We start from the raw sequence: 112,349 nt of genomic DNA, 5'->3' as shown, positions 1-112,349 counted from the left end.
CACCACGCAGCAGGATTACTATTTCGATTATCGCCGTGGCCAAATCTCGTTTGTATACAGCGAGGAGAGCATCGTGAAAGCCAAGGCGATCGCCCAGGCCCTCACCGCTGAAATTCGAGGCGATGAGGGGGAGCAATACTGATACGCCTAGGCTTTACGCGGCTTCATGAACAGCTCGATCAGCAGGTACAACGCGCCGACAGTAATCGCGATATCCGCAATATTGAACACCCCGGTATGTGCTGGCCCGATGTTCAGGACCATGTAATCAACCACATGGCCGTCGCGAAACACCCGGTCGATCAGGTTGGCGATGCCGCCCAAGGCGATGGCGTACAGCGGCAAGACTTTGCGCAGCGGCTGGTTCCAGTTGGAGAGGGACCACCCCATCGCCCAGGCCACCACGACGGCTACGCCGATGATAAAGATCAGTTGTTTGACCTGAGGCGGCAAAGCGGCGCCCAGGCTCAGGAATGCGCCGGGGTTGAGGCTTAGCTCCAGCGCAAGATTGATTGGGTTTGAGCCGATTTTTAAGCTGTTGGCCTGCAGTGAAACCAGGGCCAAGAGTTTTACAAGCTGGTCCACGGCGACGAAGGCGATGCCGGCGAGGAGGGCGAAGGTTCGGCCTCGCAGTAGGGGGGAGGTGCTCAAGCGGTAACTTCCTGTTCCGGGTCTGTCGAGAGGAGCGCCCGAAGATAGCTCAGGCGCCTTATGCAGTCTACGTTCAGGCCGCCGGATGAGCCTCGTCCAGCGCCTTGTCCACCAGCAGTTGTACGCCTTCGAGCATGCGGCAGATGCCCAGCACCACATTGCGTTGTGCACCGTCGATTTCAAAGGCCAGGTGAGTGGCGATGTCGGTGATGGACGCTAAATCCTGGGAGACGTTGACCAGCAGGGTTTCCGTGCCCAGGTTAGGGCGTACGCTGAAGAGTTTATCTGGGGGATTTGGGGTGTCTTTAATCATGGCGAAGCTCCTTTCTGAATGGAGCTGCCACGATTCGCGGTCAAACGAATTAGGGTGGCAGCTATACGCGGGTTGACCGACCGGCTAAAGGAGCAAATCCGGCATACCCGAAGGTATCCCGCGCACAGCTGCCGCGACACGATACATCAGGCGTAGAAAAAACGCCCAAATCGGTGTGGGTTCTATTGCTCATTTAAAATCGGACGGTCAAATCCGGCCGCTGAATTGGCAGCGACGTCGGAGAGGTTAGTCAGCTCGGTTCCGAGCGACAACCTGAAACAGTCGTGGGAAAACTCTGAGAGTCTGGGCGAAGCGCTATCCCTGTGGGAGGGGCTTGCTTCCGATAGCAATGTGTCAGTCAATACATTTGTCACTGAACCACCTATATCGGGAGCAAGTCGAATCGTCGCACCGCCCCTCCCACATTTTGATCTTCATTCTTCTTTGGGATTTATGTGAGCCCAAACAAAAAATGCGCCACTTCGGGCGCATTCTTTTGTTCAGTCAGCAATCGCTATCAAGCAATCGCATCCCACGCACGATCACCGTGCTCGTCTTTAATGCGAGTCGGCAACCCCATCACATCCAGCGCCTTCAGGAACGGCTCGGCCGGCAGTTCCTCGACGTTGGCCATGTGTTTCACATCCCACTCGCCACGGGCTACCAGCAGCGCGGCGGCTACCGGTGGGACGCCTGCGGTGTAGGAGATGCCCTGGCTGTCGGTTTCGGCGAAGGCTTCTTCGTGGCAGGCCACGTTGTAGATGAACATCTCACGCGGCTGGCCGTCCTTGGTGCCTTTGACCAGGTCGCCGATGCAGGTCTTGCCGGTGTAGCCAGGGGCCAGCGATGACGGGTCGGGCAGCACGGCCTTGACCACTTTCAACGGCACCACTTCCAGGCCTTCGGCGGTCTTGACCGGCTTCTCGGAGAGCAGGCCGAGGTTTTTCAGTACGGTGAACACGTTGATGTAGTGTTCGCCGAAGCTCATCCAGAAGCGCACGTTGGGCACGTCGAGGTTTTTCGACAGCGAGTGCACTTCATCGTGGCCGGTGAGGTAGAGGTTCTGCGAACCGACGACCGGCAAGTCGTCGGTGCGTTTGACTTCGAACATGGTGTTGCTGGTCCACTGGCTGTTCTGCCAGCTCCACACCTGTCCGGTGAACTCGCGGAAGTTGATTTCCGGGTCGAAGTTGGTGGCAAAGTATTTGCCATGGCTGCCGGCATTGACGTCGAGAATGTCGATCGAATCAATGCGGTCGAAATGCTGTTGCTGCGCCAGCGCGGCATACGCGTTGACGACACCCGGATCGAAGCCCACGCCAAGGATGGCGGTGATGTTCTTCTGCTTGCATTCTTCGAGGTGGTTCCACTCGTAGTTGCCGTACCACGGCGGGGTCTCGCAGACCTTGCCCGGCTCTTCGTGGATAGCGGTGTCGAGGTACGCGACGCCGGTGTCGATGCAGGCACGCAGGACCGACATGTTGAGGAACGCGGAACCCACGTTGATGACGATCTGCGATTCGGTCTCGCGGATCAGGGCCTTGGTCGCTTCCACGTCCAGGGCGTTCAGCGCGAAGGCTTGGATATCGGCGGGAACCTTGAAGCTACCCTTGGCCTTGACGCTGTCGATGATGGCCTGGCATTTGGAGATGTTGCGCGACGCGATAGCAATACGACCGAGTTCGTCGTTGTGCTGCGCGCACTTGTGGGCCACCACCTTGGCGACACCTCCTGCACCAATGATAAGAACGTTCTTTTTCAATTGCTTTCTTTCTCCTAATAGCCGCCAGCTTTACGAAAGGCTGGACAGGTAGTCGTCGTAACCAAATTCACGAACCACTTCGACTGTACCGTCGAGTTGTTTCACTACGATGGACGGCATTTTCAGGCCGTTGAACCAGTTTTTCTTGACCATGGTGTAGCCCGCGGTGTCGATGAACGACAACCGATCGCCGATGGCCAGCGGACGATCGAATTGATACTCGCCGAAGATGTCCCCGGCCAGGCAGGATTTGCCGCACACCATGACGGTGTGTTCACCCTCGCTCGGCGCCAGTTTGGCGTTGAGGCGATAGATCAGCAGGTCCAGCAGGTGAGCTTCGATGGAGCTGTCGACCACGGCGAGGTTTTTGCCGTTGTAGAGGGTGTCGAGTACGGTGACTTCCAGCGAGGCACTGTTGGTGATCGCCGCTTCACCGGGTTCCAGGTAGACCTGCACGCCGTACTTCTCGGAGAACGCCTTCAAGCGCGCGCAGAACGCGTCCAGCGCATAGCCTTCGCCGGTGAAGTGGATGCCGCCGCCGAGGCTGACCCACTTGACCTTGTGCAGCAGTGCGCCGAAGCGTTCTTCGATGGTGCCGAGCATCTTGTCGAACAGGCTGAAATCGCCGTTCTCGCAGTTGTTGTGGAACATGAAACCAGAGATCTGCTCGATCACGCCTTCGATCTTCACCGGGTCCCATTCGCCCAGGCGGCTGAATGGGCGCGCCGGGTCGGCCAGCAGGTAATCGGAGCTGCTCACCTGCGGGTTCACACGCAGGCCACGGGTCTTGCCTTCGCTGCGTTCGGCAAAACGCTGCAACTGGCTGATGGAGTTGAAGATGATCTTGTCGCAGTTATCGAGCATCTCTTCGATTTCATCGTCGGCCCAGGCCACGCTGTAGGCGTGCGCCTCACCTTCGAATTTCTGGCGACCGAGCTTGAGCTCATACAGCGACGACGAGGTGGTGCCGTCCATGTATTGCTGCATCAGGTCGAACACCGACCAGGTGGCAAAGCACTTGAGCGCCAGCAGCGCCTTGGCGCCGGACTGCTCGCGCACATAGGCAATCTTCTGCATGTTGACCAGAAGCTTCTGTTTATCGATGAGGTAGTACGGCGTTTTGATCATTTTTGAGAGCCTGCGGCGGTGCCTGCCAAAAAAGGACACGCATTGTGCCCGCACTTGGTCAGGATCGAAAGGTTAGCCGGCGGATTTTGCTGCGCCGGTTTTCCAGCATAGCTCTGGAGTATGACTATCCAAGGATGTACGCCGGTCCAGTGTGGGAGGGGGCTTGCTCCCGATAGCGGAGTGTCAGCCAACCTATCTGGTACTGAACCACCGCTATCGGGAGTAAGCCCCCCACATTGAGAGCGATGTGCATCAGGCACATTGACATCAAACCGTCATCTCCCCACCACCTTCCTGCCATATTCCCCCGTTACTGTCCTCGCCAATGAGATCGATCTCAAGCGAGTGACAATGACTGATTTGAAAGACGTTGCGCGTCTGGCCGGGGTATCCCGCGCCACCGCCGCCCGCACCTTTGCCTCCCCCGAGCAGGTGCGCCCGGCCACTCGTGAGCAGGTGTTCGCCGCCGCTCGTGAGCTGGGCTTTCGTCCCAACCTGTTGGGCCGGCAACTGCGCCTGCAAACCACCAACCTGATCGGCGTGGTAGTGCCTAACCTGCTCAACCCGGTGTTCGCCGAACAATTCCAGGCCATGGAGCGTGCGGCGCGGTTGCGCGGCTATAGCCTGGTGCTGGCGACCACTGACTACAGCAGCGAACGCGAATGCAGCGTGGTGGAAGAATTGCTGCGCCAGCGCGTGGATGGCCTGGTGCTGACCGTCACCGATGCCGAAAGCAACCATGTGCTCAGCAGCCTGAATACCGAGAAAACCCCGTTCGTGCTGGCCTACCACCAACCGAGCAACCCCAACTACAGCGCCGTGTCGGTGGACAACCGCGCCGGCATGGCGATGGCCACGCGGTATCTGCTGGACGCCGGGCACCGGCGCATCAGCATGGTCGCCGGCCCCGCGTTGCAGTCCGACCGTGCGCGCCTGCGTTACGCCGGTTACTGCGACGCGATGAAAACCTACGGCCTCAAGAGCCGCCCGGTGATCGAAATGCCGGCCCACACCAGCGCCGACTTCGCCGCCATCGCGCCGTCGCTGCAAGGCCCCGAGGCGCCCACCGCACTGGTGTGCTCCAACGACTTCCTGGCCATCAGCCTGATCGCCGAGTTGCGGCGCAACGCCTGGCACGTGCCCGAACAACTCTCGGTGATGGGCTTTGACGGCATATCCCTCGGCACCCAGATGCACCCGACCCTGTGCAGCGTGGTGCAGCCCATCGCGCTGCTCGCCAGCACGGTGATTGACCAACTGCTGGCGCAGATCGCCGGCAACGATCCGATTTCCCATTGCCTGCCTTGCCATATCCGGCCAGGCGAAAGCACTCAACCCCGTAAGGAGTCCCTTGATGCGCGCATTCCGTAAAACCCTGGCCGCCGTGCTGTTGTGTGGCATGGCCGGCCTGGCCCAGGCCGCTGACACCGCGATTTGTTACAACTGCCCGCCGGACTGGGCCGACTGGGGTACCCAGCTCAAGGCGATCGCCGCCAGCACCGGCGTGCAAGTGCCGCTGGACAACAAGAACTCCGGCCAGTCCCTGGCGCAGTTGGTGGCGGAGAAAGCCGCACCGGTGGCCGACGTGGTGTACTACGGCGTGACCTTCGGCCTGCAGGCGCAAAAAGCCGGTGTGGTCGACGGCTACAAACCCAAGGGTTGGGAGCAGATTCCCGCCGGCCTGAAAGACCCGGCGGGCCAGTGGTTCGCAATCCACTCCGGCACCCTGGGCATCATGGTCAACGTCGATGCGTTGGGCGGCCTGCCGGTGCCGCAGAGCTGGGCCGACCTGCTCAAGCCGGAATACAAAGGCATGGTCGGCTACCTCGACCCGTCCAGCGCGTTCGTCGGCTACGTGTCGGCGGTGGCGATCAACCGCGCAATGGGCGGCGACCTGGACAACTTCGCCCCGGCCATCGACTACTTTCAGAAACTGGCGAAAAACGTCCCCATCGTGCCCAAGCAAACCGCTTATGCGCGGGTGCTGTCCGGCGAGTTGCCGATCCTGGTGGACTACGACTTCAACGCCTACCGCGCGCGCTACAAAGACAACGCCCACGTCGCCTTCGTGATTCCCCAGGAAGGCAGCATCAGCGTGCCCTACGTGATGAGCCTGGTGGCCAACGCGCCGCACCGCGCCAATGGCGAAAAGGTTCTGGACTTCGTGTTGTCCGATGCAGGCCAGGCGCTGTGGGCCAAGGCCTACCTGCGTCCGGTACGCCCGGTGCAGATGCCGGCCGAGGTCGCCGCGCAATTCCTGCCCGACAGCGACTACGCCCGCGCCGGCGTGGTGGACTACCAGAAGATGGCCGCCGTGCAGGAGGCCTTCGCCGCCCGTTACCTGAACGAGGTCAAGTAAGTGGCCACATCGGCAAGACACGCCGCCTGGGCCCTGGCCCCGGCGTTTGCGGTGCTGTTGGCGTTCTGGTTGTTGCCGCTGGCGCACTTGATCGTGCTGGGCAGCGAAAGCCGTGACAGCCACGGCAGCGGCTACTGGCAAGTGCTCAGCAGCGCGCAGTATCTGGGTAGCCTCGGGCAGACCCTGGTACTGGCGGTGGTGGTGACGCTGGTCGCGTTGTTGATCGGTGGCATCAGCGGCGTATTCCTCGCCCGCCAGCAGTTTTACGGGCGCTCGGCGTTGGTGGCGCTGCTCACTTTCCCCCTGGCGTTTCCCGGTGTGGTGGTGGGCTTCCTGGTGATTCTGTTGGCGGGGCGCCAGGGTCTGTTTGCGGCGCTGGGCATGCAACTGGCCGGTGAGCGGTGGATCTTCGCTTACTCGTTGGCCGGGCTGTTTGTCGGCTACCTGTACTTCTCGATCCCGCGTGTGATCCTCACCGTAATGGCCGCGTGCGAAAGCCTCGACCGCAGCCTCGAAGAAGCCGCGCACTCGCTGGGCGCCGGGCATTGGCGCGTGGTGTGCGACGTGATCGTGCCGGGCCTGGCGCCCGCCCTGGCGTCGTGCGGGGCGATCTGTTTTGCCACGTCCATGGGCGCTTTCGGCACGGCCTTTACCCTGGGCACGCGGCTGAACGTCACCCCGGTGGCGATCTACAACGTGTTCACCAATTACGCCAACTTTGCCGTCGCCGCCGCGCTGTCGGTGGTACTGGGCGCGGTGACCTGGGCGGTGTTGCTGCTCACGCGGCGCCTGGTGAAAAACGCGGGGACTGTCCTGTGAAGCGCTCATCGCTTTTCGTCATGCAACTGCTGTTTACCTTGTTGGTGTGCGCCTTCATGTTGGTGCCGGTATTGATGTCGTTGCTCGCCGGGCTGACGCGTAACTTCTTCGCCGGCCTGTCCAGCGGCCTGACCGTCGATTGGCTGGTGCAGGTGTGGCAGGCCTATTCGCCGACCGTGTGGCTGTCGCTGCAACTGGCTGTGGCCTGCGCGGTGTGCGTGTGCGTGATCGGCGTGCCGGCGGCCTACGCCCTGGTACGCATGAACAATCGCTTCAGCCGCGCCTTCGAGGAGCTGATGGTGCTGCCGGTGGCGATGCCGGGCCTGGCCAGTGCATTGGCGTTGCTGCTCACCTACGGCCAGTTCGGCACCTTTCGCAGCAGTTGGGTGTTTATCCTCGTCGGCCATGTGCTGTTCACCTTGCCGTTCCTGGTGCGCCCGGTGATGGCGGTAATGCAGCGCCAGCACCTGCCGGTACTGGAAGAGGCGGCGGCCAGCCTTGGCGCGGGGCCGATCAAGCGCTTTTTCAGTGTGGTGGTGCCCAACAGCCGGGCCGGCATCCTGGCGGGGGTGCTGATGGTGGTCACCTTGTCCCTGGGTGAGTTCAACCTGACCTGGATGCTGCACACACCCATGACCAAGACCTTGCCGGTCGGCCTGGCCGACAGCTACGCCTCGGCGCGCCTGGAAATCGCCAGTGCCTACACCCTGATCTTTTTGCTGATGATCGTGCCGCTGCTGATTGCGCTGCAGGCCATCAGTGCCCGTCTATCCCGTGGAGAGCGTCGATGACCGCTATCACTATCCGCCTGCAAGGCTGTCGCAAGGCATTCGCCGACGGCACCGTGGCCGTACATGACCTGGACCTGACCGTCGAAGGCGGCGAAACCCTGGCGATTCTCGGCCCGTCGGGCTGTGGCAAAACCACCACCTTGCGCCTGATCGCCGGGTTGGAGCGCCCGGATGTGGGCCAGGTGTTTTTTGCTGACCAGAACGTCACGCGCCTGCCCATCGAGCGTCGCGACGTGGGCATGGTGTTCCAGAATTACGCGCTGTTTCCCAACCTGAATGTGGCCGGGAACATCGTCTATGGCTTGAAGATTCGCGGTATGTCGCCGCTGGAGCGCAACAAGCGCTGCGACGAATTGCTGGAACTGGTGGGGTTGCAGCACCACGGCCAGCGCAGCATCCACGAGTTGTCCGGTGGTCAGCGCCAACGCGTGGCGCTCGCCCGCGCCCTGGCGCCGCGCCCCAAAGTGCTGTTGCTGGATGAACCGCTGGCCGCCCTCGATGCGCAACTGCGTGAGCGCCTGCGCAGTGAGCTCAATGAGCTGCTGCGCGGCCTGGGCATCACCTCGGTGTTTGTGACCCACGACCAGGGCGAAGCCATGGCCCTGGGTGATCGCATCCTGGTGATGGAGCAGGGGCGCGTCGCGCAATTGGCCAGCCCACGGGACATCTACCAGAAACCGGCGAATGCGTTTGTCGCCGGTTTCGTCGGCAATCTGAATGCCTTCCAGGTGCTGGAGCAGTCGGCCCACGGCTTGAAAGTCTGCGGCGGTGTGTTGCCGTGGCACGCGGCCAATCCACCCGCCACAGTGTACTGCCGCCCCGAACACCTGCGGGTGATGGAGGGCGAAGGGCACCTGCACGGCCATCTGCTCGCGCAGTTTTTCCAGGGCGCACAAAGCCGCCTGCTGGTGGAGGTGGGCGGCCCGCAGCCGTTGCTGGTGGACAGCAGCGATAACCAGTTGTACGCCGTCGGCGCGCCGATTGCCCTGGCGATCGCGCCGCACATGTTGTTCACCCTGAATGCGTGAGAGTCCGCTTGTGAATCGTCCATTTGTTGTCGCACAGATCAGCGACCTGCACCTTAAAGCCGGCCAGCGCCTGACCTATGGCGTGGTCGATACCCTGGGCGCGCTGCGCCATGCCGTCGACCACCTCAACGCCAGTCGTCCACGCCCCGATATCGTGGTGGTCAGCGGTGACCTGGTGGACTTCGGTCGTCCGGATGAATACGCCGTGCTGCACCCTGAGCTTTCGCGCCTGCACATGCCGTGCTACCTGGTGCCCGGCAACCACGATACGCGCGGGCCGCTGCTGGCTGCGTTCGGCGATCACGCCTACTTGCCGCGTTCGGCGGACGGCCCGCTGGACTGGGTGGTGGATGAACACCCGCTGCGCCTGATCGGCCTGGACTCGACCATTCCCGGTGGCCATGGCGGGCAATTGCTGGACAGCCAGTTGCGGTGGCTGGACGAGCAACTGGCGCTGCGTCCCGATGCGCCGACCTTGCTGATCCTGCACCACCCGCCGTTTATCAGCGGTATCGGCCATATGGACCGCGAGCCGTTTATCAATGCCGCCGCCCTGGAACAAGTCGTGACGCGCCACCCGCAAGTCGAACGCCTGTTATGCGGGCACTTGCACCGCCCGATGCAGCGGCGCTTCGGCGGCAGCCTCAGTTGTGTGTGCCCCGGCACGTCCCATCAGATCGTGCTGGATTTGCAAGACGCCGCGCCCGCGCATTTCAACCTGGAACCGGCGGGTTACCTGGTGCATCGCTGGGACGCGCAACAGGGGTTGGTCAGCCACAACGGGGTGTTTGGGGATTACCCCGGGCCGTATCCGTTCTATGACGCTCATGGATTGATCGACTGAGGTTTAACGGAGCTTCACCGAGTACTTAACGCCGCGGTCGATTCTGTTCAAAAACGTCGGGTTTGGCTGGCGCAACGGTGTGTCGCGCAGTGAAGTGGCGCGGGACCAGGACCAGAACCGACTGTTTGTGAGCTACTCGATTCGCTGATGTAACCCCCCACAGTGATCTCTGTCAGTTAGGAGAAGAGGTGTGGCGCGTGATTAGCGATTTTTCATGCGTCGCCCCGTCATCAGCTATTGCGTGAAAACCGCAGCGCAGATAAAACCGTGCGCCTTCGAGGGTGTCGGTCGACAGGCGCAAAATGGAAAATCGCTCAGACGCTCGCTCGCACAAGTGTGCTACCAACTGCTTACCCACCCCGTGCCCCCGCAATGCAGGCATCACGTAGACCCGGCGTAGCCTGGCCGTTTTTGGCGCACCACAGGGATCGCGGGAAACACCGCCGATGGCAATCAATTGCCCATTGAAAAAAACACCCAGGAGGCACTCGCCAGGCTGGTCGAACCGGTTTGAGCGGTCTTCCCACTCCTTGATCAACCGTGTCAGGAACCTGAACCCCTCGGCCACAGCCTGTGCTTGCAGTACGCAAATATCTTCTGGAAGTCGTTCCAGTTCATGTATTGAAACGTTGTCGTTGCGCCCATTCACAGGGGCGCTTCGCACAGCCAGGGCACCCTGGACTTGATACAACTATGAGTCTGTTTCTGCGCAACGAACTGTGTATCGAGTGTAGCCAGCGCTATCGAAATCCACTCCTGATAAGGCCCCTTGGCATCCGACCAGAACAGCGACGACCCGCAGCGTGAGCAGAACTGGCGAGTAACACTTTCAGAAGATTGATAGCTGCTCAATATGTCTCGAATGGCTGTGACAGTGACCGCTGATCTGAGTGCACTGGCATAACTGGCGAACGCTGCGCCGTGGCTCTTCTGGCACTTTTTGCAGTGGCAGTGGGTGATGGCCTTGAGCGGCATTGCCACCTGATAGGTGATCGCGCCGCAAAGGCAGCTGCCTTGGTGAAGTTCATCCATGTCGGTTCAACTCTCATTCTGTTGATCGCGCAGATCCTGTGGCGAGGGGGCTTGCCCCCGATAGCGGTGGGTCAGTTGAAACAGCTGTGACTGATAAACCGTCATCGGGGGCAAGCCCCCTCCCACATTGGACCTGTGTTTGCTTCAGGAGGTTTAACATGCCCCAACTCGCCCACGGCATCGATGGCGGCCTGCCTGACTGGCGTGCTCGATCCAAATGTGGAAGGCGGCAACCCCGTTGTTTCAGGTGGACCAATATGACCGATTTGGGGGCGCTGTGCGACCCAGCGGGAGCAAGCTCCCTCGCCCCAGATGCTTGCCTGTACATGAATAAAACTTGTGATCATCTAAAGTAAAATGAGTTTGTCTCATCATCCTCATCTGCCGACAATGGCTGCCATCGAATATGGCAGTGGAGTTGTAAGTCATGGCAGTCGCTCATTCCCTTGGATTTCCGCGCATTGGACGCGATCGTGAACTGAAAAAGGCGCAGGAAGCGTTTTGGAGAGGCGAACTCGACGAAGCCGGTCTGCGCGCCGTTGGCCGTGACCTGCGCAAGGACCACTGGGCGTTGCAGAAAAAGGCCGGTATTGAGCTGCTGCCCGTCGGTGACTTCGCCTGGTACGACCAGGTCCTCACTCACTCGCTGATGTTCGGCGTGATCCCCGAGCGTTTCCGTCCGGCTGACGGCCACGCCACGTTGCACACGTTGTTCGGCATGGCTCGGGGTGTCAGCGACAGTTGCTGCGGCGGCGCCCATGCCCAGGAAATGACCAAGTGGTTCGACACCAACTACCACTACCTGGTACCGGAGTTCAGCGCCGATCAGCAGTTCCACCTGGGCTGGGACCAACTCTTCGAAGAAGTCCAGGAAGCCCGTGAGCTGGGCCACACCGTCAAGCCGGTGATCATCGGCCCGCTGACGTACCTGTGGCTGGGCAAGACCAAGGGCGCCGACTTCGACAAGCTCGACCTGCTGGAGCGCCTGCTGCCACTGTACGGCCAGATCTTCCAGCGTCTGGCGGAGCAGGGCGTGGAATGGGTGCAGATCGATGAGCCGATCCTGGTGCTCGACTTGCCGCAGGCATGGAAAAATGCCTTTGAGCGCGCCTACAACCTGATCCAGCGCGACCCGCTGAAAAAACTGGTGGCGACTTACTTCGGTGGTCTGGAAGAGAACCTCGGGCTGGCCGCCAACCTGCCGGTCGACGGTCTGCATATCGATCTGGTGCGCGCCCCGGAGCAATACCCGACCATTCTCGACCGTCTACCGGCGTATAAGGTGCTGTCCCTGGGTGTGGTCAACGGCCGTAACGTGTGGCGTTGCGACCTGGAAAATGCCCTGGCTACCTTGCAGCACGCGCATGAAAAACTCGGTGATCGCCTGTGGGTGGCGCCGTCCTGCTCGTTGCTGCACAGCCCGGTGGACCTGGGCCGTGAAGACCAGTTGGATGCCGAGCTGAAAAGCTGGTTGGCCTTTGCCGTGCAAAAATGCGCCGAAGTGGCGGTGCTGGCTCAGGCGGTCGAGCAGCCCGAAGCGCCCGGCGTACTCGCGGCTTTGGCTGACAGCCGCGCCGTGCAAGCCGCCCGCGCCGCATCACCGCGTATTCACAAACCCGCCGTACAAGCGCGTGTTGCGGCCATCAGCATCAAGGACAGCCAGCGCCAGTCGCCGTTTGCCCAACGTATCGACACACAGCGCGCCGGCCTCAACCTGCCGCTGTTCCCGACCACCACCATCGGTTCGTTCCCGCAAACCGCGTCGATTCGCCTGGCGCGCCAGTCGTACAAGGCCGGTAAATTGAGCGAGGCCGAGTATGTCGAGGCCATGCACAGTGAGATCAGGCACGCGGTGCAGGTGCAGGAAAACCTCGGCCTGGACGTGCTGGTACACGGTGAAGCCGAACGCAACGACATGGTCGAATACTTCGCCGAGCAACTGGACGGCTACGTGTTCACGCGCTTCGGCTGGGTGCAAAGCTACGGTTCGCGCTGTGTGAAACCGGCGGTGATTTTCGGCGACCTGAGCCGCCCGAAAGCCATGACCGTGGAGTGGATTCGGTATGCCCAAGGCCTGACCCGCAAGGTGATGAAGGGCATGCTGACAGGACCTGTGACCATGCTGATGTGGTCGTTCCCGCGCGAAGACGTGAGCCGCGAAGTACAGGCCCGCCAGTTGGCCTTGGCGATTCGCGACGAAGTGCTGGACCTGGAAGCGGCCGGCATCAGGATCGTACAGATCGACGAAGCCGCATTCCGCGAAGGCCTGCCGTTGCGCCAGGCGCAGTGGCAGCCTTACCTGGACTGGGCCACCGAAGTGTTTCGCTTGTGCGCCTGTGGTGTGCGTGATCAAACCCAGATCCATACCCACATGTGCTACAGCGAGTTCAACGATGTGATCGAGTCCATTGCGGCGATGGATGCGGATGTGATCACCCTCGAAACCTCACGCTCGGACATGGAACTGCTGGACGCGTTCGAAGCCTTTGCTTACCCGAACGACATCGGCCCGGGCGTCTATGACATCCATTCGCCACGGGTGCCGGATGTCTCGGAAATGGCCGGCCTGCTGCGCAAGGCAGCCAAGCGGATTCCGGCCGAGCGGTTGTGGGTGAACCCCGACTGCGGGTTGAAGACGCGGGGTTGGCCGGAGACGGAGGCGGCGTTGATTCATATGGTGGCGGCCGCCCGGCAACTGCGGGCTGAACTGGCCTGATTCCCGAGTTGAATGCAATCCAATGTGGGAGGGAGCAAGCCCCTCCCACATTTGGATCTTCGTCAGGTCAGAGATATTTGAGCCAGGCAAGGTCCCGTCGCCGCGCTTTCAGCTTGGCGAACCAGCGCACGGGCGGGTAGAGCGCCAGCGGTAACACCAGCGCCACCAGCCACACCGCACCGATACTGTCGAAGCCGAAATAGTTGCCATGGTTCAAGCCAAACAACGCAGCACAGGCGACATACAGCACTTTCAACACATAAAGATGCAGCAGGTAAAAGAACATCGGCGCCGCGCCAAATACCGCCAGCACGCCGATCCAACGCTTGTGCCCGGCACGCTCAAACGCCCACAGCAGCAACAAGCCGATGCCCAGGGTCAACCCCAGGAACAGCAACGAAGGCGGGTACTTGGTCACATTGAAAAAACTCATCAACGTCTGCGCGCCGCTTTCATACGCCTGCCAAGGTTTCTCACCGTAGCCGTTGGCCGCGCGCACCAGCACAAACCCCACCAGCGCGCTCACGCCACCCAGTAACAGGTAGCGCTGGCGCAACGCCGGCGGCATGCCGTTGGCAAACCAGGGGCCGATGGCATAACCGAGGGCGATCACGCCGATCCATGGCAGCACCGGGTAGGTGATGCGCAGGCGCAGGTTATCCGACACGTCGATCCAGCTGCGTTCATGCAGGATCGCCCATAGATTCTGCAGCGCCGACCCTGGCGCGAAATGCACCGCGTCGAGCAGGTTATGCCCGCCGATGACCACCAGCGCCAGTACGATCAACACCGCACGCGGCAGCCACACCAACGCGGCGAGGGCGAGCATGCTGATGCCGATCGCCCAGATCACCTGCAGGTAGATCACGCTGGGCGGCAGTTGGAAGGTCCAGGCGAAGTTGACCAGGGTGAATTCCAGCACCACCAGGAACAGCCCGCGCTTGAACAGGAACGCCGACACGTCGCGCCGCCCCTGATACTTCTGACCGTACAAAAACGCCGACAGCCCGGTGAGCAACACGAATACTGGTGCGCACAGGTGGGCGAGGGTGCGGCTCACAAATAACGCAGGCTCGGTGCTGTCGATGCTCATCGGATCGCTGACCTGGCGGTGCAGCAAGAAGGTTTCGCGCACGTGGTCGAGCAGCATGAACAGGATCACCAGGCCGCGCAGGGCGTCGATGGAAAGCAGGCGTTGACGCAGGGGAACAGCATCGGTCATGGGGTAGGTCGCAGGGCAGGACGGAAAGTGGGCGTTATCCTATAACATTAACTCGCACATTGCCGCCCTTTGGTCCTCCCCCGACCTGTGCGCTATTCCCACCAGGAATACCCCCATAAAAAGGCCGCATTGTCCTTATCGCGGCGGATCTCGTAGCTTTAGGGTTCATTCAAGGAGATTGCCCCATGAGCCAGAGCCCGTTGCGCCTTTACGTTGATTCGCTGTTCACCAGCCCCTACGCGATGTCGGTGTTTGTCACTCTGCGCGAAAAAGGCCTGGCCTTCGATCTGGTCACCCTCGACCTGGACGCCGCGCACAACCAGACGGCCGAATACGCCCGCTTGTCTGTGACCCAACGTGTACCGACCCTGGTAGAGGGTGATTTTGCGTTGTCGGAGTCTTCGGCGATCACCGAGTACCTGGAAGAGGCTTACCCCGGCACCGCGGTGTACCCGGCTGACCCTAAGCAGCGGGCGAGGGCGCGGCAGGTGCAGGCGTGGCTGCGCAGCGATCTGTTGCCGATTCGCCAGGAGCGTTCCACGCTGGTGGTGTTCTGCGGGCAGAAGAGGCCGCCGCTGTCGCCTGAGGCCCAGGCGGCCGCACGCAAGTTGATCGAAGGTGCGCAGGCATTGCTGGCGGGTAACCCGGCGTATCTGTTTGGCGAGTGGTCGATCGCCGATGTGGACCTGGCCGTGATGCTTAACCGCCTGATCCTCAACGGCGACGACGTTCCTGCCGAGCTGGTGGACTACGCCCGGCGTCAGTGGCAGCGGCCATCGGTGCAGGCATGGCTCAATCAGCCGCGTCCGGCACTGTAGCCGTTGCGCTGATTTGCTCCACACGTCGGTCCAGGTCTTCCCAATCCGCCATGCCCAGCACCCGCGTAGTGTTCAAACCGCGCAGGTAGCCGCGCAGTTGCTGGGCGCTGGCGTTGACCTGGTCGGCGTCAGCCTGCGCGTCGAGCAGCACGTTTTCATACTCGACCAGGTAATCGGCGACGCGCTCGCGAAACTCCGGCAGTACGGCTTCGCGGATGCGGTCGAAGGTTTTTTGGTGGGGCTTCATGGCGGTCCTTATCAGTTTTATCGCAGCACTATCGCTTCAGATAATAGTCATCATCATGCAATGCAAGTTCTGTTTTTGCCGGGAAAGCGCAAAATTGCCCCATCGAAACGCTGCTCAAGGAAATGCGCGATGAGGACGATAATTCAGCTGGGCTTAATGATTCTGATGCTCGGTGCCGTAGTGGTGAACAATGCAGCCATTGCCGGCGATCTGCGTACAGGCCATTTGCTACCTATCGCCACTGGCGTAAACTCCCTGCAGCGCGCGCAATCGGTGGGTGTGTTGTTGAGCGACAACACCCGCGACAATCTCAGCTATCTTGAACGCTATCACGACGTGGCCTTGAATGGCGCCAAGGATGCCCTCGACGGTCGTATCCGCCAGGCGTTCGTCAACAGCTCCGACCCGGAACTGGCCATTGATTGGTTGATGAGCTCGCTGCAGGGAACCTTTGCATCCGTGACGGTCTACGACACTCTGGATGCGCTGGTGCAGGCTCATCCTGATGTGGTGGTGATGCTCGATACCCATAACCAACTGTTGACCCAGCGTAACGATGAGGTTGAGGCGCGGTTTGTTGCACGGTTCTATGACGCCGACCTGCAATACATCGCCAAGGCCGAGGGCTCGGTGCACAAGCAAGTGCCCTCGGTGTGGGTACGTGACAAGGCCGCACCGGAGATTGCCGCGCAGATCGAGCAGCAGCGGGATGTGCAGCTCGATGCCTTGAAGCAGTTCGATGCGTCGCTCAAGGCGCTGGTTCGTGCGGGTTGATGTGAACCTTTATTTTTATACTCAGGATTTTTTCATGCGCTCTTTTTTCGTACCGGCCACGGCTCTGTTGCTGGCCGGTTGTGTTTCCGCTCCCAACGACCCGACCTTGACCCTGCAAACCAGCAAAAGCCCGGAAGCCTATGTGCTTTGCGTACTGCCCAAGCTGGAGAAACACGGCATCACCTCCACCGTGACGCAGAACTCGCGCCACGCCAAGGTGGTGTTGACCAGCAAGATTGCCGCCGACGATGTGCTCGAGGCCTACAAGGCCGGAGAGGGCGCCAAGGTGTTTTTGTATGAGCGCAAGCCGCTGGCGTCGGCGTTGACGCCGTCACGGCTTGAACTGGCCGCACAGGACTGTAAGTAAAACACACCAATCCAATGTGGGAGGGGTATAGCCCCTCCCACATTGGATCTTTGTATGACTTAAGGTCGTGCTTCGTTGCTGAAGTTTTCGACTACTTTGACCAGGCCACTGGCCGCCAGCGCCACCAACTCACCGCCTTTCTCCACCGTCGCCAGCGCCGGGTCCGAACCCATGCGCCCGTCGGGGAAGCGCGCACGGAAATCCAGGGCTTCGCGGATCGGCCCGGTGTTGGCGATCTGCGGCGAGTAATCGGCCGACTTGATCGCGTCCGGATAGGCCCACTGCGTCACAGCAATTTCCGAAGGCGTGGCATGGCTGCCATGACCCACCGGGAATTGGCGGTGAGCCAGCTCGTTGACGCCTTCCAGATCCCACCAGTTCACCAACTTCAACGCGAACCCGGCCGGGCGGCGGGCGAAGCTGGCTTCGGCGTACAACTCGGAGAACGCCGCTTCAATGGTCGCGATGTTACCGCCGTGGCCATTGAGAAACAGGATCTTGTCGAAACCATGCCCGGCCAGCGAACGCACCCAGTCGCCAATCGCGGCGATGAAGGTGGAGGGACGCAGCGAAATGGTGCCGGGAAACCCCAGGTGATGCTGGGCCATGCCGATATTGAAGGTGGGGCCGATCAGGATATCGGCGTTTTTCTGCGCCTCATGGGCGATGATTTCCGGGCACATCCAGTCGGTGCCCAGCAGGCCGGTGGGGCCGTGCTGCTCGTTGGAGCCGATGGGGATCACCACCGTGCGGCTGCGCTCCAGAAACTGGCCGATCTCGATCCAGGTCGATTGATGTAGAAGCATTCGAAGCTCTCTTTTATCGGTGGGACAGACTAACCGCCACGGATTGTACGACTACTGGCCACCTGTTGGGGTTTGCAATTGAGGTACGTCGAGGACTTCAACCAACGCTGGTCGGGGTACCACGAAAACATGAACTGCCCATCCTTGAGTTTGTCCACCACCTGGCGCGCCACCTGCGGGCGTACGGCCGGGCAACCCTGGCTGCGGCCGATGCGGCCTTCGCGCTTGCTCCACAGGGGGCTTACGTAATCGGCGGCGTGGATCACGATGGCGCGGTCGCGGGCCAGGTCATTGAACCCCGGCTCCAGGCCGTCCATGCGCAGTGAATAGCCATGGGTGCCCAGGTAACTCTCCTGGGTGCGGAACAAGCCCAGGCTGGATTGGTGGCTGCCTTCGAGGTTGGAGAACTGAGTGGCGAAGTTTTCCCCGGACTTGGCCCCATGGGCCACCAGGTCGCGCAGCACCAGCTTTTTCTTGCGCAGGTCAAAGATCCACAGCCGACGGGCGGTGGACGGTTGCGAGTAATCGATCACGGCCAGGCGCTCGGAGCGTTCCTCGCCATTGCTGACCGCACACTGCATGGCGTTCAGGGCGCTTTTGAGTACAGTGGGATTGAGTTCTGGAGCCGAGCGCGCCAGGCTGTTATACAAGGACGGAGGGTTACCGTTGGCAGCGAGCGCAGAATTGCTCAAGATAGCCAGTACGGTCACCGCGCCGAGGCGGCACATAAAAGTCAGCATCTACAGTACATCCCCCCACTGTGGATTGGAGCAAAGTCATTGTTCAAAAAACACGCATGTTACTTGAGCATTTGCCTGCTCGTTGCACCATTGGTCGCCACAGCCGAAGCGCTGCCGGTGCAGCCGTTGCCGGTCAGCACGCCGGCGCCGGTGGATCTGGCGCCGGTGCAACAGGCCCTGGCGCAGTTGCCCAGTGTCTGCCCCGACCTGGCTGCGCAACTCGATGCGACAGCGCTTGCACGCCTGCAAGCCCTATACCAGCAGCATGGCGATGCACCGCTGTGGTCCGACGAGACGCGTCGCCAGGCACTCCAGGCACAGTTGCTGATGCTCGCCGACGACGGCCTGGACCCTACCCACTATAGCCTTGCTGAACCACACGCCACGCCAAACGTGCTGTGCAGCGATATCGGCAGCAGTCAGCACTATTTGCAGGCCCTGCAGGATCTGCACTTCGGACGCCTGCAGCAATCACGCTTCGAACCGCTGTGGCATTCCCAGCCACCGGCCCGGGACCCCGACACCGACGTGCTGGCCCTTGCCGCCGTTGGCCTGCAGGACATGGCGCAAGCTTTCGACCAGGCGCGACCCAGTGCCGATCTTTACCGTAGCCTGCGCAACGTGTATTCCAGCATGCGCCAGCAACCGCTGCCGCATTGGGACCCGGTCGGCAGCGGTCCGCTGTTACGCCCCGGCATGGAAGACCCGCGCGTACCGGAACTGGCGCGCCGCCTTCACAGCGGCGGCTACCTGCCCGCAGAACGCCAGGGCAACGGCAAGCAATACAGCCCCGAACTGGTCAGCGCGGTAAAGGCTTTCCAACTCAGCCACTCCCTGCAATCAGACGGCGTGATCGGCGCCGGCACCGTGGCCGAACTCAATATCAGCCCGGCCATGCGCCGCGAACAACTGCGCATCAACCTGGAGCGCTTCCGCTGGCTGGCCAAGGACCTGGAGCCCGAAGGCGTGCTGGTCAACGTCGCCGCCGCGCAACTGAGCGTGTACCAGAGCGGCATCCCGGTGTGGCAAACCCGCCTGCAAGTGGGGCGTGCCGAGCGCCAGACGCCGTTGCTCAAATCGCGCATTACCCGGCTGACCCTCAACCCCACCTGGACCATCCCGCCCACCATCATGCGCGAGGACAAACTCCCGGCCATCCGCCTCAACCCCGAATACCTGCGCCAGCAGAACCTGCAAGTGCTTGACGCTGAAGGTCACGCGCTGGCGCCCGAACTGATCGACTGGGCACGCCCCGGCAACATCCTGCTGCGCCAGGAGGCCGGCCCGCGCAACCCGCTGGGCAAGATCGTGATGCGCTTCCCCAACCCGTACTCGGTGTACCTGCACGACACCCCCAGCCAACCGCTGTTCACCAAAGGCCCGCGTGCGTTCAGCTCCGGCTGCGTGCGGGTGGAGCAACCCTTGCTGCTGCGCGACCTGCTGGTCAGCCCGGCTGAACGCGCGCGCACCGATGAATTGCTGGCCACCGGCGTGACCCACGAATTCAGGCTGGCCACGCCGGTGCCGGTGTTGTTGGGGTATTGGACGGTGGAAGTGGATCGCCAGGGTGGGCTGGTGTATGCGCCGGATATTTATGCGCGGGACCTGGTGTTGATGAAGGCGATGGGGAGTGTGCTCTGAGTCGAAGACAAATGTCGGCTGATGCTTTCAACGGCGTCTGCCGATGTCATCCGCGCAGTGTCGATAGTCAATGGCGCGTCATCCCAGGCTTCGTATTCGTGGGCTAAGACCGATTGCCAGGTCGGTGGCGTCAGTCCTGCGATATCGCTCTCACGGGTTTCGACGCGGCGTTGATGTTCCTGGACGTCTGAGCAAACCACTTGGATGTCGATCAATGCAACACCCGCGCCGGCTGCGCTTGAGGTGAAGGCTGCCCGACTGTCTCGCACCGGATTCACGCAATCGGCAATCACGGTATGCCCCAGTCGCAGGTTACTCAGCGCCAGCGCATTCGCCACGCCATAGCCGCTGGCGCCCGGCAACATGCCGGCATCGCGCAATGTCTGTTCGATCACATCGATGCGCAGGTAAACCGCGCCGATCCGGTGCGCCAGTTCGCGGGCAATTGTAGTTTTACCGGTGCCGGGCAGGCCGCTGAAGACGATAAGCATGGTTCGGTCCTTCGAAATTGAGTGGGACGGGCAGGGTAACGCCTACCTGCCCTGAAACGTGACCGTAAACGTGGTGCCGCCCGTGGCACAGGACCGCACCGCCACATCGCCGCCATGCACCTTGGCCAATTCGCGCACGATATACAGGCCCAGTCCCACACTGCGCACGTCGCTGCCCTGGTCGGTGCCACGGGTCATGGGTTCGAACAGCACGGCCAGCAGCGCTTCGGGAATCACCGCGCCGTAGTTGTGCACGGCCACCTCGCAAGTGCCAGCGCCCAGGCGCGAGGTGATGGTGATCGGCCGTTGCAGGTCGCCATAGGCGACGCTGTTGGCCACCAGGTTGCCGATGATCTGCTGCACGCGGTCGGCGTCCAGGCAGGCGTCGCCCTGGCCTTCGGCCTGATGCACCAGTGTCGCCTTGGGGAAGGCCACGCGCAGTTCGTCCACCGCTTGATGAATCACCTCATGCAGTGCCAACGGTGCGGCCTTGATGGTGATGCCCTGGCCGACCCGCGCCTGGGTGAAGTCCAGCAGGTCGGCGATCATGCGCTGGGCGCGCTCGGACGACTGGCCGATATGCCCGAGTAACTGGCGCTCCTTGGCGGTACGCTCGCCACGACTGAGAAAGTCCGAGGCCATGCGGATGGCCGTGAGCGGGTTCTTCAAGTCATGGCTGACAATCGCCACCATCTGCTCGGCAAACAGCGCGCGGCGCTGGGAGATGACATAGGCCTCTTTCAGCTCGGCCTGGGCCTGATGCAGTGCGACTTCGGCGGCGGTTTTTTCCTGCAGCAGCGCCTCGGCCAAGTGGCGTGCGTTGAGCAGTTCGCGCTCGTACTTGTCGCGGTCGGTGGTGCCGAACAGCGCCAGGTCGTACACCACGGCGTCGGCCTGCTCGCGCCTGTTGCCGTTGAGCAGCACGGTGACCTTGTGCCCGTCGCGGTGCAGCATGTCCAGCTTCACTTCGGTGACGCTGCCGTGCATGCGCAGCATGGGCGCCAGGTGGGTCTGGTGGAAGATCCGTCCGCCCATGGTCAGCAACTCCTGGAAGCGCCGGCTGCACAGTTCGGTGAGGCTCAAGCCCAGCCAATCACTGAAGCGCGCATTCGCCTGGAGGATCGTGCCGTCTTCGGCGGTGACCGCCAGGGCGCAGGCGGCGCTGTCGAACAATTCAGCTGACACGGGCGTCCATCCAGGGCGCGAGGAAGGTGTCCATGGCTGCTGCACAGGCTTGCGGCGCGCTCATGTGCGGGCAATGCCCGACGTTCTCCACCAGGCAATAGGTGCTGTTGGGCAGCACACGGTGCAGGTATTCACCCACTTCGATGGGGGCGATCAGGTCGTCGCTCGACTGCAGGATCAACACCTTCGTGGCCAGGCCGATCACGTCCTGGCGGTTGTCCGACAGGAAGGTTACCCGCGCGAACTGCTTGGCGATGTCCGGTTCGGTGCGGCAGAAACTGGCGGTCAGCTCCGCGCCCAGCGCGGGCTGATCAGGCGCGCCCATGATGACCGGGGCCATAGCGCTGGACCAGCCCAGGTAATTGCCGTCGAGGGTGTCGAGCAGGTCGTCGATGTCACTGCGCTTGAACCCGCCCACGTAACCCTCGGCATCGATATAGCGCGGCGATGGGCCGATCATTACATGCGCCGCGATACGTCCCGGCGCCAGGCGGTCGGCAAGGACGCCGATCATCGCGCTGACCGAGTGCCCCACCAGGATCACCGGGCCTTCGGCGTAGGCGTCGATGATCTCGTTAAGGTCGCGGGCATAACCGTCCAGCGCGCCGTACTTGGCTTTGTCGAAGGCATTGAGGTCGGAAAGACCGGCGCCCACCAGGTCGTACATGACCACCCGAAAACGGTCTTTGAACGGTGGCGCCAGGTCATTCCACATGGCCTGGTTGCAGCCAAAGCCATGGGAAAACACCAGGGTCGAGGTCCCGTTGCCCATCACGTTGACGTTATTGCGGTGGCGTAAGTCCATGGGGATCTCGAAAGTGATGGCGTATTGCTGGATGTGAGGCAGTTTAAATAGCCGACCGCTTTGGGTCACGCGTTATAGCGCTGATAGGTTACAGTCGGCGCCTTCAGGAAGAAACTTCAGGTAACAAACATGATGCGGTGGTTGCGGCAATCCGTCTTGAGTCTGCTGGTGCTGGCGTGCGCCAGCCTGTTAAGTGTGGCCCAGGCCGACACTTCGCCGATTGGGGTAGCCCTCGACCAACGGGTGATCGACCTTACCGGTACGCTCGATGCCAGCACCACCACTCGTCTGAAAGCGCAACTCGCCGCCCTCGAACAACGCAAAGGCGCGCAAGTGGCCGTGTTGCTGATACCCACCATCGGCGACGCCAGCCTCGAGGATTACACCAACCAACTGTTCCGCGCCTGGAAACTGGGGCGCAAGGACGTCAACGACGGCATCCTGCTGCTGGTGGCCAAGGATGATCGCAAGGTGCGCATCGAAGTGGGCTATGGCCTGGAAGGCACCGTCACCGACCTGCTGTCCCACCGCATCATTGAAGAACGCATCAAGCCGGCGTTTCGTCAGGGCGACTATGCGGGCGGCATCAGCCAGGGCGTCAATGACTTGGTCGTGCTGGTGGACGGCGGCGACTTGCCCGAAGTCGCCGAACCTGGGGTTAACCCCCAGATCATCGCGATGCTGCTTGCATTTGTCGCAGGCGCCATCGGCGGTGTGCTGCTGGCCGCCGGCAAGCTGCATTGGCGCCGTGCCTTGGTTGCCGCCGTGGCGGTCACGCTGTTGCTGGCGGTTTTTGGCGGTGGCCGCGAGTGGCTGATGTGCCTGCTGGTGATGCCGCTGGTCATGCTGATCGGCGGCGCGACGTTCGGTGCATTGTGGCTGGCACGTGCGGTGTTTTATTGCGTCATCGGATTGCTGGCCTACATCCTGGGCCTGGTCTTGGTGAATCATCAGTACGCCGAGGTCAATTTCATCCATTGGCTGGCGTACCCGCTGGGCGCGTTGGTGGTGCTGGGGTTGTACCTGGTGCTGTTGGCAGTCATGAGGGCGGCATGGCAGCAAAGCCGCGCGGGCGTTATCGCGCGGTTGCTGGCGGCGGTGGCGGTGTATGTAGCGGCGGGCACGCTGATGGACCTTGGACGCAACGGCTGGCTGTTTGCATTTCCCATTGCGTCGTTTGCGGCACTGTTCATCTTCATCAAGACCAGCGGCGGATCGGGGTCGAGTTCGGATTCGGATTCAAGCTCAAGCTCGGATTCAAGTTCCAGTTCCAGCAGCTCCGACAGCTCTTCCGGCGGTGGTGGTTCCAGCGGTGGCGGCGGGGCTTCGGGGAGCTGGTAGTAACGCGCTTTTCGTGGCGAGAGAGCTTGCACCCGTTCGCGCGCGAAGCGCTCCCAGTTACAGCCGCTTGGACATAAACACCCGGCTGCTGCCCTCTGGCGCACAGGGTATTTCCCCAAACCGCACCCAGCCGTTCTTCTCGTAAAACCCCGGCGCCTGGAAGCTGATGGTGTACAGCACGGCGTTCAGGCAACCCCGGCGCCGGGCTTCGTCCTCAAAGGCTTGCAGCAACCGGCTGCCCAGGCCTGTGCCGCGCAGTGTATCGGGCAAGTGGAACAGATCGAGAAAGGCCATGCCCAAGGTGGTTTTGCCGGTGATGCCGCCGATGACCTGCCGGGTCTCGGGATCCTTGAGCAATACCGTGAGCGGCAGACGGTCGTTATAGCCGGTGACATCTTCGTTGAAAGCGGCCAGGCCGCTGCCAAGCATGTGCTCGGCGTCGGGGTTGGCTTGGTCGCTGATTTCGATGCGAGGTGCGGTCATTACGAACTCCCTGTCTGTTAGAACGCCATCACCATCTCATGCCACGCCATGCCGCCATGATCCGAGGGTGAAGGTCGCACATAGGTGTAGCCCATACGTTCGTACAACGGCACATGCCGTGCCTTGCACATCAAGTGAATCGTGCCCTTGCCCATCGCCTGCATGCGTTGCACAAATTCGCTCATCAGTTGCTTGGCGTAGCCGTTGCCCTGGTGCGCGGGGTCGACCACCACCGACATGATCACCACGTTTGGTGCATCGGACGCATGGCCCACCAGCTCCTTGAACGCCTCATCCGACATCACCACCTCATGGGCGCAACCGCTGTTGATAAAACCCACCACCTCGCCGTCGGCTTCCAGGATCAGAAAGCCTTGCGGGTACTGCACGATGCGCGTGGCGATTTTTTCCAGGGTCGCGGCTTCGTCACCTTCGTAGGCAGTGGTTTCGATTTCAAAGCAACGGGCGGCGTCGGCGGGGAGGGCGTTGCGCAGGGTGAGGACGGGCATGCGGGTTCCTGAGTGTTGGGCGAAAGGCCACATCATAGCGGCGGTACAGACTCCGTACAGTTCTTGTCGTGCTCATTAGTCATAAGGTTCGATTCTATTCTGGGCAAAAAGAACAGCCACCTTGCTGCTGCGAAACAGTCTGGGTGGCAACTGTGCGCGGGTTCGCAGACCAGGAAGAATCACCCCCGGCAGACCCGAAGGTCTCCCACGCACAGCCGCCATAAAGCAAGACGCGGGCGGGCTCCGCCTGAGGGTCTGAGACTGTGCAGGTTGATTCTATTTTGTAGGGCTGTGAAACCCTGTCGCTGACCAGGATCGGCGCCGGGCGAACTATAAAAGTGCCCTCCGCCGAGGCGCAACCGAGAGGATGTAACTGAGCTACTGGCGAACTGCGCCCATTTTGAGGATCGCGTTAGTATGAACATCCCGGCCCTCGCTGCACCCACTTGAGCGGGCAACGCAACTGCATGAAGGAAGGATCCCTTGCTGAAAATAAAACGCGCCAGACTCGAGGATGCCGACGCTGCTTTCAACATCCGCCGCGAAGCCATACGCGGCCAATGCATCGGCGCCTACACCGCTGAGCAAATGACGCTATGGACCCGAGGCTGCGCCGACGATGGCTACAGCGCGCTGATGGATAAACCCTTTTACCTGGGTTGGGTAAACGATGAACCCGTCGCCACCGGCATGCTCGACCTGGCCAATAACGAAGTGGGCGCGTTGTTCGTACTGCCGCAGTTCATCGGGCGCGGGTATGGCAAGGCTATGCTTGACCACCTCGAAGACGTTGCACGGGCATTGGAGATAAAAGAAGTGGTGCTGGATGCGACATTGAATGCCGCGAGCTTTTATCGAGCGTGTGGATATGCGGGGGAGCGGCAGGCTATTTACCGTGCGCCATCGGGGTTGGCGTTGGCGTGCATACCGATGGTTAAGCGGCTAAGTGCGTGACGTACTCTTTCAGCGACGCAGGAGCCTACCGTTGCGCGCGTTCGAGCTTTGGCGAGGCCGCGATAGCGGTGGCGCATAATCGGCGCCTTGGCGCCCAGCATCAGGTAACCCGGCAGTTTCGTGGTCAGGTGATGATTGAGCTGCCAGTGCTCGGTCTCAAGCAGGATATAGGCGGGGTCGATCTGCATCAGCACGCGTCCTTGGGAGCAAGGTCGACAGGATAACAAGCATGCTCGGCTGTATCCCACAAAACCAAGCCATCTGTGTCTATCGCGCTCGCCGTCAGGTGGCTAGCCTCACGCCACGTTAACTGACGACCGAGTAATCCATGGAACTCACCGCTGTCCCGTTTGGCATCACCGACTGGTCCACCGTCGACCCCGAACTTCACCCAGGCGTAACCGGCAGTGCTTCATGGAGAACCTGCCAATTCGGCACCACCCGTGTACGCATGGTGGAATACACCCCAGGCTACCTGGCCGATCACTGGTGCACGCGCGGGCATGTGTTGCTGTGCCTGGAAGGCGAATTGCACACTGAATTGGAAGACGGCCGCCAGTTCACGCTGACGGCCGGGATGAGTTACCAGGTGGGCAATGACATGGAGGCGCATCGCTCATCGACGAGCGTTGGGGCGAAGTTGTTTATTGTGGATTGAGGGACTGGATGCGGCCCTCCCACATTTTAACCGCTGTGTGTCAGTGCATCTTGCTGTGGTCCATGCCATCCAGACCCCGCGCCGTTGCGGTCACGTCAACGGTCTGCTTTTCGCCCTTGGCATTTTCCACGGTCAGGGTCAGCGGTACCTGGTCGCCTTCCTTGATCTGCCCGGTCAGGCCCATCAGCATCACGTGGTAACCGTTCGGGTCGAGCTTGACCGCTTTGCCGGCCGGCAGGGCCACCGCGTCCACCGGGCCCATGCGCATTACGTCGTCCTTCATGCTCATTTCATGGATCTGCACGTCCTTGGCCACCGGCGACGCCACACGCAGTAACTTGCTGTCGCTGTCGGCGGTGACGGTCATGAACGCGCCGCTGGATGGCTGGCCCGGCACCGAGGCGCGTACCCAGGCGTCGGTCACTTGCACCTGGGCGCTGGCGTGCACGGCGAAACCCAGCAGGGCGAGGCTTAAGGTGAAACGCTTGAGGTGTTGAACGGCAGTCATTAGCAGACCTCCATGACGGTGAGCAGGTCTTCTGCGCACTCTTTAGCGGTAAGGGACGCCTGCAGGCCCAGGCGCAGGTTGCCACGGGTGTCGAAGACAAAACTGGTGGCGGTGTGGGACAGGGTGTAGGTGTCACCGGCGGGGATCTTTTCATAGAAGATCCCGAACTCCTTGGCGGCCACGGCGATTTCTTCCGGGGTGCCGTAGAGCGCTTCGAAGCTGGGGTCGAAGGCCTTGACGTACTTGTCGAGAATTTCCGGCGTGTCGCGCTCCGGGTCCAGGGTGATAAAGATCACCTGCATGATCTCGCCGTCACGGCCCATCAGCTTCTTGGCCTGGGCGGCGCGGGCCAGCGTGGTGGGACACACCGCCGGGCACTGGGTGAAACCGAAGAACACCACCGGCATCAGGCCACGGTAGGAACTGAGGGTGACGGTATCACCCTCGGTGTTCTTGAGCTTGAAGGTGCGGCCCATGATCTTGTCGCTCAAGTCCTTGCCGTACTTGAAGTTCAATCTGGGGCTGTTGTCACAACCGGCCAGCAGGCCCAGGCCCAACAGGCTCATGCCGGTGAGGACCTTGCGGCGGGTGAATAACGTACTCATCAACGGTGCGTCCTGTGAAGCGCCTGCATTGCTCTGGGTCTACACATCAGGCTTTGAAAAGGAGTAAACGAGGAGGGCGCCCAGTCTACCAACCCAGGCCTGTGCGCGTAATCTGCGACGTTCTGCCACAGGGGCGCGCTGCGTTTCGTCACTTTGCGGCTTCGGTGGTAGAGTCGCCGCCATGAATTTGAGCCATCCCGACCGTTCGCTGATCGCCTGGACCCTGTACTTCTGCGTGCTGATGAACCTGTTCGTGTGCGGTTTGGGCCATGGCCGGATGATGGGCCAGCAGCTCAACGGGATCGGTGGGGCGTTCTGTTCGGTAAGCGGCCAACAGGCGCCACTTTCCGACAAAGGGTTAAACGACGCGGCTTCCAGCAACATTTCGAACTACTTTGCCTGCCCAGTGTGCGCCGGCGTGACGGTCGCCCTGGTGTTCCTGATCGGCCTGGCCTGGCTGCTGGGCCTGGGGCAAGCCCCACGCCCGGCCCATGAACAGCGCAACAAGGCGCCGCCGCGTTACGCCTGGCCCTCGGCCAACCCCCGCGCTTCCCCCACCGTCTGACGTGTGCCATGGGCCTCCTGTGACCTGGAGGCGTTCTATCGTCACGACTGTGAGTGCGTTTCATGAACCATCAATTGCCTGCAGGCGCCAGTCGCCCGCGCGCGGAACCTGCGCGGTCCGAATACCCCAGCAATGCCCGGAGTTTTGTGCACCTGGATGCACGTCTGTTGCCGTACTGGCACAGCCTGTTCGACATCTGCCCGGCCTTGCTCAAGCTTGACCCGCCCGAAGGCCTGAACCTGTTTCGCAGCTTCATGACCTGGGCCTATCGCAACCGGCCGGCGCAGGACTGGACCTACCACCTGAACGTCTGCCGATGGCTGCTGGGCTCGCCCTATCGCGCGCGGATCGACGCCGAGCCCATCGAAGCCTTGATGGCCGCCGCTGCTGCGTGTTGGGTCAACACCGATGTCAGCCCGGCCCGGGGCGTGGTGCTCGCCTGGAAAGAGTTTAGGGTGTTCGATTGGAAAACTGCGCCTCCCAGCAATGCCGAACAGCGGGCGTTGCCGCCCTCGGCGGAAGACTTCGCCTGGTGCCCGCTGACGGCGCACGGTGGTTTCAGCGGTTGGTTGCCGGTGCCTTGATCGGCATCAAGGTGCGCGCTTGCCCAGGCCATCACACTGGAGGCCCGGCGCGACCTGCGAGGCCATCATGCTTTACCTGTTATTTCTTCTGGCCCACCTGTTCGCTGCGCTGATCTTTATCGGTACGGTGTTTTTCGAGGTGTTGATCCTCGGGCATTTGCACCGGCACTTGCCGATCCGCGTCATGGTGTTGGTGGAGCAGGGCGTCGGTCGTCGGGCGCGGGTGCTGATGCCCTGGGTGTTGCTGGTGCTGTTCGGCGCGGGGCTCGGCATGGTCTGGTTGCGTTACCTGCTGGTGCTCGCCGCGCCTTTGGCTTCGTCCTTCGGCACCTTGCTGGCCCTCAAGCTGACCCTGGCCGCCAGTGTGCTCGCGCATTTTTTGCTGACCATGGCAAGGATGCGCTGGGGCACCGTCACCGCGCGCTATATCCGTCTGGTGCACCTGAGCCTGTTCGGCCACATGATCGCGATTGTGCTGTTGGCCAAGAGCATGTTCTACCTCACCTGGTAAAGCCCTTGATGCACATCAAGGTGGGCCGTGGCGTCGCACCGGACAATGGCTCATCGTCGCCTGCTCCGGAGCCCGTCATGCACACCGTCATTCCACGCGCTCGCGCAGGCCACGCCCAGGGCGTGCTGGACCTCAACGGGCACGCCGACAGGCGCAGGTTCCACGCCGGTGTCGGCTCCCTCGATGTGCTGCGTGCCCTGCGCGCCAGCCGCCAATGCCAACGCCCGCTGGCCCTGACCCTGTACTGGCCCGCCAGCCCTCCAAGCGATATGTACCGCCGCAGCCTGGCCCAGGAAATCCAACTGGTCGGTTGTCACCTGGGCCGTCGCCAGCCGCTGGACTATCTGCAGTGGCGCGGGGCAGCGCCGATTGACGCTGTGCAGGCGCTGATGACGGCTCTGCGCGAGCGCTTCAATTTCCTTGAGCACGGCCGCGGCGACTACGGCATCGATCTAGACCCGCGCCACACTGATTGGGCCGCTGTGGGCCTGCTGCGTGAGCTGGGCTTTAACCGCGTCTGCATCGGCGTGCCCGACGCCCGCGCCGAGGATGCCCAGGCCGATTTCCGCAACCCGGCACCGATCCAGTCGCTGATCGATGCGGCGCGGACGTTCGATTTCCGCTCGGTCAGTGTCGACCTGGGCTACGGCAGCGCCTGGCAGACCCTCGCCAGTTTCGAGTTGAAGCTGGCCAGCCTGATCGCCCTGGAGCCGGACCGCCTGCACGTGTTCGATTATGCCCAGCCACCCAGCCGTTACCTTGCTCAGCCGCTTCAGACGCTGGGCGCCGAGGCGGATAAAACCGCCATGCGCCAGATGGCCTTCGAGCACCTCGACGCAGCGGGCTACCACTACATCGGCCTCGGCCAATTTGCCCGTGGCGACGACGACCTCACCCAGGCCCAGGAACGCGGTCGGCTCAGCCGTACCTGCGAAGGGTTCAGCCTGCACGGGTATTGCGATCACATTGGGCTGGGCCTGGGCGCCATCAGCCAGATCGACACCTTGTGCGCGCAAAACACCAGCGCCGAACGCCCCTACGCCCAGGCCCTGAACAACGGCCAACTCGCCACCTGCCAAGGCTGGCAGCGTGAAACCGGCGACGCGTTGCGCGATCACGTGGTGGAGCGCCTGGCGTGTGACCTGGAATTGGATATCCAGGCGATCGAGCGGCGTTACGGGCTGATCTTCAGCCGGTATTTCGCGGCCATCTGGCCGGTGCTGGAACAGTGGGACCGTGAGGGCCTGATCGAACTGTCGGCGCAGTTCCTCTGTGTACTGCCGGCCGGGCGCCGGCAGGTGGATGAGTTGTGCGCGGTGTTTGCCGCGCTGCATGGCATTTAAACGTAGGGGCTCGTTCAAGCTGTATCGCAGATAACGCGAGGGGGACACAGGCGTTTTTCATGAGGGCTCCAGGTGACGGTAAACGTGCAGACGCAAGCGTAAATGCTCGCGCCGCTGTGTGACTTGATCCAAGACAAGGGGAGTGCGCGCGCATCGGCGCAAAATCGTCGCAGTCCTGAAGGGAGACCGTGTTATGCAAGTGCTTGATCGACGCAAGGCCATGGCGATTACCCCGTTGTTTCGCCTGGCCTTCCGGCCATTTTTCCTCGGTGCATGCCTGTTGGCGGCGCTGGCCGTTCCCCTGTGGCTGCTGGCCCTGGGAGGCGCCACCGGCAGTTGGCAACCGGCCGGCGGCTGGCTGGCCTGGCACCGCCATGAGCTGCTGTTCGGCTTTGGCGTGGCGATCATCGCCGGGTTCCTGCTCACGGCCGTGCAGACCTGGACCGGTCGGCCCGGTCTCAGCGGAGCGCCGTTGGCGGGGCTGGCCGCCCTGTGGCTGGCGGCGCGACTGGGCTGGTTGCTGAACCTGCCCTGGCCAGTGCTGGCGCTGTTGGAGTTGAGCTTCCCACTGGCCGTGGCCGGGGTGATGGGTTGGACACTGTGGCAGGTGCGGCAGCAGCGCAACTACCCGATTGTGCTGGTGTTGGTGCTGCTGGCCGTGGCGGATGGCATTTCGCTGTACGGGCTGTTGCGCCAGGACGAAGGCTGGCAGCGCCAGTCGGTGCTTACCGGTTTGTGGCTGGTGGCGGCGATGATGGGCCTGATCGGTGGCCGTGTGATTCCGTTTTTCACCCAGCGTGGGTTGGGTCGGGTCGAAGCGGTCAAGCCCTGGCCGTGGCTGGACCGTATATTGCTCGGCGGTTCGATCCTGGTGGCGTTGGCCTATGCCTGCGGGTTGGCCGCGTCCCCCAGCCTGTGGCTCGGCGCGTTGTTTGCGGCCCTTGGTATCGGCCATCTGCTGCGCCTGGTGCGCTGGCATGACCGCGGCCTGTGGCGCGTGCCGCTGCTGTGGTCGTTGCACCTGGCGTATGCCTGGCTGGCACTGGCCTGCCTGGGCATGGCGCTGTGGCACTTCGGTGCGCCGCTCAACCCGAGCCTGGCAGTGCATGCGCTCACCGTGGGCGCCATGGGCGGCTTGATCCTGGCGATGATCGCGCGGGTCAGCCTGGGCCATACCGGCCGCCCCTTGCAGCCGCCGGGCGGGATGACCCTGGCCTTTGCGCTGCTGAACCTGGCCTGTGTGTGCCGAGTGTTGCTGGTGCTGGTGTGGCCGGTGGCGGCGTTGTGGCTGGCCGGGCTGTGCTGGTTCGTCGGGCTCGGGCTGTACCTGTGGCGCTACGGGCCGATGCTGCTGCAGTCGCGCGTCGATGGGCACCCCGGCTAGGAGAAACCGATGCTGTATTCGTGGTTATTGATCGTGCATCTGCTGGCGGCCATCGCCTTTATCGGCACGCTGTTTTTTGAAGTGGTGATCTGGCACAGCGCCCGGCAGGAACTGGCCTGGTCGGCGCAGTTCACCGCCGAGCACGCAATTGCGCGGCGTTCGCGCCAGGTGCTGCATGGCGTGGTGGTGCTGCTGTACGGCGCGGGCATCGGCCTGGCCTGGCATTACTGGGGCATGCCGTGGACCGGGCGATTCGCGCTGCTGTTGAGCCTGAAAATCAGCCTGGCCCTGAGCATCATCGGCCACTACTTGCTGCTGGCGTACTGGCTGACCCACAAACGCCTGAGCCCCACGCGGGCGATGTGGATCCGGCGCAGCATCCTGGCGCACATGGTGCTGATCGTGATCCTGGCCAAGTCGCTGTGGTAGGGCTGTGCGGCGTCATGCCGCGGACGAATGTTGATCGCGGTCAAGGGATAACGCGGCGGTAGTTCCCACACTGTGGCGAACTTTCTGGAGGACCGCGCCATGCCCCTGTCTCTTGCGCAATTGCGCCGCAACTACACCCTGTATGGCTTGAGGGACGATCTGACGCAGGACGATCCCGTGGTGCTGTTCGGCCAGTGGCTCGACCAGGCGCGCAAGACCGAAGTGCCGCCGGCCGAGGCCAACAGCATGGCCCTGGCCACGGTCGACCGTGACGGGCATGCCCATTGCCGCATCCTCTTGCTCAAGGGCTTCAGCGCCGACGGCTTTTTCTTCTTTGGCCATTATCAAAGCGCCAAGGGCGAGGAACTGGCGAGCAATCCCCATGCGGCCATGACGTTTTTCTGGCCGGGTCTGGAGCGTCAGGTGCGCATCGAAGGCCCGGTGGTGCGCGCGCAGGCCCAACTGTCGGACGACTATTTCGATGCCCGTCCCACCGCCAGCCAACTGGGCGCCTGGGCCTCGCCGCAAAGCCAGCCCCTGGGCCATCGCAGCGAACTGGAAAGCCGCTTGCGCGAGGTCACCGAACGCTTCGCCGGTCGCCAACCGCCACGGCCCGAACACTGGGGCGGCTACTGCCTGCAACCGCAGCGCATCGAATTCTGGCAGGGCCGCCCCGACCGCCTGCATGACCGTCTCGACTATCGCCTGCACGACGGTCAATGGCAGCGCACGCGGCTGGCCCCCTAACGGCATACCTCCTCCGAGGAATAGGCCCTGCGCCCATTGCGGCGCAGGCTGACCACCACTTTCCTGACGTTTGGAGCCTGGATCATGGCCCATTTGAAACAACGGCATTTCGTGCCACTGAACATCGCCGTACTCACCATCAGCGACACCCGCAGCCTCGACACGGATACCTCCGGCCAGACCCTGGTGGACCGTTTGCAGGGCGCCGGGCATGTGCTGGTGGACCGGGGCCTGGTGATTGACGATATCTACCAGATCCGCGCGCAGGTTTCCCTGTGGATCGCCGACCCCGAGGTCCAGGTGGTGCTGATGACCGGTGGCACCGGCTTCACCGCCCGCGACAACACCCCCCAGGCCGTACTGCCGTTGCTGGACAAACAGGTGGACGGCTTTGGCGAGCTGTTCCGTCAGGTGTCCCTGGCCGAAATCGGCATATCGACCCTGCAATCGCGGGCGCTGGCCGGCGTCAGCAACGGCGTGCTGGTGTGTTGCATGCCCGGTTCGCCCGGCGCCTGTCGCACCGCGTGGGACCAGATACTGCTCAGCCAGTTGGACAGTCGCACCGGCCCGTGCAATTTCGTGCCGCACCTCAAGCCGCAGCCTGATCACGTGCTCGGCGCCTGCGAGGCACGGTCATGAGCGTGTGTGACAGCGGCGAGCTGCTGCCGGTGGACGTGGCCATCGAACAACTGCTGGCCCAGGCGCCACCGCCACCGTCCACCGAGGTGGTTGCCCTGGGCGAGGCCCTTGGCCGGGTGACCGCCGAAGAGGTGTTCTCGCCCCTCGATCTGCCGGGCTGGGACAACAGCGCCATGGACGGCTACGCCCTGCGCGCCTTCGATGTGCCGGAGCAGGGCGGCTACCTGGTATTGGCGGGGCGGATCGCCGCCGGGCACAGCAGCGACGTGCCGTTGCAGGCTGGGCAATGCGTGCGGATTTTTACCGGTGCGCCCCTGCCGTCCGGCGCCGACAGTGTGGTGCCCCAGGAGCGCTGCCGCGTGTACGGCCAGCGTATCTGGTGCCCGCCGTTGCGCCTGGGCGAACACGTGCGCAAGCGCGGTGAAGAGCTGCAGCGCGGTCAGCGCGTGTTGAGCGCCGGCAAGCGCCTGCGCGCTCAGGAAATCGGCCTGTTGGCAGCGGCGGGCATCCCGCGGGTCAAGGTCTACCGGCCACTGCGGGTGTGCCTGCTCAGTAGCGGCGATGAGCTGCGCGAGCCTGGCGAACCGCTGGCGCCGGGACAGATCTACAACAGCAACCGCCATCTGGTCGCCGCGTTGCTGCGTGGCTGGGGCGTGCAAGTGCACGACTACGGCGTGATGGCCGACGCCCTGGCGGCCAGCCGCGACGCGCTGGCACTGGCGTCTTCCGAGTGCGACGTGCTGCTGACCACTGGCGGTGTGTCGGTGGGCGAGGAGGACCACCTCAAACAGGCGATCCAGGCACTGGGCAAAGTGGATGTGTGGCGCCTGGCGATCCAGCCCGGCAAGCCCCTGGCCTTTGGCAACGTGGCGGGCAAACCCTGGATTGGCCTGCCCGGCAACCCGACTGCCGCCCTGGTCACGGCGCTGGTGGTGGTGCGTGCGTTCTTGCTGCGTGCCCAAGGTGCCGAGCGGGTGCTGCCGGTGCCGATCAACGTGGTGGCCGGTTTCGAGTGGCTCAAGCCCAACAAGCGCCGCCAATACCTGCGCGCCCGCCTAAGGCCCGGCGTGGACGGGCAACTGCGCGCCATCCTGCATCCCCAGCAAAGCTCGGCAATGCTCATGGCCGCCTGTTGGGCCGATGGCCTGGTGATCATCGAGCGTGAGCAGCAGGTGCCCAAGGGCGCGCCGGTGGCGTTTTTGTCGTTTGCCGATTTTGAATAAGGAGCACTCATGCAACTGGTCTGCCCGGCAGGTAACTTGCCCGCCCTCAAAGCCGCCGTGCGCCAAGGTGCCGATGCGGTGTACGTGGGGTTTCGCGATGACACCAATGCCCGGCATTTTGCCGGGCTGAACATGGACGACAAACAGTTCGACGGTGCCGTCGCGTTTATTCGCCAGCACCAGCGCAAGCTGTACGTGGCGGTCAACACCTACCCGCAACCGAAGATCTGGGCACGCTGGCAACGCGCCGTCGACCGCGCGGCGGACCACGGCGTGGATGCCCTGATCGCCGCCGACCCCGGCGTACTCGACTACGCCAGTCGCCGGCATCCGCAGATGGCGTTGCACCTGTCGGTGCAGGGCTCGGCCACTCACGCGGCGGCGCTCAAATTCTACGCCGAGCGCTATGCCATTCGCCGTGCGGTGTTGCCGCGTGTGCTGTCCCTGGCCCAGGTCAAACAAGTGGCGGCGAGCAGCCCGGTGCCGATCGAAGTGTTCGGCTTTGGCAGCCTGTGCATCATGGCCGAGGGGCGTTGCCATTTGTCTTCCTACATCACCGGCGAGTCGCCCAACCTGTGCGGCGTGTGCTCGCCGGCCAAGGCGGTGCGCTGGAGCGACGACGCCGACGGCCTGAGCGCACGCCTCAGTGAGGTGCTGATCGACCGCTACACCCCCGATGAACCCGCCGGCTACCCGACCTTATGCAAAGGCCGCTTCCTGGTGGGCGGCAAGCGCTTCCATGCGCTGGAAGAACCCACCAGCCTCGACACCCTGGACCTGCTGCCGGAACTCAGCGCCATCGGCGTGGCGGCGGTGAAAATCGAAGGCCGGCAACGCAGCCCGGCCTATGTGGAACAAGTCACCCGAGTCTGGCGCGCGGCGCTGGACGCCCACCGCAGCGCGCCGGCCAGCTTTGTGGTCAAGGACCAATGGCGCCAGGTGCTGGCGGGGTTATCCGAAGGCAGCCAGACCACGCTCGGCGCCTACCATCGTGCATGGCAGTGAGGAGACACAGATGAAACTCAGCCTGGGACCGGTGCTGTTTTATTGGGACAAGCAATACCTGGGGCGCTTCTATGCCGACATGGCCGACTTGCCTCTGGACGTGATTTACCTGGGCGAAACCGTGTGCGCCAAACGCCGTGCACTGTCGCTGGATCAATGGTTGGGCCTGGGGCGTGAATTGCAGGCCGGCAGCCAGGCGCAGATCGTGTTGTCGAGCCTCACGCTGATCGAAGCCGCCTCCGAACTGTCGAGCCTGCGCCGCCTGTGCGACAACGGCGAACTGCTGGTGGAGGCCAACGACATGGGTGCGGTGCAGATGTTGATCGAGCGCAAGTTGCCCTTTGTCGGCGGCCCGGCGCTCAACCTGTATAACGGCCACGCCCTGGTGCAGTTGCTCGATGCGGGCATGCAGCGCTGGGTGCCGCCGGTGGAATGCTCCCAGGCGTTGATCGTCGATGTGCTGCAACAGGTGCGTGAACTCGGCCGCGCATTGCCCGAGGTGGAAATCTTCGCCTACGGTCACTTGCCTCTGGCGTACTCGGCGCGCTGCTTTACCGCCCGCGCCGAAAACCGGCCCAAGGACGACTGCCAGTTCTGCTGCCTCAACTACCCCGACGGCATGGCCCTGACCAGCCAGGAAGGGCAAGCGTTGTTCACCCTGAACGGGATCCAGACGATGTCGGCCGACGTCACCAACCTGCTCGCGGACTATCCCGCGCTGGTCAACGGTGGCGCCGACCTGTTGCGCCTGAGCCCACGGGCCGAAGGTATGGTCGAGGTGGTGCGCGCGTTCGATCAGGTGCGCCAGGGCGCCATGCCGCCGCTGTTCGTCGACGGCTGCAACGGCTACTGGCACGGCCAGGCCGGCATGTTGCGGGTCGAGGAGGCAGGCCTGTGTTGAGTCGCAAACAGTGGTTGCTCAAGAGTGCCGATCGCCTGTTACCGCTGGTGCGCCGCGTTCCCTTTCGCGTGCAGCGCCTGGCCTTGCAACAGGCCCTCAACCGCTGCCTGGCCGAACCGCTGCGTGACGGCGGTTTCGACCTGCTGCGCGGGCGCTGGATGTGTCTGCGCATTCCCGACCTGGGGTTGTGCTGGTACCTGACGTTGGCGCGCGACGGCTTGCGTATTGCTCAACAGGCCGACGCCCAGGTGAGCATCAGCGGCAACTGGCGCGAGTTTCTGTTGCTGGCCAGTCGGCAGGAAGATCCGGACACCTTGTTCTTTCGGCGGCGGTTGGTGATCGAGGGGGATACCGAGTTGGGGCTGGGGCTGAAAAACCTGATCGACAGCCTGGACCCCGACGTATTGCCGGGGTGGCTGTGGCGAAACCTGGAGCGGGCAGGGCGTGGGCTGGCCACTCAGGCCTGATACGCCCTCAGCGCGTCTTCGCGCACGATGCGAATCGTGCGCCGTTGCACCTCGATCAAGCCGCCTTCCACCAGCCGGTGCAGAATCCGCGAAAACGTCTCCGGCTGGATCCCCAGCTTCGACGCCACCAGGCGCTTGGGCACTTGCAGCAATACGTCGCCACTGCGGCTATCGCGCTCCTGGAACAGAAAATTGATCACCCGCCGGCTGGCGTTGGCCAGAGTCAGGGTGTCGATGTCCTGCAGCCGTTGGTGCAGGTGGATACTCATGCCGGCCAGGATTGCCAGGCAGATTTTCGGTTGATCTTCCAGAGCACGGCGATAGTGTTCGCCGGCGACGCTCACCAGCACACTGTCCTTGAGCGCGGTGGCGCTCACCGGGTAGGCCTTGGCCTGGGTGAACAGCAGCGCCTCGGCGAACGTCTGGCCGGGTTGGATGATTTCCACCAGGTGTTCCTGGCCCTCACCCGTCACGCGGTGCAGTTTGATCTGGCCGCTGACCAACAGGAAAAACCGCTCGGCGGCGTCGCCCTGATGCATCAGCGGGGTGTGACCGGGCAGGCGCTTGAGGTTGGCCAGGGTGCAGACATCCTGGAAGGTTTTTTCCGGGAGTTGGCTGAACAATGGGTGACGGCGTAGGGTCAGGACGATGTGCGGGTGGGTTAGCATGGGGCCTCCGTTGCCGGCATGGTAGGGCGTGGCCGATGCCTGGGGATATGCCTCCGTGGGAGTACCTCTTGGGGGGATTGGTCTACAAACGCAGTTCCAGTGTGGGAGGGGCGGTGCGACGATTCGACTTCTCCGATGAGGGAGTGTCAGTGAATGTATCTGTTGCTGACCCACTGCCATCGGGAGCAGGCCCCCTCCCACATTTTTGATACCCCCGTCACCCCACCTGCCGCAAATGCTCCATCGCCCAAACCGCCGCTTCCACCCGCGATCGCAACCCCAGCTTATGCAGCAGATTCTTCACATGCACCTTCACCGTGCCCTCCGTAATCCCCAGCTTATGTCCGATCACCTTGTTGCTGTACCCCCCGGCAATCGTCTTCAACACCTGACGCTCGCGTTCAGTCAATTCCACCGCCGCATGAGGCTGCGGTGAACGCAAGGCCTGCGCCAGCACACGGGTCAGCCCAGGGCTGATCACCAGCGCGCCCCGTAGCGCATCACGGATGAATTCCACCACCAACTCCGGCTCCATATCCTTGAGCAGGTAGCCATTGGCATCCAGGCGCAACGCGTCGCGGATGTCGTCCTCGGCGTCGGACACGGTAAACAGCAATACCTTGCCGCCGTAGTGCATGGCGCGCAGGCGGCGCAGGGTTTCCAGGCCGTTCATGTGCGGCATGTTGTTGTCCAGCAGGATCAGGTCCGGTTGCACGGCATCGATCCGGTCGAGGGCTTCCTGGCCGTTACCGGCTTCGCCGACCACCTGCAGGTCGTCTTCCAGTTCGAGGATCTGGCGCATGCCGCGGCGCATCATCGGGTGATCGTCGACCAGCAGGATACGGTGGCGCATGGCGGTGTTCATGAGGCGGTGCCTTGTAGGGAGTGGCCGAGAAATTCCGGCTGGAAACGCAGGTGCACGCGGGTGCCCTGGGGCTCGCGGGGGCTGATGTCGAGGTCGCCGCGCAGGCTGCGGGCGCGTTCGTCCATGATGGTCAGGCCGTGGTGTTCGCGCCGATCGATGTCGCCGCTGAAGCCGCGACCGTCGTCTTCTATGCTCAGGCTCACGGTTTCGCCGACCTGGCGCAGTTGCAGCCAGGCGTTCTGGGCATGGGCGTGGCGCAGGCAGTTGGACAAGGCCTCGCGGGTGATCTGCAACAGGTGGATCTGTTCGCTGGCCGACAGTTGGAAGGCCAGGGCATCCACATGCAGGTGCACCTGGAACTCGCCGCGTCGGGAGAATTCTTCGGCGGTGTCCGACAGTTCCCGCACGAGCCCGGCGTCGTTGATCTGCAGGCGGAAGGTGGTGAGCAATTCGCGCAGTTGGCGATAGGCGTTGTTCAGGCCATCGCGCAGTTCGCCGGTGACGGTGGCCAGGGTTTCCACCGGTTCGCCACGGCGGATCAGGGTTTGCATGCGGCTCACTTGCAGTTTCATGTAGGACAGCGCCTGGGCCAGGGAGTCGTGCAGTTCGCGGGCGATGATGGTGCGTTCGTCGAGCAGCAGCAGGCGGTGGTCCTGCTCGCGTTGGCGCTTGAGCGACAGCGAGGTGCCGATCAGGTTGGCCAGGGCCTGGATCAGTTGTTGCTCCCAGGCCTGAGGCGCATGACCGTCGATGAAGTGGGCCTTGAGTTCGCCCAGTTCCGAGCCCTGGTTACTGATGCTGAACACCTGGGGTGGCGCGACTTTGTGTTTCTGGCAACTGGCGCAATCGCCGATGGCGCACACGTTGCGGCTGTCGCCGCCGTGCAGGGCAAGCATCTGCTGGGCCGGCGCGAGGAAGTGACCTTGCAGGCACAGCGACAGGCGCAGCCCCGGCAGGCGTGTCTGGAAGCGCCGGATCAGTTCATCGAGGCCTTCGGCGTTGGCCAGGCGCGTGGCCAGGCTGCGGCTGCTCTGGTAGAGCAATTCGAGGGCGGCGTTGGCTTGTTGCAGGTTGAGGGTCTTGAGTTGCACCTGGCTTTCCAGGGTGCGGTGGGAAGCCTCGATGGTCTCGGCCATGGCATTGAAACTCAGGGCCAGTTGCCCCAGTTCGTCCTCGGAACGATGGTTGACGCGGGTCTGGAAGTCGCCGTCACGAAAGCGCCGGGTGGCGTGCACCAGTTCTTCCAGGGGGCTGACCACCCCGTACTGCAATTCATACAGGCCCAGCAGCAGGATGATCAGGGTGCTGAACAGCGCCAGGCCCTGAATGCCTTGCTGCCAGCTCTGTTTCTGTTCGCTGTGTTGCTGCAACAGGCTGACGAAACGGTTGAGTTGTTCGACGAAGGCCGGTGCGTTGGCTTGGAACAACAGGCTGTCACCGCGTGTCAGGGCCGGGCGCAACTCGTCGTGCCAGCGTTGCTGGATTTGTTGGTAACTCTGCAACAGTGCGCCGCGCGGTCCGTCTTCGAGCACCGCCTTGAGGGATTGGCTGTCCAGGCGGCCTTGCAGGCTTTGGGTGATGGCGTCAATTTCGTCAGCCGGTGCACCGGCGGCGAGCTTCCAGCTGAGGTGGTAGGTCTCCATGCGCACGGAACCGGCGGTGTTGATCGCGGCGGCATCACCCTGGCTGAACCAGGCGATCAAACCTGCGCTCAAGGAACTGGCCAGGGCGAGGACAGCGATCAGGATAACCGCCAGGCCGGCGCGGGCGGGCAGGGAGCTGCGCAGCCAGTCAAACATGGCGGCGTAATCGAAGGAGGCAGCAAAGCAGCATGGTTGCACCAGGCACGGGAAAAGGGGCTGAACACAGCCTTCCCTGGCGTCCTACCTCTAAAGAATTGCCGGCGCACCCTCCCACGGATAAAAGCCGGCACAAGAGATCAATCCATTGATAAATAAAGGCTTTCTCTTGTTGTTGCGTCTACCTCCTTGGAGGTAGACGGGGCCAGCATAGCCCCATACCCCCAGGGTCGACGTTGATCTGGGTCAAGTTCCACGGGGGGGCCGCCCCTAACCTGCGCTCATGGAATCACTTTCTGGAGCGCATACCGTGACTCAACCCCGTGTGAGACAAGGCCTGGTGCTGGGCATGAGCACCTTGGCGTTCACCGTCTGCTTTATGGTCTGGATGATGTTCGCCGTGCTGGGCGTGCCGATCAAAGAGCTGCTGCAACTCAACGAAACCCAGTTCGGCCTGCTGGCCGCCACCCCGGTGCTGACTGGCTCACTGGTGCGTCTGCCCCTGGGGCTGCTCACCGACCGCTTCGGCGGGCGCATCGTGTTCTTCCTGTTGATGCTTGCCTGCGTGCTGCCGTTGTACCTGATCACCTACGCCACCGCCTATTGGCAGTTCCTGGTGCTGGGGTTGTTTGTCGGCCTGGCCGGCGGCTCGTTTTCGGTGGGCATCGCCTATGTCGCCAAGTGGTTCGACAAAGAGAACCAGGGCTTTGCCATGGGCGTGTTCGGCGCCGGCAATGCCGGGGCCGCGGTGACCAAGTTTCTCGCCCCGGCGCTGATCGCCCTGGGCACCTGGCACCTGGTGCCCAAGATGTTTGGCGCGATCCTGTTTATCACCGCGTTGTTGTTCTGGTTTCTCACCAGCGAAGACAAAACCCACCGCAGCGCCGGCGGTGCCAGCCTGCGCCAGCAGTTGCTGTGCCTCAAGGACCCGGCCGTGTGGCGCTACTGCCAGTACTACTCGATTGTGTTCGGCGGCTATGTGGCCCTGGCGCTGTGGATGACCAAGTACTACGTGCAGGAATACGGTTTCAGCCTGCAAAGCGCCGCGCTGCTGGCCGCGTGTTTCTCCCTGCCCGGTGGTGTGCTGCGCGCGGTGGGCGGCTGGATGTCCGACCGCTGGGGCGCCCAGAGCGTGACCTGGTGGGTGCTGTGGGTGAGCTGGATCTGCCTGTTCCTGCTCAGCTACCCGCAGACCCAATTGCAGGTGCAGACCGTCAACGGTCCCCTCGACTTTCACATCGGCCTCAACGCCACGCTATTCACCGTGCTGCTGTTTGTGATGGGCATCGCCTTCGCGTTCGGCAAGGCCTCGGTGTTCAAGTACATCGCCAATGACTACCCACAGAACATGGGCGCGGTGTCCGGCATCGTCGGCCTGGCCGGTGGCCTGGGCGGCTTTGTGCTGCCGATCCTGTTCGGCGCCCTGGTGGACCTCACCGGCGTGCGCTCCTCCTGCTTCATGTTGATGTACGGCGTGGTCTGGGTGTCCCTGACCTGGATGTACCTCAGCGAAGTTCGCAAACAGCCGTTGCTCGGCAAGCCCTCTCTTCAAGGAGAATAATCATGTCCATCGCACAAAAGCCCGGCTCGGGCCCGGTGATCCACGACTGGCGCCCTGAAGACCCGGCGTTCTGGGGCGCCAGCGGCAAGAAGACCGCGACCCGCAACCTGTGGATCTCGATTCCCGCGCTGCTGCTGGCCTTCGCCGTATGGATGGTCTGGAGCACGGTGATCGTGCGCCTCAACGCCATCGGCTTTACCTTCACCACCGACCAACTGTTCTGGCTGGCCGCGCTGCCGGGATTGTCCGGCGCCACCTTGCGGGTGTTCTACTCGTTCATGGTGCCGATCTTCGGCGGGCGCCGCTGGACGGCGCTGAGCACCGCGTCCTTGCTGCTGCCGTCGCTGTGGATGGGCTTCGCGGTGCAAGACCCCAACACCCCGTACAGCGTTTTCGTGCTGATCGCCTTGCTCTGCGGTCTCGGCGGCGGCAACTTCGCCTCGAGCATGTCCAATATCAGCTTCTTCTACCCCAAGTCGCAGCAAGGCACCGCGCTGGGCCTGAATGCCGGCCTGGGTAACCTGGGCGTGTCGGTGATGCAGTTCTGCGTGCCGCTGGTGATCACGTTCGGCGTGTTCGGCCTGATGGGTGGGCAACCGCAGACCTTGCCGGATGGCAGTCAACTCTGGTTGCAGAACGCCGGGTTTATCTGGGTGCCGTTCATTCTCGCCGTCACCGTGGCGGCCTGGTTCGGCATGAATGACCTGTCCAGCGCGCGTGCATCGTTCAGCGAGCAGGCGGTGATCTTCAAGCGCAAGCACAACTGGCTGATGTGCTGGTTGTACCTGGCAACCTTCGGTTCGTTCATCGGCTTCTCGGCGGCCTTTCCGCTGCTGATCAAGACCTCGTTTCCCGACGTGGTTGCACTCAAATTCGCCTTCCTCGGCCCGCTGGTCGGTGCGCTGGTACGCCCGTTGGGCGGCTGGCTGGCGGACAAGCTCGGCGGTGCGCGGGTGACCTTGTGGAACTTCGTGCTGATGATCGCGATGGTCTTCGGCGTGCTGCACTTTCTGCCGCAGAACGGGCAGGGCGGCAGCTTCTACGGCTTCCTCGGCATGTTCATGCTGCTGTTCATCACCACCGGCGTGGGCAACGGTTCCACCTTCCGCATGATCCCGGTGATCTTCCGTACCCAGCATGAAAAAGCCAGCGCCGGCAAACCGGCGGCGGTGCGCGAACAAGCCCTCAAAGACGCCGGCAAGGAATCCGCCGCCGTGCTGGGCTTCAGCTCGGCCATGGGCGCGTTCGGCGCGTTCTTCATTCCCAAGTCCTTCGGCACGTCCATGGCCGCCACCGGCAGCCCTGCCATGGCCTTCTACATGTTTGTCGGTTTCTACCTGAGCTGCATCGTCGTGACCTGGTGGTGGTACGCCCGCAAAGGCTGCGCCACACCCTGCTGATCGACCACGAATTCGCGGGGCAACGCACCCCGCACGCCTGATGAGGAAAGCACCATGAGTCACTTGTTGGATCAACTGCGGTTCTTCAACCGCAAGCAAAACGAATTCTCCGACGGTCACGGCGAGACCCGTAAAGAGTCCCGCGATTGGGAAAACGTCTACCGTTCGCGCTGGCAGTACGACAAGATCGTGCGCTCCACCCACGGTGTGAACTGCACCGGCTCGTGCTCGTGGAAGATCTACGTGAAGAACGGCCTGATCACCTGGGAAACCCAGCAGACCGACTACCCGCGCACCCGCAATGACCTGCCCAACCACGAGCCGCGCGGCTGCCCGCGTGGCGCGAGCTACAGCTGGTACATCTACAGCGCCAACCGGCTCAAGTACCCGAAGATCCGCAAGCCGCTGCTCAAGTTGTGGCGTGAAGCGCGCCAGACCCTTTCGCCGGTCGAGGCGTGGGCGAGCATCGTCGAGGATAAGGTCAAGGCCGACGCCTACAAGAGCAAGCGTGGCATGGGCGGTTTCATTCGCTCCAACTGGGAGGAGGTCAACGAGATCATCGCCGCCTCCAACGTCTACACCATCAAGCAATACGGCCCGGACCGCATCGTCGGCTTCTCGCCGATCCCGGCCATGTCGATGGTCAGCTATGCGGCGGGTTCGCGTTACCTGTCGCTGATCGGCGGCGTGTGCCTGAGTTTCTACGACTGGTACTGCGACCTGCCACCGGCCTCGCCGATGGTGTGGGGCGAGCAGACCGACGTGCCGGAATCGGCCGACTGGTACAACTCCAATTACATCATCGCCTGGGGTTCCAACGTCCCGCAGACCCGCACCCCCGACGCACACTTCTTCACCGAGGTGCGCTACAAGGGCACCAAGACCGTGGCCATCACCCCTGACTACTCGGAAGTGGCCAAGCTCACCGACCTGTGGCTCAACCCCAAGCAGGGCACCGACGCCGCGTTGGCCCAGGCCTTCAACCATGTGATCTTCAAGGAATTTCACCTGGATAAACCGAGCGCGTATTTCACCGATTACGCCAAGCGCTTTACCGACCTGCCGGTGCTGGTGATGCTCAAGCCAATGACCGGTTTTGCACCGGGCGCCGGTTTCCAGCCCGACCGCTTCCTGCGCGCCTCGGACCTCACCGGCAACCTCGGCCAGGACAACAACCCGGAATGGAAAACCATCGCCCTCGATGAGAGCGGCGAGTTGGTCTCGCCACAAGGCTCCATCGGCTACCGCTGGGGCGAGAAGGGCAAGTGGAACATCCTCGCCAAGGAGGGCGGTGAAGGCCGCGCTATCGACCTCAAACTCAGCCTGATCGGTGACGACGTCGCCGAAGTGGCCTTCCCGTATTTTGCCGGCGAAGTCCAGGAACACTTCCAGCACGTGGCCGGCGAGGCGGTGCAGTACCGTCGCGTGCCGGTGCACAACGTGACCCTGGCCGACGGCTCGGTGGCCAAGGTCGCCACGGTGTTCGACTTGTCCGCCGCCAACCTGGCCATCGACCGTGGCCTGGGCGGCCACAACGTGGCCAAGGACTACGACGATGCCAGCGTGCCCGGCACCCCGGCGTGGCAGGAAGCGATCACCGGCGTGAGCCGCGAGAAAGCCATCCAGATCGCCCGCGAGTTCGCCGACAACGCTGACAAGACCCGTGGCCGTTCGATGATCATCGTCGGCGCGGCGATGAACCACTGGTACCACATGGACATGAACTACCGCGGGCTGATCAACATGCTCATGCTCTGCGGTTGTGTCGGCCAGACCGGCGGCGGCTGGGCCCACTACGTCGGCCAGGAAAAACTGCGCCCGCAATGCGGCTGGCTGCCGCTGGCCTTCGGCCTGGACTGGAACCGCCCGCCACGCCAGATGAACGGCACCAGCTTCTTCTACGGCCACAGCTCCCAGTGGCGCCACGAGAAGATGAACATGCACGACGTGCTCTCGCCCCTGGCGGACAAGTCGCAGTTCCCCACCCACGCGCTGGACTACAACATCCGCGCCGAACGCGCCGGCTGGTTGCCGAGTGCACCGCAGCTCAACACCAACCCGCTGCACATCTGCCGTGACGCGGCCGCCGCCGGCATGACGCCCAAAGACTACGTGGTCAAATCCTGGCAGGACGGCACCTTGCGCTTTGCCTGCGAGCAGCCGGACAGCCCGGTGAACTTCCCGCGCAACATGTTTATCTGGCGCTCCAACCTGCTCGGCTCCTCGGGCAAGGGCCATGAGTACATGCTCAAGTACCTGTTGGGCACCAAGAACGGGGTGATGAACGAAGACATCGGCTTTGGCGGCGAAAGCAAGCCCACCGAGGCCGAGTGGGTCGACGACGGCGCCATCGGCAAGCTCGACCTGGTGACCACCCTGGACTTCCGCATGTCCTCCACCTGTGTGTATTCCGATATCGTTTTGCCGACCGCCACCTGGTACGAAAAAGACGACATGAACACCTCGGACATGCACCCGTTCATCCACCCGTTGTCGGCGGCCATCGACCCGGCGTGGGAGTCGCGTTCGGACTGGGAAATCTACAAGGGCATCGCCAAGGCCTTCTCGGCCATGTCGGTCGGCCACCTGGGCGTGGAGCAAGACCTGGTCACCGTGCCGCTGATGCACGACAGCGTCGGCGAACTGGCCCAGCCGTTCGGCGGCACCGACTGGAAAAGCGCCGGTGTGGCGCCGGTGCCGGGCAAGAACGCGCCGAACATGGCAGTGGTGGAGCGCGACTACCCGAACATCTACAAGAAATTCACCTCGTTGGGCCCGATGCTGGAAAAACTCGGCAACGGCGGCAAGGGCATCAACTGGAACACCGATGAAGAAGTCGAGTTCCTCGGCGAGCTCAACCATCAGGAAAACGCTGCGGGCATCAGCCACGGCCGGCCGAAAATCGACAGCGCCATCGACGCCGCCGAAGTGATCCTGTCCCTGGCCCCGGAAACCAACGGCAAGGTCGCCTTGAAAGCCTGGGCCGCGCTGTCGGAATTCACCGGCATTGACCACAGCCACCTGGCGATCTCCAAGGCCCATGAAGCGATTCGCTTCCGCGACATCCAGGCGCAGCCGCGCAAAATCATCTCCAGCCCCACCTGGTCGGGTCTTGAGGATGAACACGTGAGCTACAACGCAGGCTACACCAACGTCCATGAAAACATCCCATGGCGCACCATTACCGGTCGCCAGCAGTTCTACCAGGACCACCCGTGGATGCAGGCGTTCGGCGAGCAGTTGATGAGCTATCGGCCACCGGTCAACACCCGCACCATCGAAGGCGTGAAGGGCAAGCGCAGCAATGGCGAGACCGAGATCGTGCTGAACTGGATCACCCCGCACCAGAAGTGGGGCATCCACAGCACCTACAGCGACAACCTGTTGATGCTCACCCTGAGCCGTGGCGGGCCGATTGTGTGGCTCTCGGAAATCGACGCCAAGCGCGCCGGCATCGAGGACAACGACTGGATCGAATGCTTCAACGTCAACGGCGCGCTCACCGCCCGTGCGGTGGTCAGCCAGCGCGTCAAGGAAGGCATGGTGATGATGTACCACGCCCAGGAACGCATCGTGAATGTGCCAGGTTCGGAAACCACCAAGACCCGTGGCGGCCACCATAACTCGGTGACCCGCGTGGTGCTCAAGCCCACCCACATGATCGGTGGCTACGCCCAGCAGGCCTACGGCTTCAACTATTACGGCACGGTCGGTTGCAACCGCGATGAATTCGTCGTGGTGCGCAAGATGGCCAAGGTCGACTGGCTCGATGGCTCCAGCGGCGATGACCTGCCGCGCCCATTGCCGACCGATATCGAGGAGAACTGAGATGAAGATTCGCTCACAGATCGGCATGGTGCTGAACCTGGACAAATGCATCGGCTGCCACACCTGCTCGATCACCTGCAAAAACGTGTGGACCAGCCGCGAAGGCATGGAATACGCCTGGTTCAACAACGTCGAGTCCAAGCCGGGCATCGGCTACCCCAAAGAGTGGGAAAACCAGGACAAGTGGAAGGGCGGCTGGGTGCGCAACGCCAACGGCTCGATCAACCCGCGCATCGGCGGCAAGTTCCGCGTGCTGGCGAACATCTTCGCCAACCCCGACCTGCCGAGCCTGGACGACTACTACGAGCCGTTCGATTTCGACTACCAGCACCTGCATACCGCGCCCTTGGGCGAGCACCAGCCCACCGCACGCCCGCGTTCGCTGGTGTCGGGCAAGCGCATGCAAAAGATCGAGTGGGGCCCCAACTGGGAAGAAATCCTCGGCACCGAGTTTGCCAAGCGGCGCAAGGACAAGAACTTCGACCAGATCCAGGCCGACATTTACGGTGAGTACGAAAACACCTTCATGATGTACCTGCCACGCCTGTGCGAGCACTGCCTGAACCCGGCGTGCGCGGCGTCGTGCCCGAGCGGTGCGATCTACAAGCGCGAAGAAGACGGCATCGTGCTGATCGACCAGGAGAAATGCCGCGGCTGGCGCATGTGCATCAGCGGCTGCCCGTACAAGAAAATCTACTTCAACTGGAAGAGCGGCAAGTCCGAGAAGTGCATCTTCTGTTACCCGCGTATCGAAGCCGGCATGCCCACTGTGTGCGCCGAAACCTGCGTCGGCCGCATTCGTTATCTCGGCGTGCTGCTGTATGACGCCGACCGCATCAGTGAAGTGGCCAGCACCGCCAGTGAGCAGGACCTGTACGAGAAGCAGCTGGAAATCTTCCTCGACCCGAACGACCCGGCGGTGATCCGCCAGGCCCTGGCCGATGGCGTGCCGCAGTCGGTGATCGACTCGGCCCAGCGCTCGCCCGTGTACAAGATGGCCGTGGACTGGAAACTCGCACTGCCGCTGCACCCGGAATACCGCACCTTGCCGATGGTCTGGTACGTGCCGCCACTCTCACCGATCCAGAACGCCGCCGCTGCCGGCACCGTGGGCATGAACGGGGTGATCCCGGATGTCGACAGCCTGCGTATTCCGCTGCGTTACCTGGCGAACATGCTCACCGCCGGCGATGAAAAACCGGTCAAGCGTGCGCTCAAACGCCTGTTGGCCATGCGTGCCTACAAGCGCTCCCAGCAAGTCGATGGGGTGCAGGACCTGCAAGTGCTCGAAGACGTCGGCCTGAGTGTGGAACAGGTGGAAGAGATGTACCGCTACCTGGCCATCGCCAACTATGAAGACCGTTTTGTGGTGCCCAGCGCGCACCGCGAAGACGCCATGAGCGACGCGTTCGCCGAGCGCTCCGGTTGTGGGTTCAGCTTCGGCAGCGGTTGCAGCGGCAGTTCCGACACCAACATGTTCGGCGCCAAGAAGGCCAATCGCCGCGACGTGCTCAAAACCGTACAGATCTGGGAGGACTGAGCCATGCGCATTCTTAAAGTGATTTCGCTGCTGCTGGATTACCCCACCGAGACCCTGGTGAACGGCCGCGACGAATTGGAACAGGCGATTCTCGAATCGCGGGAAATCAGCCCCAAGCAGCGCGGTGCGTTGTTCGAGCTGCTGGAGCTGATCTGCGCCAATGACCTGATGGATGGCCAGGAACACTACGGCGCGCTGTTTGGTCGGGGGCGTTCGCTGTCGCTGTTGTTGTTCGAACACGTGCACGGCGAATCCCGCGACCGGGGCCAGGCCATGGTCGACATGATGGCCCAGTACCAAGAGGCCGGGTTTGCCATCGGCGTCAAGGAGCTGCCGGACTATATCCCGCTGTACCTGGAGTTCCTCTCCACCCGCGAAGACATCGAGGCCCGCGAGGGCCTGGCGGATGTGGCGCATCTGTTGGCGTTGCTCGCCGCACGGCTGGACGAGCGTGAGAGCGGCTATGCCAGCTGCTTCCGTGCGCTGTTGCAGATCGCCGGCGCCGAGCCGCACCAGGCCGTGGCCGAACTGCGTGCCCAGGTCGCCGCCGAGCCGCGTGACGACTCCCTCGAAGCCCTGGACAAAATCTGGGAAGAGGAAGCGGTGGACTTTATGCAGGCTGAGCAACAGGACCGCTGCAGCTCGATGCCAAGCGCACCCGGCAAGGCCCGCGAAGAAAGCGCGGTGCCGTTGCACTGGGTGGATTTTCAGCAAGAAGGCCGGGCCGCAGCGCCAGCCGGGGAGGTGGGTAATGTCTAAGTGGAATTTGCTGGTATTCGGGGTGTATCCGTATGTGGCCCTGGCCATTTGTTTGTTGGGCAGTTGGGCGCGGTTCGACCTGTCGCAGTACACCTGGAAGGCCGGCTCCAGCCAGATGCTCAACAACCGTGGCATGCGCGTGGCGAGCAACTTCTTCCATATCGGCGTGCTGTTCGTACTGGCCGGGCATTTTGTCGGCCTGCTCACCCCGGCGTCGGTCTATCACCATGTGATCAGCACTGAAAATAAACAGTTGCTGGCGATGGTCTCCGGCGGTTTCTTCGGCCTGCTGTGCCTGGTGGGCCTGCTGATGCTGGTCAAGCGCCGCCTGGGTGATCCACGGGTACGGGCCACATCGAGCCCGTCGGACATTCTGATCCTGCTGGTGTTGCTGGCGCAGTTGCTGCTGGGCTTGCTGACCATCGTGGCCTCCACCGGCCATATGGACGGCTCGGTGATGGTGATGCTCGCCGACTGGGCGCAGAACGTGGTGCTGTTGCGGCCTGTGCAGGCGGCCGAGGCGATCGCGCCGGTGTCGCTGATCTACAAGTCCCATGTGGCGCTGGGTTTGACCCTGTTCGTGCTGTTCCCGTTTACCCGCCTGGTGCACATGGTCAGCGCGCCGATCTGGTACCTGGGGCGTCGTTATCAAATCGTGCGTCAGAAGTATTGAGGAGAGCGTTATGACTACTGGATGCGGATGTGGTGGCGGTAATGGCGGCAGCGGTGGTTGCGGGTCGTCGGCCAAGGAGTCGGTAATGGCCGAAGTGCCGGCACACGCGCCTTTCGAGGAGCTCAAGGCGCCGGAGTTGATCGCCAGCAGTGAACAGGAGTGGCCGATCATCAGCGTCAACGGCGTGCCGGTGACGCCTGAGGCGATGGCCCTGGAGTTGCAATATCACCCGGCCGAAAGCCGCGAGGCGGCGGTGTACCTGGCCGCCCGCGCTCTGGTGATCCGCGAGCTGTTGCAGCAGCGGATTGCCGAGCTGGGCCTGGCGGTGGACATCGCCCCCGGTGAAAACGAAGAGGAAGCGGCCACGCGTTTGCTGCTGGAGCGCGAGGTCAAGGTGCCCGAGTGCGACGAGGCCACCTGCCTGCGTTACTTCGACAACAACCGGGGACGTTTCCACAGTGCGCCGTTGTTGGCGGTGCGGCACATCCTGCTCGAATGCGCGCCGGACGACATCGAGGCGCGCGATCTGGCGCACAGCCAGGCAGAAGTCTTGCTGCTGAGCCTGGAAGAGCAGCCGGGCCAGTTTGCCGAACTGGCCCTCAAGTATTCGGCGTGCCCGTCCAAGGCCCAGGGCGGTTCGCTGGGCCAGGTGAGCAAGGGCCAGACCGTGCCGGAGCTGGAGCGCCAGCTGTTCACTCTGGCGCCGGGCCTGGCCGGCAAACCCTTGGAGAGCCGTTATGGCTGGCATGTGATCAGCGTCGACCAGCGTATCGAAGGCCAGCCGTTGCCCTACGAAGCGGTGGCGGTGGCCATTCGCACCCAGCTGCAACAGGGCGTCTGGCAGAAGGCATTGGTGCAGTACCTGCAAACCCTGATCGGCGCGGCGGACATCCGCGGCATTGCGCTGCAGGGCGCCGACTCGCCGCTGGTGCAGTGACATGAGCCTGGTGGATGGTGTGGGCCGCTCCATCGATTACCTGCGCCTGTCGGTGACCGACCGCTGTGATTTTCGCTGTGTGTACTGCATGGCGAAAAACATGACCTTCCTGCCGCGCCAACAGGTGTTGACCCTGGAAGAGCTGCAGCGCCTGGCTGCGTTGTTCGTCGGCCAGGGCGTGCGCAAGATCCGTCTTACCGGCGGCGAACCGCTGATCCGCCCTGGCATTGTCGGCTTGTGCCGCAACATCGCCGCGTTGCCGGGGCTGCGTGAACTGGTGATGACCAGCAATGGCTCGCAGCTGGCGCGATTGGCCCGGCCGCTGGTGGAGGCGGGGGTCAAACGCATGAATATCAGCCTGGATAGTCTGGACCCTGAGCGCTTTCGCGCGATTACCCGTAACGGTGATTTGCGCCAGGTGCTGAACGGGATCGAAGCGGCGCGGGAGGCGGGGTTCGAGCGGGTCAAGCTCAACTGCGTGGTGATGAAGGGGCGCAATTTTGATGAAGTGCCGGCGTTGGTGCGGTATGCCATTGAGCAGGGCATCGACATCAGTTTCATCGAGGAAATGCCCCTGGGGGATGTGGGGCGCTCGCGCGGGGAGACGTTTTGCTCCAGTGACGAAGTGCGCGCGGTGATCGCCCGGGAGCACGGGTTGGTGGATAGCACCGAGAACAGCGGCGGCGCGGCGCGGTATGTGCGCTTGGCGCGGCATCCTGGGACCCGCATCGGATTTATTTCGCCTAATTCGCATAATTTTTGTGGCAGTTGCAATCGGGTGCGGATGACGGTTGAGGGGCAGTTGTTGTTGTGTCTGGGGCAGGAGGAAGCGGTGGATTTTCGGGGGTTGTTGCGTCGGTATCCGTTGGAGGATGGGCCGTTGGTTGAAGCGTTGGTTCGGGGGTTGAGGGGCAAGCCTTTGCGGCATGATTTCAGGGGGGATGGGGAGGTGCAGGTGGTGCGGTTTATGAATATGAGTGGGGGGTGAGGAGTGTTGTGGGACCGAGTACATATCCATTACTTCGGTAACGGCGGCTGGCGGTTCCGCTCTTACAGCGGGTCACCTTTGGGGCTCTTTTCCAAAAGTGACCCGCCGTAAGGGCGGAACCCTAGGCGGCCGTTACCCAAATAACGGATATCCCCCCAATCAAAAAACCTTGACCCCAATCAAGGGAAGCCCACCCTATTTTCCGTAACCTCACTGCATCTTGTGTCTATAAATCTTAAAGCCACTACATATAGTGCTCGGAGCCCGGAAAATGCAAAACACGCTCACCCCGCTGATCAGCACCCACCTACACAAACGCGACGGCAGCCTGGCCCCCTTCAACCCCGAAAAAATCCGCCAGGCCCTGATCGCCGCCGGCACCGCAACCGGCGAGTACCAAGAGGCCGACGTCGACCTGTTACTGGGCGCCGTCCTGGCCCGCCTGAGGAGCATCGACCACCTGGACGTCGAGCAAATCCAGGACAGCGTCGAACGCGTATTGATGGACGCCGGCTACTTCCTGTCCATGCGCGCCTACATCGTCTACCGCGAACAACACGGTCGCCTGCGCCGCGACCGCAAGACCCTGGTGGAAGTCGCCACTTCGATGAACGAATACCTCGACCGCGAAGACTGGCGCGTGCAGGCCAATGCCAACCAGGGCTATTCCCTCGGCGGGCTGGTACTGAACGTGGCGGGCAAGGTCACCGCCAATTATTGGCTCGACGAGGTCTACAGCGAGCAGATCGGCCGCGCTCACCGTGAGGCGGATCTGCACATCCATGACCTGGACATGCTCGCCGGCTACTGCGCCGGCTGGTCGCTGCGTTCGTTGTTGCACGAGGGCCTCAATGGCGTACCGGGTCGCGTCGAAGCGGGGCCGCCCAAGCATTTGAGCAGCGCCCTGGGGCAGATGGTCAACTTCCTCGGCACCCTGCAAAACGAATGGGCCGGCGCGCAGGCGTTCAGTTCGTTCGACACTTACCTGGCGCCCTACGTGCGCAAGGATCAACTGAGCTACGCCGAGGTGCGCCAGGCGGTGCAGGAGTTCATCTACAACCTCAACGTACCGTCGCGCTGGGGCACCCAGACGCCGTTTACCAACCTGACCTTCGACTGGGTGTGCCCGCAGGATCTGCGCGAGCAAATCCCGGTGATCGGCGGCGAGGAAATGCCGTTTGCCTACGGCGACCTGCAGGCCGAGATGGAGCTGATCAACCGCGCCTATATCGAAGTGATGCAGGCCGGCGATGCCAAGGGGCGGGTGTTCACCTTTCCGATCCCCACCTACAACATCACCCATGATTTTCCCTGGGACAGTGACAACGCCGACCGCCTGTTCGAGATGACCGCACGTTATGGCCTGCCGTATTTCCAGAACTTCCTCAATTCCGATATGCAGCCCAACCAGGTGCGTTCGATGTGCTGTCGCCTGCAACTGGACGTGCGTGAGTTACTCAAGCGTGGCGGTGGCTTGTTCGGGTCGGCGGAGCAGACCGGCAGCCTGGGGGTGGTGACGATCAACTGCGCGCGCCTGGGCTATCTGTTCAAGGGCGACACTTCGGGCCTGCTGCAGCGCCTGGATAGCCTGATGGACATGGCCATGGAAAGCCTGGAAATCAAGCGCAAAGTGATCCAGCACCATATGGACGCCGGTCTTTACCCCTACACCAAGCGTTACCTGGGCACCTTGCGCAATCACTTCTCCACCATCGGCCTCAACGGCATGCACGAGATGCTGCGCAATTTCAGCAGTGACGAGCAGGGCATGCACACCGAGCAGGGCCGCGCCTTTGCGCTCAAATTGCTCGACCATGTGCGCGCCACGCTGCTGCGTTTCCAGGAAGAAACCGGCCACCTCTACAACCTCGAAGCCACCCCGGCCGAGGGCACCACTTACCGCTTCGCCAAGGAAGACCGCAAGCGCTACCCGGACATCCTGCAGGCCGGCAGCGATGTCGCGCCGTACTACACCAACTCGTCGCAACTGCCGGTGGGCTTTACCCAGGACCCGTTCGAAGCCCTGGAGCTGCAAGATGAACTGCAATGCAAATACACCGGCGGCACCGTGTTGCACCTGTACATGGCCGAGCAGATTTCCTCGGCCCAGGCCTGCAAGCAATTGGTGCGCAAAGCCCTGGGACGTTTCCGCTTGCCGTACCTGACGATCACTCCGACGTTCTCGATTTGCCCGGTGCACGGCTACCTGGCCGGCGAGCACGAGTTCTGCCCCAAGTGCGATGAAGTCCTGGCACTGGCTGCTGTGCGATAAAGCATTTTTCCAACCCGCAAGGAGATTCACCATGCAAGCATCCCAACCACAACGTCAGCGCTGCGAAGTCTGGACCCGGGTGATGGGTTATCACCGGCCAGTCTCGGCGTTCAACCCCGGCAAACAGTCCGAGCACAAGGAGCGTGTGCATTTCACCGAAGCGGCCGCTGTGGCCGGGCGCCAATGAGTCGAGCGCTACGGGTCGGGGGCCTGGTGCCTCTGACCACCCTCGACTACCCCGGCATGCTCGACTGCGTGCTGTTTTGCCAGGGCTGTGCCTGGCGCTGTCGTTACTGCCACAACCCGGACCTGATCCCACCGCGCGCAAGCACGGAGGTGGATTGGCGCCGGGTATTGCTGTTTCTGCAACGGCGCCAGGATCTGCTTGACGCCGTGGTGTTCAGCGGCGGCGAGCCGACCCTGCAGGAAGGCCTGCCGGCGGCCATGGATGAAGTGCGGACCATGGGCTTTCGCATCGGCCTGCACAGCGCGGGAATCAAACCGGCCGGTTTTGCCAACGCGCTGCGTCATGCCGACTGGGTGGGGTTTGATGTCAAGGCCCTGGCCGAGGACTGCCAATTGATCACCCAGGTCAGGGGCAGCGGCGCCGCCAACTGGCGCAGCCTCGACACCTTGTTGGCCAGTGGCGTGGAGTACGAATGCCGCACCACGGTGCACTGGCACCTGATCGACCCGCCACGCTTGCTGCGTCTGGCCCAGCGTTTGCAAGCCCGTGGTGTGACGCGCTTCGCCGTACAGATGGTGCGCACGGCCAGCATGCTCGATCCGCAATTGGCGAGCGCGCCGGTACAGGCATCGCTGCCGGAGCTATGGGGCCGCCTGCGGGAGTTATTTCCCGCGTTTGTACTGCGAGGGTGATGCACGCCCTCCACAGGATTTTTATAGATGCTGCCCATGTTGGGCAGGCTTTCATCAGGGATTATCAGAATGAAGCAATTAACCACGGCTCAACGCATTGTCATCGGTTTCGCGATTGCGCCGTTGGCCCTGGTCGGCTTGGTGTTTTACGCCCTGCACGACCTGGCCACCCTCAAGCAGCAATCGGAACAGATCGTGCGGCAGGACTGGCCGAAAATCGCGCCGATCATGGTGATTGCCACCGGTGTGCGCGATAACGGGCGCAACACCCGCGACCTGCTGATTGACCAGGACAATCAACAGGCCCAGGCCGCCATAAGTACCACACGCCAGCGCATCACCGACGCCTTCGCCGCCCTCGAGCCACTGCTCGACACCGCCGAAGGCAAGGCCGCGTATGCCACCTTGAAAAGCCATCGTGAAGCCTACGTCGCCGCATTTACTCAAGTGCAGGCGCTGATCAGGCAGGGCGCCCGCGAGCAGGGCCTGGCGCAACTCAAGCAACAGGTGATGCCGGCCGAACTGGACGTGTTCAAGAGCCTGGACGCCTTGATGGCGATGCAGGGGCGTGTGTTCGCCGAGCGCCAGCAGGCGGCGCAGACCCTGTACGACGAGGCCCGGCGCACCATGATCGGGCTGTTCCTGCTGTGCCTGGCCTTGGTGGTGACCGCTGCAGTGATTGTCACCCGCAGCGTGATCCGCCCCCTGGGTGGCGAGCCGTCCGAAGCGGCGCGGGTGTTGAACCATATCGCCGAGGGCGACCTGACCATCCAGGTGCCGGTGGGCAACAGCGCCGAGGGCAGCGTGATGCGCAACCTGCACCGGATGCAGCAGAGCCTGAACCAGATGGTGCGGCACATTGCGGCGTCGGTTGACGGCGTGGCCAGTTCTTCCGAGGAATTGAGCGCGGTCAGCGGCCAGACCAGCAGCAGCTTGCAGGCCCAGGGCCAGGAGATCGAACAGGCCGCCACGGCGGTGAATCAAATGACCGCCGCGGTCGATGAAGTGGCGCGCAACGCCGTGAGCACCAGCGAAGCCTCGCGCCTGTCCGAACAGACCGCCCAGCGCGGCCGCGCCCAGGTGCAGGAAACCGTGGCGTCGATCAACACCCTGGCCACCGGCGTGGTGGAAACCTCCGAACGCATCCAGCAACTGGCCGGGCGCGTGCAGGACATCAGCGGCGTGCTGGAAGTGATCCGCAGCATCGCCGACCAGACCAACCTGCTGGCCCTCAATGCTGCCATCGAGGCTGCGCGTGCCGGCGATGCCGGGCGCGGCTTTGCGGTGGTCGCCGATGAGGTGCGTGCGCTGGCCCATCGCACACAGACGTCGACCCAGGAGATCGAGCAGATGATCGGCAATATTCGCCAGGACACCGAACACGCGGTGGCCGCGATGCACAGCAGCAGTGAGCGGGTGCAGGCGACCTTGGGCGTGGCCCAGCGTTCGGGGGAGGCGTTGGAGGAAATCACGCGGTCTATTTCGCAGATCAACGAGCGCAACATGATGATTGCCAGCGCCACCGAAGAGCAGGCGCTGGTGGCGCGGGAGGTGGATCGTAATCTGGTGGGGATTCGCAATTTGTCCCAGCAGGTGTTGCAGGGGGCGTTGCATACGGAGACGGCGGGGCAGGATCTGGCGGGGATGGCGGGGGTGTTGCATCAGATGGTGGGGCGGTTCCGGGTTTAGGTTTATCGAATGCAGGCAGCACAGGCCGTCGGTTTCAGAGCCGGCCGATATGGCCTGTCGAACTCCGTCCAAATGTGGGAGGGGGCTTGCCCCCGATGAGCCCGCTCACCACAGGGAAGATTTTCAGCTTTTAAAAATTGTGTAAAGACCTATGCCCCGATGAGGGCGTGTCAATGAATGCATTTTTCGTAAAGGCCGAACCCATATCAATCGTCACTAAACAACAGATAGGTACTCAATCAACCCCACCCCCAACACCGCAACCATCACCCCAGCCCAAGCACCCCACCGCGATTCCACCCCATCCAGCTGCCGCCACCCCAACCACAAACACCACCCAATCGCCCCGACCAAAACCCCCACCCGAACCGGCTGCACCCAAGCCAATACCCACCCCTCATACCGCAACAACTTCACCGTCGTCGCCGACAACCCCAAAAACAACCCCGCACCACCCAAGGGCGTCAAGGTCAACGCCAGTGGCCGAAACAGTGCACGATCACCCGCCACGCGCGCAGCCAGGTGCAGCAGTAGCCAGCATGCGCCACCGAGCAGCAATGAACTGCCTGTCAGATACAGCACGATGCAAAAACCGTCGAGCCAACTGAAGCTGTCATTGAGCTGCGGATAATGGGTCAGCAGCCACCACGGCGCATTGTCCTGCAGTGGCCATAACCAGTCGTGGCCCACCAGCCATTCGGCCAGGCTTTGCTTGAGGACGATGAACCACGGGCTGGCGGTCCAGTGGAACGCGCCCATGGCCAGGCCGATCACACCAAACAGCAACAGGCGCGCGTCCCACACCGAGCCGGGTTGGCGCGGTGCCTGGAGGATTTCCTGGTTGCACGAACGCGCGATCAATTGCACGGCACCCCGTTGTCCGCTGCAGCGGCCGCAGGCGTGGCAGTCGCTGGCGCCTTGCAGGCGGCGGATGTCCAGCAGCGGTGCGCAGTTGGGCAGTGGCAGGCGTGGGGCGGTGTTGGCTTTCCAGCGTTGTTGATCCACCGCGAAGTGCACTGGCGCCAGGCGGGCGAGCAGGGCGAATACGCCGCTGACCGGGCACAGGTAGCGGCACCACACACGCTTGCCGCGTACGAACAGCAGGCCGACGATCACCGCCGCCACGGTCGAGCCGCCAAGGATCAGCAAGGCCGCCTGGGCGTAGTCATAGACGCTGATCAACTGGCCGTAGAGGGTGGTCAGGCAAAAGCCCAGGGTAGGCCAGCCGCCCCAGCGCAGCCAGCGGGGTATGCCCAGGCCACGGCCGTGCTGGCTGGCCCATTCGCTCAACGAACCTTCCGGGCAGAGCACGCCGCACCAGAGGCGCCCGAATAACACCATCGACAGCAACACGAACGGCCACCAGATACCCCAGAACAAAAATTGCGCGAGCAGCGTCAGGTTGTTCAGCAGGCGCGCTTGGCTGTCCGGCAGCGGCAGCAGGGCCGGCACCACCAGCAGCACGGCGTACGCCAGCACCACCGCCCATTGCACGGCACGGATCAGCCGGGCATGGCGGCGCATGCCATCGCCCAGCTGTTGCAACCAGCTCATGCCCGTGACCGGCGCAAGCCGTTGCCCACCACCAGCCAGTAGCCCAGCAGCACCAGCAAGGTGATCAGGCTGGGCGCGGCGCGGTAACCGGCAAAGTCGGCGAGCAGTGCGCCGACGCCATGGCTGTCGCTGAGCAGGGCGCTGCTGTCCCAGCGGCTTTCACCGAAGGCGTTGTAGACCCAATCGGGCATGTCCATGGCCAGCAGTTGCCCGCTGATGCGGTCCACGGCGGCCACCAGCAGGGCGCCCCCCAATAGCAGCAACAGCGCTTCGCTGAGGGCGAAAAAGCGCGACCACGAGATATAACGCCGGCTGCTGCGCAACAGCATTACCGTGAGACCGGCCAACACCAGGCCCAACACACCGCCGATGGCGAACAATCCCAGCGCGGTGTCATGCAGCCGCGCGCCGGCACCGTAGAGGAACACCACGGTTTCGCTGCCTTCGCGACTCACCGCCAACAGCGCCAGCAGCATCAGCCCCCAACCGCCCTGATGGGCCAGGCGCTGGTCGGCTTCGCTCACCAGGGTGTGCTTGAGCGTGGGCGCGTTGCGGTGCATCCAGAACACCATCTGCACCATCAAGCCACTGGCCACCAGCGTCATGAGGGCTTGCAGCCATTCGCCCTCGGCGCCGGTCATGGTCTCGCCGGCCCACAGCATCAACCCGGCCAGGCCCGCCGAGCACAGCAGCCCCGACAGCACTCCGGCCCAGAGAAAACGGGTCAGGCGTGAGTGGCCGCTCTGGCGGCTGATCCAGGCTTGCAAGATGCCGATCACCAACAGCGCTTCGACGCTTTCGCGCCACACAATGAACATCGCTTGATTCATCAACGGCTCCTAGTCGGCGCGGATGCTGCCTTCGGGCAGTTGTGGGTTGAACTCGTCGAAGAAGGGATACACACCGGGCTTGAGCGGGTGGATCACCACAAAGGTGGTCACTCCGGGCGACAAGACTTTCTCCACGCGCAGCGGTGTGCTTTCGAATTCGGCAGGCCCGGCGCCGACATTGTTGAGCAGGATCTTGAAGCGCTCGCCGGCCTTGACCACCAGTTGCGGCGGGGTGAAATGGCCGTCTTGCAGGCTCAGTTCATAGGTGGGCAACGCCGCCGCCAACGCCGCGCCATTGAGCAGCACACCGCCCAACAGCAAAACGCGGCGCATCAGTAGCCGCCTTTTTTGCCGATGCCGGCGTAGACGAATTCGTAATGCACCTCGCAGCGTTCGAACCAGGGCGCCACGCCGGTTTCCTTGTCGGTGTGACGGCCCAGGGAATGGTGGCCGGTGGGCGGCAGCACACTGAAGGTGAGGGTGTATTTGCCGGGCCCTTGCAGTTTGACGTTATCGCCATAGTGCGGCCCGTCGTTGGCGACCATGGCGTGGAAGTCACCGCTGATCGGCGTGTCGCTGCCGTGTTTTTTCAGCGAGAACGACAGGTTCAGGTACGGCACGAAACTGCCTTCCTGAAAGCCCTGGGCATTGTCCGCCGTGGCCCGCACATCGGCCTCCAGGTGCACGTCGGAATCGGCGGTGGCGCGCATCATGCCGGCCGGGGCCATTTCAATCGGTTGCAGGTACACCGCGCCGATCTCCAGACCGGGGCACGGTTGCGGTTCGCCGATGGGGTACTCCTTGGCGAGCGCCGCGGAGGTGGACAACAGCAGGACGATCGGTAGCACAGAGAGGGTACGCATAAGGGTTTCCAGACGGGTGAGAAGAGGAGCCCGAGTCTAGAAAGGTCTGGCGTAAACAATAATGATTCTTGTCAAGTTCGGACGATATTTCATGCGTGCCAGGCTTGATATCGGTCAAGGCGGGGGGTGGGACTCAGGGGTAGGGTGGTGATGTCGCCCTTCGGTAAGGAGCACTGTAATGGCCAAGCCTTTCCCGCTGCACCCTAAACACCCCGAGCGCATCTGCTGGGGCTGTGATCGCTACTGCGGCGCCACCGACCTGGCCTGCGGTAACGGTGCCGACCGCACCATGCATCCGGCCGAGATGCTCGGCGACGACTGGTACGAATATGGCGACTGGGGCCTGGCGCCCGAGCCGCCGAGTGCGGATGAGCCGTCAGCTGCCTGAGCGCGGTTTTTTCTGGCGGTCTTTATCGGGAGCGGCAGGCTTGGACGTTTTGTCCTGCTGCTTGTCGGTGTCCTGGGTTTTTTTGTCGCTGTCGGAAGGGCTGCTCGGGTAAGTTCCCGGCGGCAGGGCAGAGCCGGCGGCACCGTCGCCCGTCAAGGCGTTGGCCGAAGGTGTGGGGTTGTCGCCAAACGCGGCGAGGGCGGGTTGGCCGCACAGGGCGGTCAGGGTGAGGGTGAGCAAGATCCTTTGCACGTTCTTCATGATTCAATCCTCTTGAGCCATTGCGCAAAACCGAGGCCCCCATCCCGGAGGGCCCCGGTGTCGCATCAATCAAGACTTTCTGCCGCCGCCGGAGCTGTGGGCCCCGCCTTTTTTCCCGGCTTCAGAAGCCTTTTCACGGTCGTTGGCAAAGTTGCCGCCGGAGCCCTGGCCACCGCTTTTGCGGGTCGTGTCGGACTTGGCTTTGCCGCCTGCGCCTGTGGTGGTTTTTCCGCTATTAGCCATTTTCAAATCCCTCATCAATGAGTGAATCAATGGGTGTTGCCTAATTGGGAATACGCCTTCAGAAGTAAAGTTTGAAAAAGTTGGAAGCGAGACGATGAGCGGGCGTCAGGCCGCCATCGGCTTGGCGGTCATGGATTTTTTATACGCGGCTTTCATGGCTTCCATTTCAGCACCGAGCTCTTCGAGTTGCGCTTTGCCCAGCAGTTTTTTCGCTTGAGGGAACATCTCGGTTTCCTCTTCTTCGATGTGATGTTCCAGCAGTTCCTTGACCACTTTCACCCGGCCGGAAAACTCGGTGGTGGACGGTTCGGTCTGCTTCAGGTCAGGCAGTACGAGGGTGTCGACGGTGCGGTGCTCTTCCTTGGCTTCGTGGTACATGATGTCCTGTTCCTTGCCACCGGCTTTACGGAAGGCGGGGTAGAGAATCTCTTCCTCGAGCTTGGTATGCAGGGTGATTTCCATCTCCAGTTTGGCCAGCAGTTCGGTGCGCTTTTTCACACCGCGCTCGGTGGACTCGCTCAGTTGGGTCAGCAGGGCCTTGACACGTTCATGGTCGGCTTTGAGAAGGTCGATGGCATTCATGATGAAACCTCATAGACTGGGGTCGGGCGCGTCGAAGTGCGCGCCTCGTCCGGTAGGTCATTGCATCCGTCGTACCAACTTTTTATTTTGATAAAAGTGCTTATAAAACAAAATATTATAAATTTGTGGCGAAGGCGCATGTCGTGCAGCTTGCATGGTCGGCGGTCAGCGGGATTGCATTACACCGTGCTTATCCGCCGCTGACCTTCCAGTGCTTGATGTCTTCGGCGAACACCACCTGCTTGACCTCATGGGCAATGCCATAGGCCAGTGACTCATGGGCCGCGATAACTTTTTCCTCGGCCGACAGGCACTTGAAAATATCCAGCTGGGTTTCGGCCTGCAGGGTTTCCAGTTCATAGATTTTGACGTAGCGCGCCAAGTCGTTGTCCAGGCTTGACAGGTACTCGCGCAGGCGCTGGTGGTCCACTGAGTTCTGGCTGAAATACCAGTTCATCGGGTGGATAAGAAAGCGTGAATGAGGCGTGGTAATCCGCCGGTTGGCCGCCAGGAACAGAATGATGCCCATGGATTCGATGTTGCCCGCATTGATCGCACACAACGGCACCGGCAACGCCTTGAGGAAGGTGTAGAGGGTAAAACCGAAATTGGTGCTGCCACCAGTGGTCGACAGGTTCAACAGCAGGGAGCTGGCGCCTTCTTCGATGGCGTCCAGGCAGCAATCGCGAAAGCGTTCGGTGGTGCCCTGGTCGATCTGGCAATGAAAGTGGATGACATGTTCGGTCATGTTGAACCTCCGTTATTCACCACAAGAGAGGGACTGACATTGAGTCTAGAGGCTTGCGAAGAATATGCCGCAACCGGTGGGCGTGAGCCATTTGCTGCAAATTCGATGGAACCCTTGGGCGCCGTGCTTGACCTAAGCCATAGACCTCAGGAGGTGAATCATGCAAATAGAATATGTCTGGATCGGTTTGGCGGTGATTCTGCTGCTGTTGGAATTGTGGGCGATCAATGTGGTGTTGCGCAGCACCGGCGGCTGGGAGACCAAAGGCTTATGGTTGGTGGTGCTGATCTTCGTGCCGTTGTTGGGGCTGATCGCCTGGGCGATGTTCGGGCCCAAGCGCGAGATGGCAGACTCGCGTAAAAGCTGACGTGTGAAGCGGATAGCAAACAGGCGCCCCACGGGCGCCTGTTTACGTTCAGGGTTCAGCGATCAGCCAGCCAGCGCCTGGGCAATCGCCTCGTTGAACGCCGGCAAGTCATCCGGTGTGCGCGAGGTGATCAAGGTCCAGCCATTGGCTTTGCATTGCTTGACCTGGGCATCGACCCAACCGGCGGCGCCGGCGTTTTCCAGGTCGATGCGCACGCTTTTATACGAGGTCAGGGTCTTGCCCTGAACCACGCCCGCATCGATCAGCGTCCAGGGGCCGTGACAGATGGCCGCGATGGTCTTGCCGGCGTCGGCGAAGTCCTTGATCAAGCGCAGTGCCGCCGCGTCCTGGCGCAGGGTGTCAGCGTTGACGGTACCGCCTGGAATCACCAGCGCGTCAAAATCGCGGCTGACGACGTCCGACAATTGCACGTCGGATTCCACGGTCTTGTCCTTTTCGGTATCACCGACAAACGTCTGGGTGGTGCCGCCCTTGCTGGAACCGTGGGTCACCGTCGCGCCAAAATCGCGCAGTGCTTGCAGAGGCTTGAGCAACTCGTCGCGCTCGATGCCGGTGTTGGAGGTGATGATCAGGATTTTTTTACCGTTGAGTTGCGAGCTCATGTGCGGATGTCTCCTGTGCTAATGAGTGGATTACTTGGCGTATTTGCTTTGCAGCTCCTTGGCCATTTTCAGGTGTTTTTCCAGGGTCGGCAGCTTCTCGCTGGCGAAAGCCTTCAGCTCGGCGTTGTCCGAGGAAGTCGACTCTTTCTTGAACAGCTCGACGGCTTCTTCATGGGCATTGACCTGGTTGTTGGCGTAAGCCTTGTCGAACGATTCGTCGCGCATCTCAAGGATGGCTTTCTTGGCCTTGTCCATCAGGGCGGCATCGTCCGGCACTTCAAGATCGTGTTTTTTGGCCAGGGCCATCAACTCCTGGTTGGCTTTGGTGTGATCGTCGACCATGTGCTGGGCGAAGGTCTTCACGTCAGCCGAACTGCTCTTTTGCAGGGCCAGCTTGCCAGCCTCGACTTCGGTGATACCGCTTTGCGCAGCCTTGTCGACGAAGTCATTGTTGGTTGCCGCCATGGCGACGGAAATCGAACCGGCAACCAGTGCGAAGGTCAGGCCCATCTGTTTCATCAGCTTGGTAGTCATGGTGTAGCTCCTTGTGGATGACGTGATGTCGTTACCTGAAAGTTGAGCGAAGGTGTGCGTAAAAGGTTTAATTTTTTTTGATTTTTTCGCAGGCGGCGAAGTGGAAAATTGACTTGAACTATCCAAATGTGGCGGGCTCTGCTGCATAAGTGCCTGCTGTTTTCGTGGGCCTTAGACTGCCAGGAGACTCACCATGACCGATCACAACCCTGCCGACAAAACCCCGGAAGCGATCAGTTCCGAACACGCGCAAGAGGGCCGCGAGCGGGCGTCGAAGGGGCAGACCCTGGAACATCCGAATCCGAACACGCAAACGGTCGACAAAGTGCTCACGCCCACCTCGATCAAAGACACTGAGCGCCAGACCGACGCTATCAATGAGCGGCTCGACAAGGCCGAGCGCAAGCTGGACCGCTGAGCATGGCCAAGGCTATTTCGGCGTCCGAACTGAGCATCCAGCTCAAGCCCGGAGATGACACCAGCCTGTTCAAGTGGTTTATCGCCAGCTTCCTGATGGGCAAGCGCATCCAGGCACCGATTGCCGCGCAGGCGTACAAGGTGATTGTGCAAGAGCAGGGCTGCGACACCGCGCGTAAGTTGCAGCACTGCACATCGCGAGAGCTGGTGGCAATGCTGGGGCGCGCCCATTACGTGCGCTACGACGAAACCACTGCGCAGCGCCTGCTGGACCTCAGCGCCAAGTTGAACGCCGAGTATGCGGGCAAGATCACCCAGGTGCGCAGCGCCAGCGCGGACCGCCAGGCGTTTGAGAAGCGTCTGGCCGAGTTCGATGGTGTGGGGCCGAAAACCATCGAGATTTTCATGCGCGATGCGGCGGCGGTGCTGTTTTGACGGCATCGCTGTATGTGGGATGCGCGGGCTGGAGCTTGCCGCGTGAGCACTGGCCGGCGTTCAGCGAGGAGGGCACGCATTTGCAGCGCTATGCGTCGCGCTTCAACGCGGTGGAAATCAACAGCTCGTTCTATCGTCCCCACCTGCCGAAAACCTATGCGCGTTGGGGCCAATGCGTGCCGCCAGGATTTCGTTTTTCGGTGAAGGTGCCCAAGCGCATCACCCACGAGTTGCGCCTGCAACAGTGTGAAACCGCGCTGGATGAGTTTCTCGAACAGTGCCTGGCATTGCGTGAACACTTGGGGTGCCTGCTCGTGCAACTGCCTCCCTCTTTGCGCTATGAGCCTGCCAGTGCCTGTGTATTTTTCAGCGCATTACGCGAGCGCTTTGCTGGCCATGTGGTGCTCGAACCGCGTCACGCCAGTTGGCTGGCGGCGCAGTCGATGTTGCAGGATCTGCACATAGGGCGGGTGGCCGCCGACCCACCCGTGATTGACGCCGCTCCCACCTGCGCCGGCTGGCAAGGCGTGCGCTATTGGCGCCTGCATGGATCGCCGCGCATCTATCACAGCGCCTATGGCCCGGAACGTGTGCAGGCCTTTGCGCGACTCATGGGCCAGTCGGCCGCAGCGGGCATTCCGACCTGGTGCCTATTCGACAACACCGCCAGCGGCCATGCGGTGTCCGACGCCCTGTACCTACTCGACCTCAACCCGCAGCACTTCCAAACCTAGCTGCTCATACACCTCCACACCCGGCACATGCCACTCGGTGATCAACGTGTGAATGCGACTGCACGGCGCCACCACAAATGGCTCCACCGCGCCGAGCTTGTCCGCCATGGTCACTGCCACCACGTGTGAGGCACTGTCGAGCAGGGCTTGCTTGACCGCCACTTCATCAAAATGCAGCGTGCTCATACCCACCTGCGGATGCAGTGCGCACACGCCGGTAAACAGCAGGTCGGCCTTGATGCTCTGGATCAGACGGATCGCTTCATGGCCGCCAGTGGAGAGCGTGGCCGGGTTGAGTGGGCCGCCGGCCAGAATCACCTTCACTTCTCGATGGTCGGCCAGGGCGATGGCGATCATCGGCGAGGTCGTGACCACCGTCAGGCGGATTGAATGCGGTAATGACTGGGCGATCTGCAGCGTGGTGGAGCCGGAATCGAACAGCACGATCTGGCCGTCTTCGACGCGCTCCGCCGCCCGTTGTGCAAGGCGCCGCTTGGCCTCATTGGTTTCACCAACGCGGGTAAAAAAATCCTTGCCGGTGTCTTTTGGCCGGGGCAGGGCGCCGCCATGGACTCGCTGCAGCAGGCCGGCGGCGGCAAGCTCGCCGAGGTCGCGGCGGATGGTGTCCTGGGACACGGCAAAGTGATCGACCAAGTGCGAGGCGGTGACTTTGCCATCGCGCTCCAGCAGCAACAGAATCTTCTGTTTGCGTAAGGAAGGCAGGTCAATGGCTTGATGGGTATCGTGCATGTTTGTGCGCTATTTTGCGGGTTTGTGCGAGATTAATCTGCGCTCTCTATAAACGCAATGGCCCCTGGACGACATCGCAGAATACGTCTGCGTGGCCGCCAATTGCAGCGCGATGGGTATAACGATATACGTGAGATGAACCGCGAGATTTTGGTGCCGGGGACATTCCCGGAAAGCATTGAATCAGCAAAAAAATCGTAAAAAAATAAAAAGAGTTGTCCACGAAAACCGTGGGTATCTCTGTGGATAACTTTGCGAACGCCCGGCTGGCTTGGCGATTTAACCTGCGGTTAATATTTGATCAGCTACCGATTTGGGCCAGCATGGGCAGGGTTTGCGCTTGACAGCCAAGCGCTAACCCAGTGCCGAAAAGCACCTTTTATGAGTCGCCGTTCCGGCTTGTGGCGTGTGTGACAACCTGCGCCGGCATCCTGGCCTGCATCAGGTTATCGAGCGCCTGTCGATAGCTGCGACCAGCCAGGCTCATGCTGTTGTTATGGCTGGCACCGGGCACCAATAACAGCCGTTTAGGTTGCTGGGCTGCTTCAAACAATTGCTGGCTGAAACGCGGTGGCACGTAGCGGTCGTCAAGGCCGTGCACCACCAGCAATGGCATATGGATATCGGCAATCTTGTCGATGGAGTCGAACTTCTGCGACAGCAACCAGCGCACCGGCAACGAGGTATTGGCCACCGCCGTGGCCACATCCGCCAGGGACGTGAAGGTGGACTCGATCACCAGCCCGCGCACCGGCAGCGGTGTTTGCCGGCCCAGTTCCGCCGCCAGATCGATGGCTACGGCACCCCCCAGCGAATGCCCGTAGATCAGGCGTTTGCCCGGGTCCGGCTGCAGCAACTGGAAACGTTCCCAGGCGATGCGTGCATCTTCGTACACTGTGGTTTCCGAGGGCAGGTCACCTTTGCTTTGGCCAAAACCGCGATAGTCGATGGCCAGCACCGAATAGCCCAGTGCATGCAACTGCTCGATCCGAAACAGCTGCCCGGTGAGGTTCCAGCGCACACCGTGCAGGTAAAGGATCGCCGGAGCGTCCTTCCTGTCCGCCGGGTACCACCAGCCGTGAATGTTCTGCCCCGACTTGAAACGGGCGGGTTTGAGCTCGAACTCCTGCACCGCCTTGGGCAAACCGCTGTACCAACTGGCGGTGCCCGGCTCGATGCGAAACACCAGCTCACGCTCCTTTTGTTGCAACACGCTGCAACCCACCGGCAGGCCAACGATCAACACCGCCATGCACAGCAGGGGGAGCCAGCGCAGGCGCAAGCGCGACAGAAAACGAGAAGACATGAAGGTTCCAGGGCGAAGGTGAAGCAGGGTTTTTACCAGATGGCCTGCACCGACAGGTATAAATTCGACGGCCGTTGAGGGTGATTGCTTGCAAAGTGTTACAGCGTTGAACAATCCGTGTACAGGTTGTTAGGGTAGACAGCCGAACAGGAGAGCAAGCACATGGATTTCACAGGTAAAACTGCCATCGTCACCGGCGGCGCACGTGGGTTGGGCCTCAGCTATGCACGGGCCCTGGGCCGTTGCGGTGCGCGGGTGGTGATCAGTGATATCGGCGCTGACAGCGCCGGTGCAGGCAGCGATGCGTCAGTGGTACAGACGGCGGCCGCAGCGTTGCAAGGCGAAGGGTTGACAGTGGTAGGGCATGGCGGCGATTTGTCCACCGAAGCGGGCTGCCGACAACTGGTGGCCTGCGCCATCGAGGTATTCGGGCAGCTCGATATCCTGATTCACAATGCCGGTTGGGTGGGGTACCAGAACATTGCAGAGCTTGACGTCACCTTCCTGCAGCGCGCCATGGACATCAACCTGTACGCGCCGCTGTGGTTGTGCAAACACGCCTGGCCGCACCTGCTGGGTTCAGCCGCGCCGCGCATCATCCTCACGACCTCTGACCGTGCGATGTACGCGCAGTATGAGCAGACCGGCCTGGTCGCCTACAGCGCCGGCAAGATGGCGCAACTGGGCATCATGAACGCGCTGGGCCATGAAGGTGCCGAAGCCGGGATTCGGGTCAACGCGATCTCGCCGGTGGCCAAGACGCGTATGTGGGGCGTGACTGAGGAACCCGACGAGCTCAAGCCGGAGTGGGTAACGCCGGGCGTATTGTTTCTGGCCTCCACGCAGTGTGAGGATACGGGCTACATCCTGCGGGCCAGCAATGGTCAATTCACCGCCACGCGCTTCACTGAAAACCCCGGTGTGGAGTACCCGCGTAATCTGGCCCGAATCAAGGCCGACAGTGCTGAAGAAGTGGCAGCCGCGTGGGCTCGCATCAAACAAGCGTAAACCCGATTATTTCCTTTAAGAGCCAGACATGGACAACAGCCCCGTTCGCATCACCGCCGAAGAAACCCTCTCGGATAACTGGTACCTCCTCAAGAAATACAGCTTCGACCTGCGCCGCCGCGACGGCAGCTGGCAAGCCCAGACCCGCGAGGTGTACGACCGCGGCAATGGCGCGACCATTCTGCTGTACAACCGCGAGCAGCGCACGGTGCTGTTGATTCGTCAATTTCGCATGCCAACGTTCGTCAATGACTATCCTGGTTACCTGATCGAGACAGCGGCCGGTTTGCTGGACAACGCCAGCCCCGAGGAGCGCATTCGCCTGGAGGCCGAGGAGGAGACCGGCTATCGCGTAGGACATGTGGAAAAGATCTATGCGGCGTTCATGAGCCCGGGGTCGGTGACGGAGCGCATTCACTTTTTTATCGGCGAGTACCAGCCGGGGGATCGGGTCGGCAGCGGTGGTGGGCTGGAGGAGGAGGGCGAAGATATCGAAGTGCTGGAGCTGGGGTTCGAGCAGGCGCTGGGGATGGTGCAGAGCGGGGAGATCGTGGATGGGAAGACGATTATGTTGTTGCAGCATTTGGAGTTGCGGATGTTGAAAGAGGGGTGGTGAGTCGGCAATTTCTAGTGAGAACAGGTTGTTGGCCTGTGGTGAGCAGGCTTGCCCTGCGCAGGGCTGCGAAGCAGCCCAGAACCAACCTTTAAGCGTCAGGCGGTGTTTTCGTTCGGACTTGAGGGTTCAGTTCGGTCGGCGCCTATAGATATTACCCATTCTTTGTAAAATTTTTGCTGTTCCTGAGGGTCGTTGGTGAGGTTGTGTTCTTCATAGTCAAATATATGCACCAAATCTTCGCGTGTTGTGCGTTTTCCAAGTGTTAACTCATATGCAACCATTCCTCCACTCATTTGTGAGGCCATGCTTGAAGGCCTTACATTTATTTTGGCCCCTTTGCATAGAAATTTTATATGAGGAAAGTCAACTCTGACTTTGGCTAAGCAAAGATACATGTCTTCTGCGGTATATACTTTTGCAAAGTTGTCTGCTTCGGAGAATTTAAGTTTTATATGTGCAGAGTCATATTTGAAAGTAACGTATTTTTCAACGCTATTTATTATGGCTTTGACTTTTTTTGTTTTCATTTTACCTTCCTGTTTGGGTTCGGAATTGAATAGCCTACGTAGCCCCCATCTCGCTTCATAGGTGTCGCCCCCAAAATGTCTTCTGTATCGATTTTACTTTGTATGGCAATTTCTGCCTCGCTGTCAAAAGGTGCTAGTTTTCCAAGCTCCTTATTCACGTTCCGACCAGGGATTTTTTTCAATGCGTAAAGAAATCCTTTTCGTGTCCCGTATCTAGTCGCGAAATCGATTCCGACAATCTTCGATGGCGAGGTACTTATGAAGTTACTAGGAGGGTTGTTGCTGTCGAGGGCGTGCAGATATAGGTCGTTGCTATCTCCCTTGCTTTTGAATCCATATTGAAAGACATGGTCGGGAGTTTTGCTGTCTCCACGATATAGGTATTCGGTGCTAGTGCTGGCAGGCGGGCTAGGTTCTCTTTTGTCGACGTATGTCGTTTTCGTGAGAAGGGCTGCTTCAGCTTCTGGTTTGCAGCCATCTCCACCCGGACAGGCATTTAACCCTAGCGGATCTACCCATCCGGTAGGATTGGGCACGTATTGATACGTGTTGATCCCACCCGCCAGCTTGACCGGGTCCGGTGTCAGGTAACGACCAATATCCGGATTGTAGTAGCGATGGCGGTTGTAGTGCAGCCCGCTTTCCGGGTCGAAGTATTGGCCTTGGAAGCGCAGCGGGTTGTCGATTTTTCCGATGTCGAGGCGGCTGATTTCACCGTATGCCCGGTAGTGGGCGGACCAGACGATTTCGCCGTCTGGAGCGGTGAGTTCTTGGGGCGTGCCGAGGTGGTCGAGTTGGTAGTGGTAGGGCTTTGTTTCGTCTGGGCCGAAGCCTTCCAGCAGCACCAACGGCCTAAAACTATTGGGTTCGTAGAGATAGCTGCGATGACGATCCGCATGGTGTTCGGCGATGAGTTTGTCGCCTTGCCAGAAGAACTCCGTGGTGATGTCGTTGACGGTTTTGCTGATGCGCCGCCCAAACGGGTCATAGCGGTAACTCGCGGTCTGGCCGTTGGGCTGGGTGAGGCCAATCAACCGGTGTTGGCAGTCGTAGCGGTATTCGGTAACGAGTTGATGGCCCTTGCCGCGCCGTTCGCGGATCAGGTTGCCGAAGGCGTCGTAGTCGTAGTGCCGATCACCCTGAATCATCAACCGATTGCCCGCCACGATGTCAGGGCCGGGGCGGTCTTGCATGAGCAGGTTGCCGGCGGGGGTGTGGGCGAAGCGTTCTTGCTGGTCTTGCGAGTGATCGGCGCGGATCAGGCGGTTGAGTGGGTCGTAGCGGTAGTGGTGTTCGCCTTTGCGGGTGTCGTTGAGGCGGGTGAGGTTGCCGGATTTGTCGTAGTCGTAGTGGCGTTGGTAAAAATAGTTCTCCTGCTGGGTGACGGTGTGGGCGTGCAGGCGGTGCTGGTCGTCGTAGTGGTAGTGGCTGAGGAGTTGGCCTTGTTGGCGTTGGTGTTCCTGGCCGGCTTTGAAGAGGTGCGAGGTGAGCAGTGCGCCATTTAACTCGACGGTGGCGAGGTGGCCGCCTTTGGCGTGGTTGAACACCAGTCGGTTGTTGTCTGGCAGGCGTAGATGTTGAAGTTGGCCGCAGGCGTCATAGCCATAGCGCAGGGTGCCCCAGCCCTGATGTTCGGCGGTGAGACGATTTTGAGCGTCGTATTCGTAGGCCAGTGCCCAGTGGCCGTCGTCGACGCTGAGGAGGTTGCCTTGGCGGTCGTAGGTGTAATCGACTGTGTTGCCGTCGGGGAGGGTTTTTCGTACGAGGCGGCCGGCGTGATCGCGCTGGTAAACGGTAACTAGCTGACGACCGTCGTCGCCGTGTTCGGTTTTTTCCCGTAGGTTGCCGTTGAGGTCGTAGACGTAGGCGGTGCGCTGGCCGTCGAAGCCGATTTCCTGCTGGATCAGGCCGTTGGGGTGGTAGTCCAGTCGGTAGGTTTCGCCGATTTCGTTTTCGATGTCGGTCAGCAGCAGTCGAGCGTTGTCGTAGCGGTACTTGACCTGAGTGCCATCGGCGTTGATGCGGCGGCTGATCAGGTGCAGGCCATCGGCGTATTCGTAGCGGGTAACGTGGCCGAGTTCATCGCGTTCGGCGGTGATTTTTCCGTAGGGGTTGTAGCTGTATTCCCGCGTGGCACCGCCGGGGAGTACGACGCGAATTAGTCGACCAACGCTGTCCCATTGGTATTGGGTCAGCGCGTCCTGTTCATCCTCGCGGGCAATCTGGCGGCCCAGATCGTCGTAGCGATAGCGCTTGATGCCGCCATTGGGCAGTTGCTCTTCAAGCAACTGGCCGCGTTCGTTCCACACCAGGCGATGACAGCTGTGATCGGGGTACCAAACTCCTGTCAACTGCCCATATTTGTTGTGGCTGTAGTCCGTTACTTGGCCGTCGGGATCGGTCCTACGCGTCACATCGCCCTGATCGTTACGCTCGTACTTCCAGACGGCCTCCCCACGTCTTACAACCCGTACGAAGCCATTGTCATGCTCGTAGGATGTTGGTTCGTCGTCCCCTGGAAACAACGCCACCAAGCGTCCGGCATCGTCGTATTGATACGCCGTCACAGCGCCCAGCGGATCCTGCTCGACCGTCAGCCGGCCTTTAACGTCGTAGGATTTGAAATGCTGGGCACCGTCCGGATCGATGCGCTGCACCAGCCGTGCGCGGTCATCGTGGACGTACACTTCCTGGCTGCCATCGGCGTTATGCACGACAACACGACCGTCGTTCCCCCAGGCATACCGCGTATCCATCTGCGAAAAACTGGCCCAGTGCCGAACACAGCGTGCCGCTTTACCGGACCGTTCCCATTCCCAAAAGAAGCTCGCCCCACCAGCCAAGCCCCGTTCCAGAATGACGTGCTGCTCGTCGTACCGATAAACCTCACTTTCGCCGACGGCATTGGTCGCGCAAACCAGTCGGCCCAAGTCGTCATAGGCGTAGGAAACAACGCTCTGCTCCGTCACCCATTCGTAAGGCTCATACCCCTTGGCCCGCTGAACCTGATAATCCACCGCCACAATGCGGTCCAGCTCATAACGCAAACACAACGAGCGGCCGACACCGTTATCCAACCGCTCAATGCGGCCCATAAAATCCCGGGCAATCCGCAGCCGGTTGTCATACGCATCACTGATCGAGACCAGCACACCGTCGCGAAAGTGATAAAACCGCGATGCCTGGGCCAGCACCAATTCATCCGGCAACGAACCCAAATAAATCGCCGCTTCAGCCAGGCTATTGGTGATTGCCGGGCGAACAACAGTTGGCATCGGAAACGAAGTAATGCGATTCTCATGATCCGTCCACACCACCGAATCGCCGGAAACCACCAACCGCTGCGCCAGCGAATGACTCCAGCCAAACCCGAGCCCAACATCCACTTCCACCGCGCTGGTGCGATACAACCGCGTCCACTCAAACGGCAAAATCCCATCCAACGTGCCGTCGGTGAGCGTGAGCAACTCCTCCCCGGTCACCATCGACACCGGGCACCCATTAGTCACGGTCTTATCCGAAGCCGCCGCCGCATCCCCGTTCGGGTTTTTCCCCGAAGCAGGCACGTCGTCGACATGCTCCTGCCTGACCAAAACCGTCCGCTGAGACTTGCTACGAACCGCCGGCACAGCGTTCGAAACCACCTGCTCCCCAGCCTTCAACGGCACATCCGGCACGGTCCTGACAGGAACGGCCTCACGCTTGAGCAACACCGGTTTCAGGACGTCGGTATGCCCCTCCAAACGCGCTGTACCGAACTGCATGGCTATCTGTTCCAGCCACCTGCGCACACGCGCAGACTTGATAGCGCCGAGTACTTTCGAACTCATACGCACCGCCATGCCCATGCCGCCGGTAGCCAGTCCAAGCAGCAGATTGATCAGCACTTCGGCGCTGATCTCTCCGAGCATTTCGTTCATGTACGGGGGCGGTAGCATCCGCATCCAGCTGACCAGCGCCGCCAGATGGATAAACAACAGCGGCTCGTCACTGAGCATCAGCAAACCCTTGGCGAGGGTTTCGGTGCTCAACGCGAGCAATTGTTCGAATTCGTCCTGGGAGAGGTAATGCAGCAGCTTTTCGGCGTTGGCCAGCGGGTTGCTCAGCCATTGGTAAAGTTGCTTGAGGTTGTCCCAGAGTGCGTACAGTGCGTCGCCAAACCCGCTGGCATAGGCTTGATGCAGGAGGAGGTAGCGTTTGAGAAAGTTGGCTTCTGAATAACCCTTCCACAGCGGTCCGAACGTGCTGTTCCACTCGCTGCGCAGCCAATCCTCCAGCGGCGCAATCACTGACTGGTAGGAGGCGTAGAGCGCCTTGAAGTGATCCCTGGAAACGTTGGGGTAGAAACCGACTCGGTACTGCTGGTTACGATCACACCCTGTGAGGGTGAGGATGCCGCTGGGGCCGATCGTGTCGTGAATGGGCTCGCCCAGTGGGCCGCCGTTGGGGTCGATGCGCTGTAGCACCACCGGCGTATTGCCAATCGGGACGAAGCGTGAACTCTGGAACATGTGCACCAGGGTCAAGGTCCCGGTGGCTTGGCACGCTGCGACGGTGGTGCTGGGAAAGAGCGAGCGGTTGATGGGCGCCACGAGCGCCACCTCGTTACCGACCTTGAACACTTGCTCGACATCCAGTGCCGAAAAGCTGAAAAAACTCTCGGCCCAGGCATCGTAGTGGTTGAGGCAGCCCCGGAAATCGCTGAGGACGGACTCGACATCACGCGCCTTCGAATCCATCGCTGCCAGTACCAGAAAGCCAATGGCTTGGCTGGTTCCGTTGATCATGATGCAGCCCCGTCGCCTGGGGCCTTAATGACCGTCACCATCTGCACTCCCTCGCACTGTGTATTCAGGCGAGGGACTTTGCAGAGGTTTTCAGGGCAGGGGAGTAGAGCTTATCCGGCATATACGTGGGACGTTTCGACACTCGCATGCTCTGCCACGCGACTACCGGCTATTGTCAGAAATTTCCCACAGGAGTACAAATGTACTCCATGACAAACCTGACCCCACGCCGCACCGCCATCCTGACCTTCATCCGCGACCGTATCGCGCAGCAAGGCCAGCCCCCCAGCCTCGCCGAGATCGCCGAGGCGTTCGGCTTTGCCTCGCGCAGCGTCGCGCGTAAACATGTGGTGGCGCTGACCGAAGCCGGCTTTATCGAGGTCAACCCCAACCAGGCCCGTGGTATTCGCCTGCTTAATCAACCCGCCCGTCCGCAATGGCTGGATGTGCCCGTGCTCGGGCGTGTCGCCGCTGGCCGGCCGATTGGCGCCGACGCCGAGGTGCACAGCCGTTTGCAACTGGACCCCGCCACCTTTGTGAAAACCCCGGATTACCTGCTGCGGGTACAGGGCGATTCGATGATCGAAGACGGCATTCTCGACGGCGACCTGGTGGGCGTACGCCGCAGTGCCGAGGCCTTGAACGGGCAGATCGTGGTGGCGCGCCTGGATGGCGAAGTCACCATCAAGCGTTTCGAGCGCAATGGCGACAGCGTGCGTCTGCTGCCGCGCAACCCTGCGTATCAACCCATTGTGGTGGGGCCTGACCAGGACCTGGCCATCGAAGGGGTGTTCTGCGGCCTGGTGAGGCAAGGCTGATGGGCGCCGTGGTTGCGCTGGATACGCTGTTCAATGGCGGCCGCGTCTGGAAGGGGCGGCCTGCCGCGCCGCCGGCCAGCGTGCATCCTACCGGGCTTGCGGCGCTGGATGCGGTGCTGCCCAGTGGCGGCTGGCCTGAGTCGGCTTTGAGTGAAATCCTCATGGCCAAGGACGGTATCGGCGAGTTGCAACTGGTGCTGCCGACCCTGGCGCGCTTGTCCACGGCGGGGGAGCGCATTGTGCTGGTGGCGCCGCCGTATACGCCGTACCCCCATGCCTGGCAGAACGCCGGGGTGGACTTACGCCAACTCTCGGTGATCCAGGCCGAGGCGCGTGATGCGTTGTGGGCCGTCGAGCAATGCCTGCGTTCCGGCAGTTGCGGCGCAGTGTTGTGCTGGCCGCGCAAGGCCGATGATCGCGCGTTGCGGCGTTTGCAGGTGGCGGCGGAAACCGGGCAGACCCTGGCGTTTGCCTGGCGCTCGATCAGTGAGGCGCTCAACTCATCGCCCGCGGCCCTGCGCCTGGCCATCGAGGCCAGACCTGCCCAAGTGAGGGTGCTCAAATGCCGTGGCGGTCTGGCTCACCCGGCGCCGATTGCGCTGGCCGGGCACTGAGGTTGGCATGCGCTGGGTGTGTATTGTCTTCCCGCAATTGGCGCTGGACGGGGTGCAGCGTGTGCACCCCGAGCCCGACCAACCCCTGGCGTTGCTGGCCGGCACGCCGCAGCGGCGCGTGCTGCAAACCGTCAACGACGCCGCCCGCGCGTTGGGCCTGCGTCCAGGCCAATCGCTGACGGCGGCGCACGCGCTGACCAAGACCTTTGCCAGCGCCGAATACGACCCCGCCGAGATCGAGCGCTGGCAGCAGTTCCTGGCCGCCTGGGCCTATCAATTCAGCTCCCAGGTCAGCCTGTATTACCCACGCGCCTTGCTGTTTGAAATCGAATCGAGCCTGGGGCTGTTCGGGCCCTGGCCACGCTTTGAAGCGCGTTTGCGCCAAGAGCTGAGCGAACTGGGCTTTCGCCACCGTATCGTCGCCGCGCCCAACCCGGCGGCGGCACGGGTACTGGCCAATCTTTACGATGGCCTGGCCGTTGGCGATGACACCTTGGCGCAAGCCCTGGCGCCGCTGCCTATCGACCGTGCCGGCCTTGAGCACCAGGCCGCCACCGCGTTGTCGCGCATGGGCCTGCGCACCCTGGCCCAGGTGCAGGCTTTGCCCCGGCACACCTTGGCGCGACGCTTCGACGCCACGCTGCTCAAGCACCTGGATGCGCTGACCGGACAGCGCCCACTGGCCCTTGGGTTTTACCAGCCGCCGGATCGGTTCGATGTGCGCATCGAGTTGAATTACGACGTGCAGTCCCACCAGGCGCTGCTGTTTCCCCTGCGTCGATTGACGGGGGACTTATCCGCCTTCCTCTGCGGCCGCGACAGTGGCGTACAGCGTTTCGACCTGCACCTGGAGCATGCTCAGGCGCCCGACAGCGTGATCAAGGTCGGCCTGCTCAGCGCCGAGCGTGAAGCGGCGATGCTCTTCGAGCTGGCTCGCGGGCGTCTGGAGCATGTACAGGTCACTTCACCGGTACGCGGCTTTCGCCTGGTGGCCCAGGACCTGCCGGTGTTTGTGCCGCAGCGCCAGGACCTGTTCGATGACCGCCCGCACCAGACCCTGCCCTGGGAGCAACTGCGCGAACGCCTGCGCGCACGCCTGGGGGACGAGGCGGTGCAGGGCCTGCGCTTTCATGCCGACCACCGTCCCGAGTGCGCCTGGCAAGCGGCGGCCGACAGCCGCCCATGTTCGCCCTTGAACAAGGTGCAACGCCCCGGCTGGCTGCTCGACGAGCCCACGTTGCTGGCCGAGCAGGGCGTGCAGATCCTCATGGGGCCGGAACGTATCGAATCCGGCTGGTGGGACGGCGCCGATATCCGCCGCGACTACTATCTGATCCAGACCCGTGCCGGCCAGCAAGGCTGGGCCTACCGCACGGTGGGGCAAGCCGATGGCCTGTGGCTGCAAGGCTGGTTTGCATGAGCTACGCCGAGCTGCACTGCCTGTCCAACTTCACGTTCCAGCGCGGTGCGTCGAGTGCGCTGGAATTGTTCGAGCGCGCCAAGCGCCAGGGCTACAGCGCGTTGGCGATTACCGATGAATGCACCTTGTCCGGCATCGTGCGCGCCTGGCAGGCGGCCAAGGCGGTGGACTTGCCACTGATTATCGGCAGCGAAGTACGCATCGAAAACGGTCCGAAACTGGTGTTGCTGGTGCAGGACCTCAGCGGTTATCAGCACCTGTGCCGCTTGATCACCCTGGCCCGACGACGGGCGCAAAAGGGCAGCTATCGCCTGCTGCACGATGACTTCGCGCAGCCACTGCCTGGCTTGCTGGCGCTGTGGGTGGCCGAAGACAGCGACACCCAGACCTCGATCCAATGGCTGCGCCAGACCTTTGCCGAACGCCTGTGGCTGGCCGTGCATTTGCACTGCGGTCAGGACGATGCGCGCCATTTGCAGCAACGCCTGCGCCTGGCCGCCAGCCTGCGGATCCCGGCGGTGGCCTGCGGTGATGTGCACATGCATGCGCGTGGCCGCCGCGCGCTGCAAGACACCATGACCGCGATCCGTCATCACGTGCCGGTGGCCGAAGCCGGCACACGTCTGCACCCCAATGGCGAACGCCATCTGCGCAGCCTCGATGCGTTGCGTGCGTTGTACCCGCAAGCCTTGCTTGACGAGACCCAGCGCATCGCGCGCCGTTGCACCTTCGACCTCGGCCAGTTGCGCTACCACTACCCGCGCGAGCTGGTGCCCGAGGGGCATGACGCAGCGTCCTGGCTGCGTACCGTCACCGAAGAAGGCATCGCCCAGCGGTGGCCGGAGGGTATCGATGCCAAGACCCTGCAACAGATCAATCACGAGCTGGCATTGATCGGCAGACTGGGCTACGAAAGCTATTTTCTCACCGTGCACGACATCGTGCGCTTTGCCCGCAGTCGCTCGATCCTGTGCCAGGGGCGGGGCTCGGCGGCGAACTCGGCGGTGTGCTTCGCCTTGGGCATCACCGAGATCAACCCGAGCCTGACGAACATGCTGTTCGAGCGCTTCCTGTCCGAGGAACGCAACGAGCCGCCGGATATCGATGTGGATTTCGAACACGAGCGCCGTGAAGAAGTGCTGCAATACGTGTTCCAGCGCTACGGTCGTACCCGCGCGGCGCTGACGGCGGTGGTCAGCAGTTACCACGCAAGCGGCGCGGTGCGGGATGTGGCCAAGGCGTTGGGGTTGCCGCCGGACCAGATCAACGCCCTGGCCGACTGCTGTGGGCGCTGGAGCGATGATGCACCGCCGCTGGAACGCCTGCGCGAAGCCGGTTTCGACCCGGACAGCCCGTTGCTGCGCCGCGTGTTGACCCTGACCCAGCAGTTGATCGGCTTTCCCCGACACCTGTCCCAGCACCCCGGCGGTTTCGTGATCAGCGAATACCCGCTGGACACCCTGGTGCCGGTGGAAAACGCGGCCATGGCCGAGCGCACCATCATCCAGTGGGACAAGGACGACCTGGACGCGGTCGGCCTGCTCAAGGTGGATATCCTCGCCCTGGGCATGCTCAGTGCGATCCGCCGCTGCTTCGACCTGCTGCGCCGTCATCGCAACCTCGACCTGGCCCTGGCGACGATCCCCAAGGAAGACCCGGCCACCTACGCGATGATCAGCAAGGCCGACACCATCGGTGTGTTCCAGATCGAGTCGCGGGCGCAGATGTCGATGTTGCCCCGACTCAAACCACAGACTTTTTATGACCTGGTGATCGAAGTGGCGATTGTGCGACCGGGGCCGATCCAGGGCGGCATGGTGCATCCGTATCTGCGACGTCGTAACAAGGAAGAAAAAACCACCTACCCGTCGCCGCAACTGAAAACGGTATTGGAGCGCACCCTGGGCATCCCGCTGTTCCAGGAACAAGTGATGCAGATCGCCATGGTCGCCGCCGACTACAGCCCAGGCGAGGCCGACCAGTTGCGCCGCTCCATGGCCGCCTGGAAACGCCACGGTGGCCTGGAGCCGCATCAGGAACGCCTGCGCACCGGCATGCTCAACAACGGCTACACCGAAGCCTTCGCGGCGCAGATTTTCGAACAGATCAAGGGCTTTGGCAGCTATGGCTTCCCGGAGTCCCACGCGGCCAGTTTTGCCTTGCTGACCTATGCCAGTTGTTGGCTCAAATGCCACGAACCGGCGGCGTTTGCCTGTGCGTTGATCAATAGCTGGCCCATGGGGTTCTACAGCCCCGACCAGATCCTGCAGGATGCGCGACGCCATCGTTTGCAGATCCGCCCGGTGGATGTGCAGGCCAGCGACTGGGATTGCAGCCTGGAGCCCATCGATGGCCAGCAACCGGCGATTCGTCTGGGCTTGCGTATGATCTCGGGGTTTCGCGAAGAGGATGGGCGCCGCCTTGAAGCGGCACGCCGGCGCGGCGTATTTCGCGACATTGCCGACCTGGACCAACGCGCCGGGCTCGATGCCCGTGCCCAGGCGCTGCTGGCCGACGCCGGCGCCTTGCGCGCCCTGGCCGGCAACCGGCATCAGGCGCGCTGGGAGGTGGCCGGGGTGCATACACAACTGGGACTGTTTGCCGGGTTGCCCGGCCCCGATGAAGCCGTGGTGGCGTTGCCGACCCCCACGGTGGGTGAGGACCTGCACGCCGATTACGCCACCGTCGGCACCACCCTCGGCCCGCACCCGCTGGCGTTGCTGCGCGATGAGCTGCGCAAGCGGCGTTGCCGCAGTTCTCGCGAGCTGATGGCGGTGGAGCATGGGCGCAATGTAAGCGTGGTGGGCCTGGTCACTGGTCGGCAACGCCCAGGCACCGCCAGTGGCGTGACCTTTGTCACCCTGGAAGATGAATTCGGCAACCTCAATGTGGTGGTTTGGCGCGACCTGGCCGAACGCCAGCGCCTGGCCCTGGTCGGCTCGCGACTGCTCAAGGTGGATGGACGCTGGGAGGCGGTGGGCGAGGTGCGACACTTGATCGCCGGGCGTTTGACCGACCTCACCTCGTTGCTTGAGGGCATTCATGTACGCAGCCGGGATTTTCACTGAGGCCGGACGATTGCACGATGATAACTGCCAAATTTATAGCGAATGAAACCATCTGCTCCGTGTAAGCTCCAAAAATTGCGACTGTCCTCTCTTTGCCCAGAGCCCAACGATGCAATTTTTATCCAACTCCCATGGCTGTGAAGGTTGGGCCGGTGAAATGGCCCAGCGCATACGCAGCTTTGACTGGTCAAAAACCGACCTCGGCCCCATCGACCAGTGGTCCACCAGCCTGGCCTGTACCGTGCAAATGATGCTCGCGTCGCCGGTGCCGATGGTGATGCTGTGGGGGCGCCTGGGCTACATGATCTACAACGACAGCTACTCGGCGTTTGCTGGTGGCCGCCACCCGTACCTGCTGGGCACCCCGGTGGAGCTGGGTTGGCCGGAAGTGGCCGATTTCAACCGGCACGTGGTGGACACCTGCCTGGCCGGCGGTACGCTGTCGTTCAATAACAAGGACTTGGTGCTGCTGCGCAACGGCCAGCCGGAAACGGTGTGGCTGGACCTGTATTACAGCCCCGTCGCCGGAGACAACCACCGGCCGGCCGGGGTGTTGGCGATTGTGGTGGAGACCACCGAACTGGTGAAGTCCGAGCAGGTGCGTCAGGAACTCACCCACAACCTGGAGCAACGCGTGGCCGCCGAAGTGCAGGCGCGTTCGGCCGCCGAAGACAAGCTGCGCCAGTCGCAAAAGCTCGAAGCCATCGGCGGTCTCACCGGCGGCGTGGCCCATGACTTCAATAACCTGCTGCAAGTGATCGCCGGCAACCTGCATCTGCTGGCCCGCCATGAACCGGACAACCCCCAGGTGCAGCGTCGCGTCAGTGCGGCCATCGCCGCCGTGGAGCGCGGGGCGAAATTGTCGACGCAACTGCTGGCCTTTGCCCGGCGTCAGCCATTGTCGCCAGCGGTTTACAACCCCCTGCGCATTTACGAAAACCTGGGCGAGCTGTTGCAGCGCGCCCTGGGTGAAACCATCCACATTGATGTGCAATTACCGCGCGATCCCTGGCGCATTCACGTCGACCGCAACCAACTGGAAAACGCCTTGCTCAACCTGGCGATCAACGCCCGGGATGCCATGAAAGGCGAGGGCGTGATTCGCATCAGTGGCGAAAACATCATTCTTAATCCCAAAGATTGCATTGGCAAAGGCATCAGCCCTGGTGAATACGTGCGCCTGGCCGTGGCCGACACGGGCGTGGGCATGTCGCCGGCGATCCAGGCCAAGGTGTTCGAACCGTTTTTTACCACCAAGCGCGACGGCCACGGCACGGGCCTGGGCTTGAGCATGGTGTTCGGGTTCGTGCGCCAAAGCGGTGGCCATGTCGACGTCAGCAGCGAGGAAGGCAAGGGCACCGTGGTGCAGTTGTATTTCCCGCGCAGCCTGGGCGAAGAATGCCCGCAGGCACAGGCTGAACCCGTGGTGTCGGTGGGCGGCCAGGAGACGATCCTGGTGGTCGAAGACAATGAAGGCGTGCGCCTGACCGTGGTGGAAGTGCTCGAACAATCGGGCTACACCGTCCTCACGGCAGAAGACGGCGACCAGGCCATGGCGAAGCTGCAGGCGGGCTTGAAACCGGAACTGATCTTCACCGACGTGGTGATGCCCGGCCGCTATAAAAGTACCGACCTGGCCGATTGGGCGCGCGCGCAAGAACCTGCGGTGCCGGTACTGTTCACCTCCGGCCATACCCGCGACATCCTCTCCAGCAACCATTTGCTGAGCCCCGACATTCATCTGCTGAGCAAGCCCTACAGCCCCGAGGCCCTGACGCTGAGGGTGCGCAGCGTGCTCACCGCAAGACAAGGTTGACCATGACTTCACAGCGCAACATCCCCCCGATCACCGCACAACCCCAGGGCTTCGTGCGCGTGCGTGGGGCCCGCGAGCACAACCTGCGCAACGTCGATGTGGACATTCCACGGGATGCCCTGGTGGTATTCACCGGTGTGTCGGGTTCGGGCAAATCGTCCCTGGCCTTTTCCACGGTGTATGCCGAAGCCCAGCGGCGCTATTTCGAGTCGGTTGCGCCCTATGCGCGACGCCTGATCGACCAGGTCGGCGTGCCGGATGTGGACAGCATCGAAGGCCTGCCGCCGGCCGTGGCCCTGCAACAGCAGCGCGGCACGCCGAGTGCGCGCAGTTCGGTGGGCAGCGTCACCACCTTGTCGAGCCTGATCCGCATGCTGTACTCCCGCGCCGGCAGCTACCCGCCAGGCCAGGCCATGCTCTATGCCGAGGATTTTTCGCCGAACCTGCCCCAGGGCGCGTGCCCGCAATGCCATGGCCTGGGCCGCGTCTATGAAGTGACCGAAGCGCTGATGGTGCCTGATCCATCGCTGACCATCCGCCAGCGCGCGGTCGCCTCCTGGCCCCTGGCCTGGCAGGGCCAGAACCTGCGCGACATCCTGGTGACGCTGGGCTATGACGTGGATATCCCGTGGCGTGACCTACCGAAGAAACAGCGCGACTGGATCCTCTTCACCGAAGAAACCCCCACGGTGCCGGTGTACGCCGGCTTCACCCCCGAGCAGACCCGCGACGCGCTCAAACGCAAACTCGAGCCGAGTTACCAGGGCACCTTCAGCGGTGCGCGGCGTTATATCCTGCACACCTTCACCCACACTCAAAGTGCGCTGATGAAAAAGCGCGTCGCGCAGTTCATGCAGGGCAGTGCCTGCCCGTTGTGCGAGGGCAAGCGCTTGACCAGGGCGGCGCTGTCGGTGAAGTTCGCCGGGGTGGACATTGGCGAGTTATCGCAGCTGTCGTTGGCGCAACTGGCCGAGTTGCTGCGCCCCGTGGCGGCGGGGCAGGACAGGATGAAACTGTCGGTGGAAAAGCGCCTGGCCGCGCAGCGTATCGCCCAGGATTTGCTCGAGCGGGTCAGCACCTTGACCGAGCTGGGCTTGGGGTATCTGAGCCTGGAGCGCAGCACGCCGACCTTGTCGTCCGGGGAGTTGCAGCGGTTGCGTCTGGCCACGCAACTGGGCTCGCAACTGTTTGGCGTGATCTATGTGCTGGATGAGCCGTCGGCAGGGCTGCACCCGGCGGATGGTGAAGCACTGTTCACCGCACTTGAACGTTTGAAGGCGGCGGGCAATTCATTGTTTGTAGTGGAGCACGACCTGGAAACCATGCGCCGCGCCGACTGGCTGATCGACGTCGGCCCGGCGGCCGGTGAACATGGCGGGCAAGTGTTGTACAGCGGGCCGCCGGCCGGGTTGGCCGATGTGCAGGCGTCGCAGACCCGTGAGTACCTGTTCGCTGAGCCGCGCCCGTCGCATCAGGTGCGCCGTGAACCGCAGGGCTGGTTGCAGTTGGAAGGCGTGACGCGCAATAACCTCAACGAGTTGAGCGTGGATTTTCCGCTGAGCTGCTTCACGGCGGTGACCGGGATTTCCGGCTCGGGCAAGTCCAGCCTGGTCAGCCAGGCGCTGTTGGAGCTGGTTGGCGCGGGACTCGGGCGGGTGATTGAAAACGACGAAGAACCGAGCCTGGAAGACGACGCGCCGCAAACCAGTGGTGGTCGCATCGGCGGCGGGCTGGAGCATATCCGCCGCCTGGTGCAGGTGGACCAGAAGCCCATCGGCCGCACACCGCGCTCGAACCTTGCGACCTACACCGGGCTGTTCGACACCGTGCGCAAACTGTTCGCCGCCACGCCCGCCGCGAAGAAGCGCCAGTACGATGCCGGCCAGTTCTCCTTCAACGTCGCCAAGGGCCGTTGCCCCCATTGTGAGGGCGAAGGCTTTGTCAGCGTCGAATTGCTGTTCATGCCCAGCGTGTACGCGCCGTGCCCGACCTGTCACGGGGCGCGCTACAATCCCGAAACATTGGCGATCAAATGGCAAGGCTTGAACATCGCCCAGGTATTGGGGCTGACGGTGGAGCAAGCGGTGGAAGTGTTTGCCGAGCAGCCGGGCGTGCTGCGTCCGTTGCAGGTGCTGAGGGATATCGGCCTGGGTTATCTGCGTCTTGGCCAACCGGCCACCGAACTGTCCGGCGGCGAAGCGCAACGCATCAAACTGGCCACCGAGTTGCAGCGCAATGCCCGGGGCGCGACCTTGTATGTGTTGGATGAGCCGACCACCGGGCTTCATCCGCGCGATGTGGATCGCCTGCTCAGCCAGCTCAACCATCTGGTGGATGCAGGGCACACGGTGGTCGTGGTCGAGCATGAAATGCGCGTGGTGGCCCAGAGTGACTGGGTGATCGATATCGGCCCGGGGGCAGGGGACTTGGGCGGCAAGGTGGTTGCCTGCGGTACGCCCCAGAAGGTCGCCAAAAGCAAAAAAAGCCGCACCGCGCCGTTTCTGGCTCGAGAGCTGATCTAACAAGCGGTGGGGTCCAATCTGGGAGGGGCAGTGCGACGATTCGACTTGCTCCCGATGAGGGCGTGTCAGTGGATGCAGTTGTGCCTGACCCACCGCTATCGGGAGCAAGCCCCTCCCACATTCGATCAGTGTTCGGCCAGTTGGATCTGCACCTTGGCCTGCTTCACCACATGCTCCACCGTAAACCCGAATTTCTCCTGCAGCTTGGCCAACGGCGCCGACGCGCCAAAGCTGTTCATCACTACCTTGGCGCCGGTCTGGCCGACATAGCGGTCCCATCCGAGTGGCCCGGCCTGTTCCACCACCACCCGCGCTTTCACCGCTGGCGGCAATACGCTGTCGCGGTAAGCCTGGTCCTGTTCTTCGAACAATTCCCAGCTGGGCATCGACACCACCTGCGCCGCCACCCCTTCATTCGTGAGCTGTTCGTAGGCCGCCACGGCCAGGCTGACTTCGCTGCCGGTGCCGATCAGGATCACTTCGGGCTTATCCGCCCCGGCCAATACATACGCGCCCTTGGCTGCACCGGCTGGCGCCGCATATTTCGTGCGGTCCAATGTCGGCAACGGCTGACGCGACAGCACCACACAGCTCGGCCGATGGGTTTGCGCCAGGGCGACTTTCCACAGTTCCAGGGTTTCATTCGCGTCGCCAGGGCGCAGGGTCAGCAACCCCGGGGTCGCCCGCAACTGAGTCAAGTGTTCGATGGGCTGGTGCGTCGGCCCATCCTCACCCACGCCGATGGAGTCATGGGTAAACACGAACACCACCGGCAATTCCATGATCGCCGCCAGGCGGATCGGCGGTTTCATGTAGTCACTGAACACCAGGAACGTCGAGGTGTACGGGCGCAGATAGGACAGCGCCATGCCATTGGCAATCGCGCCCATGGCGTGTTCGCGAATCCCGAAATGCAGGTTGCGCCCGCTGTAGTCGTCGGCGCTGAAACGTCCGGCGCCGTCGAAGGTGAGGTTGGTCTTGGTCGACGGCGACAAATCAGCCGAGCCACCGATCAACCAGGGGATTTGCTGGGCGAAGGCATTCAACACCTCACCGCCTGCCGCACGACTGGCGACGCCCTTGGCATCCGCCGCAAAGCGCGGCAGATCGGCCTGCCACTGTTCGGGCATCTCGCCGGCGCGCATCCGTCGCAGTTCATCGGCCCGGTGCGGCTCAAGATTGGCCAGGGTCTGGTTCCATTGCTGGTACAGCGGCTCGGCGCGTGTGTGCAGCGCATCGCGCAATACCGTGCGAGCTTCATCGGGCACCAGGAAACTCGAATCCTGCGGCCAGCCATACGCCGCCTTGGTCAGGCGGATTTCCTCGTCACCCAACGGCTCGCCATGGGCGGCGGCGGTGTTGTGCTTGTGGGGCGAGCCGTAGCCGATCACGCTGTCGACCACAATCAACGTCGGCGCGCCGGTGTTCGCCTGGAAGGTCTCCAGGGCAGTGCTCAGCGCCTGCAGGTCATTGGCATCGGTGACGTGCAGCGTGTGCCAGCCGTAGGCCTGGAAGCGCTTGATCACGTCCTCGCTGAACGCCAGTTCGGTGTGGCCTTCGATGCTGATGGTGTTGTTGTCGTAGATCCAGCACAGGTTATCCAGCTTCAGATGCCCGGCCATGGACGCCGCTTCGCTGCTGATGCCTTCCATCATGTCGCCGTCGCCGCACAGGGTGTATACGTTGTAGTCGAACAACACCTGGCCGTCGCGGTTGAAGCGCTCTGCCAGCCAACGCTCGGCCATCGCCATGCCTACACTGTTGGCGCAGCCCTGGCCGAGAGGGCCGGTGGTGGTCTCTACGCCAGTAGTCATGCGGTATTCCGGATGCCCCGGGGTTTTGGAGTCGGCTTGGCGAAACTGCTTGATGTCGTCCAGGCTGATCGCCGGCTGCCCGGTACGCTGGCCCTTGGCATCGATCTCCACCACACCGGCCAGGTGCAGCAGCGAATACAACAGCATCGACGCATGCCCCACCGACAGCACAAACCGATCGCGGTTGGGCCAGTCGGGATGTTCGGGGTGATACCGCAGGAACCGGCTCCACAGCGTATACCCCACCGGCGCCAGGCCCATGGGCGTACCCGGGTGGCCGGAATTGGCCTTCTGCACGGCGTCCATTGCCAGGGTGCGCAGGGTGTTGATGCACAGGGTGTCGACAGGGGTGGCGGTAAGCGTCATGAAACGGTCTCCCTCAAGTAGCGATCTACTGTGGAGGGCAGGGCGCCGCAAAGGTTTGATCCCATCGCCTTTACCGCGACGAACGGGGATGTATTGCGCGTAAATATGACAAGACGGCCAGGAATGGGCTAGCTTCAAGGGCGTAGACCATTGATCAACATGCGGAGGTACGCCATGCCAGTGAAACACGACCTGTGTGAGGATTTGGGGTTGAGCAAGGAAGTCGTTCACGAACGCAGGGCGAGCGATAAACGCCTGGACTCTCTGCTCACGCAATATGACGCTGCCGACCGGGAGGTGCTCAACGCGGAATCAGCCAGTGCCAGCGATGAGGATGTTGAGAAACTGAAGAAAAAGCGGCTTCTGATTAAAGATGAAATCGTGGGGCGATTGGGCTGAGCAGCAACGACCGTGGCGAGGGAGCTTGCTCCCGCCGGGGTGCGAAGCGCCCCCCCGGCCCTGGCGTCTGCTGCGCAGCCGAACGGGAGCAAGCTCCCTCGCCACAACAACCAGTTCCAGTTGGGTCGGCGCAAGGAGTGCGCCGGTGAGCCGGGTGGGTACTGAGTTTCAGGCCTTTAGCGCGTTCAAGCACGCCTCCATCGAACGCTGCTGCGTCTCGCCATACAGCTTCAACTCATCAATCGTCTGGCGCCCCAGCGCCTGCTCGAACGCCGCCTGGTTCGAAGGGGCCGCGTAGTGACTCTGCGCCGCATCCCCCAGGTTCGACTGGAAGATCCCCGCCGCGCTCACCGGCAGGAAATCCTCATACACCAACGGCTCCACATCGACGTGGCCGGCCGCGACCAGTGCCTCCAGGGTCCGCGGTTGCTCGGCGTGGCCGCGTGCCGCAAGGCCCTTGGGCGTGGCGAAATAGCGGAAGTACGCCAGGCCCTGTTCGCGCATTTGCGTGTGATTGTCGGGGAAGGTCTGGAAGTGCTGTTCCATCAATTGCGTATAGCGTGCGGCGTTGTCCTCGTTGGGAAATGCACCCAGTTCGTCGCGGGCGGCGTTCAGCAGTTGGTCATAGAGCGCGCGACCCTTGGGGGTGAGCGCGACGCCACGTTGTTCGATTTCGCCGAAGCGTGCGCTGTGGCTGCCTTGGGCGTCGGTGAAGGCGATGGCTTCGTCGAGGGCCTTGAAGCTGGTCTGGCGCAGCAGGATCGGGCACTGGCGGCGCGGCGGGCCTTCGATCACGGCCTTGGGGGTGATGCCTTTGCCGGGCATGGCGGCCTGTACCTGGTCGATGTCCAAGGTGCGCGGGGTGAGGTGGTTGATGTGCGGGCCCTTGAAGGCGACGACGTCGGCGATCAGGCGGTGCTGGTCGCTCAGTTGCTGGTATTGCGCGGCGGTGACGGTGGCGGTGTGGTGCCAGCGGAAGGTTTCCAGGGCCTCGCGGATGAAGTGCGCGGCGTCCTCGGCGTCGAGGCCGCCGTCGTTCTGCGCTTGTTCGATCAACGCCAGGGCACCTGGGGTGAAGATCGAACGCTTGGCCAGGGCGGTTTCGGCGAAGGCGCGCAGCTCGGGATTTTCGATCAGCTCCAGGCGCAGCAATGAGGTGAATACGCGAAACGGGCTGGTTTGCAGGGCGTGCTCATGCACCGCGCGAAACGCCGTGGAATGCACCGGCACACCCGCCGGCGTGAGGTCGTAGTAGCCCACCGGTTGCATGCCCATCACGGCGAACAAGCGGCTGATGGTCGCCAGTTCCGCCGCGGTGCCCAGGCGGATGGCGCCGTGGCGTTCCCTGTCCAGGCGCTGGATTTCACCGGTGCGTTGCAGCTGGTGCGCCAGGCTTGGTTCGTTGTCGAGCACGCGCGCGTTGACCTCAGCCACCAGCTCCATCAGCGCGCCATACAGGGGAACTTCATCTCGGTACATATCGGACATGGCCTTGGAAAAGCCTTTACGGATCTCGTCGGGGCTGACATGGGCGGCATTGGGCATAGAAAAATTCCTGATGACGATGGAGAGAGGCATGACCATTCACCGATTTTGTTGGGCACCGCGCCGCCGCGCAAACGAAGAATCCTCTGAACTTCATTCTTCAAATGAATGAAATGAACGGAATATGACAAAAAACGGCATACGGATAATTTCATTTTTCGCGGCTTTTCCTAACTTTTTCTTCACGGCGTCCGCCCCGGTCCCCATGAAACAATCGTCACGTTTGTAGGGGTGAAACGCCGTTTTGCACACAATCGACATAAAAAAATATTCAGGGGCTGTCGTTAATGAAAATATCTACATTGGCGTTATCCATCACCGCCGCCGTGCTTGCACAACACGCTTGTGCGGATGATTTCGGGCTTGGCTCGCTGGGCACGGGCAATGGTCACAGCGGTTTTGTGGAGGACAGTCATGCGTCCGTCAGCTCACGCACCATGTACTACAGCGCAGACAACCGCTCGGGCACCAACAACGACCTGCGCGAAGCCGCAACCGCGCTGCGCTTTGACTACAAATCCGGCTTTACCCAAGGCACGCTCGGCGTCGGTTTCGATGTGATGGCGTTCGGCGCCCTGCGCCTGGACGGCGGCGATGGTCATGCCGCGGGCCCAGGCCTGGCGGGCAACGGCAACAGCTTCTTCCCGACCAAGAACAACGGTACCGAACCTGCCGATGCCTTTGGTCGCGCGGCGGGCAATGTGAAGTTCCGTATTTCCCAGACCGAATTGCATGTGGGCGGCGGCCTGGCGCCGGTGTTGCCGATCCTGGTGGCCAACGACAGCCGTGTGGCGCCGCAGACCTTCGACGGCGGCGTCCTGACTTCGAACGACATCCCTAACGTGACCTTCACCGGTGGTGAGTTGAACCGCGCCGAAGGTCGTGCTTCCAGTAATTCCACGGGCTTGAGCGTTGCCGGTGGCCAGCGCGACAGCGACAGCTTCAAGTTCGGTGGCGTGGACTACAAACCCTTCGGCTCCTCCGATAACACCCTTACGAAAAACCTGACGCTGCAGTACTACTACGCGCAGTTGCAGGACTTCTACAAACAGAACTATGTAGGCCTGGTGCATGTGCTGCCGTTGGGCAATGACCAATCGTTCAAGACCGACCTGCGCTACTTCGACAGCACCAGCGACGGCAAGAATGGTTCGAGCGGTTATGCATTCAACAACAACGGCGGCTATGCCCGGCATGCCGGCGAAGTGGATAACAAAACCTACAGTGCGGCCTTCACCTATCAATTGGGCGGCAGCAGCCTGATGCTCGGCCACATCGGCGTGGGGGATGACGGTGGCTTCGTCTGGGTCAACCAGGGCAGCCTGGCCGACCCGCACGCGCAGGGCGCCGGCGGCAGCGACTTCTACCTGTTTACCGATGCGGTGGTCGGCCAGTTCTCCCGCGCGGGCGAGCAGGTCAACTTCGGCCAGTATGCCTATGACTTCAAGGCCTACGTACCGGGCCTGAAGGCGTCCGTGGCCTATCTGGACGGCAAGGACATCAAGTCCAATGTCGCCGGTGGGCCTGACCAGAAAGAAAACGAAGCCGATTTCCGTCTGGACTACGTGGTGCAGGCAGGTCCGCTGAAAGGCTTCGGTACCACCTTGCGTACCGGCACCTATCACGGCAAAAACACCGGCACCGCCGACCAGGACCAGACCCGTCTGATCTTCAACTACACCTACGCAATCTTCTAAGTCTTCATGTGCAACCGGGCGTGGATGGGTCCTACACTGCACCTCACTGTGTAGGTGTTGGAGGACTCAATGACGGCCACGCCCGTAACCCAAACAATAGAAGGCCAGCGCCTGGCAACCGAAGACGCCGAGCGCTGGCGCGAGTGGGGCCCCTACCTGAGCGAACGCCAATGGGGCACGGTGCGCGAAGACTACAGCGCCGATGGCGATGCCTGGCGCTACTTCCCCCATGAACACGCACGCAGTCGCGCCTACCGTTGGGGCGAGGACGGCCTGGCCGGTTTCAGTGACAAGGCGCAACGCTGGTGCCTGGGGCTGGCGCTGTGGAATGAGCGTGACGCGATTCTCAAGGAGCGCCTGTTCGGTCTGAACAACGCCGAGGGCAACCACGGTGAAGACGTCAAGGAACTGTACTTTTTCGTCGATGGTGTGCCGAGCCATGCCTATATGCGCATGCTCTACAAATACCCCCATGCAGCGTTTCCCTACGCCGACCTGATCACCGAAAACGCCCGTCGCGGGCTGGCTGACGCCGAGTATGAAATCCTCGATACCGGCGTGTTCGAAGACAACCGTTATTGCGATGTCGGCGTCGAGTATGCCAAGCATCAGCCTGACGATGTTTTCATGCGGATCACGCTGCATAACCGTTCGGATCAGCCAACCCGTTTGCAGGTACTGCCCCAGCTGTGGGCGCGCAATGACTGGAGCTGGACCTTTGACGCACCCAAGCCGCAGTTGTCGATGGACGGCGAGCACGTGTTGGCCCGTCATCACGAGTTGCCGGATCGCCATCTGAGCGCCTGGGGCCAGGATGGGTTGGAGTGGTTGTTCTGCGAAAATGAAAGCAATGTCGTCAAGCTGGATGGGCTGATGGCCTCGGGGCCGTTCAAGGATGGCATCAATGATTACGTGGTGCAGGGCCTTGAAGCGGCGATTCGACGTGACAGCGGCACCAAGGTCGCCGCCCGCTTCATCGTTGAACTGGACGGGCTGCAGAGCAAAACCCTGTATCTGCGCTTTGCTCCCGCCGTTGCGCCACCGGTCAACGCGCGCAAGCTGTTCGAGCAGCGTCGCCAGGAAGCGGATGACTTCTACGCCGCCTTGCAACACGGTATCGCCGATACGGACGCACGCAATGTGCAGCGTCAGGCCCTGGCGGGTTTGCTGTGGTCCAAGCAACTCTATTACTTCGATGTGAACCAATGGCTCGACGGCGACCCGGCCCAACCCGCACCGCCGCCCGAGCGCCTGCATATTCGCAATACCCATTGGCGACACTTGTCCAACTTCGACATCCTGTCCATGCCTGACACGTGGGAATACCCGTGGTACGCCTCGTGGGACCAAGGCTTCCAGGCGGTGGCTATCGCACTGATCGATCCGGGGTACGCCAAGCAACAACTGCTGTTACTGGTCAAGGACCGTTTCATGCACCCAAACGGCCAGCTGCCGGCGTATGAATGGCGCTTTGACGACGCCAACCCACCGGTGCATGCCTGGGCCAGTTGGCGCGTGTATCAGCAGGACAAGGCGCTGACCGGTGTAGGTGATATGGATTTTCTGGAACGGATTTTCCACAAGTTGCTGCTGAATTTTTCCTGGTGGGTCAACCGCAAGGACGCCGAGGGCCGCAACCTGTTCCAGGGCGGCTTCCTGGGGCTGGATAACATCGCCTTGTTCGACCGTTCGGCGGCCTTGCCAGCGGGCTATCAGCTGGATCAGGCCGACGGCACGGCCTGGGTCGCGGCCTATGCGCTGGACCTGATGCGCATCGCCCTGGAACTGGCCAAGCGCAATGGCGTGTATGTCGACATTGCGGTGAAGTTTTTCGAGCATTTCCTGTACATCGCCGGCGCCATCAACCGTGTCGATGACAGTGCCGAAGGCCTGTGGGACGAGCAGGACCTGTTCTTCTACGACGTGCTGCACCGTCCCGATGGCCAGAACGAGCCGGTGCGCCTGCGTTCCATCGTCGGTTTGATGCCGCTGTTCGCCGTGCTGGTGCTGGAGCAGCGCGAGCATGAGGGCCTGGAAGGGTTGCGCGAACGCTTGTGGGGTTTTATGAAACACCGGCCGGACCTGGCTGAATTGGTCTCACGCTGGAATGAACCAGGGCAGGGCAATCGATTGTTGCTGGCATTGTTGCGTGGCGAGCGCACCAAGGACCTGCTGCGGCGCATGCTGAATGACGATGAGTTCCTCTCGGCGTTTGGGGTGCGCTCCTTGTCCAAAGCCTTCGCCGAGCAGCCCCTGGCGTTGAAGATGAATGGCAATACCTTGAGCGCGTGCTACCAGCCCGGCGAGTCCGATTCGCGCTTGTACGGCGGCAACTCGAACTGGCGAGGGCCGTTATGGATGCCGGTGAACTACATGTTGATCGAATCGTTGCGCGAATTTCACCGGTACTACGCGGATAACTTCTCGGTGGAGTATCCGACAGGCAGCGGTTATCTGTCGTCACTGGAGGAAGTGGCCGACAGCCTGAGTCAGCGGCTGACCCGGTTGTTTTTAAGGGATGAAAACGGCATGCGAGCGTCGATGGCGGGGTATGCGCAGCTGCAAGCGGACCCGCTCAGCTGTGACCTGGTGTTGTTCCATGAGTATTTCCATGGAGAAACCGGGCGGGGATTGGGGGCGTCACACCAGACCGGGTGGAGTGCGTTGGTGGCGTTGCTGTTGCAACCGAAATCTTAACCAACACCACGATCCAATGTGGGAGGGAGCAAGCCCCCTCCCACATTTTTGGAGTTAGGCTTGCCCGTGAATCAGGACGGGAACAGCTCGCTCAGCTTCATCGCCAGCATCATGTCGCCTTCGGTGCGCAGCTTGCCGCCCATGAAGGCCTGCATGCCGTCGGTGGAACCGTCGACGATGCCTTTCAGGGTTTCGCTGTCCATGACCAGGGTCACTTGGGCGTCCGGGTTTTCGCCTTCTTGCAACTCGCAGGTCTTGTCTTTGACAACCAGGGAGAAGTTCTTGGTGTCGTCAATGCGGAAACCGAATACCAGATCCAGGCCTTCGGCAGCGCCTGGGTTGAATTTGGCTTTCATTGCTTGTACGGCTTTAGCTACGTCAGTCATGGTTTCGATCCTTTAGGGTAGAGTCCAGTGACCTTGGGGTCACGGTTGGCCGCAGTTCACCGGAAAGTGATGAGCTGCGGCGCCTTCAACAGTTGCAAGTGGGTGTGGCTGTTGAAGGAAGCCAGTGCCACCTCGCGACCGCGGAATTTCAGCTGGTTGAGCGAGGTGTTAACAATTTGCCAGTTAAGTTCAAAGGCCTGGGCGGCAGGCATTCGGGTAATCAGGTGGAGCAGGGCGGTAATGGTACCGCCGGAGGTGAACACGGCGATCTTCTGCGTGTTGTGCGCCGTTTCCAGCAGGCGTTGCAGACCGCTCTGGACGCGCTCGACAAACCCCAGCCAGCTTTCCAACCCCGGCGGGTCGTAGGTACCGGCCAGCCAGCGGTCGATGATCAGGGCGAAGATGCGCTGGAATTCACTGCGGTTTTGCGCGGCATTGCGCAGGATATCCAGGGCGTCGGGTTCGGTGGTAAGCAGGTCGGGGAGCAGGGCGCGAATGATCGCGTCGGCGTCGAACTCGTTGAAGGCGCTGTCGGTTTCCAGCAGCGGAACCGGCAGGCCAAGGGCGCTGTATTGATCGAAGGCGGCGCTGGCGGTGTGCTGCTGGCGGCGCAGGTCGCCGGCCACGCAGCGGTCGAATACCAGGCCCATGTCGGCCAGATGACGGCCGAGTACTTGGGCTTGCTCCACGCCAATGGGTGACAGGACGTCATAGTCGTCTGCACCGAAGGAGGCCTGGCCATGTCGAATCAGATAGATGCTGCCCACGTCCGTTTTCCCGGTACGTTGAAGTCTGGCGAGGTTATGAGGATGCCAGGGAGCTGTCAATGAAAAAACATACGCTTGTTTTAAAAGACTGTTGGAACGCTGGATTGCTGGCGGTTTGATCACTGGCTCGAACGCCTGGCCGTCGGTATGCTGGGGCAATCCGCGCCTGGCGCACTGCACTTGTAAGGAGCAACATGGATTTTCTGGCCGAATACGCGAGCTTTCTGGCGAAGACCGTCACCCTGGTGATCGCTATTCTGGTGGTATTGATCAGCTTCGCGGCATTGCGCAGCAAAGGCCGTCGCAAATCCGCCGGCCAATTGCAGGTCAGCAAGCTCAATGATTTCTACAAAGGCCTGCGTGAGCGCCTCGAATCGACCCTGCTCGACAAGGATCAGCTCAAGGCCCTGCGTAAATCCGAAAGCAAGACCGAAAAGCAAAACAGCAAGAAAAAGCAGCCCGAGGCCAAGCCGCGGGTGTTTGTGCTGGATTTCGATGGCGATATCAAGGCGTCGGCCACCGAGAGCCTGCGTCATGAAATCACCGCGCTATTGAGCCTGGCCACGCCCAAGGATGAAGTGGTGCTGCGCCTGGAAAGCGGCGGCGGCATGGTGCACAGCTATGGCCTGGCATCGTCGCAACTGGCGCGTATCCGCCAGGCGGGCGTGCCGTTGACCGTGTGCATCGACAAGGTCGCGGCCAGCGGCGGCTACATGATGGCGTGCATCGGCGAGAAGATCATCAGCGCACCGTTCGCCATCCTGGGCTCCATCGGTGTGGTGGCGCAGTTGCCCAACGTGAACCGCCTGCTGAAAAAGCACGACATCGACTTTGAAGTGCTGACCGCCGGCGAGTACAAGCGCACCCTCACGGTGTTTGGCGAAAACACTGAAAAGGGCCGCGAGAAGTTTCAGGAAGACCTGGACATCACCCATCAGTTGTTCAAGAACTTCGTCTCGCGCTATCGCCCGCAACTGGCGATTGATGAGGTCGCGACCGGGGAAGTGTGGCTGGGTGTTGCAGCGCTCGACAAACAATTGGTCGACGAACTGCAAACCAGTGACGAATACCTGGCCACCAAGGCCAAGACCGCCGAGGTGTTCCACCTGCACTATGCCGAGCGTAAAAGCCTGCAGGAACGCGTGGGCCTGGCCGCCAGTGGCTCGGTGGACCGCGTGTTGCTGACTTGGTGGAGCCGGTTGACCCAGCAGCGCTTCTGGTAACTGATTCTGAATGTGCAGATGATTTCTTGTGGGAGCTTGCTCTGGTGAGGGGGATTGCCGTGGCGAGGGAGCTTGCTCCCGCCGTCTGCGCAGCAGACTCCCGCTTTTTGCAGCGGAGCGCTCCCCACCCGACACCAATCAAGCGGGTGACCGTGGCATACAGATTTTGTAATAGTTCTGCGTTGTAGGAACTTTGCTTTTCGGCTGTACGATTCAAGTCCTTTCTTAATCGCAGGATTTGCATGAACACCCTCTCGGAGCCCCCCAGTCGTCTTTCCCCAAGACATCCGCTGTCGCTGTTCCCGCTCAAGCACCCTGTATTCTGTCGACTCACCTTGCTCCGGTCCCATGACCGCGCCTTGCCGTGCCCGACATTCTGAATATTTCGAATACAGAGACTCTATAAATGGAATGGTTAGCGGATCCAACGGCCTGGCTCGGCTTGTTGACCTTGATTGTGCTGGAACTGGTGCTGGGTATCGACAACCTGGTGTTTATCGCGATCCTGGCGGACAAGCTGCCGCCGCAGCAGCGTGACCGCGCCCGGTTGATCGGTTTGTCCCTGGCGCTGCTGATGCGCCTGGGACTGCTGGCGAGTATTTCCTGGTTGGTAACCCTCACCCAGCCGCTGTTCGAAGTGTTCGACAAGCGCTTTTCCGGCCGTGACCTGATCATGCTGTTTGGCGGTGTGTTCCTGCTGTTCAAGGCCACCATGGAGCTGCACGAACGCCTGGAAGGCCATGTGGCCCAGCGTACGGGCAATGTGGCTTACGCGATGTTCTGGCCGATCGTGGCGCAGATCGTGGTGCTCGATGCGGTGTTCTCGCTGGACGCGGTCATCACTGCCGTGGGCATGGTGGATGAGCTGGCGGTGATGATGATCGCGGTGATTATCTCCATCGGCCTGATGATCGTCGCCAGCAAGCCACTGACGCGCTTCGTCAACGCCCACCCGACGGTGATCATGTTGTGCCTGGGCTTCTTGATGATGATCGGGTTTGCCCTGACCGCCGAAGGCCTGGGCTTTCATATTCCCAAGGGCTACCTGTACGCGGCCATTGGTTTCTCGATCCTGATCGAGGTGTTCAACCAGATCGCCCGCGCCCGCCGCAGGAAGTCGGCGCAGGGTGTGTTGCCGGTGCGCGAGCGTACCGCCCACGCGGTGATGCGCTTGCTCGGCGGCCGCAGCCTGGCGGTGGATGAGGTGGGTGAAGAGGTCGCCGACTTGCTGGGCGAACCGGATGCCGCGCAGGGTCCGCTGTTCGACCGCCGCGAACGGGTGATGATCAGCGGCGTGCTGCAACTGGCCGAACGGCCGATCCGCACGTTGATGACGCCACGGGCCAAGGTCGACTTTATCGACCTGGCGGACGCTCCCGACACGATCCGCCTGAAACTGATGCACTCGTCCTACTCGCGCCTGCCGTTGATCCGCAATGGCGCGGTGGATGAGCCTCTAGGCTTCGTGCACAAGAAGGAGCTGCTCAAGGAATACCTGGCCGGCAGCGAGCCGAACCTTGCGCACCTGGCACGTCGGGCGATCAACCTGCTGGAGAGTTTCTCGATCCTTAATGCCCTGGAGCAGATGCGCCAGGAGTCGACCCACATCGCCTTCGTGATCAACGAATTTGGCGACTTCATGGGCGTGTTGAGCATGACCGACATTCTTGAATCCATCGCCGGTGAATTACCGGATGCCAGCGAAATCGAAGGGCCGGATATCGTCGAGGAGGGCGGTGGCTTCCGTGCCAACGGTGCTTTGAACCTTGACCAGGTGCGTCGGCGTACCGGCTTCAAGGCTGTCGCGACCGAGGATTACCAGACCCTGGCCGGTTTGGTAATGAGTCTGCTGGATCGCCTGCCCGCGGTGGGCGATAGCCTGGAACATGCGGGCTGGCGCTTGACGGTGGCTGCGGTGGAGGAGCGGCGGGTGAAGCAGGTGGTGTTGCAGCCTTGCGGTCAACATAACGTTTGAAAATATCTGTCAGCACCTGAGCCTGTTCAGCCTCAGGGCCGAAACCCTTGAAGGTCTCCATCAAGGTGCCATTCAGGAAAATCAGCAATGTCGGGGTGCCTGTAACGTTCGGGTGCCTCGGCGTCTCGGCGCAATTGAGCACCAGGCTGACGACTGATGGGTGCTCGCGCGCGATTCGCTCGAACAGGGGAGTGGAGGAGCCGCACGCCGGGCAGTGGTGCGAAATAAATAGCATGAACACCGGCTGCGATGTGTTCAGTGCGCGTCGGTAGTCCTCGGCATTGGCAATGGTCGCAGTCGCAATTCCCATGATGAGCTTCCCTTGAGCAGCGAAGAGGTTTGCCAACGCTAGGTCCAGGGAATGCTGCCGTCTACTGTCAACCTTGACAGGTGCGCGGTAACAGGGCGGTGACGCACTGCAATGGCGCTGTCACCGCCGCGTGGGGCCCCGGGTAGCATTTGATTGCAGCCGCAGGTGCGCCGACGCTTTTCCTACGCTGATTTATCCAACTGATTACTAACGTTTTTTATTGGGCATAGGTTTCCATTGAAGCGTATGGCACACTTTCTGCTGTCTATTCCGTTGTTACATACCAAGTTCCGGTATAGCGGAATACACAACCCCTGGAGTGCTTGCCATGCATCACCGACCTTCCGTGTTCAAAGCGTGTGTTTTTCTCTTCGCCGCATCGGCTTCCCTCGCAGGCACCGCGCAGGCGGCGGACAGCAAGCTCGACAGCGTGCTCAAGCGTGGGCACCTGGTGGTGGGTACAGGCAGTACCAATGCGCCGTGGCACTTCCAGGGAGCGGATGGCAAGTTGCAAGGGTTCGATATCGACATCGGTCGCATCGTGGCCAAGGGGTTGTTCAATGACCCGTCCAAAGTCGAGTTTGTGGTGCAGTCGTCCGACGCACGTATTCCCAACCTGCTGACCGATAAGGTCGACATGAGTTGCCAGTTCATCACCGTCACCGCCAGCCGTGCGCAGCAAGTGGCGTTTACCCTGCCGTACTACCGCGAAGGCGTGGGCCTTCTGCTGCCGAACAACAGCAAGTACAAAGAGATCGAAGACCTGCAGGCGGCGGGTGATGGCGTGACTGTGGCCGTGCTGCAGAACGTGTATGCCGAAGAACTGGTGCACCAGGCCCTGCCAAAGGCCAAGGTCGACCAGTACGACAGCGTCGACCTGATGTACCAGGCCGTGAACTCCGGTCGCGCCGATGCCGCCGCCACCGACCAGTCCTCGGTCAAATACCTGATGGTGCAGAACCCCGGCCGCTACCGCAGCCCGGCCTACGCCTGGAGCCCGCAAACCTATGCGTGTGCTGTCAAACGTGGCGACCAGGACTGGCTGAACTTCGTCAATACCGCCCTGCATGAAGCCATGACCGGCGTGGAATTCCCCACCTACAAGGCGTCTTTCAAACAATGGTTCGGCGTCGATCTGCCGGAGCCGGCGATTGGTTTCCCTGTTGAATTCAAGTAATTCGGAATAACCGGGGCGCCCGTCAAGGCGCCCCATCCAGGTACTGCTGACCATGAATTATCAGTTGAACTTTGCCGCCGTGTGGCGCGATTTCGACACCTTGCTGGCGGGGCTCGGCCTGGGCCTGCAACTGGCTGTGCTGTCGATCGCCATCGGTTGCGTGATCGGCCTGCTGATGGCCTTTGCCATGCTGTCCAGGCACCGCGCCTTGCGTGTCTTTGCCTCGGTGTATGTGACGGTGGTGCGCAATACGCCGATCCTGGTGCTGATCCTGTTGATCTATTTCGCCTTGCCGAGCCTGGGCATCCGGCTGGACAAGATCCCCTCGTTCATCATCACCCTGTCGCTTTACGCCGGTGCCTACCTGACCGAAGTGTTTCGCGCCGGGCTGTTGAATATTCCCAAGGGCCTGCGTGAAGCCGGCCTGGCGATTGGCCTTGGCGAGTGGCGTATCCGCGCCTATATCACCGTGCCGGTGATGCTGCGCAACGTGCTGCCCGCGCTGTCGAACAACTTTATCTCACTGTTCAAGGACACCTCGCTGGCCGCTGCCATCGCGGTACCTGAACTGACGTATTACGCCCGCAAGATCAACGTTGAAAGCTACCGGGTGATCGAAACCTGGCTGGTCACGACCGCGCTCTACGTGGCGGCCTGTTACCTCATTGCCATGCTGCTCCGTTACCTGGAACAGCGTCTGGCGATCCGTCGTTAAAGGAGGGTTTGCATGTACGAGTCCCCCAGTTGGCTGCATGAATTGTGGATCGCCCGGGACACCCTCTGGGCGGGGTTTCAGACCAGCATCTATTGCTCGGCGCTGGCGATTGTCTTCGGCACCCTGATTGGTATTTTTGCCGGGCTGGTGCTGACCTACGGCACATTCTGGATGCGTGCGCCGTTTCGGTTGTATGTGGATTTGATCCGGGGTACGCCGGTGTTCGTGCTGGTGCTGGCGTGTTTCTACATGCTGCCGGCGCTTGGTTGGCAGATCACCGCGTTCCAGGCCGGTGCGGTCGGGCTGACGTTGTTTTGCGGCTCCCACGTCTCGGAAATCGTGCGCGGCGCGCTGCAAGCCATTCCCCGTGGGCAGCTCGAAGCGGGCAAGGCGATCGGCCTGACGTTCCCGCAGTCCCTGGCCTACGTGCTGTTACCCCAGGCGCTGCGCCAGATCCTGCCGACCTGGGTCAATTCCTCCACGGAAATCGTCAAGGCCTCGACCCTGCTCTCGGTGATCGGCGTGGCCGAGTTGCTGCTGAGCACCCAGCAAGTCATCGCACGCACGTTCATGACCCTGGAGTTCTACCTGTTCGCGGGCTTTATGTTCTTTGTCATCAACTACGCCATCGAGTTATTCGGGCGCTACATTGAAAAGCGGGTGGCCTTGCCATGAACCAAGCTCAAACCATCGAGCCGCTGTTGAACATTCGCGGTTTGCGTAAACAATACGGCGAAGTCGAAGTGCTCAAAGGCGTCGACCTGTCCATGCAGCGCGGCAACGTCGTGACCTTGATCGGCTCCAGCGGCTCGGGCAAGACCACGCTGTTGCGTTGCGTCAACCTGTTGGAAGAATTCCAGGGCGGCCAGATCACCCTGGACGGCGAGTCCATCGGCTATAGCGACGTCGGCGGCAAGCGCGTGCGCCACCCGGAGCGGGTGATTGCCCAGCACCGTGCGATGACCGGCATGGCGTTCCAGCAGTTCAACCTGTTCCCGCATCTGACCGCGTTGCAAAACGTCACCCTGGGCCTGCTCAAGGTCAAGAAAATGGGCAAGGACGAGGCCGTGGCGTTGGCGGAAAAATGGCTGGACCGTGTAGGGTTGCTGGAGCGTCGCAACCACTTCCCCGGCCAGTTGTCCGGTGGTCAGCAACAGCGTGTGGCGATTGCCCGCGCCATTGCGATGAACCCCAGCCTGATGCTGTTCGACGAAGTCACCTCGGCCCTCGATCCGGAATTGGTAGGCGAGGTGCTCAGTGTGATCAAGGGCCTGGCGGAGGAGGGCATGACCATGTTGCTGGTCACCCACGAAATGCGTTTTGCCTATGAAGTCTCGGACCAGATCGTATTCATGAACCAGGGGCGAATTGAAGAGCAGGGCTCGTCGAAGGATATATTCGAACGACCGCAGTCGCCGCGCCTGGCGGAATTTTTGAAGAACATTCGTTTTTAATCAGGGAGCAAAGTTTATGAGCATTACTCGTTACGGCGCCGGCAGCACCGCTGGCGGTGGCCAGCCGCGTCCTTTCGCCCGCGCGGTGGAAGCGGACGGCTGGCTCTACGTCTCGGGCCAGGTGCCAGCAGTGGACGGTGAAATCATCACCGGCGGCATCATTGAGCAAACCCGGCAGACTATGCGCAATGTGGTAGCGATCCTCGAAGAAGCCGGCTACGAACTCAAGGACGTGGTCCGCGTGGGCGTGTGGTTGGAAGACCCGCGGGATTTCTGGAGTTTCAACAAGGTGTTCGGTGAATACTTCACTCCGGAACACGCTCCGGCGCGGGCCTGTGTGCAGGCCAATATGATGGTTGATTGCAAGGTGGAGATCGATTGCGTGGCCTACAAGAAAAAGGGCTAAATTGCCCCACTCTTGAAGCCCACTGAAGCTCAAATGTGGGAGGGGCTTTCCCCTCCCACAGGGTTCACTGTGCAGCACAACCCTTTTACCGGACCGAAAACTGTCATGACCGAAGACACCATCAAACGCCGCGCCAAAGGCCTGGACCGTGCATTCGATATCCTCGATTTTCTCAAGGAGATCGGCCAGCCCCTGCGTCCGAATGATATTGCCAGTGGCATCGGCAGCCCCAAGTCCACCGTCTACGAATTGGTCGCCTCGCTGCTGGAGCGGCGCATCCTGGAAACCGTGGGCAAGGACGGCCACGTGTACTTGGGCCGTCAGCTGTACTTTCTCGGCCAGGCGCACTTGCGTCACTTCGACCTGACCCGCGAGGCCGACCACGCCTTGCAGGAGATCGTCAGCCAGACCCACGAAACCGCGCAGATGTGCCTGCTCAACGGACGCAAATACACCGTGGCGCTGATGCGCGAAGGCGAGCGGCATTTCCGTATTTCTTCGGACATCGGCGAAAACGCGCCGATCCCCTGGACAGCCTCCGGGCGCCTGTTGCTGGGGCACTTGAGCGACCAGCAGATCGTCGACCTGATCGACCCCGAGGATTTCATCCTGCCGGACGGCCAGCGCTTGGCGCTGGAGACGTTCCTGGCGCAAATCCGTCAGGCTACCCTCGAAGGGTTCTTCTCCTTCGACAGCGTGGCCGACACCTTCACCCACTGCTTTGCCGCCCCGGTGCGCGACGCGCAGGGCGTCAGCATCGCCACCCTGTGCATCGTCGCGCCACGGGCCGACGCTATCAAAAATTACAACGACTATCGCCGGGTATTGATCGAAAGCGCCAACCACCTGGCCCGTCGCATTAACGAATAGGAGTTTTTCCATGTCTGCCCTCAACGCTGTTGAAAAAGGCGCCGCCGCCGTCGGTGCCCACCTGGTCCGTGACGTCAGCCTGCCGGCCCTGGTGCTGCATCGAGAGGCCCTGGAGCACAACATCCGTTGGATGCAGGATTTTGTCAGCAGCAGCGGCGCCGAACTCGCGCCCCATGGCAAGACCAGCATGATGCCGGCACTGTTCCAGCGTCAGCTCGAGGCGGGCGCCTGGGGCATCACCCTGGCCAACGCGGTGCAGACCCGTGCCGCCTACGCCGGTGGCGTACGCCGGGTGTTGATGGCCAACCAACTGGTGGGCGCGCCGAACATGGCGTTGATCGCCGACCTGTTGGCGGACAAGGATTTCGACTTCCATTGCATGGTCGACCACCCGGACAATGTCGCCGACCTGGGCCTGTTCTTCGCCGCCCGCGGCCTGCGCCTGAACGTGATGATCGAATACGGTGTGGTCGGTGGCCGTTGCGGTTGCCGCAGCGAACAGCAAGTGCGCGACCTGGCCAAGGCCATCAAGGCGCAGCCGGCCCTGGCCCTCACCGGCATCGAGGGTTATGAAGGCGTGATCCATGGCGAGCACGCTATCAGCGGCATCCGCGACTTCGCCGCGAGCCTGGTGCGTTTGGCGGTGGACCTGCAAAACAGCGGTTCTTTCGACTTGCCCAAGCCGATCATCACCGCGTCGGGGTCGGCCTGGTATGACCTGATCGCCGAGTCCTTTGAGCAGCAGAACGCCGCCGGCCGCTTCCTCAGCGTGCTGCGCCCCGGCAGCTATGTGGCCCACGACCACGGCATCTACAAAGACGCGCAATGCTGCGTGCTTGATCGACGCAGTGATCTCAACGAAGGCCTGCGCCCGGCGCTGGAAGTCTGGGCTCACGTGCAATCGTTGCCTGAGCCTGGGTTTGCGGTGATCGCACTGGGCAAGCGCGACGTGGCCTACGACGCGGGCTTGCCGGTGCCGCTCAAGCGTTACAAGGCGGGCATTGTGCCGGCCGAAGGCGATGATGTCAGCGCCTGCACCGTCACGGCGGTGATGGACCAGCACGCGTTCATGGTCGTGGCGCCAGGGGTTGAACTGCGCATCGGCGACATCATTTCCTTCGGTACTTCCCACCCGTGCCTGACGTTCGATAAGTGGCAGGTCGGGTGCCTGGTGGATTCAGAGTTGCGCGTGATCGAAACCCTGCATACCTGCTTCTAGACCGAGTCGCGAAGAGGCCATCAGCCACACCGGAGATCACAAGCCATGAACACTCCACCCCGCATCGCCCTGATCGGCGAATGCATGATCGAACTGCAACACCGCGCCGACGGCAGCCTGCAGCAAAGCTTCGGTGGCGACACCCTGAACACGGCGGTGTATCTGCGTCGTGAGTTGGGCGATAGCGGCAGCGTCGACTACGTCACCGCGCTGGGCGATGACAGTTTCAGCGACGCCATGTGCCAGCAGTGGGCCGACGAAGGCCTGGGGCTGAGCAGGGTCCAGCGTTTGCCTGGGCGCTTGCCGGGCTTGTACTGCATCCAGACCGATGCCGACGGCGAACGTAAATTCCTCTACTGGCGCAACGAGGCCGCCGTGCGCGACTGCTTCACCACGCCGGCGGCCGAACCGATTCTGACGGCGTTGCCAGCGTATGACCTGGTGTATTTCAGCGGCATTACCCTGGCGGTACTGGGGGAAGTCGGGCGTGAGCGCTTACTGCGCGCGCTGATCGAAGCCCGTCGGCGTGGTGCCAGGGTGGTGTTCGACAATAACTACCGGCCACGCCTCTGGGCCAGCATCGAGGCCGCGCGCGCGGCCTATCGCCAGGTGTTGGCCGAGGTGGATATCGCCTTGCTGACCGAGGACGACGAGCAGGCGCTGTTTGGTTATGCCGACAGTGAGCAGGTGTTTGCCGCGTACCCGGCGATTGCCGAAGTGGTGCTCAAGCGTGGCGCGGATGCATGCCTGATCCGTTGCAACGGCGAGCACTGTGCAGTGCCGGCACTGAAGGTGGAGAAGGTGGTGGACACCACGGCGGCGGGGGATTCGTTCAGTGCGGCGTACCTGGCCAGCCGGCTCAAGGGCGGTTCGCCTGAAGAGGCGGCGTTGGCGGGGCATCGGTTGGCGAGTCGGGTGATTCAGGTGCCGGGGGCCTTGATACCGAGGTGAATGGCCGCTTACAGCGGATCGGGAGCAAGTCGAATCGTCAATCCCGGTAAAACACCTGCACCAGGTGATACCCGAACTTGCTCTTGATCGGCCCATGCACCACTTTCACCGGTTTCTTGAAAATCACCGCATCGATCGCCCCGACCATCTGCCCAGGCCGAACTTCACCCAAGTCTCCACCGCGCTTGCCGGACGGGCAGGTGGAATACTTCTTGGCCAGCACATCGAAGGCTTCACCCTTGGCGATGCGCTGCTTGAGCTGTTCGGCTTCTTCGCTGGTTTTCACCAGAATATGACGGGCTTGGGCTTTCATAAGGCTCTACCAGGTGTGCGACGGCGCGCGATTATGCCTGAACTGGATCATCGGCGTTGATCATGCTGCGGATTTTAGTGGCCAGCAGGTCAATCGAAAACGGTTTGGCCACCATGTCCATGCCAGCCTCCAGGAAGCCTTGGCGCTCGGCGGCCGTTTCGGCGTAACCGGTCATGAACAACACCTTGAGATCCGGACGATGCTGGCGGGCGATTTCCGCCAGTTGCCGGCCATTCATCCCCGGCAGGCCCACATCGGTCACCAGCAAGTCCACCCGCAGGTCCGACTCCAGCAGCGGCAATGCGGTGCGCGAGTCCGCCGCCTGGTGTGCGGTGTAGCCCAGTTCATCGAGCACATTGACCACCAGCATGCGCACCGCCGGGTCGTCCTCGACCACCACCACGGATTCACCGGCCAAGGCCACCGGCGCTTCGCCGAGGCTGGCGGGCAGGTTGCTCTCCAGCGCGGTGCCGTGCAGGCGCGGCAGGTACAGGCGCACGCATGTGCCCTGGCCCGGTTCGCTCTGGATGGTTACGTGGCCGCCGGACTGCTGGGCAAAGCCGTAGATCATCGACAGCCCCAGGCCGGTGCCCTGGCCGATGGGTTTGGTGGTAAAGAACGGGTCGAACGCCTTGGCAAGGATTTTAGGTGCCATGCCGCTGCCGTTGTCGCGCACGCCAAGCATGACGTAGTCACCGGCCTTGACCGGCTCGAGCGTGGTGATATCGGTGCCGTCCAAATAACTGTTGGCGGTTTCGATCAGCAGTTCGCCGCCATCCGGCATGGCATCGCGCGCGTTGATCACCAGGTTGAGCAGGGCGTTTTCCAGTTGGCTGGCATCGGTGTTGACCGGCCAGATATCCTGGCCCAGTTGCACCTTGAGGTGGATATGCGCGCCTTTGGTGCGCTGGAACAGGTCTTCGAGGGATGCCACCAGTTGGTTCGGATCGAGCGGACGCAGGTCCAGCGACTGGCGGCGCGAGAACGCCAGCAGGCGGTGGGTGAGGGCGGCGGCGCGATGGGCCGAAGACACGGCGGCATCGGTAAAGCGGCCGATTTCCTCGCTGCGCCCGGCAGCGATATAGCGCTGCATCAGGTCCAGGCTGCCGATAATCCCGGTGAGCATGTTGTTGAAGTCGTGGGCGATGCCGCCGGTGAGCTGGCCCACCGCCTCCATCTTTTGCGCATGGCGCAGTGCGTCTTCGGCGCGCTCGCGTTCGAACATTTCGTTTTGCAGGCGTTGGTTGGCTTCGGCCAGCGCCTGGGTGCGCTGGGCCACGCGTTCTTCGAGGTTTTCGTTGAGGTTGCGCAAGGCCTGCTCGATGTTCTTGCGCTCGGTGAGGTCCAGCGCGGCGCCCAGGAATCGCGCCGGGCGACCGTGGCGATCCTTGTAGCAGCGGCCCCGGGCAAACACCCAGCGCACTTGGCCATCGGCCTGTAGCAGGCGGTATTCCTCGGCGTATTCGGTACCGTGGGTGATGCAATGCTTGATGCTGCGCGCCACCGAGCCACGGTCTTCGGGGTGGACGCCGTGCAGGTAGTCGCTGATGGGCAGCAGGCTCGCATCGCTGGGGTCGACGCCATGCAGATACGCAAAGTGGGCATCGGCAATAAAGCGGTCTTCGCCGATATCCCAGTCCCAGGTGCCCACCGCGTCGGTCGCCGCCAGTGCAAGTTGCAGGCGTTGTTCGGTGTCGTGCTGGGCCTTGAGGCTGTCTTCGGAACGTTGCTGCAACTCAAGCGCTTTGCTGCGCCGTTCGTTGGTTTCGATGGCGGTGACCAGGATGCCGGCCACATCGCCGCTTTCATCGCGGACCGGGCTGTAGGTCAGGTCGAGCCAGATCTCGGTGTCGCGATGATCGCGCTGCAGCACAAAGCGCTGCTCGCTGAAGGTGCGCGTTTCGCCGCCGAACACGGCAGCGTAGATCGGCGCGGTGAAGCTCTCCAGCTCCGGCCATGTCTGGTGCGCCGGCTGGCCCATGGCCTCGGGGTGTTTGTTGCCCGCCAGCAAGGCGAAGCCATCGTTGTAGAGTTGGGTGAGTTGGCTGCCCCACAGCAGGAGCATCGGCATCGGCGAATCGATGACGATGTTAATGGCTGTGCGCAGGCTTTGCGGCCAGTCATTGGCCTCACCGAGCGGGCTTTGTGCCCAGTCCAGCCGTGCAATCAACGCAGCGGCTTCGCTACCGGTGGATGTTTCCTTCATAAAAAGCCCTGAGCGTAACGCTTTGAAAAATGACAACACCCATTATCCCGTGAGCCGGGAAAGGGTGACTACCCCCAAAAAATAGCATGCATTGGGGGTTTGTCTTCAACGGTGTGCGTTTGGGCTGAAACCTTTCATCTTTACGCCAGTTCGGGCCGGTTGCGAAACTCCTCCAGCGCGTGCGGGTTGGCCAGGGCGTCGGTGTTCTTCACCGGTTCTCCGTGCACCACGTTGCGCACCGCCAACTCGACGATCTTGCCGCTGAGGGTGCGTGGGATATCCGTGACGGCGAGGATCTTGGCCGGCACATGGCGCGGGGTGGTGTTGGCGCGGATCACCTGGCGGATCTGCTGTTCCAGTGCATCATCCAGCGCGATACCGTCATCGAGGCGCACAAACAGCACTACACGCACGTCGTCCTGCCAGCGCTGGCCGATGGCCAGGCTTTCCAGCACCTGGGGGACTTTTTCCACCTGGCGGTAGATCTCCGCCGTGCCGATGCGCACGCCGCCGGGGTTGAGCACCGCGTCGGAACGTCCGTGGATCAACAGGCTGCCGTTGGGGCGTTGCTCGGCGTAGTCGCCCTGGGACCAGACGCCGGGAAACTGGCTGAAATAGGAGGCGCGCAGCTTGTTTCGATCCGGGTCGTTCCACAAACCAATGGGCATGGCCGGGAAGTGCCGGGTGCACACCAGTTCGCCTTTTTCACCGATCAAGGGGTGGCCCTGGTCGTCCCACACTTCGATGGCCATCGCCAGGCTTTTGCACTGCATCTCGCCGCGCCGTACCGGCAGCACCGGGTTGCCGATCACAAAACAGGAGACGATATCGGTGCCGCCGGACATCGACGACAGACACAGCTCCCCCTTGATCTCGCGGTACACGTAGTCGTAGCTCTGCGGCGACAGCGGTGAACCGGTGGAAATCAGCGTCTTCAAGCTGCTCAAATCATGGCTCAGGCGCGGTTGCAGCCCGGCTTTTTCCAAGGTGGCGAGGAACTTGGGGCTGGTGCCGAACACGCTGATCCGTTCGGCATCGATCAGGTCGATCAAACGCTCAGGGCCAGGGTGAAACGGCGAACCGTCATACAACACCGCCGTGGCGCCGATCGCCAGCACCGACACCAGCCAGTTCCACATCATCCAGCCACAGGTGGTGTAGTAGAACAGGCAGTCCTCGTGCGACAGGTCGGCGTGCAGGCCGTGTTCCTTGAGGTGCGTGAGCAACACACCACCGGTGCCATGGATGATGCACTTGGGCACGCCGGTGGTGCCGCTGGAGTAGAGGATGTACAGCGGATGGTCGAACGGCACCGCGACAAATTCCGGCTCGCCGTCGGGTTGGTAAAAGTCATGCCACAGCGCGACGTTCGCCTGGGTGCGGTAGTCCTCGACCCGCGCCTGGGGGCGCGCATAGGGCACCACGATCAATTGCCGCAGGGACGGCAGCCGGTCGAGGATTTGATTGAGCTTGGCGCTCTGGTCGATGGTTTTACCGGCGTAGCGATAGCCGGCACAGGTGATCAGCACCTTGGGCTCGATCTGGCCGAAACGGTCGATTACGCCCTGGGTGCCGAAGTCCGGCGAGGAACACGACCAGATCGCCCCCAGGCTGGTAGTGGCGAGCATGCCTACCAAGGTTTGCCAGGTATTGGGCATGCACGCCGCCACGCGGTCGCCCTGGGTGACACCGGCTGCGCGCAGGCTTTTTTGCAGGCCGGCGACATGGGCGGCCAGTTCGGCGTAAGTCAGTTGCTCGCGCTGGCCGTCTTCGCTGATGGCGACCACTGCGGGGTGATCGTCGCGACGGCGCAGCAGGTGTTCGGCGAAGTTCAGTGTCGCACCGGGAAACCACTGCGCGCTGGGCATCTCGACGTCTTCGAGCAGCACCGCGCTGGGCGGGCTGCGAAACTGTACGTCGAAGAACGCTACGATGGCGCGCCAAAAGTCGGGACGCTGGTCGATGCTCCATTGGTGCAGGGTGGGGTAGTCATTGAGCTGCACGTTGTGGCGGTCATTGATGAAGCGCCGGAACTGGTCCATTCGGGTGTTGGCGATGCGTTCCGGGGAGGGCTGCCAGAGGATGTCGGACATAAGTGAAGTCTCTTGTTCTTTGTATGAATCTAACAGCCAACACATATCAAATGTCTGGGTTATTGGGCCAGCCAACCACCATCGATATTCCACGCCGCACCACGCACCTGGGCGCCGGCCTCACTGCACAAGAACAACACCAACTCACCCAATTGCGGCGGCGTCACGAACTCCAGCGACGGCTGCTTCTCGGCCAGTAAATCATGCTGCGCCTGTTGCGGGGCCACGCCCGTGGCGATGCGGTCATCGATCTGTTTCTGTACCAGCGGTGTCAGTACCCAGCCCGGGCAGATCGCGTTGCAGGTCACGTTGCTGGTGGCCGTCTCCAGCCCCACCACTTTGGTCAGGCCGATCACGCCGTGCTTGGCCGCCACATACGCCGCCTTGCCCACCGAGCCGACCTGGCCATGCACCGAGGCAATATTGACGATACGCCCCCAGCCTTTGGCCTTCATGCCCGGCAGGCTCAAGCGTGTGCTGTGGAATACCGACGACAGGTTGATCGCGATGATCTGGTCCCAGCGCTCGGCCGGGAAATCTTCCACCGCCGCCACGTGCTGGATCCCGGCGTTATTGACCAGGATGTCCACACCGCCGAACTCACGTTCGGCGTAGGCGAGCATGTCGGCGATCTGCGCCGGGTCGCTGACGTCCGCCGGGTGATGCCCGACCTTGCCGCCAAACGCCTGCACCTGGGCGATCACTGCACTGGCGTCGCCGAAGCCGTTAAGAATCAGGTTGGCACCGGCCTTGGCCAGGCTGAGAGCGATCCCCAGGCCGATGCCGCTGGTGGAGCCGGTGACCAGCGCGGTCTTGCCGTTCAATGTCGTCATACAAACCTCACACAATGCCGGTGGCGTAGAAAGTACCGATCACCACGAACACCGCGAGGGTCTTGATGATCGTGATGCCGAAAATGTCCTTGTAGGCTTCGCGATGGGTCAGCCCGGTGACCGCCAGCAACGTGATCACCGCGCCGTTGTGGGGCAGGGTGTCCATGCCGCCGCTGGCCATGGCCGCGACCCGGTGCAGCACTTCAAGGGGGATATTGGCCGCGTGGGCCGCCGAAATAAAGCTCTCGGACATGGCCGCCAGGGCGATGCTCATGCCGCCCGAAGCGGAACCGGTGATACCCGCCAGCAAGGTCACGGTAATCGCTTCGTTGACCAACGGGTTGGGAATGCCCTTGAGCCAGTCCGCCAGCACCAGAAAGCCCGGCAGCGAGGCGATCACCGCGCCAAAGCCGTATTCCGAGGCGGTGTTCATCGCCGCCAGCAGCGCACCGCTGACCGCACTTTTACTGCCTTCGGCCAGCTTGCTTTTGATCGCCGAAAAACCGCACACCAGCACCACGATAATCCCCACCAGCAACGCCGCCTGCACCGCCCATATCGCGGTGAGCTTGGCGATCTCGGTGGTCACCGGAGTGCTCATGCCGGCCAGGCTGAGGCTGTGGGTCTTGCCGTACCACAGCGGGATCCAGTGGGTGAACAGCAGGTTCATCACACCCACCAGGATCAGCGGTGACAGCGCGACCCATGGGTTGGGCAGGCTCAGGTTCTCGGCGGTTTCCGGCTCGTTGCGCAGCTCGGTGCCGTAACCTTCACCGGCGCGCTGCGCCTTGTTGCGCTGGCGCGACAGGTAGAGCATGCCGGCGCAGAACACGAAAATCGTGCCGATCAAGCCCAGCCATGGCGCCGCCCAGGCGGTGGTATTGAAGAAGGTGCTGGGGATGATGTTTTGGATCTGCGGCGTGCCGGGCAGGGCATCCATGGTGAACGAAAACGCACCGAGGGCGATGGTCGCCGGGATCAGACGCTTGGGGATATTGCTCTGACGGAACATCTCCGCCGCGAACGGGTACACCGCAAACACCACCACAAACAACGACACGCCGCCGTAGGTGAGCAGGGCACAGACCAGCACGATCACCAGCATCGCCTGGCGCGTGCCAAGCAAGCGGATCGCGGCCGCGACGATCGAGCGCGAAAAGCCTGACAGCTCGATCAATTTGCCGAACACCGCACCGAGCAGGAACACTGGGAAATACAGCTTGATGAAGCCGACCATTTTCTCCATGAACACCCCGGTAAAGGCAGGGGCGACGGCGGACGGGTCGGTGAGCAGCACAGCGCCGAGGGCGGCGATGGGGGCGAACAGGATAACGCTATAGCCACGGTAGGCAGCCAGCATCAGCAGCGCGAGCGCGGCCAGGGCAATGATCACACTCATGGTGTGTCTCCATCGAATTGTTATTGTTGTGGGGTAAAGCTTTGGAAGCTAAAGCGAGATCTATGCCACTTATGCAACTTATTGATATATAAGAGTATTTATTGGTTTTGGTTAAGCGTTTTTTACGGCTATCTCTTTTTTGAGACGTGCAAAAATCACTGTGGGAGGGGGCTTGCTCCCGATAGCGGTGGAATCAGTCAACTAATACAGCGACTGTCACACTGCTATCGGGAGCAAACCGCCTCCCACAGGGTTTGTCTTTTTATGGAGAATTTAGTCTCTTTATTGAGATTCGCTGATACCCAATGCAACCATTTTTTTGTAAAGGGTCGATCTTCCAAGCCCCAATCGCCTGGCAGCCTCCACCACATTCCCCTCACAGTCCCTGAGCGTCGCGCCAATGATCTGCCGATCAAACCGCTCCCGCGCCGCACCGAAGGTTTCACCCGC

At 61.9% G+C, this 112,349-nt stretch carries 108 protein-coding genes and 3 pseudogenes (2 of these 111 running past the window's edge); 65 read left to right on the top strand and 46 right to left on the bottom strand.

The window, feature by feature from the left end; translation table 11 throughout:
* Positions 1–142, top strand: partial view of a hypothetical protein gene (locus PSH66_RS17555; RefSeq protein WP_042945808.1) — the 3' end only. 179 nt of this gene lie to the left of the window's left edge; only the last 142 of its 321 coding nucleotides appear in the window; its start codon lies off the left edge, out of view; the stop codon is at positions 140–142.
* A gap of 5 nt (positions 143–147) precedes the next feature.
* Here PSH66_RS17555 and lspA read toward each other — a convergent pair whose 3' ends face one another.
* The 4 genes from lspA to PSH66_RS17535 all read right to left on the bottom strand — a co-directional run bounded on the left by lspA (position 148) and on the right by PSH66_RS17535 (position 3,854).
* Entirely contained in the window at positions 148–651 is a 504-nt protein-coding gene (gene lspA, locus PSH66_RS17550) for a signal peptidase II (RefSeq protein WP_003174502.1), read from the bottom strand.
* A 73-nt stretch (positions 652–724) separates the two neighbouring features.
* Positions 725–964 (bottom strand): DUF6124 family protein, encoded by a 240-nt coding sequence (locus tag PSH66_RS17545; RefSeq protein WP_141064749.1) that lies wholly within the window; start codon positions 962–964, stop codon positions 725–727.
* 517 nt (positions 965–1,481) lie between these two features.
* Entirely contained in the window at positions 1,482–2,726 is a 1,245-nt protein-coding gene (locus PSH66_RS17540; RefSeq protein ID WP_305427331.1) for a saccharopine dehydrogenase family protein, read from the bottom strand.
* Positions 2,727–2,756: 30 nt separating this feature from the next.
* A complete protein-coding gene (locus PSH66_RS17535; protein WP_078733594.1) occupies positions 2,757–3,854 on the bottom strand; it encodes a carboxynorspermidine decarboxylase in 1,098 nt (365 codons plus the stop codon).
* A 351-nt stretch (positions 3,855–4,205) separates the two neighbouring features.
* On the opposite strand from PSH66_RS17535, the gene PSH66_RS17530 reads away from it, so the two are divergent.
* The 6 genes from PSH66_RS17530 to PSH66_RS17505 are packed head-to-tail and all read left to right on the top strand — an operon-like array spanning position 4,206 to position 9,695.
* Positions 4,206–5,225, top strand: coding sequence for a LacI family DNA-binding transcriptional regulator (locus tag PSH66_RS17530; protein ID WP_305427330.1), 1,020 nt, complete (start codon positions 4,206–4,208; stop codon positions 5,223–5,225).
* Positions 5,209–6,213, top strand: coding sequence for an ABC transporter substrate-binding protein (locus PSH66_RS17525; RefSeq protein WP_141064747.1), 1,005 nt, complete (start codon positions 5,209–5,211; stop codon positions 6,211–6,213). The genes PSH66_RS17530 and PSH66_RS17525 overlap by 17 nt, the downstream gene beginning before the upstream one ends.
* Positions 6,214–7,032, top strand: coding sequence for an iron ABC transporter permease (locus PSH66_RS17520; protein WP_003174496.1), 819 nt, complete (start codon positions 6,214–6,216; stop codon positions 7,030–7,032).
* Positions 7,029–7,823 (top strand): ABC transporter permease, encoded by a 795-nt coding sequence (locus PSH66_RS17515; protein WP_305427329.1) that lies wholly within the window; start codon positions 7,029–7,031, stop codon positions 7,821–7,823. The genes PSH66_RS17520 and PSH66_RS17515 overlap by 4 nt, the downstream gene beginning before the upstream one ends.
* The gene (locus PSH66_RS17510) at positions 7,820–8,851 is read left to right on the top strand and encodes an ABC transporter ATP-binding protein (protein ID WP_141064746.1); all 1,032 of its coding nucleotides are present in this window, start codon (positions 7,820–7,822) and stop codon (positions 8,849–8,851) included. Before PSH66_RS17515 ends, PSH66_RS17510 begins: the two co-directional genes overlap by 4 nt.
* Before the next feature lie 10 nt (positions 8,852–8,861).
* Positions 8,862–9,695 (top strand): phosphodiesterase, encoded by an 834-nt coding sequence (locus PSH66_RS17505; protein WP_305427328.1) that lies wholly within the window; start codon positions 8,862–8,864, stop codon positions 9,693–9,695.
* Positions 9,696–9,867: 172 nt separating this feature from the next.
* Here the strand turns inward: PSH66_RS17505 and PSH66_RS17500 are convergent, their stop codons facing one another.
* Together PSH66_RS17500 and PSH66_RS17495 are read right to left on the bottom strand one after the other, a co-directional pair.
* Positions 9,868–10,344 (bottom strand): GNAT family N-acetyltransferase, encoded by a 477-nt coding sequence (locus PSH66_RS17500; protein WP_305427327.1) that lies wholly within the window; start codon positions 10,342–10,344, stop codon positions 9,868–9,870.
* The gene (locus PSH66_RS17495) at positions 10,341–10,727 is read right to left on the bottom strand and encodes a GFA family protein (RefSeq protein ID WP_305427326.1); all 387 of its coding nucleotides are present in this window, start codon (positions 10,725–10,727) and stop codon (positions 10,341–10,343) included. Before PSH66_RS17495 ends, PSH66_RS17500 begins: the two co-directional genes overlap by 4 nt.
* Positions 10,728–11,154: 427 nt before the next feature.
* Here PSH66_RS17495 and metE point away from each other — a divergent pair, with 427 nt between their 5' ends.
* Positions 11,155–13,443: a 5-methyltetrahydropteroyltriglutamate--homocysteine S-methyltransferase gene (gene metE, locus PSH66_RS17490; RefSeq protein ID WP_305427325.1), complete on the top strand. Its 2,289-nt coding sequence runs from the start codon at positions 11,155–11,157 to the stop codon at positions 13,441–13,443.
* A gap of 67 nt (positions 13,444–13,510) precedes the next feature.
* On the opposite strand, the gene PSH66_RS17485 is transcribed toward metE, so the two are convergent.
* Entirely contained in the window at positions 13,511–14,665 is a 1,155-nt protein-coding gene (locus PSH66_RS17485) for a DUF1624 domain-containing protein (RefSeq protein WP_003174609.1), read from the bottom strand.
* A gap of 185 nt (positions 14,666–14,850) precedes the next feature.
* On the opposite strand from PSH66_RS17485, the gene yfcF reads away from it, so the two are divergent.
* Complete coding sequence (gene yfcF, locus PSH66_RS17480; RefSeq protein WP_141064744.1) at positions 14,851–15,483, top strand: glutathione transferase; 633 nt, start codon at positions 14,851–14,853, stop codon at positions 15,481–15,483.
* Here the strand turns inward: yfcF and PSH66_RS17475 are convergent.
* On the bottom strand, positions 15,458–15,730 hold the full coding sequence (locus PSH66_RS17475) for a hypothetical protein (RefSeq protein WP_078733584.1): 273 nt from the start codon (positions 15,728–15,730) through the stop codon (positions 15,458–15,460). The two genes, yfcF and PSH66_RS17475, sit on opposite strands and share 26 nt — an antisense overlap.
* Positions 15,731–15,859: 129 nt before the next feature.
* On the opposite strand from PSH66_RS17475, the gene PSH66_RS17470 reads away from it, so the two are divergent.
* Positions 15,860–16,504 carry an ATPase gene (locus PSH66_RS17470; RefSeq protein ID WP_078733583.1) on the top strand — a complete coding sequence of 215 codons (645 nt, stop codon included), beginning with the start codon at positions 15,860–15,862 and terminating at the stop codon, positions 16,502–16,504.
* 34 nt (positions 16,505–16,538) lie between these two features.
* Positions 16,539–16,871, top strand: coding sequence for a hypothetical protein (locus PSH66_RS17465; RefSeq protein WP_003174605.1), 333 nt, complete (start codon positions 16,539–16,541; stop codon positions 16,869–16,871).
* Between the two features lie 59 nt (positions 16,872–16,930).
* Here the strand turns inward: PSH66_RS17465 and PSH66_RS17460 are convergent, their stop codons facing one another.
* Positions 16,931–17,677 (bottom strand): creatininase family protein, encoded by a 747-nt coding sequence (locus PSH66_RS17460; RefSeq protein WP_003174604.1) that lies wholly within the window; start codon positions 17,675–17,677, stop codon positions 16,931–16,933.
* 29 nt (positions 17,678–17,706) lie between these two features.
* Positions 17,707–18,417, bottom strand: a complete 711-nt coding sequence (locus tag PSH66_RS17455) for a murein L,D-transpeptidase catalytic domain family protein (protein ID WP_003174603.1) — start codon at positions 18,415–18,417, stop codon at positions 17,707–17,709.
* A gap of 39 nt (positions 18,418–18,456) precedes the next feature.
* Here PSH66_RS17455 and PSH66_RS17450 point away from each other — a divergent pair, with 39 nt between their 5' ends.
* On the top strand, positions 18,457–20,058 hold the full coding sequence (locus PSH66_RS17450; protein ID WP_305427324.1) for a murein L,D-transpeptidase: 1,602 nt from the start codon (positions 18,457–18,459) through the stop codon (positions 20,056–20,058).
* Here PSH66_RS17450 and PSH66_RS17445 read toward each other — a convergent pair.
* From PSH66_RS17445 to PSH66_RS17435, 3 genes are read right to left on the bottom strand one after another with little or no spacing between them, the layout of a single operon-like run.
* Positions 20,010–20,549: an AAA family ATPase gene (locus PSH66_RS17445; protein ID WP_042944895.1), complete on the bottom strand. Its 540-nt coding sequence runs from the start codon at positions 20,547–20,549 to the stop codon at positions 20,010–20,012. The two genes, PSH66_RS17450 and PSH66_RS17445, sit on opposite strands and share 49 nt — an antisense overlap.
* Positions 20,550–20,591: 42 nt before the next feature.
* The gene (locus PSH66_RS17440; RefSeq protein ID WP_141064742.1) at positions 20,592–21,734 is read right to left on the bottom strand and encodes a PAS domain-containing sensor histidine kinase; all 1,143 of its coding nucleotides are present in this window, start codon (positions 21,732–21,734) and stop codon (positions 20,592–20,594) included.
* Positions 21,724–22,539 carry an alpha/beta fold hydrolase gene (locus tag PSH66_RS17435; protein WP_305427323.1) on the bottom strand — a complete coding sequence of 272 codons (816 nt, stop codon included), beginning with the start codon at positions 22,537–22,539 and terminating at the stop codon, positions 21,724–21,726. Before PSH66_RS17435 ends, PSH66_RS17440 begins: the two co-directional genes overlap by 11 nt.
* Before the next feature lie 129 nt (positions 22,540–22,668).
* Here PSH66_RS17435 and PSH66_RS17430 point away from each other — a divergent pair, with 129 nt between their 5' ends.
* Positions 22,669–23,880 (top strand): YgcG family protein, encoded by a 1,212-nt coding sequence (locus tag PSH66_RS17430; protein WP_305427322.1) that lies wholly within the window; start codon positions 22,669–22,671, stop codon positions 23,878–23,880.
* A gap of 57 nt (positions 23,881–23,937) precedes the next feature.
* Here PSH66_RS17430 and PSH66_RS17425 read toward each other — a convergent pair whose 3' ends face one another.
* Together PSH66_RS17425 and PSH66_RS17420 are read right to left on the bottom strand one after the other, a co-directional pair.
* Positions 23,938–24,363: an N-acetyltransferase gene (locus tag PSH66_RS17425; protein ID WP_078825036.1), complete on the bottom strand. Its 426-nt coding sequence runs from the start codon at positions 24,361–24,363 to the stop codon at positions 23,938–23,940.
* 17 nt (positions 24,364–24,380) lie between these two features.
* Positions 24,381–24,872 (bottom strand): GNAT family N-acetyltransferase, encoded by a 492-nt coding sequence (locus tag PSH66_RS17420; RefSeq protein ID WP_305427321.1) that lies wholly within the window; start codon positions 24,870–24,872, stop codon positions 24,381–24,383.
* A 483-nt stretch (positions 24,873–25,355) separates the two neighbouring features.
* Here PSH66_RS17420 and PSH66_RS17415 point away from each other — a divergent pair, with 483 nt between their 5' ends.
* Complete coding sequence (locus PSH66_RS17415; protein ID WP_003174596.1) at positions 25,356–25,826, top strand: GNAT family N-acetyltransferase; 471 nt, start codon at positions 25,356–25,358, stop codon at positions 25,824–25,826.
* A 77-nt stretch (positions 25,827–25,903) separates the two neighbouring features.
* Here the strand turns inward: PSH66_RS17415 and PSH66_RS17410 are convergent.
* Positions 25,904–26,014: pseudogene (locus PSH66_RS17410) on the bottom strand (HIT family protein); the annotation flags it as partial.
* A gap of 140 nt (positions 26,015–26,154) precedes the next feature.
* Between PSH66_RS17410 and PSH66_RS17405 the strand changes: the two are divergent.
* Entirely contained in the window at positions 26,155–26,484 is a 330-nt protein-coding gene (locus tag PSH66_RS17405) for a DHCW motif cupin fold protein (RefSeq protein ID WP_305427320.1), read from the top strand.
* Between the two features lie 40 nt (positions 26,485–26,524).
* On the opposite strand, the gene PSH66_RS17400 is transcribed toward PSH66_RS17405, so the two are convergent.
* Positions 26,525–26,992 carry a copper chaperone PCu(A)C gene (locus PSH66_RS17400; protein ID WP_003174594.1) on the bottom strand — a complete coding sequence of 156 codons (468 nt, stop codon included), beginning with the start codon at positions 26,990–26,992 and terminating at the stop codon, positions 26,525–26,527.
* A complete protein-coding gene (locus PSH66_RS17395) occupies positions 26,992–27,597 on the bottom strand; it encodes an SCO family protein (RefSeq protein WP_003174593.1) in 606 nt (201 codons plus the stop codon). Before PSH66_RS17395 ends, PSH66_RS17400 begins: the two co-directional genes overlap by 1 nt.
* A gap of 181 nt (positions 27,598–27,778) precedes the next feature.
* Between PSH66_RS17395 and PSH66_RS17390 the strand changes: the two genes are divergently transcribed.
* The 12 genes from PSH66_RS17390 (at position 27,779) to PSH66_RS17335 (ending at position 37,395) form a co-directional block, all read left to right on the top strand.
* The gene (locus tag PSH66_RS17390) at positions 27,779–28,162 is read left to right on the top strand and encodes a DUF2946 domain-containing protein (protein ID WP_003174592.1); all 384 of its coding nucleotides are present in this window, start codon (positions 27,779–27,781) and stop codon (positions 28,160–28,162) included.
* Positions 28,163–28,224: 62 nt separating this feature from the next.
* Positions 28,225–28,746: a putative natural product biosynthesis protein gene (locus PSH66_RS17385; RefSeq protein WP_305427319.1), complete on the top strand. Its 522-nt coding sequence runs from the start codon at positions 28,225–28,227 to the stop codon at positions 28,744–28,746.
* A 67-nt stretch (positions 28,747–28,813) separates the two neighbouring features.
* On the top strand, positions 28,814–29,257 hold the full coding sequence (locus PSH66_RS17380) for a hypothetical protein (RefSeq protein ID WP_305427318.1): 444 nt from the start codon (positions 28,814–28,816) through the stop codon (positions 29,255–29,257).
* A gap of 77 nt (positions 29,258–29,334) precedes the next feature.
* Entirely contained in the window at positions 29,335–30,600 is a 1,266-nt protein-coding gene (locus PSH66_RS17375; RefSeq protein WP_305427317.1) for a coproporphyrinogen III oxidase, read from the top strand.
* A gap of 193 nt (positions 30,601–30,793) precedes the next feature.
* Positions 30,794–31,984, top strand: a complete 1,191-nt coding sequence (locus PSH66_RS17370) for an NnrS family protein (protein ID WP_305427316.1) — start codon at positions 30,794–30,796, stop codon at positions 31,982–31,984.
* A 9-nt stretch (positions 31,985–31,993) separates the two neighbouring features.
* A complete protein-coding gene (locus PSH66_RS17365) occupies positions 31,994–32,413 on the top strand; it encodes a hypothetical protein (RefSeq protein ID WP_305427315.1) in 420 nt (139 codons plus the stop codon).
* Between the two features lie 99 nt (positions 32,414–32,512).
* Positions 32,513–33,160, top strand: a complete 648-nt coding sequence (pdxH, locus tag PSH66_RS17360; protein ID WP_305427314.1) for a pyridoxamine 5'-phosphate oxidase — start codon at positions 32,513–32,515, stop codon at positions 33,158–33,160.
* 84 nt (positions 33,161–33,244) lie between these two features.
* Positions 33,245–33,799, top strand: a complete 555-nt coding sequence (gene moaB / locus PSH66_RS17355) for a molybdenum cofactor biosynthesis protein B (RefSeq protein ID WP_141064724.1) — start codon at positions 33,245–33,247, stop codon at positions 33,797–33,799.
* Complete coding sequence (glp, locus tag PSH66_RS17350) at positions 33,796–35,022, top strand: gephyrin-like molybdotransferase Glp (protein WP_003174562.1); 1,227 nt, start codon at positions 33,796–33,798, stop codon at positions 35,020–35,022. The genes moaB and glp overlap by 4 nt, the downstream gene beginning before the upstream one ends.
* A 9-nt stretch (positions 35,023–35,031) precedes the next feature.
* Positions 35,032–36,027 (top strand): peptidase U32 family protein, encoded by a 996-nt coding sequence (locus tag PSH66_RS17345; protein ID WP_078825022.1) that lies wholly within the window; start codon positions 35,032–35,034, stop codon positions 36,025–36,027.
* A 10-nt stretch (positions 36,028–36,037) separates the two neighbouring features.
* Positions 36,038–36,928, top strand: a complete 891-nt coding sequence (locus PSH66_RS17340; protein ID WP_305427313.1) for a U32 family peptidase — start codon at positions 36,038–36,040, stop codon at positions 36,926–36,928.
* Complete coding sequence (locus PSH66_RS17335) at positions 36,922–37,395, top strand: SCP2 domain-containing protein (protein ID WP_003174559.1); 474 nt, start codon at positions 36,922–36,924, stop codon at positions 37,393–37,395. The genes PSH66_RS17340 and PSH66_RS17335 overlap by 7 nt, the downstream gene beginning before the upstream one ends.
* Here the strand turns inward: PSH66_RS17335 and PSH66_RS17330 are convergent.
* The 3 genes from PSH66_RS17330 to PSH66_RS17320 all read right to left on the bottom strand — a co-directional run bounded on the left by PSH66_RS17330 (position 37,386) and on the right by PSH66_RS17320 (position 40,727).
* On the bottom strand, positions 37,386–38,063 hold the full coding sequence (locus tag PSH66_RS17330) for a Crp/Fnr family transcriptional regulator (RefSeq protein WP_003174558.1): 678 nt from the start codon (positions 38,061–38,063) through the stop codon (positions 37,386–37,388). The two genes, PSH66_RS17335 and PSH66_RS17330, sit on opposite strands and share 10 nt — an antisense overlap.
* 217 nt (positions 38,064–38,280) lie before the next feature.
* On the bottom strand, positions 38,281–38,928 hold the full coding sequence (gene narL, locus PSH66_RS17325) for a two-component system response regulator NarL (protein ID WP_305427312.1): 648 nt from the start codon (positions 38,926–38,928) through the stop codon (positions 38,281–38,283).
* The gene (locus PSH66_RS17320) at positions 38,925–40,727 is read right to left on the bottom strand and encodes a HAMP domain-containing protein (RefSeq protein WP_305427311.1); all 1,803 of its coding nucleotides are present in this window, start codon (positions 40,725–40,727) and stop codon (positions 38,925–38,927) included. Before PSH66_RS17320 ends, narL begins: the two co-directional genes overlap by 4 nt.
* Positions 40,728–41,037: 310 nt before the next feature.
* Between PSH66_RS17320 and PSH66_RS17315 the strand changes: the two genes are divergently transcribed.
* The 12 genes from PSH66_RS17315 (at position 41,038) to PSH66_RS17260 (ending at position 57,253) form a co-directional block, all read left to right on the top strand.
* Complete coding sequence (locus PSH66_RS17315) at positions 41,038–42,288, top strand: nitrate/nitrite transporter (protein ID WP_305427310.1); 1,251 nt, start codon at positions 41,038–41,040, stop codon at positions 42,286–42,288.
* Between the two features lie 2 nt (positions 42,289–42,290).
* Positions 42,291–43,688: a NarK family nitrate/nitrite MFS transporter gene (locus PSH66_RS17310; RefSeq protein ID WP_305427309.1), complete on the top strand. Its 1,398-nt coding sequence runs from the start codon at positions 42,291–42,293 to the stop codon at positions 43,686–43,688.
* A gap of 54 nt (positions 43,689–43,742) precedes the next feature.
* Positions 43,743–47,516 (top strand): nitrate reductase subunit alpha, encoded by a 3,774-nt coding sequence (locus PSH66_RS17305; protein ID WP_141065067.1) that lies wholly within the window; start codon positions 43,743–43,745, stop codon positions 47,514–47,516.
* 1 nt (position 47,517) lies between these two features.
* Entirely contained in the window at positions 47,518–49,056 is a 1,539-nt protein-coding gene (gene narH / locus PSH66_RS17300) for a nitrate reductase subunit beta (RefSeq protein ID WP_003174552.1), read from the top strand.
* A 3-nt stretch (positions 49,057–49,059) separates the two neighbouring features.
* Entirely contained in the window at positions 49,060–49,815 is a 756-nt protein-coding gene (gene narJ, locus PSH66_RS17295) for a nitrate reductase molybdenum cofactor assembly chaperone (RefSeq protein ID WP_003174551.1), read from the top strand.
* Positions 49,808–50,488 carry a respiratory nitrate reductase subunit gamma gene (narI, locus tag PSH66_RS17290; RefSeq protein WP_305427308.1) on the top strand — a complete coding sequence of 227 codons (681 nt, stop codon included), beginning with the start codon at positions 49,808–49,810 and terminating at the stop codon, positions 50,486–50,488. Before narJ ends, narI begins: the two co-directional genes overlap by 8 nt.
* Positions 50,489–50,498: 10 nt before the next feature.
* Positions 50,499–51,425 (top strand): peptidylprolyl isomerase, encoded by a 927-nt coding sequence (locus tag PSH66_RS17285; protein ID WP_305427307.1) that lies wholly within the window; start codon positions 50,499–50,501, stop codon positions 51,423–51,425.
* A gap of 1 nt (position 51,426) precedes the next feature.
* Positions 51,427–52,413 carry a GTP 3',8-cyclase MoaA gene (gene moaA, locus PSH66_RS17280; protein WP_305427306.1) on the top strand — a complete coding sequence of 329 codons (987 nt, stop codon included), beginning with the start codon at positions 51,427–51,429 and terminating at the stop codon, positions 52,411–52,413.
* A 271-nt stretch (positions 52,414–52,684) separates the two neighbouring features.
* Complete coding sequence (locus PSH66_RS17275; RefSeq protein ID WP_003174547.1) at positions 52,685–54,685, top strand: ribonucleoside triphosphate reductase; 2,001 nt, start codon at positions 52,685–52,687, stop codon at positions 54,683–54,685.
* Positions 54,686–54,716: 31 nt separating this feature from the next.
* Complete coding sequence (nrdD, locus tag PSH66_RS17270) at positions 54,717–54,872, top strand: anaerobic ribonucleoside-triphosphate reductase (protein WP_003174546.1); 156 nt, start codon at positions 54,717–54,719, stop codon at positions 54,870–54,872.
* The gene (locus PSH66_RS17265) at positions 54,869–55,564 is read left to right on the top strand and encodes an anaerobic ribonucleoside-triphosphate reductase activating protein (RefSeq protein WP_305427305.1); all 696 of its coding nucleotides are present in this window, start codon (positions 54,869–54,871) and stop codon (positions 55,562–55,564) included. Before nrdD ends, PSH66_RS17265 begins: the two co-directional genes overlap by 4 nt.
* A 69-nt stretch (positions 55,565–55,633) precedes the next feature.
* Entirely contained in the window at positions 55,634–57,253 is a 1,620-nt protein-coding gene (locus tag PSH66_RS17260; RefSeq protein WP_305427304.1) for a methyl-accepting chemotaxis protein, read from the top strand.
* Between the two features lie 216 nt (positions 57,254–57,469).
* Here the strand turns inward: PSH66_RS17260 and PSH66_RS17255 are convergent, their stop codons facing one another.
* The 4 genes from PSH66_RS17255 to PSH66_RS17240 are packed head-to-tail and all read right to left on the bottom strand — an operon-like array spanning position 57,470 to position 60,500.
* On the bottom strand, positions 57,470–58,807 hold the full coding sequence (locus PSH66_RS17255) for a 4Fe-4S binding protein (protein ID WP_003174543.1): 1,338 nt from the start codon (positions 58,805–58,807) through the stop codon (positions 57,470–57,472).
* Positions 58,804–59,637 carry an FTR1 family protein gene (locus PSH66_RS17250; protein ID WP_305427303.1) on the bottom strand — a complete coding sequence of 278 codons (834 nt, stop codon included), beginning with the start codon at positions 59,635–59,637 and terminating at the stop codon, positions 58,804–58,806. Before PSH66_RS17250 ends, PSH66_RS17255 begins: the two co-directional genes overlap by 4 nt.
* A 9-nt stretch (positions 59,638–59,646) precedes the next feature.
* On the bottom strand, positions 59,647–59,970 hold the full coding sequence (locus PSH66_RS17245; protein ID WP_003174541.1) for a cupredoxin domain-containing protein: 324 nt from the start codon (positions 59,968–59,970) through the stop codon (positions 59,647–59,649).
* Positions 59,970–60,500: an iron transporter gene (locus PSH66_RS17240; protein ID WP_141065077.1), complete on the bottom strand. Its 531-nt coding sequence runs from the start codon at positions 60,498–60,500 to the stop codon at positions 59,970–59,972. The genes PSH66_RS17245 and PSH66_RS17240 overlap by 1 nt, the downstream gene beginning before the upstream one ends.
* A gap of 178 nt (positions 60,501–60,678) precedes the next feature.
* Here PSH66_RS17240 and PSH66_RS17235 point away from each other — a divergent pair, with 178 nt between their 5' ends.
* Positions 60,679–60,888, top strand: coding sequence for a DUF3079 domain-containing protein (locus tag PSH66_RS17235; protein WP_003174539.1), 210 nt, complete (start codon positions 60,679–60,681; stop codon positions 60,886–60,888).
* On the opposite strand, the gene PSH66_RS17230 is transcribed toward PSH66_RS17235, so the two are convergent.
* The 4 genes and pseudogenes from PSH66_RS17230 to PSH66_RS17215 form a co-directional block, all read right to left on the bottom strand.
* On the bottom strand, positions 60,877–61,149 hold the full coding sequence (locus tag PSH66_RS17230; protein WP_003174538.1) for a hypothetical protein: 273 nt from the start codon (positions 61,147–61,149) through the stop codon (positions 60,877–60,879). The two genes, PSH66_RS17235 and PSH66_RS17230, sit on opposite strands and share 12 nt — an antisense overlap.
* A 69-nt stretch (positions 61,150–61,218) precedes the next feature.
* A pseudogene (locus tag PSH66_RS30205) lies at positions 61,219–61,326 on the bottom strand (general stress protein); the annotation flags it as partial.
* A gap of 171 nt (positions 61,327–61,497) precedes the next feature.
* Positions 61,498–61,974, bottom strand: a complete 477-nt coding sequence (locus PSH66_RS17220; protein ID WP_305427302.1) for a hemerythrin domain-containing protein — start codon at positions 61,972–61,974, stop codon at positions 61,498–61,500.
* A gap of 190 nt (positions 61,975–62,164) precedes the next feature.
* Positions 62,165–62,722 (bottom strand): ATP-dependent Clp protease proteolytic subunit, encoded by a 558-nt coding sequence (locus PSH66_RS17215; RefSeq protein ID WP_305427301.1) that lies wholly within the window; start codon positions 62,720–62,722, stop codon positions 62,165–62,167.
* Between the two features lie 160 nt (positions 62,723–62,882).
* Here PSH66_RS17215 and PSH66_RS17210 point away from each other — a divergent pair, with 160 nt between their 5' ends.
* A complete protein-coding gene (locus PSH66_RS17210) occupies positions 62,883–63,089 on the top strand; it encodes a PLDc N-terminal domain-containing protein (protein ID WP_078733511.1) in 207 nt (68 codons plus the stop codon).
* A gap of 62 nt (positions 63,090–63,151) precedes the next feature.
* Here the strand turns inward: PSH66_RS17210 and PSH66_RS17205 are convergent, their stop codons facing one another.
* Both PSH66_RS17205 and PSH66_RS17200 read right to left on the bottom strand, forming a co-directional pair.
* Positions 63,152–63,712, bottom strand: a complete 561-nt coding sequence (locus PSH66_RS17205; protein ID WP_003174533.1) for a type 1 glutamine amidotransferase domain-containing protein — start codon at positions 63,710–63,712, stop codon at positions 63,152–63,154.
* A gap of 30 nt (positions 63,713–63,742) precedes the next feature.
* Positions 63,743–64,246, bottom strand: coding sequence for a DUF4142 domain-containing protein (locus PSH66_RS17200; protein ID WP_003174532.1), 504 nt, complete (start codon positions 64,244–64,246; stop codon positions 63,743–63,745).
* Positions 64,247–64,439: 193 nt separating this feature from the next.
* Between PSH66_RS17200 and PSH66_RS17195 the strand changes: the two genes are divergently transcribed.
* Genes PSH66_RS17195 through PSH66_RS17185 form a run of 3 tightly spaced genes read left to right on the top strand, consistent with a single transcriptional unit; the run spans position 64,440 to position 65,832 of the window.
* Entirely contained in the window at positions 64,440–64,664 is a 225-nt protein-coding gene (locus tag PSH66_RS17195) for a hypothetical protein (protein ID WP_003174531.1), read from the top strand.
* A gap of 2 nt (positions 64,665–64,666) precedes the next feature.
* A complete protein-coding gene (locus PSH66_RS17190; RefSeq protein ID WP_003174530.1) occupies positions 64,667–65,098 on the top strand; it encodes a hypothetical protein in 432 nt (143 codons plus the stop codon).
* The gene (locus PSH66_RS17185) at positions 65,095–65,832 is read left to right on the top strand and encodes a DUF72 domain-containing protein (protein ID WP_305427300.1); all 738 of its coding nucleotides are present in this window, start codon (positions 65,095–65,097) and stop codon (positions 65,830–65,832) included. The genes PSH66_RS17190 and PSH66_RS17185 overlap by 4 nt, the downstream gene beginning before the upstream one ends.
* On the opposite strand, the gene PSH66_RS17180 is transcribed toward PSH66_RS17185, so the two are convergent.
* Entirely contained in the window at positions 65,797–66,582 is a 786-nt protein-coding gene (locus PSH66_RS17180; protein WP_141065080.1) for a DeoR/GlpR family DNA-binding transcription regulator, read from the bottom strand. The genes PSH66_RS17185 and PSH66_RS17180 overlap by 36 nt on opposite strands.
* Before the next feature lie 379 nt (positions 66,583–66,961).
* Positions 66,962–67,888, bottom strand: coding sequence for an alpha/beta hydrolase (locus tag PSH66_RS17175; RefSeq protein ID WP_305427299.1), 927 nt, complete (start codon positions 67,886–67,888; stop codon positions 66,962–66,964).
* 162 nt (positions 67,889–68,050) lie between these two features.
* Here PSH66_RS17175 and PSH66_RS17170 point away from each other — a divergent pair, with 162 nt between their 5' ends.
* Positions 68,051–68,896 carry an SDR family NAD(P)-dependent oxidoreductase gene (locus PSH66_RS17170; protein ID WP_003174527.1) on the top strand — a complete coding sequence of 282 codons (846 nt, stop codon included), beginning with the start codon at positions 68,051–68,053 and terminating at the stop codon, positions 68,894–68,896.
* Between the two features lie 28 nt (positions 68,897–68,924).
* Positions 68,925–69,512: an NUDIX domain-containing protein gene (locus tag PSH66_RS17165; protein ID WP_305427298.1), complete on the top strand. Its 588-nt coding sequence runs from the start codon at positions 68,925–68,927 to the stop codon at positions 69,510–69,512.
* Positions 69,513–69,607: 95 nt separating this feature from the next.
* Here the strand turns inward: PSH66_RS17165 and PSH66_RS17160 are convergent, their stop codons facing one another.
* Both PSH66_RS17160 and PSH66_RS17155 read right to left on the bottom strand, forming a co-directional pair.
* Positions 69,608–70,039, bottom strand: a complete 432-nt coding sequence (locus PSH66_RS17160) for a hypothetical protein (RefSeq protein WP_305427297.1) — start codon at positions 70,037–70,039, stop codon at positions 69,608–69,610.
* Positions 70,036–74,826 (bottom strand): RHS repeat-associated core domain-containing protein, encoded by a 4,791-nt coding sequence (locus PSH66_RS17155; RefSeq protein ID WP_305427296.1) that lies wholly within the window; start codon positions 74,824–74,826, stop codon positions 70,036–70,038. Before PSH66_RS17155 ends, PSH66_RS17160 begins: the two co-directional genes overlap by 4 nt.
* A gap of 200 nt (positions 74,827–75,026) precedes the next feature.
* Between PSH66_RS17155 and lexA the strand changes: the two genes are divergently transcribed.
* The 6 genes from lexA to PSH66_RS17125 all read left to right on the top strand — a co-directional run bounded on the left by lexA (position 75,027) and on the right by PSH66_RS17125 (position 85,084).
* Entirely contained in the window at positions 75,027–75,644 is a 618-nt protein-coding gene (lexA, locus tag PSH66_RS17150; protein WP_003174424.1) for a transcriptional repressor LexA, read from the top strand.
* Positions 75,644–76,258: a translesion DNA synthesis-associated protein ImuA gene (gene imuA, locus PSH66_RS17145; protein ID WP_003174423.1), complete on the top strand. Its 615-nt coding sequence runs from the start codon at positions 75,644–75,646 to the stop codon at positions 76,256–76,258. Before lexA ends, imuA begins: the two co-directional genes overlap by 1 nt.
* Before the next feature lie 7 nt (positions 76,259–76,265).
* A complete protein-coding gene (locus PSH66_RS17140; RefSeq protein WP_305427295.1) occupies positions 76,266–77,678 on the top strand; it encodes a DNA polymerase Y family protein in 1,413 nt (470 codons plus the stop codon).
* Positions 77,654–80,746, top strand: a complete 3,093-nt coding sequence (locus PSH66_RS17135) for an error-prone DNA polymerase (RefSeq protein WP_305427294.1) — start codon at positions 77,654–77,656, stop codon at positions 80,744–80,746. Before PSH66_RS17140 ends, PSH66_RS17135 begins: the two co-directional genes overlap by 25 nt.
* Positions 80,747–80,855: 109 nt before the next feature.
* Positions 80,856–82,562, top strand: a complete 1,707-nt coding sequence (locus PSH66_RS17130; RefSeq protein WP_078824994.1) for an ATP-binding protein — start codon at positions 80,856–80,858, stop codon at positions 82,560–82,562.
* 2 nt (positions 82,563–82,564) lie between these two features.
* Positions 82,565–85,084, top strand: a complete 2,520-nt coding sequence (locus PSH66_RS17125) for an excinuclease ABC subunit UvrA (RefSeq protein ID WP_141064012.1) — start codon at positions 82,565–82,567, stop codon at positions 85,082–85,084.
* A 125-nt stretch (positions 85,085–85,209) separates the two neighbouring features.
* Here PSH66_RS17125 and tkt read toward each other — a convergent pair whose 3' ends face one another.
* Entirely contained in the window at positions 85,210–87,264 is a 2,055-nt protein-coding gene (gene tkt / locus PSH66_RS17120; protein ID WP_305427293.1) for a transketolase, read from the bottom strand.
* Positions 87,265–87,438: 174 nt separating this feature from the next.
* On the opposite strand from tkt, the gene PSH66_RS17115 reads away from it, so the two are divergent.
* Entirely contained in the window at positions 87,439–87,663 is a 225-nt protein-coding gene (locus tag PSH66_RS17115; protein ID WP_305427292.1) for a DUF465 domain-containing protein, read from the top strand.
* A gap of 168 nt (positions 87,664–87,831) precedes the next feature.
* Here the strand turns inward: PSH66_RS17115 and PSH66_RS17110 are convergent, their stop codons facing one another.
* Entirely contained in the window at positions 87,832–89,208 is a 1,377-nt protein-coding gene (locus tag PSH66_RS17110; protein ID WP_305427291.1) for a VOC family protein, read from the bottom strand.
* 287 nt (positions 89,209–89,495) lie between these two features.
* Here PSH66_RS17110 and PSH66_RS17105 point away from each other — a divergent pair, with 287 nt between their 5' ends.
* Together PSH66_RS17105 and PSH66_RS17100 are read left to right on the top strand one after the other, a co-directional pair.
* Positions 89,496–90,905: an OprD family outer membrane porin gene (locus tag PSH66_RS17105; protein ID WP_003174412.1), complete on the top strand. Its 1,410-nt coding sequence runs from the start codon at positions 89,496–89,498 to the stop codon at positions 90,903–90,905.
* A gap of 69 nt (positions 90,906–90,974) precedes the next feature.
* Entirely contained in the window at positions 90,975–93,602 is a 2,628-nt protein-coding gene (locus PSH66_RS17100; RefSeq protein ID WP_305427290.1) for a glucosidase, read from the top strand.
* A 71-nt stretch (positions 93,603–93,673) separates the two neighbouring features.
* On the opposite strand, the gene PSH66_RS17095 is transcribed toward PSH66_RS17100, so the two are convergent.
* Positions 93,674–93,988, bottom strand: a complete 315-nt coding sequence (locus tag PSH66_RS17095) for an SCP2 sterol-binding domain-containing protein (RefSeq protein WP_305427289.1) — start codon at positions 93,986–93,988, stop codon at positions 93,674–93,676.
* A gap of 56 nt (positions 93,989–94,044) precedes the next feature.
* Positions 94,045–94,755 (bottom strand): histidine phosphatase family protein, encoded by a 711-nt coding sequence (locus PSH66_RS17090; RefSeq protein WP_305427288.1) that lies wholly within the window; start codon positions 94,753–94,755, stop codon positions 94,045–94,047.
* A gap of 194 nt (positions 94,756–94,949) precedes the next feature.
* Between PSH66_RS17090 and sohB the strand changes: the two genes are divergently transcribed.
* Together sohB and PSH66_RS17080 are read left to right on the top strand one after the other, a co-directional pair.
* Positions 94,950–95,978: a protease SohB gene (sohB, locus tag PSH66_RS17085; protein WP_305427287.1), complete on the top strand. Its 1,029-nt coding sequence runs from the start codon at positions 94,950–94,952 to the stop codon at positions 95,976–95,978.
* Positions 95,979–96,384: 406 nt separating this feature from the next.
* A complete protein-coding gene (locus tag PSH66_RS17080; protein ID WP_305427286.1) occupies positions 96,385–97,953 on the top strand; it encodes a TerC family protein in 1,569 nt (522 codons plus the stop codon).
* An 85-nt stretch (positions 97,954–98,038) separates the two neighbouring features.
* Here the strand turns inward: PSH66_RS17080 and PSH66_RS17075 are convergent.
* Positions 98,039–98,188: pseudogene (locus PSH66_RS17075) on the bottom strand (thioredoxin); the annotation flags it as partial.
* A 403-nt stretch (positions 98,189–98,591) separates the two neighbouring features.
* On the opposite strand from PSH66_RS17075, the gene PSH66_RS17070 reads away from it, so the two are divergent.
* The 8 genes from PSH66_RS17070 to PSH66_RS17035 all read left to right on the top strand — a co-directional run bounded on the left by PSH66_RS17070 (position 98,592) and on the right by PSH66_RS17035 (position 105,055).
* Positions 98,592–99,440: a transporter substrate-binding domain-containing protein gene (locus tag PSH66_RS17070; RefSeq protein ID WP_003174406.1), complete on the top strand. Its 849-nt coding sequence runs from the start codon at positions 98,592–98,594 to the stop codon at positions 99,438–99,440.
* A gap of 52 nt (positions 99,441–99,492) precedes the next feature.
* Positions 99,493–100,155: an amino acid ABC transporter permease gene (locus tag PSH66_RS17065; RefSeq protein ID WP_003174405.1), complete on the top strand. Its 663-nt coding sequence runs from the start codon at positions 99,493–99,495 to the stop codon at positions 100,153–100,155.
* Between the two features lie 12 nt (positions 100,156–100,167).
* On the top strand, positions 100,168–100,830 hold the full coding sequence (locus PSH66_RS17060; protein ID WP_003174404.1) for an amino acid ABC transporter permease: 663 nt from the start codon (positions 100,168–100,170) through the stop codon (positions 100,828–100,830).
* On the top strand, positions 100,827–101,609 hold the full coding sequence (locus tag PSH66_RS17055; protein WP_003174403.1) for an amino acid ABC transporter ATP-binding protein: 783 nt from the start codon (positions 100,827–100,829) through the stop codon (positions 101,607–101,609). Before PSH66_RS17060 ends, PSH66_RS17055 begins: the two co-directional genes overlap by 4 nt.
* Positions 101,610–101,625: 16 nt before the next feature.
* On the top strand, positions 101,626–102,015 hold the full coding sequence (locus PSH66_RS17050; RefSeq protein ID WP_010210958.1) for a RidA family protein: 390 nt from the start codon (positions 101,626–101,628) through the stop codon (positions 102,013–102,015).
* 105 nt (positions 102,016–102,120) lie between these two features.
* Positions 102,121–102,885 (top strand): IclR family transcriptional regulator, encoded by a 765-nt coding sequence (locus tag PSH66_RS17045; RefSeq protein ID WP_042944833.1) that lies wholly within the window; start codon positions 102,121–102,123, stop codon positions 102,883–102,885.
* Between the two features lie 10 nt (positions 102,886–102,895).
* Positions 102,896–104,104 carry an amino acid deaminase gene (locus PSH66_RS17040; RefSeq protein ID WP_305427285.1) on the top strand — a complete coding sequence of 403 codons (1,209 nt, stop codon included), beginning with the start codon at positions 102,896–102,898 and terminating at the stop codon, positions 104,102–104,104.
* A gap of 45 nt (positions 104,105–104,149) precedes the next feature.
* On the top strand, positions 104,150–105,055 hold the full coding sequence (locus tag PSH66_RS17035; RefSeq protein WP_305427284.1) for a sugar kinase: 906 nt from the start codon (positions 104,150–104,152) through the stop codon (positions 105,053–105,055).
* Between the two features lie 37 nt (positions 105,056–105,092).
* Here the strand turns inward: PSH66_RS17035 and PSH66_RS17030 are convergent, their stop codons facing one another.
* From PSH66_RS17030 to PSH66_RS17005, 6 genes are all read right to left on the bottom strand, one after another.
* Positions 105,093–105,368 (bottom strand): peptidylprolyl isomerase, encoded by a 276-nt coding sequence (locus tag PSH66_RS17030; protein WP_003174397.1) that lies wholly within the window; start codon positions 105,366–105,368, stop codon positions 105,093–105,095.
* A gap of 31 nt (positions 105,369–105,399) precedes the next feature.
* A complete protein-coding gene (locus PSH66_RS17025) occupies positions 105,400–107,574 on the bottom strand; it encodes an ATP-binding protein (protein ID WP_003174396.1) in 2,175 nt (724 codons plus the stop codon).
* Between the two features lie 140 nt (positions 107,575–107,714).
* Positions 107,715–109,667, bottom strand: a complete 1,953-nt coding sequence (locus tag PSH66_RS17020) for an acetoacetate--CoA ligase (protein WP_141064001.1) — start codon at positions 109,665–109,667, stop codon at positions 107,715–107,717.
* Positions 109,668–109,726: 59 nt separating this feature from the next.
* Complete coding sequence (locus PSH66_RS17015; protein ID WP_078824972.1) at positions 109,727–110,500, bottom strand: 3-hydroxybutyrate dehydrogenase; 774 nt, start codon at positions 110,498–110,500, stop codon at positions 109,727–109,729.
* Between the two features lie 7 nt (positions 110,501–110,507).
* Positions 110,508–111,899 (bottom strand): GntP family permease, encoded by a 1,392-nt coding sequence (locus PSH66_RS17010; protein WP_305427283.1) that lies wholly within the window; start codon positions 111,897–111,899, stop codon positions 110,508–110,510.
* A gap of 282 nt (positions 111,900–112,181) precedes the next feature.
* Positions 112,182–112,349, bottom strand: the 3' end of a protein-coding gene (locus tag PSH66_RS17005; RefSeq protein WP_305427282.1) for a sigma-54-dependent Fis family transcriptional regulator. It continues 1,233 nt past the right edge of the window; only the last 168 of its 1,401 coding nucleotides appear in the window; the start codon falls outside the window, past its right edge; its stop codon occupies positions 112,182–112,184.

It is taken from the genome of Pseudomonas sp. FP597 (assembly GCF_030687435.1).
Classification (GTDB): Bacteria; Pseudomonadota; Gammaproteobacteria; order Pseudomonadales; family Pseudomonadaceae; genus Aquipseudomonas; species Aquipseudomonas lactucae.
Note: the sequence above shows the minus strand (reverse complement) of the source record. Positions and strands in the feature narration are given on the sequence as shown.

Bases quoted from the DNA above. Each gene is read 5' to 3' on its own strand.
- PSH66_RS17200 (WP_003174532.1), bottom strand. From the start codon at position 64,246: ATGACTACCAAGCTGATGAAACAGATGGGCCTGACCTTCGCACTGGTT.
- PSH66_RS17530 (WP_305427330.1), top strand. From the start codon at position 4,206: ATGACTGATTTGAAAGACGTTGCGCGTCTGGCCGGGGTATCCCGCGCC.
- PSH66_RS17195 (WP_003174531.1), top strand. From the start codon at position 64,440: ATGACCGATCACAACCCTGCCGACAAAACCCCGGAAGCGATCAGTTCC.
- moaB (WP_141064724.1), top strand. From the start codon at position 33,245: ATGGCCCATTTGAAACAACGGCATTTCGTGCCACTGAACATCGCCGTA.
- lexA (WP_003174424.1), top strand. From the start codon at position 75,027: ATGTACTCCATGACAAACCTGACCCCACGCCGCACCGCCATCCTGACC.
- PSH66_RS17535 (WP_078733594.1), bottom strand. From the start codon at position 3,854: ATGATCAAAACGCCGTACTACCTCATCGATAAACAGAAGCTTCTGGTC.
- PSH66_RS17255 (WP_003174543.1), bottom strand. From the start codon at position 58,807: ATGAGCTGGTTGCAACAGCTGGGCGATGGCATGCGCCGCCATGCCCGG.
- PSH66_RS17465 (WP_003174605.1), top strand. From the start codon at position 16,539: ATGCGCTCTTTTTTCGTACCGGCCACGGCTCTGTTGCTGGCCGGTTGT.
- PSH66_RS17260 (WP_305427304.1), top strand. From the start codon at position 55,634: ATGAAGCAATTAACCACGGCTCAACGCATTGTCATCGGTTTCGCGATT.
- PSH66_RS17220 (WP_305427302.1), bottom strand. From the start codon at position 61,974: ATGAATGCCATCGACCTTCTCAAAGCCGACCATGAACGTGTCAAGGCC.
- narI (WP_305427308.1), top strand. From the start codon at position 49,808: ATGTCTAAGTGGAATTTGCTGGTATTCGGGGTGTATCCGTATGTGGCC.
- yfcF (WP_141064744.1), top strand. From the start codon at position 14,851: ATGAGCCAGAGCCCGTTGCGCCTTTACGTTGATTCGCTGTTCACCAGC.
- PSH66_RS17215 (WP_305427301.1), bottom strand. From the start codon at position 62,722: ATGACCGAACATGTCATCCACTTTCATTGCCAGATCGACCAGGGCACC.
- PSH66_RS17205 (WP_003174533.1), bottom strand. From the start codon at position 63,712: ATGAGCTCGCAACTCAACGGTAAAAAAATCCTGATCATCACCTCCAAC.
- PSH66_RS17390 (WP_003174592.1), top strand. From the start codon at position 27,779: ATGAATTTGAGCCATCCCGACCGTTCGCTGATCGCCTGGACCCTGTAC.
- PSH66_RS17140 (WP_305427295.1), top strand. From the start codon at position 76,266: ATGCGCTGGGTGTGTATTGTCTTCCCGCAATTGGCGCTGGACGGGGTG.
- PSH66_RS17170 (WP_003174527.1), top strand. From the start codon at position 68,051: ATGGATTTCACAGGTAAAACTGCCATCGTCACCGGCGGCGCACGTGGG.
- PSH66_RS17475 (WP_078733584.1), bottom strand. From the start codon at position 15,730: ATGAAGCCCCACCAAAAAACCTTCGACCGCATCCGCGAAGCCGTACTG.
- PSH66_RS17460 (WP_003174604.1), bottom strand. From the start codon at position 17,677: ATGCTTCTACATCAATCGACCTGGATCGAGATCGGCCAGTTTCTGGAG.
- PSH66_RS17330 (WP_003174558.1), bottom strand. From the start codon at position 38,063: ATGCTAACCCACCCGCACATCGTCCTGACCCTACGCCGTCACCCATTG.
- sohB (WP_305427287.1), top strand. From the start codon at position 94,950: ATGGATTTTCTGGCCGAATACGCGAGCTTTCTGGCGAAGACCGTCACC.
- PSH66_RS17365 (WP_305427315.1), top strand. From the start codon at position 31,994: ATGCTGTATTCGTGGTTATTGATCGTGCATCTGCTGGCGGCCATCGCC.
- PSH66_RS17250 (WP_305427303.1), bottom strand. From the start codon at position 59,637: ATGAATCAAGCGATGTTCATTGTGTGGCGCGAAAGCGTCGAAGCGCTG.
- PSH66_RS17265 (WP_305427305.1), top strand. From the start codon at position 54,869: ATGAGTCGAGCGCTACGGGTCGGGGGCCTGGTGCCTCTGACCACCCTC.
- PSH66_RS17050 (WP_010210958.1), top strand. From the start codon at position 101,626: ATGAGCATTACTCGTTACGGCGCCGGCAGCACCGCTGGCGGTGGCCAG.
- PSH66_RS17115 (WP_305427292.1), top strand. From the start codon at position 87,439: ATGCCAGTGAAACACGACCTGTGTGAGGATTTGGGGTTGAGCAAGGAA.
- moaA (WP_305427306.1), top strand. From the start codon at position 51,427: ATGAGCCTGGTGGATGGTGTGGGCCGCTCCATCGATTACCTGCGCCTG.
- PSH66_RS17020 (WP_141064001.1), bottom strand. From the start codon at position 109,667: ATGTCCGACATCCTCTGGCAGCCCTCCCCGGAACGCATCGCCAACACC.
- PSH66_RS17320 (WP_305427311.1), bottom strand. From the start codon at position 40,727: ATGTTTGACTGGCTGCGCAGCTCCCTGCCCGCCCGCGCCGGCCTGGCG.
- PSH66_RS17155 (WP_305427296.1), bottom strand. From the start codon at position 74,826: ATGATCAACGGAACCAGCCAAGCCATTGGCTTTCTGGTACTGGCAGCG.
- PSH66_RS17395 (WP_003174593.1), bottom strand. From the start codon at position 27,597: ATGAGTACGTTATTCACCCGCCGCAAGGTCCTCACCGGCATGAGCCTG.
- PSH66_RS17055 (WP_003174403.1), top strand. From the start codon at position 100,827: ATGAACCAAGCTCAAACCATCGAGCCGCTGTTGAACATTCGCGGTTTG.
- PSH66_RS17160 (WP_305427297.1), bottom strand. From the start codon at position 70,039: ATGAAAACAAAAAAAGTCAAAGCCATAATAAATAGCGTTGAAAAATAC.
- PSH66_RS17345 (WP_078825022.1), top strand. From the start codon at position 35,032: ATGCAACTGGTCTGCCCGGCAGGTAACTTGCCCGCCCTCAAAGCCGCC.
- PSH66_RS17240 (WP_141065077.1), bottom strand. From the start codon at position 60,500: ATGCGTACCCTCTCTGTGCTACCGATCGTCCTGCTGTTGTCCACCTCC.
- PSH66_RS17405 (WP_305427320.1), top strand. From the start codon at position 26,155: ATGGAACTCACCGCTGTCCCGTTTGGCATCACCGACTGGTCCACCGTC.
- PSH66_RS17110 (WP_305427291.1), bottom strand. From the start codon at position 89,208: ATGCCCAATGCCGCCCATGTCAGCCCCGACGAGATCCGTAAAGGCTTT.
- PSH66_RS17230 (WP_003174538.1), bottom strand. From the start codon at position 61,149: ATGAAGAACGTGCAAAGGATCTTGCTCACCCTCACCCTGACCGCCCTG.
- metE (WP_305427325.1), top strand. From the start codon at position 11,155: ATGGCAGTCGCTCATTCCCTTGGATTTCCGCGCATTGGACGCGATCGT.
- PSH66_RS17420 (WP_305427321.1), bottom strand. From the start codon at position 24,872: ATGCCCGTCCTCACCCTGCGCAACGCCCTCCCCGCCGACGCCGCCCGT.
- narJ (WP_003174551.1), top strand. From the start codon at position 49,060: ATGCGCATTCTTAAAGTGATTTCGCTGCTGCTGGATTACCCCACCGAG.
- narL (WP_305427312.1), bottom strand. From the start codon at position 38,928: ATGAACACCGCCATGCGCCACCGTATCCTGCTGGTCGACGATCACCCG.
- nrdD (WP_003174546.1), top strand. From the start codon at position 54,717: ATGCAAGCATCCCAACCACAACGTCAGCGCTGCGAAGTCTGGACCCGG.
- PSH66_RS17495 (WP_305427326.1), bottom strand. From the start codon at position 10,727: ATGGATGAACTTCACCAAGGCAGCTGCCTTTGCGGCGCGATCACCTAT.
- PSH66_RS17525 (WP_141064747.1), top strand. From the start codon at position 5,209: ATGCGCGCATTCCGTAAAACCCTGGCCGCCGTGCTGTTGTGTGGCATG.
- narH (WP_003174552.1), top strand. From the start codon at position 47,518: ATGAAGATTCGCTCACAGATCGGCATGGTGCTGAACCTGGACAAATGC.
- PSH66_RS17510 (WP_141064746.1), top strand. From the start codon at position 7,820: ATGACCGCTATCACTATCCGCCTGCAAGGCTGTCGCAAGGCATTCGCC.
- PSH66_RS17025 (WP_003174396.1), bottom strand. From the start codon at position 107,574: ATGAAGGAAACATCCACCGGTAGCGAAGCCGCTGCGTTGATTGCACGG.
- PSH66_RS17545 (WP_141064749.1), bottom strand. From the start codon at position 964: ATGATTAAAGACACCCCAAATCCCCCAGATAAACTCTTCAGCGTACGC.
- PSH66_RS17095 (WP_305427289.1), bottom strand. From the start codon at position 93,988: ATGACTGACGTAGCTAAAGCCGTACAAGCAATGAAAGCCAAATTCAAC.
- tkt (WP_305427293.1), bottom strand. From the start codon at position 87,264: ATGACGCTTACCGCCACCCCTGTCGACACCCTGTGCATCAACACCCTG.
- PSH66_RS17045 (WP_042944833.1), top strand. From the start codon at position 102,121: ATGACCGAAGACACCATCAAACGCCGCGCCAAAGGCCTGGACCGTGCA.
- PSH66_RS17370 (WP_305427316.1), top strand. From the start codon at position 30,794: ATGCAAGTGCTTGATCGACGCAAGGCCATGGCGATTACCCCGTTGTTT.
- glp (WP_003174562.1), top strand. From the start codon at position 33,796: ATGAGCGTGTGTGACAGCGGCGAGCTGCTGCCGGTGGACGTGGCCATC.
- PSH66_RS17015 (WP_078824972.1), bottom strand. From the start codon at position 110,500: ATGACGACATTGAACGGCAAGACCGCGCTGGTCACCGGCTCCACCAGC.
- PSH66_RS17175 (WP_305427299.1), bottom strand. From the start codon at position 67,888: ATGTCTTCTCGTTTTCTGTCGCGCTTGCGCCTGCGCTGGCTCCCCCTG.
- PSH66_RS17435 (WP_305427323.1), bottom strand. From the start codon at position 22,539: ATGGACTTACGCCACCGCAATAACGTCAACGTGATGGGCAACGGGACC.
- PSH66_RS17080 (WP_305427286.1), top strand. From the start codon at position 96,385: ATGGAATGGTTAGCGGATCCAACGGCCTGGCTCGGCTTGTTGACCTTG.
- PSH66_RS17430 (WP_305427322.1), top strand. From the start codon at position 22,669: ATGATGCGGTGGTTGCGGCAATCCGTCTTGAGTCTGCTGGTGCTGGCG.
- PSH66_RS17060 (WP_003174404.1), top strand. From the start codon at position 100,168: ATGTACGAGTCCCCCAGTTGGCTGCATGAATTGTGGATCGCCCGGGAC.
- PSH66_RS17305 (WP_141065067.1), top strand. From the start codon at position 43,743: ATGAGTCACTTGTTGGATCAACTGCGGTTCTTCAACCGCAAGCAAAAC.
- PSH66_RS17030 (WP_003174397.1), bottom strand. From the start codon at position 105,368: ATGAAAGCCCAAGCCCGTCATATTCTGGTGAAAACCAGCGAAGAAGCC.
- PSH66_RS17275 (WP_003174547.1), top strand. From the start codon at position 52,685: ATGCAAAACACGCTCACCCCGCTGATCAGCACCCACCTACACAAACGC.
- PSH66_RS17470 (WP_078733583.1), top strand. From the start codon at position 15,860: ATGAGGACGATAATTCAGCTGGGCTTAATGATTCTGATGCTCGGTGCC.
- PSH66_RS17125 (WP_141064012.1), top strand. From the start codon at position 82,565: ATGACTTCACAGCGCAACATCCCCCCGATCACCGCACAACCCCAGGGC.
- PSH66_RS17385 (WP_305427319.1), top strand. From the start codon at position 28,225: ATGAACCATCAATTGCCTGCAGGCGCCAGTCGCCCGCGCGCGGAACCT.
- PSH66_RS17165 (WP_305427298.1), top strand. From the start codon at position 68,925: ATGGACAACAGCCCCGTTCGCATCACCGCCGAAGAAACCCTCTCGGAT.
- PSH66_RS17285 (WP_305427307.1), top strand. From the start codon at position 50,499: ATGACTACTGGATGCGGATGTGGTGGCGGTAATGGCGGCAGCGGTGGT.
- PSH66_RS17210 (WP_078733511.1), top strand. From the start codon at position 62,883: ATGCAAATAGAATATGTCTGGATCGGTTTGGCGGTGATTCTGCTGCTG.
- imuA (WP_003174423.1), top strand. From the start codon at position 75,644: ATGGGCGCCGTGGTTGCGCTGGATACGCTGTTCAATGGCGGCCGCGTC.
- PSH66_RS17235 (WP_003174539.1), top strand. From the start codon at position 60,679: ATGGCCAAGCCTTTCCCGCTGCACCCTAAACACCCCGAGCGCATCTGC.
- PSH66_RS17180 (WP_141065080.1), bottom strand. From the start codon at position 66,582: ATGCACGATACCCATCAAGCCATTGACCTGCCTTCCTTACGCAAACAG.
- PSH66_RS17400 (WP_003174594.1), bottom strand. From the start codon at position 26,992: ATGACTGCCGTTCAACACCTCAAGCGTTTCACCTTAAGCCTCGCCCTG.
- PSH66_RS17310 (WP_305427309.1), top strand. From the start codon at position 42,291: ATGTCCATCGCACAAAAGCCCGGCTCGGGCCCGGTGATCCACGACTGG.
- PSH66_RS17105 (WP_003174412.1), top strand. From the start codon at position 89,496: ATGAAAATATCTACATTGGCGTTATCCATCACCGCCGCCGTGCTTGCA.
- PSH66_RS17010 (WP_305427283.1), bottom strand. From the start codon at position 111,899: ATGAGTGTGATCATTGCCCTGGCCGCGCTCGCGCTGCTGATGCTGGCT.
- PSH66_RS17380 (WP_305427318.1), top strand. From the start codon at position 28,814: ATGCTTTACCTGTTATTTCTTCTGGCCCACCTGTTCGCTGCGCTGATC.
- PSH66_RS17065 (WP_003174405.1), top strand. From the start codon at position 99,493: ATGAATTATCAGTTGAACTTTGCCGCCGTGTGGCGCGATTTCGACACC.
- PSH66_RS17245 (WP_003174541.1), bottom strand. From the start codon at position 59,970: ATGCGCCGCGTTTTGCTGTTGGGCGGTGTGCTGCTCAATGGCGCGGCG.
- PSH66_RS17070 (WP_003174406.1), top strand. From the start codon at position 98,592: ATGCATCACCGACCTTCCGTGTTCAAAGCGTGTGTTTTTCTCTTCGCC.
- PSH66_RS17035 (WP_305427284.1), top strand. From the start codon at position 104,150: ATGAACACTCCACCCCGCATCGCCCTGATCGGCGAATGCATGATCGAA.
- PSH66_RS17100 (WP_305427290.1), top strand. From the start codon at position 90,975: ATGACGGCCACGCCCGTAACCCAAACAATAGAAGGCCAGCGCCTGGCA.
- PSH66_RS17190 (WP_003174530.1), top strand. From the start codon at position 64,667: ATGGCCAAGGCTATTTCGGCGTCCGAACTGAGCATCCAGCTCAAGCCC.
- PSH66_RS17375 (WP_305427317.1), top strand. From the start codon at position 29,335: ATGCACACCGTCATTCCACGCGCTCGCGCAGGCCACGCCCAGGGCGTG.
- PSH66_RS17340 (WP_305427313.1), top strand. From the start codon at position 36,038: ATGAAACTCAGCCTGGGACCGGTGCTGTTTTATTGGGACAAGCAATAC.
- PSH66_RS17455 (WP_003174603.1), bottom strand. From the start codon at position 18,417: ATGCTGACTTTTATGTGCCGCCTCGGCGCGGTGACCGTACTGGCTATC.
- PSH66_RS17130 (WP_078824994.1), top strand. From the start codon at position 80,856: ATGCAATTTTTATCCAACTCCCATGGCTGTGAAGGTTGGGCCGGTGAA.
- PSH66_RS17485 (WP_003174609.1), bottom strand. From the start codon at position 14,665: ATGACCGATGCTGTTCCCCTGCGTCAACGCCTGCTTTCCATCGACGCC.
- PSH66_RS17425 (WP_078825036.1), bottom strand. From the start codon at position 24,363: ATGACCGCACCTCGCATCGAAATCAGCGACCAAGCCAACCCCGACGCC.
- PSH66_RS17040 (WP_305427285.1), top strand. From the start codon at position 102,896: ATGTCTGCCCTCAACGCTGTTGAAAAAGGCGCCGCCGCCGTCGGTGCC.
- pdxH (WP_305427314.1), top strand. From the start codon at position 32,513: ATGCCCCTGTCTCTTGCGCAATTGCGCCGCAACTACACCCTGTATGGC.
- PSH66_RS17445 (WP_042944895.1), bottom strand. From the start codon at position 20,549: ATGCTTATCGTCTTCAGCGGCCTGCCCGGCACCGGTAAAACTACAATT.